At 57.0% G+C, this 115,343-nt stretch carries 102 protein-coding genes, 1 tRNA gene and 2 pseudogenes (2 of these 105 only partly in view); 55 read left to right on the top strand and 50 right to left on the bottom strand.

Features of this window, described 5'->3' with window-relative positions:
• The 9 genes from LKO31_RS14170 to cobU all read left to right on the top strand — a co-directional run.
• Positions 1-335: the 3' portion of a TonB-dependent receptor plug domain-containing protein gene (locus tag LKO31_RS14170; RefSeq protein ID WP_227691188.1), read on the top strand. The gene continues 1,654 nt to the left of window position 1, outside the view; 335 of the gene's 1,989 nt are visible here — the last part of the coding sequence; the start codon falls outside the window, past its left edge; it ends in the stop codon at positions 333-335.
• A gap of 109 nt (positions 336-444) precedes the next feature.
• Complete coding sequence (locus tag LKO31_RS14165) at positions 445-852, top strand: DUF1636 domain-containing protein (protein WP_227691187.1); 408 nt, start codon at positions 445-447, stop codon at positions 850-852.
• Between the two features lie 7 nt (positions 853-859).
• Entirely contained in the window at positions 860-1,879 is a 1,020-nt protein-coding gene (gene cobT, locus LKO31_RS14160; RefSeq protein ID WP_227691186.1) for a nicotinate-nucleotide--dimethylbenzimidazole phosphoribosyltransferase, read from the top strand.
• A gap of 9 nt (positions 1,880-1,888) precedes the next feature.
• Positions 1,889-2,506 carry a histidine phosphatase family protein gene (locus LKO31_RS14155; RefSeq protein ID WP_227691185.1) on the top strand — a complete coding sequence of 206 codons (618 nt, stop codon included), beginning with the start codon at positions 1,889-1,891 and terminating at the stop codon, positions 2,504-2,506.
• A complete protein-coding gene (locus LKO31_RS14150) occupies positions 2,503-3,246 on the top strand; it encodes an adenosylcobinamide-GDP ribazoletransferase (protein WP_227691184.1) in 744 nt (247 codons plus the stop codon). Before LKO31_RS14155 ends, LKO31_RS14150 begins: the two co-directional genes overlap by 4 nt.
• Entirely contained in the window at positions 3,243-4,265 is a 1,023-nt protein-coding gene (locus LKO31_RS14145; RefSeq protein ID WP_227691183.1) for an aminotransferase class I/II-fold pyridoxal phosphate-dependent enzyme, read from the top strand. Before LKO31_RS14150 ends, LKO31_RS14145 begins: the two co-directional genes overlap by 4 nt.
• On the top strand, positions 4,258-5,229 hold the full coding sequence (gene cbiB / locus LKO31_RS14140) for an adenosylcobinamide-phosphate synthase CbiB (protein ID WP_227691182.1): 972 nt from the start codon (positions 4,258-4,260) through the stop codon (positions 5,227-5,229). Before LKO31_RS14145 ends, cbiB begins: the two co-directional genes overlap by 8 nt.
• Positions 5,217-6,692, top strand: a complete 1,476-nt coding sequence (locus LKO31_RS14135) for a cobyric acid synthase (RefSeq protein WP_227691181.1) — start codon at positions 5,217-5,219, stop codon at positions 6,690-6,692. Before cbiB ends, LKO31_RS14135 begins: the two co-directional genes overlap by 13 nt.
• On the top strand, positions 6,689-7,201 hold the full coding sequence (cobU, locus tag LKO31_RS14130) for a bifunctional adenosylcobinamide kinase/adenosylcobinamide-phosphate guanylyltransferase (RefSeq protein WP_227691180.1): 513 nt from the start codon (positions 6,689-6,691) through the stop codon (positions 7,199-7,201). Before LKO31_RS14135 ends, cobU begins: the two co-directional genes overlap by 4 nt.
• 19 nt (positions 7,202-7,220) lie before the next feature.
• Here cobU and dprA read toward each other — a convergent pair whose 3' ends face one another.
• Together dprA and plsY are read right to left on the bottom strand one after the other, a co-directional pair.
• The gene (gene dprA, locus LKO31_RS14125) at positions 7,221-8,393 is read right to left on the bottom strand and encodes a DNA-processing protein DprA (protein WP_227691179.1); all 1,173 of its coding nucleotides are present in this window, start codon (positions 8,391-8,393) and stop codon (positions 7,221-7,223) included.
• Positions 8,394-8,396: 3 nt separating this feature from the next.
• Positions 8,397-9,008, bottom strand: coding sequence for a glycerol-3-phosphate 1-O-acyltransferase PlsY (plsY, locus tag LKO31_RS14120; RefSeq protein ID WP_227691178.1), 612 nt, complete (start codon positions 9,006-9,008; stop codon positions 8,397-8,399).
• A gap of 114 nt (positions 9,009-9,122) precedes the next feature.
• Between plsY and murI the strand changes: the two genes are divergently transcribed.
• Positions 9,123-9,932 carry a glutamate racemase gene (gene murI, locus LKO31_RS14115; RefSeq protein ID WP_227691177.1) on the top strand — a complete coding sequence of 270 codons (810 nt, stop codon included), beginning with the start codon at positions 9,123-9,125 and terminating at the stop codon, positions 9,930-9,932.
• 182 nt (positions 9,933-10,114) lie between these two features.
• Complete coding sequence (hemA, locus tag LKO31_RS14110; protein WP_227691268.1) at positions 10,115-11,329, top strand: 5-aminolevulinate synthase; 1,215 nt, start codon at positions 10,115-10,117, stop codon at positions 11,327-11,329.
• An 85-nt stretch (positions 11,330-11,414) separates the two neighbouring features.
• Here the strand turns inward: hemA and LKO31_RS14105 are convergent, their stop codons facing one another.
• On the bottom strand, positions 11,415-11,846 hold the full coding sequence (locus LKO31_RS14105; RefSeq protein WP_227691176.1) for a hypothetical protein: 432 nt from the start codon (positions 11,844-11,846) through the stop codon (positions 11,415-11,417).
• 186 nt (positions 11,847-12,032) lie between these two features.
• On the opposite strand from LKO31_RS14105, the gene LKO31_RS14100 reads away from it, so the two are divergent.
• The 7 genes from LKO31_RS14100 (at position 12,033) to LKO31_RS14070 (ending at position 18,996) form a co-directional block, all read left to right on the top strand.
• The gene (locus tag LKO31_RS14100) at positions 12,033-13,241 is read left to right on the top strand and encodes a saccharopine dehydrogenase family protein (protein WP_227691175.1); all 1,209 of its coding nucleotides are present in this window, start codon (positions 12,033-12,035) and stop codon (positions 13,239-13,241) included.
• 106 nt (positions 13,242-13,347) lie between these two features.
• On the top strand, positions 13,348-13,698 hold the full coding sequence (locus LKO31_RS14095; RefSeq protein ID WP_227691174.1) for a DMT family protein: 351 nt from the start codon (positions 13,348-13,350) through the stop codon (positions 13,696-13,698).
• A gap of 25 nt (positions 13,699-13,723) precedes the next feature.
• On the top strand, positions 13,724-14,896 hold the full coding sequence (locus tag LKO31_RS14090; protein ID WP_227691173.1) for a carboxynorspermidine decarboxylase: 1,173 nt from the start codon (positions 13,724-13,726) through the stop codon (positions 14,894-14,896).
• Between the two features lie 348 nt (positions 14,897-15,244).
• Entirely contained in the window at positions 15,245-16,438 is a 1,194-nt protein-coding gene (locus LKO31_RS14085; protein ID WP_227691172.1) for a type III PLP-dependent enzyme, read from the top strand.
• A gap of 416 nt (positions 16,439-16,854) precedes the next feature.
• Complete coding sequence (locus LKO31_RS14080; RefSeq protein WP_227691171.1) at positions 16,855-18,006, top strand: CaiB/BaiF CoA transferase family protein; 1,152 nt, start codon at positions 16,855-16,857, stop codon at positions 18,004-18,006.
• A gap of 92 nt (positions 18,007-18,098) precedes the next feature.
• Complete coding sequence (locus tag LKO31_RS14075; RefSeq protein WP_227691170.1) at positions 18,099-18,530, top strand: MAPEG family protein; 432 nt, start codon at positions 18,099-18,101, stop codon at positions 18,528-18,530.
• 34 nt (positions 18,531-18,564) lie between these two features.
• Positions 18,565-18,996, top strand: coding sequence for an MAPEG family protein (locus LKO31_RS14070; protein WP_227691169.1), 432 nt, complete (start codon positions 18,565-18,567; stop codon positions 18,994-18,996).
• Positions 18,997-19,024: 28 nt separating this feature from the next.
• Here LKO31_RS14070 and LKO31_RS14065 read toward each other — a convergent pair whose 3' ends face one another.
• From LKO31_RS14065 to LKO31_RS14035, 7 genes are all read right to left on the bottom strand, one after another.
• Positions 19,025-20,227, bottom strand: a complete 1,203-nt coding sequence (locus tag LKO31_RS14065; RefSeq protein WP_227691168.1) for a class I SAM-dependent RNA methyltransferase — start codon at positions 20,225-20,227, stop codon at positions 19,025-19,027.
• A gap of 1 nt (position 20,228) precedes the next feature.
• A complete protein-coding gene (locus tag LKO31_RS14060) occupies positions 20,229-21,653 on the bottom strand; it encodes an NAD(P)H-hydrate epimerase (RefSeq protein ID WP_227691167.1) in 1,425 nt (474 codons plus the stop codon).
• Between the two features lie 133 nt (positions 21,654-21,786).
• Entirely contained in the window at positions 21,787-23,643 is a 1,857-nt protein-coding gene (gene ilvD / locus LKO31_RS14055; protein WP_227691166.1) for a dihydroxy-acid dehydratase, read from the bottom strand.
• A gap of 53 nt (positions 23,644-23,696) precedes the next feature.
• A complete protein-coding gene (locus tag LKO31_RS14050; RefSeq protein WP_227691165.1) occupies positions 23,697-24,440 on the bottom strand; it encodes an N-formylglutamate amidohydrolase in 744 nt (247 codons plus the stop codon).
• Between the two features lie 71 nt (positions 24,441-24,511).
• On the bottom strand, positions 24,512-25,363 hold the full coding sequence (locus LKO31_RS14045) for a 4-(cytidine 5'-diphospho)-2-C-methyl-D-erythritol kinase (RefSeq protein ID WP_227691164.1): 852 nt from the start codon (positions 25,361-25,363) through the stop codon (positions 24,512-24,514).
• A 25-nt stretch (positions 25,364-25,388) separates the two neighbouring features.
• Complete coding sequence (locus tag LKO31_RS14040) at positions 25,389-27,044, bottom strand: tetratricopeptide repeat protein (protein ID WP_227691163.1); 1,656 nt, start codon at positions 27,042-27,044, stop codon at positions 25,389-25,391.
• A gap of 22 nt (positions 27,045-27,066) precedes the next feature.
• Positions 27,067-28,722 (bottom strand): electron transfer flavoprotein-ubiquinone oxidoreductase, encoded by a 1,656-nt coding sequence (locus LKO31_RS14035; RefSeq protein WP_227691162.1) that lies wholly within the window; start codon positions 28,720-28,722, stop codon positions 27,067-27,069.
• 146 nt (positions 28,723-28,868) lie between these two features.
• On the opposite strand from LKO31_RS14035, the gene LKO31_RS14030 reads away from it, so the two are divergent.
• Together LKO31_RS14030 and LKO31_RS14025 are read left to right on the top strand one after the other, a co-directional pair.
• Positions 28,869-29,645, top strand: coding sequence for a uracil-DNA glycosylase family protein (locus LKO31_RS14030; protein ID WP_227691161.1), 777 nt, complete (start codon positions 28,869-28,871; stop codon positions 29,643-29,645).
• Between the two features lie 3 nt (positions 29,646-29,648).
• Positions 29,649-31,424 carry a lytic transglycosylase domain-containing protein gene (locus LKO31_RS14025; RefSeq protein ID WP_227691160.1) on the top strand — a complete coding sequence of 592 codons (1,776 nt, stop codon included), beginning with the start codon at positions 29,649-29,651 and terminating at the stop codon, positions 31,422-31,424.
• Positions 31,425-31,664: 240 nt separating this feature from the next.
• Here the strand turns inward: LKO31_RS14025 and LKO31_RS14020 are convergent, their stop codons facing one another.
• Positions 31,665-32,117, bottom strand: coding sequence for a GNAT family N-acetyltransferase (locus LKO31_RS14020; protein WP_227691159.1), 453 nt, complete (start codon positions 32,115-32,117; stop codon positions 31,665-31,667).
• Positions 32,118-32,348: 231 nt separating this feature from the next.
• Here LKO31_RS14020 and LKO31_RS14015 point away from each other — a divergent pair, with 231 nt between their 5' ends.
• The gene (locus LKO31_RS14015) at positions 32,349-33,419 is read left to right on the top strand and encodes a PA0069 family radical SAM protein (protein WP_227691158.1); all 1,071 of its coding nucleotides are present in this window, start codon (positions 32,349-32,351) and stop codon (positions 33,417-33,419) included.
• 76 nt (positions 33,420-33,495) lie between these two features.
• Here the strand turns inward: LKO31_RS14015 and LKO31_RS14010 are convergent, their stop codons facing one another.
• From LKO31_RS14010 to tpiA, 9 genes are all read right to left on the bottom strand, one after another.
• Positions 33,496-35,097, bottom strand: coding sequence for a long-chain fatty acid--CoA ligase (locus LKO31_RS14010; protein WP_227691157.1), 1,602 nt, complete (start codon positions 35,095-35,097; stop codon positions 33,496-33,498).
• 146 nt (positions 35,098-35,243) lie between these two features.
• Positions 35,244-38,735, bottom strand: a complete 3,492-nt coding sequence (gene dnaE, locus LKO31_RS14005) for a DNA polymerase III subunit alpha (RefSeq protein WP_227691156.1) — start codon at positions 38,733-38,735, stop codon at positions 35,244-35,246.
• Positions 38,736-39,015: 280 nt separating this feature from the next.
• On the bottom strand, positions 39,016-39,492 hold the full coding sequence (locus tag LKO31_RS14000) for a glutathione peroxidase (protein WP_227691155.1): 477 nt from the start codon (positions 39,490-39,492) through the stop codon (positions 39,016-39,018).
• Between the two features lie 80 nt (positions 39,493-39,572).
• Positions 39,573-40,250, bottom strand: a complete 678-nt coding sequence (locus LKO31_RS13995; protein ID WP_227691154.1) for an ABC transporter ATP-binding protein — start codon at positions 40,248-40,250, stop codon at positions 39,573-39,575.
• Positions 40,243-41,493: a lipoprotein-releasing ABC transporter permease subunit gene (locus LKO31_RS13990; protein WP_227691153.1), complete on the bottom strand. Its 1,251-nt coding sequence runs from the start codon at positions 41,491-41,493 to the stop codon at positions 40,243-40,245. Before LKO31_RS13990 ends, LKO31_RS13995 begins: the two co-directional genes overlap by 8 nt.
• Positions 41,494-41,901: 408 nt before the next feature.
• Positions 41,902-42,585: a Crp/Fnr family transcriptional regulator gene (locus LKO31_RS13985; RefSeq protein ID WP_227691152.1), complete on the bottom strand. Its 684-nt coding sequence runs from the start codon at positions 42,583-42,585 to the stop codon at positions 41,902-41,904.
• 21 nt (positions 42,586-42,606) lie between these two features.
• Positions 42,607-44,238, bottom strand: a complete 1,632-nt coding sequence (locus tag LKO31_RS13980) for a CTP synthase (protein WP_227691151.1) — start codon at positions 44,236-44,238, stop codon at positions 42,607-42,609.
• A 119-nt stretch (positions 44,239-44,357) separates the two neighbouring features.
• Positions 44,358-44,798 (bottom strand): preprotein translocase subunit SecG, encoded by a 441-nt coding sequence (gene secG, locus LKO31_RS13975; RefSeq protein WP_227691150.1) that lies wholly within the window; start codon positions 44,796-44,798, stop codon positions 44,358-44,360.
• A gap of 73 nt (positions 44,799-44,871) precedes the next feature.
• On the bottom strand, positions 44,872-45,621 hold the full coding sequence (tpiA, locus tag LKO31_RS13970) for a triose-phosphate isomerase (protein ID WP_227691267.1): 750 nt from the start codon (positions 45,619-45,621) through the stop codon (positions 44,872-44,874).
• 279 nt (positions 45,622-45,900) lie between these two features.
• On the opposite strand from tpiA, the gene LKO31_RS13965 reads away from it, so the two are divergent.
• The 6 genes from LKO31_RS13965 to lexA all read left to right on the top strand — a co-directional run bounded on the left by LKO31_RS13965 (position 45,901) and on the right by lexA (position 52,785).
• The gene (locus LKO31_RS13965) at positions 45,901-47,844 is read left to right on the top strand and encodes a SurA N-terminal domain-containing protein (RefSeq protein ID WP_227691149.1); all 1,944 of its coding nucleotides are present in this window, start codon (positions 45,901-45,903) and stop codon (positions 47,842-47,844) included.
• An 11-nt stretch (positions 47,845-47,855) separates the two neighbouring features.
• Entirely contained in the window at positions 47,856-49,376 is a 1,521-nt protein-coding gene (locus LKO31_RS13960; RefSeq protein ID WP_227691148.1) for an anthranilate synthase component I family protein, read from the top strand.
• 1 nt (position 49,377) lies between these two features.
• Entirely contained in the window at positions 49,378-49,968 is a 591-nt protein-coding gene (locus LKO31_RS13955) for an anthranilate synthase component II (RefSeq protein ID WP_227691147.1), read from the top strand.
• Entirely contained in the window at positions 49,965-50,963 is a 999-nt protein-coding gene (trpD, locus tag LKO31_RS13950) for an anthranilate phosphoribosyltransferase (RefSeq protein WP_227691146.1), read from the top strand. Before LKO31_RS13955 ends, trpD begins: the two co-directional genes overlap by 4 nt.
• Positions 50,960-51,748 carry an indole-3-glycerol phosphate synthase TrpC gene (gene trpC, locus LKO31_RS13945; protein WP_227691145.1) on the top strand — a complete coding sequence of 263 codons (789 nt, stop codon included), beginning with the start codon at positions 50,960-50,962 and terminating at the stop codon, positions 51,746-51,748. Before trpD ends, trpC begins: the two co-directional genes overlap by 4 nt.
• 323 nt (positions 51,749-52,071) lie before the next feature.
• A complete protein-coding gene (lexA, locus tag LKO31_RS13940) occupies positions 52,072-52,785 on the top strand; it encodes a transcriptional repressor LexA (protein WP_227691144.1) in 714 nt (237 codons plus the stop codon).
• Positions 52,786-52,876: 91 nt separating this feature from the next.
• Here the strand turns inward: lexA and LKO31_RS13935 are convergent, their stop codons facing one another.
• Positions 52,877-54,931, bottom strand: coding sequence for a ComEC/Rec2 family competence protein (locus tag LKO31_RS13935; RefSeq protein WP_227691143.1), 2,055 nt, complete (start codon positions 54,929-54,931; stop codon positions 52,877-52,879).
• 143 nt (positions 54,932-55,074) lie between these two features.
• Here LKO31_RS13935 and gltX point away from each other — a divergent pair, with 143 nt between their 5' ends.
• Together gltX and LKO31_RS13925 are read left to right on the top strand one after the other, a co-directional pair.
• Positions 55,075-56,529, top strand: a complete 1,455-nt coding sequence (gene gltX, locus LKO31_RS13930) for a glutamate--tRNA ligase (RefSeq protein ID WP_227691142.1) — start codon at positions 55,075-55,077, stop codon at positions 56,527-56,529.
• A 40-nt stretch (positions 56,530-56,569) separates the two neighbouring features.
• Positions 56,570-57,856 carry a citrate synthase gene (locus tag LKO31_RS13925; RefSeq protein WP_227691141.1) on the top strand — a complete coding sequence of 429 codons (1,287 nt, stop codon included), beginning with the start codon at positions 56,570-56,572 and terminating at the stop codon, positions 57,854-57,856.
• Between the two features lie 91 nt (positions 57,857-57,947).
• On the opposite strand, the gene LKO31_RS13920 is transcribed toward LKO31_RS13925, so the two are convergent.
• From LKO31_RS13920 to LKO31_RS13910, 3 genes are all read right to left on the bottom strand, one after another.
• Positions 57,948-59,315, bottom strand: a complete 1,368-nt coding sequence (locus LKO31_RS13920; RefSeq protein WP_227691140.1) for a sensor histidine kinase — start codon at positions 59,313-59,315, stop codon at positions 57,948-57,950.
• Entirely contained in the window at positions 59,312-60,217 is a 906-nt protein-coding gene (locus tag LKO31_RS13915) for a hypothetical protein (RefSeq protein WP_227691139.1), read from the bottom strand. The genes LKO31_RS13920 and LKO31_RS13915 overlap by 4 nt, the downstream gene beginning before the upstream one ends.
• Before the next feature lie 89 nt (positions 60,218-60,306).
• Positions 60,307-61,515: a hypothetical protein gene (locus LKO31_RS13910; protein WP_227691266.1), complete on the bottom strand. Its 1,209-nt coding sequence runs from the start codon at positions 61,513-61,515 to the stop codon at positions 60,307-60,309.
• A gap of 306 nt (positions 61,516-61,821) precedes the next feature.
• Between LKO31_RS13910 and gyrA the strand changes: the two genes are divergently transcribed.
• Positions 61,822-64,545, top strand: coding sequence for a DNA gyrase subunit A (gene gyrA, locus LKO31_RS13905; protein ID WP_407699290.1), 2,724 nt, complete (start codon positions 61,822-61,824; stop codon positions 64,543-64,545).
• On the top strand, positions 64,542-64,847 hold the full coding sequence (locus LKO31_RS13900) for a DUF952 domain-containing protein (RefSeq protein WP_227691137.1): 306 nt from the start codon (positions 64,542-64,544) through the stop codon (positions 64,845-64,847). Before gyrA ends, LKO31_RS13900 begins: the two co-directional genes overlap by 4 nt.
• 47 nt (positions 64,848-64,894) lie before the next feature.
• Here LKO31_RS13900 and LKO31_RS13895 read toward each other — a convergent pair whose 3' ends face one another.
• Positions 64,895-65,584 (bottom strand): lysoplasmalogenase family protein, encoded by a 690-nt coding sequence (locus tag LKO31_RS13895; RefSeq protein WP_227691136.1) that lies wholly within the window; start codon positions 65,582-65,584, stop codon positions 64,895-64,897.
• Between the two features lie 119 nt (positions 65,585-65,703).
• On the opposite strand from LKO31_RS13895, the gene trmFO reads away from it, so the two are divergent.
• Positions 65,704-67,053 (top strand): methylenetetrahydrofolate--tRNA-(uracil(54)-C(5))-methyltransferase (FADH(2)-oxidizing) TrmFO, encoded by a 1,350-nt coding sequence (gene trmFO / locus LKO31_RS13890; protein ID WP_227691135.1) that lies wholly within the window; start codon positions 65,704-65,706, stop codon positions 67,051-67,053.
• Between the two features lie 31 nt (positions 67,054-67,084).
• Here trmFO and LKO31_RS13885 read toward each other — a convergent pair whose 3' ends face one another.
• Positions 67,085-67,567, bottom strand: a complete 483-nt coding sequence (locus tag LKO31_RS13885; protein WP_227691134.1) for an EF-hand domain-containing protein — start codon at positions 67,565-67,567, stop codon at positions 67,085-67,087.
• Between the two features lie 149 nt (positions 67,568-67,716).
• On the opposite strand from LKO31_RS13885, the gene LKO31_RS13880 reads away from it, so the two are divergent.
• Positions 67,717-68,619 carry a hydrogen peroxide-inducible genes activator gene (locus tag LKO31_RS13880; RefSeq protein ID WP_227691133.1) on the top strand — a complete coding sequence of 301 codons (903 nt, stop codon included), beginning with the start codon at positions 67,717-67,719 and terminating at the stop codon, positions 68,617-68,619.
• Between the two features lie 56 nt (positions 68,620-68,675).
• On the opposite strand, the gene pgsA is transcribed toward LKO31_RS13880, so the two are convergent.
• Positions 68,676-69,248, bottom strand: a complete 573-nt coding sequence (gene pgsA, locus LKO31_RS13875) for a CDP-diacylglycerol--glycerol-3-phosphate 3-phosphatidyltransferase (RefSeq protein ID WP_227691132.1) — start codon at positions 69,246-69,248, stop codon at positions 68,676-68,678.
• A 141-nt stretch (positions 69,249-69,389) separates the two neighbouring features.
• Between pgsA and LKO31_RS13870 the strand changes: the two genes are divergently transcribed.
• Positions 69,390-70,679, top strand: coding sequence for an MFS transporter (locus LKO31_RS13870; RefSeq protein WP_227691131.1), 1,290 nt, complete (start codon positions 69,390-69,392; stop codon positions 70,677-70,679).
• Here the strand turns inward: LKO31_RS13870 and LKO31_RS13865 are convergent.
• The gene (locus LKO31_RS13865; protein WP_227691130.1) at positions 70,676-71,461 is read right to left on the bottom strand and encodes a ribonuclease T2 family protein; all 786 of its coding nucleotides are present in this window, start codon (positions 71,459-71,461) and stop codon (positions 70,676-70,678) included. The genes LKO31_RS13870 and LKO31_RS13865 overlap by 4 nt on opposite strands.
• A complete protein-coding gene (gene nadC, locus LKO31_RS13860; RefSeq protein WP_227691129.1) occupies positions 71,448-72,296 on the bottom strand; it encodes a carboxylating nicotinate-nucleotide diphosphorylase in 849 nt (282 codons plus the stop codon). Before nadC ends, LKO31_RS13865 begins: the two co-directional genes overlap by 14 nt.
• Before the next feature lie 94 nt (positions 72,297-72,390).
• Here nadC and LKO31_RS13855 point away from each other — a divergent pair, with 94 nt between their 5' ends.
• On the top strand, positions 72,391-73,527 hold the full coding sequence (locus LKO31_RS13855; RefSeq protein ID WP_227691128.1) for a nitronate monooxygenase: 1,137 nt from the start codon (positions 72,391-72,393) through the stop codon (positions 73,525-73,527).
• Positions 73,528-73,592: 65 nt separating this feature from the next.
• Here LKO31_RS13855 and LKO31_RS13850 read toward each other — a convergent pair whose 3' ends face one another.
• Positions 73,593-74,048 carry a peptidylprolyl isomerase gene (locus LKO31_RS13850; protein WP_227691127.1) on the bottom strand — a complete coding sequence of 152 codons (456 nt, stop codon included), beginning with the start codon at positions 74,046-74,048 and terminating at the stop codon, positions 73,593-73,595.
• Between the two features lie 170 nt (positions 74,049-74,218).
• Between LKO31_RS13850 and mgtE the strand changes: the two genes are divergently transcribed.
• Positions 74,219-75,685 (top strand): magnesium transporter, encoded by a 1,467-nt coding sequence (gene mgtE, locus LKO31_RS13845; RefSeq protein ID WP_227691126.1) that lies wholly within the window; start codon positions 74,219-74,221, stop codon positions 75,683-75,685.
• A 227-nt stretch (positions 75,686-75,912) separates the two neighbouring features.
• The gene (locus LKO31_RS13840; RefSeq protein ID WP_227691125.1) at positions 75,913-76,041 is read left to right on the top strand and encodes an entericidin A/B family lipoprotein; all 129 of its coding nucleotides are present in this window, start codon (positions 75,913-75,915) and stop codon (positions 76,039-76,041) included.
• Between the two features lie 92 nt (positions 76,042-76,133).
• Here the strand turns inward: LKO31_RS13840 and tatC are convergent, their stop codons facing one another.
• The 7 genes from tatC to LKO31_RS13805 all read right to left on the bottom strand — a co-directional run bounded on the left by tatC (position 76,134) and on the right by LKO31_RS13805 (position 82,324).
• Positions 76,134-76,919, bottom strand: a complete 786-nt coding sequence (tatC, locus tag LKO31_RS13835; protein WP_227691124.1) for a twin-arginine translocase subunit TatC — start codon at positions 76,917-76,919, stop codon at positions 76,134-76,136.
• Complete coding sequence (gene tatB / locus LKO31_RS13830; RefSeq protein WP_227691123.1) at positions 76,916-77,374, bottom strand: Sec-independent protein translocase protein TatB; 459 nt, start codon at positions 77,372-77,374, stop codon at positions 76,916-76,918. The genes tatC and tatB overlap by 4 nt, the downstream gene beginning before the upstream one ends.
• 29 nt (positions 77,375-77,403) lie before the next feature.
• The gene (locus LKO31_RS13825) at positions 77,404-77,637 is read right to left on the bottom strand and encodes a twin-arginine translocase TatA/TatE family subunit (RefSeq protein WP_227691122.1); all 234 of its coding nucleotides are present in this window, start codon (positions 77,635-77,637) and stop codon (positions 77,404-77,406) included.
• A 235-nt stretch (positions 77,638-77,872) separates the two neighbouring features.
• Entirely contained in the window at positions 77,873-78,880 is a 1,008-nt protein-coding gene (gene nagZ, locus LKO31_RS13820; protein WP_227691265.1) for a beta-N-acetylhexosaminidase, read from the bottom strand.
• Positions 78,881-78,984: 104 nt separating this feature from the next.
• A complete protein-coding gene (locus tag LKO31_RS13815) occupies positions 78,985-79,800 on the bottom strand; it encodes an SPOR domain-containing protein (protein ID WP_227691121.1) in 816 nt (271 codons plus the stop codon).
• Positions 79,800-81,527 (bottom strand): arginine--tRNA ligase, encoded by a 1,728-nt coding sequence (gene argS, locus LKO31_RS13810; protein ID WP_227691120.1) that lies wholly within the window; start codon positions 81,525-81,527, stop codon positions 79,800-79,802. The genes LKO31_RS13815 and argS overlap by 1 nt, the downstream gene beginning before the upstream one ends.
• Positions 81,528-81,661: 134 nt before the next feature.
• Positions 81,662-82,324, bottom strand: coding sequence for a hypothetical protein (locus LKO31_RS13805; RefSeq protein WP_227691264.1), 663 nt, complete (start codon positions 82,322-82,324; stop codon positions 81,662-81,664).
• 190 nt (positions 82,325-82,514) lie between these two features.
• Here LKO31_RS13805 and ispH point away from each other — a divergent pair, with 190 nt between their 5' ends.
• The 3 genes from ispH to rnhA are packed head-to-tail and all read left to right on the top strand — an operon-like array spanning position 82,515 to position 84,935.
• Positions 82,515-83,507, top strand: a complete 993-nt coding sequence (gene ispH / locus LKO31_RS13800; RefSeq protein ID WP_227691263.1) for a 4-hydroxy-3-methylbut-2-enyl diphosphate reductase — start codon at positions 82,515-82,517, stop codon at positions 83,505-83,507.
• Positions 83,507-84,469 carry a homoserine kinase gene (thrB, locus tag LKO31_RS13795; RefSeq protein WP_227691119.1) on the top strand — a complete coding sequence of 321 codons (963 nt, stop codon included), beginning with the start codon at positions 83,507-83,509 and terminating at the stop codon, positions 84,467-84,469. Before ispH ends, thrB begins: the two co-directional genes overlap by 1 nt.
• Before the next feature lie 7 nt (positions 84,470-84,476).
• Positions 84,477-84,935: a ribonuclease HI gene (gene rnhA, locus LKO31_RS13790; RefSeq protein ID WP_227691118.1), complete on the top strand. Its 459-nt coding sequence runs from the start codon at positions 84,477-84,479 to the stop codon at positions 84,933-84,935.
• 46 nt (positions 84,936-84,981) lie between these two features.
• Here the strand turns inward: rnhA and LKO31_RS13785 are convergent, their stop codons facing one another.
• Both LKO31_RS13785 and LKO31_RS13780 read right to left on the bottom strand, forming a co-directional pair.
• A complete protein-coding gene (locus LKO31_RS13785) occupies positions 84,982-85,164 on the bottom strand; it encodes a YegP family protein (RefSeq protein WP_227691117.1) in 183 nt (60 codons plus the stop codon).
• Between the two features lie 101 nt (positions 85,165-85,265).
• On the bottom strand, positions 85,266-86,396 hold the full coding sequence (locus LKO31_RS13780) for an NAD(P)/FAD-dependent oxidoreductase (protein ID WP_227691116.1): 1,131 nt from the start codon (positions 86,394-86,396) through the stop codon (positions 85,266-85,268).
• A gap of 115 nt (positions 86,397-86,511) precedes the next feature.
• Here LKO31_RS13780 and LKO31_RS13775 point away from each other — a divergent pair, with 115 nt between their 5' ends.
• The 8 genes and pseudogenes from LKO31_RS13775 to LKO31_RS13740 all read left to right on the top strand — a co-directional run bounded on the left by LKO31_RS13775 (position 86,512) and on the right by LKO31_RS13740 (position 95,015).
• Positions 86,512-86,985 (top strand): A24 family peptidase, encoded by a 474-nt coding sequence (locus LKO31_RS13775; protein WP_227691115.1) that lies wholly within the window; start codon positions 86,512-86,514, stop codon positions 86,983-86,985.
• Between the two features lie 47 nt (positions 86,986-87,032).
• A complete protein-coding gene (cpaB, locus tag LKO31_RS13770) occupies positions 87,033-88,061 on the top strand; it encodes a Flp pilus assembly protein CpaB (RefSeq protein WP_227691114.1) in 1,029 nt (342 codons plus the stop codon).
• Positions 87,973-89,544 (top strand): annotated as a pseudogene (locus LKO31_RS13765) (type II and III secretion system protein family protein). Before cpaB ends, LKO31_RS13765 begins: the two are co-directional and overlap by 89 nt.
• A 25-nt stretch (positions 89,545-89,569) precedes the next feature.
• Positions 89,570-90,205: a CpaD family pilus assembly protein gene (locus LKO31_RS13760; protein ID WP_227691113.1), complete on the top strand. Its 636-nt coding sequence runs from the start codon at positions 89,570-89,572 to the stop codon at positions 90,203-90,205.
• Positions 90,202-91,470, top strand: coding sequence for an AAA family ATPase (locus LKO31_RS13755; protein ID WP_227691112.1), 1,269 nt, complete (start codon positions 90,202-90,204; stop codon positions 91,468-91,470). The genes LKO31_RS13760 and LKO31_RS13755 overlap by 4 nt, the downstream gene beginning before the upstream one ends.
• A 63-nt stretch (positions 91,471-91,533) precedes the next feature.
• Entirely contained in the window at positions 91,534-92,505 is a 972-nt protein-coding gene (locus LKO31_RS13750) for a type II secretion system F family protein (protein ID WP_227691111.1), read from the top strand.
• A gap of 13 nt (positions 92,506-92,518) precedes the next feature.
• Positions 92,519-93,556 carry a type II secretion system F family protein gene (locus LKO31_RS13745; protein WP_227691110.1) on the top strand — a complete coding sequence of 346 codons (1,038 nt, stop codon included), beginning with the start codon at positions 92,519-92,521 and terminating at the stop codon, positions 93,554-93,556.
• Between the two features lie 181 nt (positions 93,557-93,737).
• On the top strand, positions 93,738-95,015 hold the full coding sequence (locus LKO31_RS13740; protein WP_227691109.1) for a sensor histidine kinase: 1,278 nt from the start codon (positions 93,738-93,740) through the stop codon (positions 95,013-95,015).
• Here the strand turns inward: LKO31_RS13740 and LKO31_RS13735 are convergent.
• From LKO31_RS13735 to LKO31_RS13700, 8 genes are all read right to left on the bottom strand, one after another.
• Positions 95,012-96,328, bottom strand: coding sequence for an aspartate aminotransferase family protein (locus LKO31_RS13735; RefSeq protein WP_227691108.1), 1,317 nt, complete (start codon positions 96,326-96,328; stop codon positions 95,012-95,014). The two genes, LKO31_RS13740 and LKO31_RS13735, sit on opposite strands and share 4 nt — an antisense overlap.
• 135 nt (positions 96,329-96,463) lie before the next feature.
• The gene (locus tag LKO31_RS13730; RefSeq protein ID WP_227691107.1) at positions 96,464-97,411 is read right to left on the bottom strand and encodes a DUF808 domain-containing protein; all 948 of its coding nucleotides are present in this window, start codon (positions 97,409-97,411) and stop codon (positions 96,464-96,466) included.
• A gap of 232 nt (positions 97,412-97,643) precedes the next feature.
• Positions 97,644-98,615 carry a glucokinase gene (locus LKO31_RS13725; RefSeq protein ID WP_227691106.1) on the bottom strand — a complete coding sequence of 324 codons (972 nt, stop codon included), beginning with the start codon at positions 98,613-98,615 and terminating at the stop codon, positions 97,644-97,646.
• A 310-nt stretch (positions 98,616-98,925) separates the two neighbouring features.
• On the bottom strand, positions 98,926-99,384 hold the full coding sequence (locus LKO31_RS13720; protein ID WP_227691105.1) for a MarR family winged helix-turn-helix transcriptional regulator: 459 nt from the start codon (positions 99,382-99,384) through the stop codon (positions 98,926-98,928).
• A gap of 416 nt (positions 99,385-99,800) precedes the next feature.
• Positions 99,801-99,877 (bottom strand) — tRNA-Arg (locus tag LKO31_RS13715).
• A gap of 142 nt (positions 99,878-100,019) precedes the next feature.
• On the bottom strand, positions 100,020-102,680 hold the full coding sequence (ppdK, locus tag LKO31_RS13710) for a pyruvate, phosphate dikinase (RefSeq protein WP_227691104.1): 2,661 nt from the start codon (positions 102,678-102,680) through the stop codon (positions 100,020-100,022).
• A 104-nt stretch (positions 102,681-102,784) separates the two neighbouring features.
• Positions 102,785-105,004, bottom strand: coding sequence for a glycine--tRNA ligase subunit beta (glyS, locus tag LKO31_RS13705; RefSeq protein ID WP_227691103.1), 2,220 nt, complete (start codon positions 105,002-105,004; stop codon positions 102,785-102,787).
• Positions 105,001-105,882, bottom strand: a complete 882-nt coding sequence (locus tag LKO31_RS13700) for a glycine--tRNA ligase subunit alpha (protein ID WP_227691262.1) — start codon at positions 105,880-105,882, stop codon at positions 105,001-105,003. The genes glyS and LKO31_RS13700 overlap by 4 nt, the downstream gene beginning before the upstream one ends.
• Positions 105,883-106,193: 311 nt before the next feature.
• Between LKO31_RS13700 and LKO31_RS13695 the strand changes: the two genes are divergently transcribed.
• From LKO31_RS13695 to pth, 4 genes and pseudogenes are all read left to right on the top strand, one after another.
• Entirely contained in the window at positions 106,194-107,147 is a 954-nt protein-coding gene (locus tag LKO31_RS13695) for a TraB/GumN family protein (RefSeq protein WP_227691102.1), read from the top strand.
• A 112-nt stretch (positions 107,148-107,259) separates the two neighbouring features.
• A complete protein-coding gene (locus LKO31_RS13690; RefSeq protein ID WP_227691101.1) occupies positions 107,260-108,090 on the top strand; it encodes a TraB/GumN family protein in 831 nt (276 codons plus the stop codon).
• Between the two features lie 138 nt (positions 108,091-108,228).
• Positions 108,229-108,516: pseudogene (gene rplY / locus LKO31_RS13685) on the top strand (50S ribosomal protein L25); the annotation flags it as partial.
• Between the two features lie 143 nt (positions 108,517-108,659).
• Entirely contained in the window at positions 108,660-109,229 is a 570-nt protein-coding gene (gene pth / locus LKO31_RS13680; RefSeq protein WP_227691261.1) for an aminoacyl-tRNA hydrolase, read from the top strand.
• Positions 109,230-109,271: 42 nt separating this feature from the next.
• Here the strand turns inward: pth and LKO31_RS13675 are convergent, their stop codons facing one another.
• Positions 109,272-109,967, bottom strand: a complete 696-nt coding sequence (locus LKO31_RS13675; protein WP_227691100.1) for a CAP domain-containing protein — start codon at positions 109,965-109,967, stop codon at positions 109,272-109,274.
• 153 nt (positions 109,968-110,120) lie between these two features.
• Here LKO31_RS13675 and ychF point away from each other — a divergent pair, with 153 nt between their 5' ends.
• Positions 110,121-111,218, top strand: a complete 1,098-nt coding sequence (gene ychF, locus LKO31_RS13670; RefSeq protein ID WP_227691099.1) for a redox-regulated ATPase YchF — start codon at positions 110,121-110,123, stop codon at positions 111,216-111,218.
• An 84-nt stretch (positions 111,219-111,302) separates the two neighbouring features.
• On the opposite strand, the gene LKO31_RS13665 is transcribed toward ychF, so the two are convergent.
• Together LKO31_RS13665 and LKO31_RS13660 are read right to left on the bottom strand one after the other, a co-directional pair.
• The gene (locus tag LKO31_RS13665) at positions 111,303-112,706 is read right to left on the bottom strand and encodes a GGDEF domain-containing protein (protein WP_227691098.1); all 1,404 of its coding nucleotides are present in this window, start codon (positions 112,704-112,706) and stop codon (positions 111,303-111,305) included.
• Positions 112,707-112,828: 122 nt separating this feature from the next.
• The gene (locus LKO31_RS13660) at positions 112,829-113,233 is read right to left on the bottom strand and encodes a MerR family transcriptional regulator (RefSeq protein ID WP_227691097.1); all 405 of its coding nucleotides are present in this window, start codon (positions 113,231-113,233) and stop codon (positions 112,829-112,831) included.
• Between the two features lie 40 nt (positions 113,234-113,273).
• Here LKO31_RS13660 and LKO31_RS13655 point away from each other — a divergent pair, with 40 nt between their 5' ends.
• A complete protein-coding gene (locus tag LKO31_RS13655; RefSeq protein WP_227691096.1) occupies positions 113,274-114,011 on the top strand; it encodes a glutaredoxin in 738 nt (245 codons plus the stop codon).
• A gap of 136 nt (positions 114,012-114,147) precedes the next feature.
• On the top strand, positions 114,148-115,343 hold the 5' portion of the coding sequence (locus tag LKO31_RS13650) for an alkaline phosphatase D family protein (protein WP_227691095.1). The gene runs 376 nt beyond the window's last position; 1,196 of the gene's 1,572 nt are visible here — the first part of the coding sequence; its start codon is at positions 114,148-114,150; the stop codon falls past the right edge of the window.

The raw sequence follows: 115,343 nt of genomic DNA, 5'->3' as shown, positions 1-115,343 counted from the left end.
TATCCGAGGACCGTTCTCCCGCAGGCAAAAACTATGGCAAATGGCTCAACCGCCGCCCCCGCGAAACCGCCAATCTGACGCTCGACTATCGCGCATCAATGGGGTTGGAATTGGGCGGGACCGTGCGCTGGTCTGGCAAAAGCTATGACAATGCCGCCAACAGCATTAAATTGGACGGCTATACCTTGGTCGATATCCGCGCCGAAATGTCGATAACCCCGCAGCTTCGCGTCTTTGCGCGGGCCGAAAATCTGTTCGATCAAAGCTATATGACCGCCTATCGCTACGGTTCCTTGGGGCGCAGCGTTTATGCCGGTCTGCGCGGACGTTTCTGATGCAGGGCTGGGGAGCATGGCCGCACGCCAGCCATCGCTCCCCCGCCCATGCGGCCTCGCCTTGTCGGCCGCCGCTCCATCTCAAAATTCATCGAAATGAGGCAATCTCATGCTTGTAAAAACCGAACATGGCCCGTCCATCGTCGCGTGCAGCACCTGCCGCTTTACCAAAGATGCCCGCGATAACACCGATGGCCAACGCGGCGGCATGGTTTTCCATGACGCCTTGGTCCGCATTCGCGATGCCGACCCACGCTACAGCGGCATTTCCATTCAAAAAATGGCCTGCCTTTTTGCCTGCTCCGATCATTGCACCGCCCATCTGCGCGACGACGAAAAAATCTCTTATGTGCTGGGCAAATTCACCCCCGACGATGCCTCTGCCACGGCCTTGCTGGACTATGCCGTCCATTATGCCGCCAGCCCCGATGGCCGCGTCCCCTATTCCCAGTGGCCAGACGGTGTGAAGGGTCATTTCATCACCCGCACCCCGCCCGCTGGCATGACAGAGGAATAATCAAGCCATGGCTCTTTTCCCCTCCATCGCCGCCTTCGAAAATGCTCTCGCCAATCTGCCCAGCCCCAACAGCGCCGCCAGCGCCGCCGCAGCAGCGCGCCAAGCCCAGCTCACCAAACCGCTCGGCTCGCTTGGCAAACTCGAAGACATCGCGCTATTTTTCGCTGGCTGGCAACAATGCGAACGGCCCGTGCTGACCCACGCCCGCATGGCAATTTTCGCGGGCAATCATGGCGTCGCCGCGCATGGCGTCAGCGCCTTTCCCACCAGTGTCACGGCCGCCATGGTGCAAAATTTCCAATCCGGCGGCGCGGCGATTAACGCTTTATGTCAGGCGGCCGGACTGGAATTATGCGTATCTGCCATCGACCTTGACCGCCCCACCGCGGATTTCACCGCCGCGCCCGCCATGTCCAGCCATGAATGTCTCGATGCGCTCAATATTGGGGCCAGCATGATCGACGATCATCTGCACCTGTTGGCCTTGGGCGAAATGGGCATCGCCAACACCACCGCTGGCGCGGCGTTGGCAGCGCGCAGCTTTGGCGGCACCGCCATTGATTGGGTTGGCCCCGGAACTGGCATCAACGACCAAGCCAAACAACGCAAAATCACCGCCGTCGACCGCGCATTGGCTACCCACAGCTATGCCGCATCCTCAGCTTTTGAAACGTTGCGCCGCGTGGGGGGCCGTGAAATTGCCGCCATGGCGGGGGCCGCCCTCGCTGCGCGCCTCAAACATATTCCGGTGCTGCTCGACGGCTTCATCGGCTGCGCCGCCATCGCCCCCTTGGCGGCGGACAATCCCGCCATCACCAATCATTGCTTGGCAGCTCATGTCTCCGCCGAACCCTATCATGGAAAAATGCTCGCCCAGCTCGGCCTCACGCCGCTCTTATCCTTAAACATGCGCCTTGGTGAGGGCAGCGGAGCCGCCGTCGCCGCCAATATCCTGCGCTCGGCGCTAATGGCCCACGAACAAATGGCCACATTCGCCGAAGCCTCCGTCCATGCGCCGACCGCCTAGCGCCCGCCCATGACCGCCCCGCTGACCCTCCACTTGCTGCGCCATGGTGCCCCCCTCATCAGTGGGACATTTTTGGGCCATCAAGATATGCCCGCCACCACAGCAGGCAATGACCAATGCGTGGCACAGGCCCAAGCGGCCTTTCCCGCCCCGCACGCGCCCGATTGGATCATGACGTCCGACCTGTCGCGCTGTGCGGGCGCGGCTCAGCGCATCGCCGATCATTATCAGCGCCCCTTAACCAGCGACCCGCGCTGGCGGGAATTGGATTTTGGCGATTGGGACGGTCGCACCGCCGCCGATATTGACAGCGACGCCCTCACCCGTTTCTGGCAAGATCCCGATCAACACCGCCCACCACAGGGCGAAAGCCGCGCCGCACTCATCCAGCGCGTCGACGCCGCGCTCGCTGACATGGCAAGCGGCACCGGCCTTATCGTCGCCCATGCAGGGTCCATACGCGCTGCGCTGCACCTGCTGCTGGGTCTGCCGCACGACCATTGCTGGTCCATCGCCATCCCCTATGCCGCGCGTCTCACCCTATCGCTTTGGCCCGACGAACGCCCAGCCGAACAGCGCCCAAACCAACACCACTGGGTCGGCCAACTGAAGGCGCTTCAGCCATGAAGGGCCTCATCGTCGCGGTCCAATTCCTCACCCGTCTCCCCACCCCGCGCCTTACCGTCAGCAAGGCGGAATTCGCCGCCTCCATCCGTTGGTTTCCCGCCGTCGGGCTTATGATTGGGGCCGCCCTGCTCGGCGTCGCCACGCTGACCGCTTCGCTCGGTCCATGGGTCAGCGCGCTGGCGGTGCTTGTCACATGGGTCGCCATCACGGGCGCGCTCCACCTCGACGGATTGGGCGACATCGCGGACGCCAGCGGCGCCGCGCATCAAAGCAAGGACAAGCTGTTATCCGTCTTGGCCGATCCGCATATCGGCAGCTTTGGCACCGTCGCCATCGCGCTGCAAATTCTGAGCAAATTCATCCTCATCCACGCGCTCTTGTCGGCGCAAGCCGGGCCCTATCTGCTGGTCATCCCCATGGTCACGCGCATTGGTCCCTTGGTCTGGGCGCTGTTCCTGCCTTCGCTCCATGCGGGCCTTGGCGATATGTTCCGGCCCTATGTCCGGCCATGGCTGCTGCTGATCTGGTCCACCATATTTGTGACCACCGCCATTTTCTTCCCCGCCCTCCTCGCCGCGCCAATCTTCTTCGCGCTCTGGGCAGGCTGGATCATGCGCAAAATCGGCGGCATTTCGGGCGATGGTCATGGCGCGGGCATTGAATGGGGCGAAAGCGTCCTGCTCTTCGCCGCCCTGCTAACCGCCACCATCACACCCGCCCTCGGAACTATCCCGTTATGACCGCGCCCAACATCACCCGCTGGACATGGCATGGCGGCGCATTGGCACAAGCCCGCCTTGCCTATCCCGACGCTGGTCCCAACTGGATGGACCTGTCCACCGGCATCAACCCCAACCCATGGCCCATCCCCGACAATATCACCGTCAACTGGCACCGCTTACCCGAAGCCGATGATCTGAACGCCTTGGAAGCCGCCGCCGCCCGCTATTATGGCGTACCGCCCGCTTCCATCTGCGCCGTCCCAGGCAGCGAAATCGCCATGCGGCTGATCGGCCAAATGCTGGGCGGCGCAGGACAGAGCGAGACTGGCGGCTACCGCACCCACCAAGAAATGTTCCCCGACGGGCGGACCATCGCCGACTATCAAGCCGCGATCCCGCACAGCCCGCTCATCATCGCCAACCCCGCCAACCCCAGCGGCCGCATTTTGCCCCCCGCCGCGCTCCAAACCCTGCTCGTGCAGCGCCCCACCGCATGGACCCTCATCGACGAAGCCTATGCCGACGCGCATCCCAGCATCAGCATGGCCCCCAATTTGCCCGATCACCCACGCCTCATCATCCTCAAAAGCATCGGCAAATTCTTCGGCCTTGCGGGTCTGCGTTTGGGCTTTGTGCTCGGCCCGCCAGATTTTATCGCCTCGTTGCGCCAACGCATCGGCGCATGGCCCGTCTCCGCCGCCGCCGTCACGCTGGGCCGCATAGCCTTGCTGGATACAGCATGGGCCGCGCACAACCGCGCCCATCTCGCCCAGCGCGCCGCCGCCCTCACCGATCTTTTAACCCAGCACGGCTTGGGCGTAGCGGGTGACTGTCACCTCTTCCGCCTCATCGTCACCGACGATGTCGCCGCCTTATTCGACCATCTGTGCCGCCACGCCATTTTCACACGCCCCTTCGCGGACCAGCCCCAGCATTTGCGCCTCGGTCTGCCCGCCTCCTCAGCCCATGACGCACGGCTCAGCGCCGCCCTCGCCAGCTTCACCCCCGCCCGCCATGCTCAGTCTCGCGATGCTTAGTCTATCCGCCCTCATCGCCCTGATCCTTGACGCCGCGCTCGGCTGGCCCCGCGCCCTCTACTCCCGTATCGGCCACCCCGTCGGGGCTTTCGCGGCCTTGCTCGTCGCCTGTGATCGCGCATGGAATGCCCCACATCACAGCTTCGCTCGTCGCCGCATGGCGGGCGTCCTCACGCTGCTGCTGCTGCTCATCTTCACCCTTGCTATCTGCCACGCCCTCATGCTGCTCGCCGATCATCTCTTGGGCCGCTGGTCTTTCCTCATGATCGCGCTTCTCGCATGGCCCGCCTTGGCCCAGCACAGCCTCTACACCCACACCAAAAAGGTGGCCGACGCACTGGACCATGGCGGCTTGGACGCAGGCCGCCACGCCGTGGGCCAAATTTGTGGCCGCGATGTCCGCGTGCTGGACGAACATGGCGTCGCCCGCGCCGCGATTGAAAGTCTGGCCGAAAGCCTGTCCGACGGCATCATCGCGCCGCTGTTCTGGTTCCTGCTGGGCGGCCTGCCCGCGCTATGGGCCTATAAAGCCATCAACACCGCCGACAGCATGATCGGCCATAAAGACAGGCGCTACGCCGCCTTTGGCTGGGCCGCCGCCCGCATGGACGATATCGCCAACATCATCCCTGCCCGCATCAGCGCGCTACTCATCTGCCTGTGCCAGCGCCATATAGGCCGCAGCCTATCCATCACATGGCGCTATCACGCCCACCACGCCTCCCCCAACAGCGGATGGCCAGAGGCTGCGATGGCAGGCGCGCTGGGCCTTCGCCTTGCGGGGCCAAGCCAATATGACGGCGAAACCTATGCCAAGCCATGGATTGGCGAAGGCCGAACCAACGCCAGCAGCACCGACATCCGCCGTGCCTTGCATATAATCCGGCGCTGCTACGCGTTAACATGGCTGATCGTCGCCATCATCATCGTCGCAACAGGGGAAATGTCGCTATGGCTGCCATAATGTTTCAAGGCACAGGGTCCGATGTCGGCAAATCGGTGCTGGTCGCGGGCCTTTGCCGCGCCTTCACCAACCAAGGGCTGCGGGTTCTTCCTTTTAAACCACAAAATATGTCCAACAATGCCGCCGTTACCATGGATGGCGGCGAAATCGGCCGCGCACAGGCCCTCCAAGCCATTGCCTGCCGCGCCCCGCTGCACAGCGACATGAACCCTGTGCTGCTCAAACCCCAAGCCGATTACTGTTCCCAGCTGATCGTCCATGGCCGCGTCGCGGGCGACATGACCGGCCTAAACTTTCGCGAAAAACGCGCCGCGCTGTTGCCCAAAGTCCTAGACAGCTACCACCGCCTCCAGTCACAAGCCGACCTTGTGATTATTGAGGGCGCAGGCTCCCCCGCCGAAACCAATTTGCGCGGCAGCGACATCGCCAATATGGGCTTTGCCCGCGCCGCCAATGTCCCCGTGGTGATGATCGGCGATATCAATCGCGGCGGGGTCATCGCCTCCTTGGTCGGCACAAAAATGGTGCTGGACGACGGCGATAATGCGATGATCAAGGCGTTTTTAATCAACAAATTTCGCGGCGATCCCGCTTTGTTCGACGACGGCTATCACGACATTGCCCAGCGCACCGGCTGGCAGGGTGTGGGCGTGGTGCCATGGCTGCGCGACCTCCATCTGCTGCCCGCCGAAGATGCCGTGACACTCAGCACCGCGTCCCCCAGCGCCCCCAAAAAAATCACCATCGCCTGCCCCATCTTGCCCCATATCTCCAACTTCGACGATCTCGACCCATGGGCGCTGGAACCCGATGTCGATCTGATCATGGTCCCACGCGGCCAGATCATCCCACCCCATGCCGACCTCATCATATTGCCCGGTTCCAAAGCCAGCATCGCCGACCTCGCGGCCCTTCGCGAACAAGGCTGGCACATCGACATCGCCGCCCATTTGCGGCGCGGCGGCATGGTCTTCGGCCTATGCGGCGGCTATCAAATGCTGGGCGACACGCTCTATGATGATGCGGGCGTCGAAGGCAGCGCCAGCATGGCACAGGGGCTGGGCCATTTGCCCATCACCACCCATATTGGTCCCACAAAAATCCTGCAACCCGCCAGCGGCACCGCCTTGGGCGCGGCCATTAACGGCTATGAAATGCATATGGGCATCACCCAGCCCAGCACCCCCAACGCGGCACTACCCCCCTTCGCACGGTTGGATCATGGCCACAGCGACGGCGCCATATCGCCCTGCCAGCGCATCTTTGGCACCTATGTCCATGGCATTTTCGCCTCTGCCCCCTTCCGCCATGCCTTGCTGACGCGCCTTGGCGCGGCGGGCAGCGGCACCGATTATCATGCTGCGGTTGATAGCGCCCTCGACAGCATCGCCGACCAACTCACCGCCTGCCTCGACCTTGGTAAAATCGCGGCCATCGCGGGCCTCACGGACAACCGATCATGACCTCCAATATCATCTATATCTCTGGCGGGGCGCGGTCAGGCAAAAGCCGCTATGCACAAAATCTGGCCGAAAGCCTGTCGCCGCGCCCCATCTACCTCGCCACTGCACAGGCTTTGGACAGCGAAATGCAACAGCGTATTGTGCGCCACCAACAAGACCGCGACGCCCGCTGGCAAAATATCGAAGAACCGCTAGATTTGGCGGGCGCCTTGCGCCGCCATGACAGCGAAGGCCGCGTCATCCTCATCGACTGCCTCACCCTATGGCTCAGCAATTTGATGTTCGCGGACCAAAATATCAGGGAACAGCGCAACGCTCTCTGCGCCCTGCTCCCCACATTGCGCGCCACGCTCATTTTTGTGTCCAACGAAGTCGGCATGGGCATTGTGCCCGACAACGCCCTATCCCGCAGCTTTCGCGACGAAGCAGGCCGCCTCAACCAAGACATCGCCGCGCTCAGCCACCAAGCCTATTTCATGGTTTCCGGCCTGCCGCTCCGGCTGGTCTAAATCCAGCCAATCACCCACATCAGCCGATCAACGACACCCGCGCGCCCGCATGTCGTTCTATTCGCCCTGCTAATTCCAAATCCAAAATCACGCTTTGCACCACCGCGCTATCCCCGCCCGACTGGCGCACCAATTCATCCATGCTCACCGCCACGCTGCCTAATAAAGCGGTAATCTGTTCCGCCATGCTTGGGCTAGCGGACGTATCGACCATATCATTCGCGCCCACCGCCTTCGCTGACGCCGCCCCCCAATCCATTTCGGCCTGCCGCTTTGGTTCCGCCCACCCCGTAGGGGAAAACATCTGCCGCCGGTCGGTCATGCGCGCATCGATGGGCCGAAGCAACGCCAACACATCCTCGGCATTTTGTATCAAATTCGCCCCATCTTGGATCAAGCGATTACAGCCCTGCGCCCGTGGGTCCATCGGCGACCCCGGCACCGCCATCACGTCGCGCCCAAACTCCCCCGCTTGCCGCGCGGTAATTAACGACCCCGATTTGGGGGCCGCTTCCACCACCAATGTCGCCATCGTGCTACCCGCAATAATCCGGTTGCGCGCAGGAAATTGCCGCGCATTGGCCTGTGTCCCCATCGGATATTCGCTGATCAACAAATGCTCGTCGCCAATACGCTCCTGCAACGCCGCATTTTCTGGCGGAAAGCTGATATCCATGCCGCTGCCAATCACCGCCGCGGTACCGCCGTTCAGCGCGCCGATATGTGCTGCCGTATCCACCCCCCGCGCCAAGCCGCTCACCACGCTCACACCAGCATCGCTCAGCTCATGCGCCATCTGCCGCGCAAAGCGGCACGCCGCCGCTGACGCATTGCGCGCCCCAATAATCGCCACGCTGGGCCGCGCCAAAATCTCCGCCCGCCCTTTCACAATCAATACCGGCGGCGGCACATCCACTTGTTTTAAATAAGCCGGATAATCATCCTCATCATAAAAAATATGGCGGGCTCCCACTTCGGAAACCCGCCGCATTTCTTGATCAATATCCTGCTCACTGGCCAATGGCCCCGACACTTGGCCGCGCCGATGCACAGCCCCCCGCCATTGGTGCCGCCATTGATATAGGGCCTCGGTGCCGCTGCCCCATCGCTGCATCGATTGATGCCAACCGACCGGCCCGATACCCGAACTGCGGATCAACCGCAGTCTGGCAATGCGCTCCCCCCCGTTCATCGCCTACCCCTTTGATGCGCCCACACGCGGCTCCGTTCCGGCGCGCAGCCGTGCAATATTCTCGCTATGCCTACGCAGCACAATCAGCGCCAAACCCGCCAAGCCCGCCGCAAACACCATATTCCCCATCACCAGCGCCGCAATCGGCGCCGACACCGCGCCCAACATGCCGCCCAGCGACGAAATGCGGAACATCACCACTGTTGCCACCCATACCAACGCAAAGACCAGCCCAATCGGCCAAGCCAGCGCCGCGCTGACACCCAACAGGGTGGCGACACCCTTGCCGCCCTTAAACTTCAGCCAAATGGGGTAACAATGGCCAATCATCGCCGCCGCACCCGCAATCATCGCGGCATGGTCGCCCAATTCCGGCACAAAATGCGGCGCCAGCACCACTGCCACCGCGCCTTTCAATCCGTCGAGCACCAATGTCGCGGCCGCCAAGCCCTTGCGCCCCGTCCGCAGCACATTGGTCGCGCCAATATTGCCCGACCCAATTTGTCGCAAATCGCCCGCGCCGAACAAGCGCGTCAACACCACGCCAAAGGGAATGGAGCCAAGCAAATAGCCCGCCACAAATAAAATCAGGATCAACAAAGCGGAACTGGACATGGCTCACCGGAATCAAAAATGAAAAAATCTGTGCTGCTTTTGGCGCGAAGCAGGCCGCACGGTCAATGTTGCGCTTGCTGGCCTTGCGCTGTTTCGCCTATAGTTTCCACCATTATGGGTCAATTTCCTGCCGCTGACGCGCCACTTTTATTCTTCGACAGCGGCCTTGGCGGCCTAACCGTGCTGGAAAAGGCACGAAAACTCCTGCCCAACGCGCCCATCATCTATGCCGCTGACTATGCGGGCCTGCCTTATGGCGAAAAAAGCGAAGCCATGCTCGCCGCCCGCGTCCCCGCTCTGCTGGGCCGGCTTGTCGAACGCTATCAACCCCGTTTGGTGGTCATCGCTTGCAACACCGCATCCACCATCGCGCTGACCCATGTTCGCGCCGCGCTGGACGTACCCATCGTTGGCACGGTCCCCGCCATCAAACCCGCCGCCGAACAAAGCCGCACCGGTGTCATCGGCGTGCTCGGCACCGCCGCTACGGTCCGCCAACCCTATGTTGACGACCTCAGCGCCCAATATGCCGCCAACCAATTGGTGCTTCGCCACGGCAGCCCCGAATTGGTTGTCGCCGCCGAAGCCAAGCTTCACGGCCTGCCTGTTGACCCCGCCGCCATCCAAAGCGCGGTGGACGGCCTGCGCCGCCAAAATGGTGGTGACAATCTGGATATTGTCGTGCTGGCCTGCACCCATTTCCCGCTGCTGGCTCCAGAATTGCAACAGGCTTTTGGTCCTGATGTTCGCCTCATTGACGGGTCAGACGGCATCGCACGGCGCATCGCCTATCTCACCCAAGGCCAATCATGGCCCGCCAACCCAAGCGGCGGTGTGGCCGTTTTCACCAAAAGCGACACCCATATTCTGCCGCCACTGGACAGCCTGCGTCCTTTTGGAATTGATTCGATGGATATCATCTAACCCGCCCAATATCTTATCTTTCCTTCATTTTACTGACATTTTGGTCAGCAAAAATATCACTCCCCCTCGTCCAACGCCTAATTGCGACATGTTTGCACTGGATTCCTTGGGAATTCATGGGTATTGACGCGGGCGACGCTGCAAATTTGGCGCCATGTACCGACCATGGACGGGGCTGCATTGTGAACTATAACGATATTTTCGCTCGTGCTATCGACCGCCTTCACGAAGAAGGCCGCTACCGCGTTTTCATCGACATTTTGCGGAATAAAGGCGCGTTTCCGAACGCCCGCTGTTTCGCTGGCCACAATGGGCCTAAACCCATCACCGTATGGTGCTCCAATGACTATTTGGCGATGGGCCAACATCCCAAGGTCATCACGGCCATGGAAGATGCGCTGCACGATGTCGGCGCCGGTTCCGGTGGCACCCGCAACATTGGCGGCAACACCCATTATCACGTCGATCTGGAATTTGAACTTGCCGACTTGCACGGCAAAGAAGGCGCGCTGCTGTTCACCTCTGGCTATATCAGCAACGAAGCCACGCTGGGCACGCTGGGCAAACTCTTGCCCAACTGCATCATTTATTCCGACGAACTGAACCACGCCTCGATGATCGCGGGCATTCGCAACAGCAATTGTGAAAAGCGCGTCTGGCGTCACAACGACCTCGCGCACCTCGAAGAATTGCTGGCCGCTGACGATCCCTCTGCGGCCAAGCTGATCGCCTTTGAAAGCGTCTATTCGATGGACGGCGACGTCGCCCCCATTCACGCCATTTGCGATTTGGCCGAAAAATATAATGCCCTGACATATTGCGACGAAGTTCATGCCGTTGGCATGTATGGCCCACGCGGCGGCGGTATCACCGACCGTGACGAGGCCGCAAGCCGCGTCACCATCATTGAAGGCACGCTGGGCAAGGCCTTTGGCGTCATGGGCGGCTATATTGCCGCTGACAAAAATATCATCGACGTCATCCGCAGCTATGCCCCCGGCTTCATCTTCACCACCAGCCTGTCACCGGTATTGGTCGCGGGCGTGCTGGCCAGCGTGCGTCACCTCAAATCCTCCAGCGAAGAACGGGACGCGCAACAAGCGGCTGCGGCTTTTCTGAAACAAAGCTTCCGCGACGCCGGCCTTCCGGTGATGGACAGCACCACCCACATCGTCCCCTTGATGGTCGGCGACCCTGTCCGCGCCAAGAAAATCAGCGACATTTTGCTGGCCGAATATGGCGTTTACGTCCAGCCCATCAACTTCCCAACCGTGCCGCGCGGCACCGAACGCCTGCGCTTCACGCCGGGGCCATCGCATACGCAAGACATGATGACCGAGCTGACACAGGCCCTCAGCGAAATTTGGGAACGACTGGCCCTTCAAAAGGCCGCCTAAACCTTCGGCGACCCGATATATTCCAAAAAGGGCGGACCTGCGGCTCCGCCCTTTTTTCATGCCCGCGTCAATGACGTAAACAGCCTCAATCGCGGCAATATCCCTCGCCATCTTTCACCATCAAACAATCTTGCTTGCCCGCCAGATATTTCAGCCCCGTTTCCTCTCCGCTGCTCCGCCGCAACAACAGCGGCTCCGTTCCGCGCGTAAATTTTATGCCATGCTCGCTATCGCGCCCGACAAACTCCCCTTCATTCTCAAGGTCATATCGCATCACCAAGCGGTAGTTTTCCGACGTCGTCGGCGCAATATCCACATACATACCCTCCACGCCCGTCCACCGACCCGCCCACGCTGCAAAACGGTGCGGACTGCTTGCGTTCACGGGCGCCTTCGTTCCCTTTGTCACGGCGGCCTCTTGCGGTGACGCCTTATTTTCCGGCGCATCAGACGCGTCACAAGCAGCCAAAGTCAGTCCGCCAACAGTCATAGCGCACAGATATTTCCATTTCAGCATTTCGGCCCTCCTTCTGTTTCAAGAAAGCAATGCACAAGCCACCAGATGTTTCCCGCCGCGATAAAAATGACGGACTGCCCGCAAAAGGAACAAAGTCGCCGCGCGACCCTTTGTATCTCACACAGCTTTCTACTATAGGCCCCGCAATGAAGTTTGAACTGCACGGGCAGTTACAGGAGATAATGAATGACCAAGGTTTTGGTGATCGGCGCTGGCGGCGTCGGTTCGGTGGCAGTGCACAAGATGGCGATGAACGCGGATATCTTCCCCGACATCACCTTGGCCAGCCGCCGCAAATTCAAATGCGACGACATCGCCGCCAGCGTGCTAACCCGCACCGGCGTCACCATCAAAACCGCACAGGTTGATGCCGATAATGTCGCAGAAACCGCTGCCCTCATCCGCGAAATCGGCGCAACCCATGTCGTCAACCTTGCGCTGCCTTACCAAGATCTGACGATCATGGACGCCTGCCTCGAAACCGGCGCGCACTATCTCGACACCGCAAACTACGAACCACGCGACGAAGCGAAGTTCGAATATCATTGGCAATGGGCTTATCAAGACCGCTTCAAGGAAGCTGGCCTGATGGCGCTGCTGGGTTCGGGCTTCGACCCTGGTGTCACCAGCGTGTTCACCTGCTACCTGAAAAAACATCATTTCGACCGTATCGACACGCTCGATATCTTGGATTGCAACGGCGGCGACCATGGCCAGCACTTCGCAACCAACTTCAACCCAGAAATCAACATCCGCGAAGTCACCGCGGTTGCCCGTCACTGGGAAAATGGCGACTGGGTCGAAACCCCGCCCATGTCGGTGAAGCAAGAGTTTGATTTCGAACAGGTCGGCCCGAAGAATATGTACCTCATGTACCATGAGGAAATCGAAAGCCTGAAAACCCACCTACCCGAAATCAAGCGCATCCGCTTCTGGATGACCTTCGGCGATGCTTATATCCAGCACCTCACCGTGCTGCAAAATATCGGCATGACCCGCATCGATCCGGTGATCTACGAAGGCAAGGAAATCATTCCGCTTCAGTTCCTCAAGGCTGTTCTTCCCGAACCCTCCAGCCTCGGTGAAACCACCAAGGGCAAGACCAACATCGGCGTTATCGCAACCGGCATCGGTAAGGATGGCAAGGAAAAGACCTTGTATCTCTACAACATCTGCGATCATGAAGATGCCTATGCCGAAACCGGCAACCAAGCTGTCAGTTACACCACCGGCGTTCCTGCCATGATCGGCACCGCCATGATGGTGACGGGCACGTGGAGCGGCGAAGGCGTGTTCAACATCGAACAAATGGACCCAGATCCCTTCATGGACATGCTGAACAAGCATGGCCTGCCATGGCAAATCAAGGAATTGGACGCACCGCTCAGCTTCTAATCCGCAAGATTTCGCGTGCGGGCGGGACGGCGTATCTCACGCTTCCCGCCCGCATTGCGTTCATGCTACCCAGCGTAACACCCCAGCCAACAGCGGACATCATGCCATGACAGCCTATCTTCTCCCCATCGGCCTGCTGTTTATCTCCAACATCTTCATGACCTTCGCTTGGTATGGCCATTTGGGCGATATCTCGCGCCCCGTATGGTTCGCCATCCTTATGGCATGGGGCATCGCCTTCTTCGAATATTGCCTTGCCGTTCCCGCCAACCGCATGGGAAGCAGTGTTTATTCCACGGCACAGTTGAAAACCATGCAAGAGGTCATCACATTGATCGTCTTCGCAGGCTTCGCTACCTTCTGGCTGGGCGAAAAATTAACCGTCAATCATTTGATCGGTTTTTTGTTCATCGCCGCAGGTGCCTTCTTCATTTTCAAAGGCCCTATCTCGGCCTGACACAGACTAAGCAGGATAAGTGACTATGGAAACGCGTGCCGGTGACCCCGGGGCCTTCGCCAATTTCGACCTCCACCGCGTGCCATCGCCCGCCTTTGTGGTGGATGCCGCCAAAGTCCGCGCCAACCTCGCGGTGCTACGCCATATTGGCGACGCGTCGGGCGCGAAAGTTTTGGCGGCGCTCAAGGCCTTCTCTATGTGGTCGCTCGGCAGCACGGTTGCCGAATATCTCGACGGCGTCTGCGCTTCGGGCCTTTACGAAGCGCGCCTTGGCCGCGAAGAATATGGCGGCGAAGTCGCCACCTATTGCGCGGGCTATAAGGAATCCGACCTGCCCGAAATCGCTGCGCTGTCCGATCATCTGATCTTCAACTCCCCCGGCCAAATCGCCCGTTTCCGTCCCTTGCTCGATCAATTGCGCGCTAATAGCGCAACATTCGACATCGGCCTGCGCCTCAATCCGATGCACAGCGAAGGCGAAGTGCCAAAATATGACCCAGCCGCCCCGTGCAGCCGCTTGGGCCATCCCATCTCCCAGCTTCGCCCAGAACATCTGGACGGCGTCGATGGCGTGCATATGCACAGCCTGTGCGAACAAGATTTCCCGCCGTTGCTGCGCACATGGGCATCGGTCAAACCCCAACTCGCGCCTTATTTCGGCCAACTCAAATGGATCAACTTTGGTGGTGGCCACCATGTCACCCGCTCCGACTATCAAATCGATGAGCTGATCACCTTTTTGAAGCAAGTTCAGGCTGATACCGGCTGCGAGGTGATGATTGAGCCCGGCGAGGCCGTTGCGCTGGACGCGGGCATTTTGGTCGGTGAAATCCTCGACCTGTTCGAAAATGGCATGCCGATCGGCATCACCGATATTTCCGCCACCTGCCATATGCCCGACGTGATCGAGGCCCCCTATCGCCCCGCCATGCTCGGCGAAGAAGATGGCGCGCCCGTCACCCGCCTTGGTGGCCCAAGCTGCCTCGCGGGCGATGTGATCGGCGATTACGCCCTGCCCGGCGGCGCACAAATCGGCGGGCGCTTCGCCTTCCTCGATCAAGGCCATTATTCGATGGTCAAAACCAACACATTCAACGGTGTACCACTGCCCGCCATCTGGCTGTGGGACAGCGAAACTGATGAGCTGCGCGAAGTCGCCAGCTTTGATTATGCGGATTTCAAATCCCGACTCAGCTAGGCCTTCTCCCCCATAAAATGACACACGCCCACAAGGCCAACCACATGGGCGTGTGCCACCCCTTCTGATGCGTCACTTTTTTTGTCATTTCTGCGCATTTTGCCTGTCATGCGGACAACATCGCCAAACATGGCTGATTTTCGGGCTTTTTATCGGCCTCGCGCCATCAAAACATTCCAGAACACGCCGCTAAAGCATCATAAAATGGCGGAAATTCCAATAAAAATTCACAGAAACACTTTACATCAAAATCGACCGACCATATATGCGCGACCGCTGCCCCAGGGGGACTTCCAATAACCGCAAGGCAGCCTTTGTTCGTTTAACTACCTTTGGGGGTCCCTTGCGTTGCATCAGCATCATAGCGCCTTCGGGCTGATTCAGGCATCTTCGCCAGTTGAACCTGTAACCCTCGTCCGCCCACATGCGGCGCGGCGGGCTGCACGTTTCTTCATCGAACGTTTTCCGGGAACGACCATGTATGCGGTCAAGGCGAATCCGTCGCCTGACCTGCTGCTCGTTCTGTGGGATTCCGGCGTAACCCATTATGACGTCGCCTCTATCGCAGAGGTGCGCTTGGTGAAACGCACGCTGCCTGACGCGACTTTATGCTTCATGCACCCCGTCAAAGCCGAAGAAGCTGTCCGCGAAGCCTATCACAAGCATGGCGTCCGCACCTTCTCGCTCGACACGATGGATGAATTGGAAAAGATCGTGCGCGCCACCAATGGTGCCCAAGATCTGAACCTGCTTGTGCGTCTGCGCGTATCTTCTGATCACAGCAAGCTCAGCTTGGCTTCAAAATTCGGCGCGGACCCAGCGGACGTCACCGAATTGCTGATGGCCACCCGTCAGGCCGCGGACGCCCTTGGCATCTGCTTCCATGTCGGCAGCCAAGCCATGAGCCCACACGCCTATGCCCAAGCGATGGAACGCGTCCGTGCGGCCATTGTCGCGGCATCGGTGACGGTGGATATTGTCGATGTTGGCGGCGGTTTCCCATCCTCCTATCCGGGCATGGAACCACCCCCGCTCGATGCATATTTTGACACCATCCACCGCAGCTTCGAAAGCCTGCCAATCAGCTATTCGGCTGAATTGTGGTGCGAACCGGGCCGTGCCTTGTCGGCGGAATATAGCAGCCTGATCGTCCGCGTCGAAAAGCGTCGCGGCGACATTCTCTATATCAACGATGGGGCCTATGGTGCCTTATTCGACGCGGCCCATGTCAACTGGCGCTTCCCTGTCAATCTTTTGCGTAGTTCAGAAGAAGGTACGGAAACCACCGCATTCAGCTTCTATGGCCCCACCTGCGACGATATCGACCATATGGAAGGTCCCTTCTATTTGCCGAACGATATCAAAACGGGTGATTTCATCGAAATCGGTATGCTCGGTGCCTATGGCTGCGCCATGCGGACCCAGTTTAACGGCTTTGGTTCCGAAGAAACCCACGTCGTCAGCGACGAACCAATGACCAGCCTCTATACCGGCGAAGTCGAACCGGAACGCCGCACGGCAACGGTCACGAAGATTTTCTAAGCTTCGTCATCGACACTGGCATTTTCAACAGGGGCCGCTCCATCACCATGGCGCGGCCCCTTTGTTGTTACGCGCGCCTATCGTCGAAATACATTCAAAATTGTTTCTCATCCCACTGTTATAAAGTAATTTTTCTATCGATCCCACATCGTCCTTATCACAGGCACCCACTTCCCCCCATTCCCAGCAGTTTCGGCGCATCACGCCAGCACTGGATCAGCAATGGACATGCCGCCAAAGGACAGGCAGACTGAAAATAGGGGAAGCGCATGGCGCGACGTTGGGGATATTCCGCCGCAAAACGCCGATGCATCTTCCCTTGCTGTCCCTTGGCTCGCGCCGGTTCAGCAATGGCATCAGGCGGACATAAGACCTGCCGATACCGCAAAGAGAGAGAGGAACCCCAGGCGATGTCCATGCTCAATGGAATTAAAGTCATTGATTTAACGACAGTTATTTTTGGCCCCTATGCCACACAAATGCTGGCCGATATGGGAGCAGAGGTTATCAAGGTAGAAACCCCAAATATCGGCGACGTATCGCGCTATTTGGGCAGCGGCAAAAACGGCGACGCCACCATGGGGTCCATCCATTTAACCGTCAATCGCGGCAAACAATCCATCGCCCTTGACCTGAAAAACCCCGAAGACGCTGATGTTTTACGCGCATTGATTGTGGACGCCGATGTTTTCGTCCACAATGTCCGCGCAAAAGCGATTGAACGGCTGGGCTTTTCCTACGAATCCGTCAAAGCCATCAAACCCGACATCATCTATATGCATGCCACGGGTTTTGGACAGGACGGCCCCTATGCCGACCTTCAGGCCTATGATGACGTCATCCAAGCCGCCACGGGCACCGCCAGCCTGCTGCCCCGCGTCGATGGTCATGACCGCCCCCGCTATCTCCCCTCGCTCATCGCGGACAAGGTCGCTGGCCTTTATGGCGCACAGGCCATCTTAGCGGCCATTGTTCACAAACTTCGCACGGGCGAGGGACAAGCCGTTGAAGTTCCGATGTTTGAATGTTTCACATCCTTCATGATGACCGAACATTTGCGCGACGCCACCTTGGTTCCGCCCATCGGCCCCGCCGGATATCCGCGCCAATTGGACCCCACGCGCCAGCCTTTCCCAACCCAAGACGGCTATATGGCCATTGTTCCTTATACCGCCGAATCGATGGTGCGTATCTTGGGCCTGATCGGCAGCAACGACCTCATGGCCACGCCCGAATTTGCCAAAGCCTATGAAGATGGCACGGTATTTTCCTTAGTTTACACCGAAATTTCCAAAAAGACACCGCAGCATAGCACAGCGGAGTGGATGGAAATTTTCGCGGCCAACGACATTCCCGCCATGCCAGCACGCGATTTGGCGGATGTGCCACAAGACCCCCATCTTCAAGCCATTGGCTATTTTCAACAACGTGAGCATCCCGTCGTCGGCAGCTTTTTGGAAAGCCGCCCACCAGTCAAATTTGGCGCGGCGCCGCACGCCCCCTTGGGCTTCGCCCCGCGCCTCAACGAAGATGGCCCACGCCTCCGCGCCAAGGCTGCCAGCATGTAAGAAAGCGCATAAACATAAGATAAATTATCAAATCTTACGCCTGACAGGCCATACAATAGGCTGGTTCGGCAAATATATGAGGGGGAATATATATGCCAACCAGCCTGCTTGCACCCGCAGCCATATTGGCGCTGTGGACACTGATCATGCTCATTTGGCTTGGCGTCTCACGCTTCAGCGCCATTGCACGCTCGGGCGTCGATGTTAAAAATGCACCACCCGGCGGACGCGGCCAAGATCTCGAAGCTATTTTACCGCCACAGGCCAATTGGAAAAGACATAATTACAGTCACTTACTGGAACAACCTGTTTTATTTTATGCGGTCATTCTCTGCCTTCACCTATCCGGCGGCACCAGTGATCTGACCCGCTATCTGGCATGGGCCTATGTCGCTCTGCGGATCATCCACAGCCTGTGGCAAGCCACCACCAACCGCATTCCAGTGCGCCTCATGCTGTTTACATTGTCAACCATCTGCCTGTTCGCACTCACAATTTTGGCGGTGGTCACAACCATGGGGTGATATCCAATATTTTAACACCATAAGGGAGGGGTATATGAACGATCACAGCATTTTGGGGCCTGTCGCCTTGCTTGGCCTCTGGTCCATGCTCATGTGGATATGGATGTATGCCGTGCGCATACCCGCCATGCAGCGCGCCAAAATCGACGCCAAAAATCTGGTCGGCACCACGGGCCGCAATCTCGATGATGCCCTGCCGCCACAGGTCCAGTGGAAAGCGCATAATTACAATCATTTGATGGAACAACCGACGGTCTTTTACGCCATCTGTCTGGCGTTGGCGATTGCGGGCATGGGGGGCGGCCTGAACACCCAATTGGCATGGGCTTATGTCGTTCTGCGCATCCTGCACAGCTTGGTACAAGCCACCGTCAACCGCGTCATGTGGCGCTTCTTATTGTTCGCCTTGGGCAGCCTGTCCTTGCTTGGCCTGTGCATCAATGCGGTGCGGGGCTTGCTACTCTAACCCCCGCACCAATCATCATTTTTTCGCTTCAGGGACGCGAAAAACGGGCGGCCAGTTCCACATGGGTAGACCAACGGAACTGGCCAACCGGCTGCACCCAATCCAAGCGATAACCGCCATCCACCAATATTTTGGCATCCCGCGCAAAGCTGGCGGGATTGCAGCTAACATAGGCCAGCACCGGCATAGCCGAAGCCGCCAATTCCTTCACCTGCTCCTCTGCGCCTGCGCGCGGCGGATCAATCACCACCGCGCCAAATTTTTCCAACTCGGCGGGCACCAACGGACGGCGGAACAAATCGCGATGCTCACTCGCCACCAGCGCCCGCGCGCGGTTCACCGCGCTGGTCAACGCCCCAATGGCATCCCGCGCCCCTTCGGCGGCATAGACTTTGCGCCCCTCGGCCAATGACAAAGCAAATGTCCCAACGCCGGCAAATAAATCGGCCACCGCGCCCGCATCGCCCACCGCTTCGCGCACCGCCGCCACCAACGCCGCCTCACCCGACAAGGTCGCCTGCAAAAAGGCAAAGGGTGGCACTTCCACGCTAATATCGCCAAAGGTCATAGTCGGCACTTCGGGTTGCCAGACCACTTCCAGCCCATCCCCTTGGTCGATCGCCAAACGCGCCAAACGATGATCAGCCGCAAAATCCTGCAATCCCATCGCAGCGTCCAGCCCCTCGGCCTTCACGCCTTCCAAAATCACTTCCGCCCCTTGGTCAACCAGTTGCAATTTGACCTTCACAGGGCGGCGCTGCGGCGCAATTTTGTCCAGCAACTGGCGCAAAGGCGCAATCAGCGCGAACAATTCCGGTGCCAATAATGGGCACATGCGCATGTCGACAATCTGGTTGCTCTTTTCGGCATTAAAGCCAATCGCCACCTGTTTCCCGCTCTTCAGCGCGGTCAGCGACGCACGGCGACGCGACGCAGGGGCCGACAAAAAGGCTGGTCGCACCTCGCCCGCTTCCACCAATTGGCCCGCCAATGCGCCGACCACACGGTCGCGCACAAATTCCGCCAAGGCCGGCTCCGCCACATGCTGCAACTGACAGCCGCCGCATTTGCCAAAATGGCGGCATGGCGGCGTCGCACGGTTCGGCCCTTCTTCCAAGCGGCCATCATCATGCAAAATATCGCCTGGCACAGCGCCCGCAACATAGCGTCCATCCGCCGTCGCGCCGTCACCGCGCGCCGCGATACGTTCTATGATCGCGCCCTGTGTCATTTCAAATCCTTATCATATCATCCGCTATCAGGCCGGGGCCTATACGCTGGGCGCAGCGAATATGCCAGCGCACAGCATCCACCGCCGCCTGAAAAGCATCGCCGCCGCGCGCCAGCATCGCCGCGGTCGCCCCCGCCAGCACATCCCCCGTCCCCGCGCTGGCCAACCAAGGCGACCCCGGCCATGCCGCACAAAGCCGCCCGTCTGGCGCAGAAATCACCAAATCCGCGCCCTTATAAATCACCACCGCACCCGAAAAAGCCGCCGCGCGGCGCGCCCGATCCATCTTATTCTCGGTCGCGTCGCCCCCAATATTCAGCCCCAGCACCGCGCCAAAGGCCCGCTGAAACTCACCCTCATGCGGCGTCATCACCATGCGCCGTCGGCCCACATCACGCCCCTGCGCCCCAATATGGCCCAAGGCCACATCAATCGCCGCCGCATCCAACACAAAATCCAAGCCGCTATCCCACAGTTCCGCGACGTCCTGCCGCAAAGCCTCCCCATCCGGATAGCCCGCGCCAATCACCGCCGCACCAACCCGCTTGTCTTGGTATCGCGCCGAAAATCGCTCCCGATCCTCCGTGATAATCGCATCATATGGCGGGGTGCCATTGCGCGCTGCATCACCCCCGCGCATCACGACATATCCTGCCCCCGCACGCATCGCAGCCCCCGCACAAAGCCTCGCCGCGCCGCCCATCGGCCCGCTCGCCACCAACACCATTCCCCGCGTGAATTTATGGGCATCATGGCTTGGCGCCGCGACCACCGCGCCGCCCAAGCCTATGCTGCGGGCGCGGCTGGCCCACGCCCCTTTCTCGCCCAAATCATCATAGTATATCTGCCCGCACCATGCCGCGCTGGGTTGCAAGACATGGGCTGGCTTCAACGCCCCCAACGCCACCGTCACATGCGCGGGCCAGATCGGCGCCCAATCCGCCACACCGTCTGCATCTACGCCGCTTGGCACATCCACCGATATCACCCGCGCGGCACCCAGCGGGGCCAACATCTGCCGCAACTCCGTATCCAGCGGGCGGCTCATCCCCACACCGAACAAGGCATCCACCATCACCGCAGGGCGCAGCAACGCGGCATCGGCCAAGTCCAGCACCGCGCCGTCCCAGCCTTGCCGCGCTGCGCGGGCCAAATCCGTCTTGGCTGGCCCCAGCGCCGCCACCGTCACATCAACGCCCCGCGCTGCCAATATGCGCGCCGCAACATATCCGTCGCCGCCATTGTTACCCGTGCCGCACAAGATTAAAATGGGCCGTCCCGCCGCCACCCGCCACGCAGCATCGGCCACAGCGCGCCCCGCCCGTTCCATCAACAGGCTCAGCGACGTTCCGCGCTTCGTGCAGACATGTTCCGCCGCGCGCATCGCATCAACGGTCAAAATCGGGGCATCTGCAGGCATCATCATGCCCCCAGCCTAAATCGCCCAGCCCCGTTAAACCAGCAAAGTTACGAAACCGGCAAAAGAAAAGGAGCGCTGACCACCGCCAACGCCCCCTTTTTCTTTTCGCCGCGCTATCCGCGCTGCCGAAGCACCAACCTCAGCTACGCTTCAACTGGCTCAGGTCGCGCACCGCGCCGCGCGCCGCACTTGTCGTCATCGCCGCATAGGCTTGCAGCGCCAATGATACCTTGCGCGGACGCTCGGCCTCTGGCTGCCATGCCTTGTCACCCTTGGCTTCCATCGCCGCACGGCGCGCCGCCAATTCGCTGTCCGGAACAACCAAGGTGATGCTACGGTTCGGAATATCGATCTCGATGGTGTCACCCACCTCAACCAGCGCAATCGCGCCGCCTTCCGCCGCTTCTGGCGATACATGACCAATGGACAAGCCCGACGTGCCGCCCGAAAAACGTCCATCGGTGATCAGCGCACAAGCCGCGCCCAATCCCTTGGATTTCAAATAGCTGGTCGGATACAGCATTTCCTGCATACCCGGCCCGCCCTTTGGCCCTTCATAGCGGATAACCACCACATCACCCGCTTCCACTTGTCCCGTCAAAATGGCGGTCACAGCGGCGTCTTGGCTTTCATAAACTTTGGCAGGGCCCGTGAACTTCAAAATCTTCTCGTCCACACCGGCGGTTTTCACAATGCACCCGTCCAGCGCGATATTGCCGTTCAACACCGCAATACCGCCATCCTTGCTGAACGCATGGTCCACGCTGCGGATCACGCCATTTTCGCGGTCCATATCCAAGGCGTCCCAGCGGCGATTTTGGCTAAACGCCGTCTGCGTCGGGACACCGCCCGGCGCCGCCAAAAAGAATGTCTGCACATCCGCATCATTGGTGCGCGTAATATCCCATTTGTTCAGCGCATCACCCAAGGTCGCACTATGGACAGTCGGCAAATGCGCGTGCAGCAATCCGCCCCGCTCCAACTCACCCAAAATCGACATGATGCCGCCCGCACGGTGCACATCTTCCATATGCACGTCCGCCTTGGCGGGCGCGACCTTGGACAGGCAGGGCACCTTGCGCGACAAGCGGTCAATATCCGCCATGGTAAAATCCACACCCGCTTCATGCGCCGCCGCCAACAAATGCAGCACGGTATTGGTCGAACCACCCATAGCAATGTCCAAAGACATCGCATTTTCAAACGCTTCAAAGCTGGCGATGGTGCGCGGCAACACGCTTTCATCATCCTGCTCATAATAACGGCGGGCCATTTGTACGATCATCGCACCAGCGCGCAGGAACAAGCCCTTACGGTCCGCATGGGTGGCCAATTGCGATCCATTGCCAGGTAAGGACAGGCCCAAGGCCTCGGTCAAACAGTTCATCGAATTGGCGGTGAACATGCCAGAACAGCTACCACAGGTTGGGCAAGCCGAACGCTCAATCTCGGCGACTTCCTCGTCGCTATAGCTTTCATCGGCGGCGGCCACCATGGCGTCCACCAAATCCAGCGCGACTTCCTTGCCCTTCAATACTACTTTGCCGGCTTCCATCGGACCACCGGATACAAAGATCACGGGAATATTGATGCGCAGCGCGGCCATCAGCATACCAGGCGTGATTTTGTCACAGTTGGAAATGCACACCATCGCATCGGCGCAGTGGGCGTTGACCATATATTCGACGCTATCGGCAATTAAGTCACGGCTGGGCAAGCTATACAGCATCCCATCATGACCCATGGCGATGCCATCGTCGACCGCAATGGTGTTAAATTCCTTGGCCACGCCGCCCGATTTTTCAATCTCGCGCGCCACCATCTGGCCCAAATCCTTCAAATGGACGTGACCAGGCACAAATTGGGTAAAGCTGTTAACGACCGCGATAATCGGCTTGCCAAAATCGCTATCCTTCATACCCGTCGCGCGCCATAGCCCGCGAGCACCGGCCATATTGCGGCCATGGGTGGTCGTCCGTGAACGATAAGAAGGCATGAAACAGTCTCCGAGAAATATTATTTCATAAAAATTTGATGCCGCTTACAATGCTATGGCACAATTTTCAACGTCGCATTCGCACACATACGGCCCAATCGCTCGGCCCACAGGCGAAAATCATCGCCGCTTGCCACCAAATCCTGCCGCAGCTCAATCCCTATATAGGGAATGTCATTCCCTTCCGCATGGCGGTTCATCGTCGCATTTAATATTTTTCCACTATAGGGCAGCTGGTCGCCGACATTCAGCCCTTCGGCCTGCAACGCCGCAATCGCGGGCGCGGCCAAGCGATCATCTTCATTATATAGCACACCGACATGCCATGGCCGCTGCTGCGACGGGTCGCTTCCCAAGGCGGGTGTAAAGCTGTGTAATGACAAGATCATGGCGGGCCGAACTTCATCCAAAATATCCGAAATTTTGTCATGATAGGGCGTGAAAAACCGCGCCACCCGCTCCGCGCGTTGCGCGTCATCCAGCCGGTTTCCCAATATCTCATGGCCGTCGCTGACCATCGGGATCAAGCCTGCGGCGTCCACATCGCGGTTGGCATCCAACACCAACCGCGACACACCGCCCAATATCGCGGCGTCAGCATGGCCACCAGCGACCATCTGCGCCGCCACATCTGCCACGCCAATATCCACGGCAATATGTTGGTCCAACAATGCCGGATCAATGCCCAAGTCGATATCATCGGGAACTTTGGCGGACGCATGGTCCGAAATCACCAAGATGCCGCCCTTTTTTGGGGTTCCCAGCACCGTCCAAGCTTCGGCGCTCTCGCTTATCATATCCATCATCATTCACTCACCACCGACGCTTCACGGCTCATATCATATCATCCCATCGCGCCCCGCGATTTTCATCGCAGCACGCCCGAACAGCGCCACCAATGCGGATGATGCGACGCCAAATGGGCAGCAGCAGCATCGCGATCAGCGGCGGAATCGAACAAGGCAAAACATGTCCCACCCGAACCCGACATACGCGCCAGCCACGGCTTTAACCCGCCCAAAACCGTCAATATCTCCGCTACGGCTGGGCATTGCGCGATGGCGGGTCGCTGCAAATCATTGCGCGCCGCCAGTAACGCCCCGCGCATATCCTGCCCCACAAATAACGGACCTCGGTCCATCTGGTCCCACGCCTTGAAAATCGGCCCTGTCGCCACCGGCTGGCGCGGGTTCACCAACAAAATCGGTATCCCCGACACATTGACATGCGTCGCAGGCTGCAAGTCCGCACCCGTCCCCATACCGATACAGGTTTCACTATCCACACAGGCTGCAACATCCGCGCCCAAGGGGGCGACCAAGTGCCGAAGCGGCACGCGCCCTATATCGGGCAAGAAATGGTCTCGTACCAAGCGCGCCATCGCGGCGGCGTCCGCCGACCCACCACCAATACCCGCCGCCACCGGCAAATTTTTGGTCAAATGGACTGCCACGGGCGGCACCAGCCCTGCTCCGCCCGCGCTGCGCAAAATCCGCAGCGCCTGCATCACCAAATTGTCGGCGTCCGCCGCCAAGCCCTCAGCAAATTCCCCATCAATGACCAGACGGTCCTGATCTGAAATTTCAATTGTTAAATCATCACCTTGGTCAACAAAAGCAAAAATTGTCTCAAGTTCATGATAGCCGTCATCGCGCCGCGCCCTTATGTGCAGCGCCAAATTAACCTTTGCCCATGCTGTGCCGCGCATCACCGCTGTCATGCCGCCATCCTTTTGGCCAAGCCCGTCATGGCGCGGCCGTTTCCGCCGTCAATCCATCGCGCAATTTGGCTTCCAAGCGGCCCCGCATATCGGCATCGGCCAGAAAATCTGCCGCCCGCCACATGTTGCGCGCTTCAAACCGGCGTCCGACAATCCAATAGGCATCGCCCAAATGCTCGCCAATCACCGCATTGCCGCTTTGTCCGCGCCATGCCTGCTCCAACAAGGGAACCGCTTCCTCATGCTGCCCTAACAGATGATAAGCCCAGCCCAAGGAATCGATAATGCTCGCATTTGTCGGTTCCAATTCAGCCGCTTTGGCAATCATCTTCAGCGATTGATTTAAGTCCTTGCGCCGTTCAATGGCCGAATATCCCGCAAAATTCAGCACGGATGCATCATTGGGGGCCAAAGCCACCGCTCGCTCGACCAAGGGATAAACATCGTCCCACGGCTGATTTTTCAACCGCAAATCCGCCAGAGCCACCAAAATCAGTGCTTCCAACTGCGGCTCATCGCCCGTGGCCGTCAAATTTGCCAGCAATCGGCTCAGCGCCTGATCACTTTTCGCCGGATCGCCCAATTTGCGTACAAAATCCGTGTGCCGCACCAGCAAATCACGCCCAACATTGGGGCTGGCCACCGCCAAGTCGGCCGCTTGCATGGCCGCGCGCTCATCACCCATCTCCAGCAAAACTTCGGCACGGACCAAATGCATCAAGGGCGGAACAGGTCCCTTCACCGTCAGCACCCGCAACGCATCTTGAAACCGGCTCAGCGACCGCAAATCCTCGGCCAAGGTCAGGCGCGCGCCCATATGTTCCGGTGCCAATTCCACGGCCGACCGCGCCAATGTCTCGCCAAAGGGCGATGGCATATCCGCCACGCGGCTAAAGCTTGCCGCCATGGGCGCAAACCAACTCGCGACGCCCGCGGCCGCGGTTCTCACGCGCCGTTCCGGTAACATTTGCGATGGGTCATGCGCCGCAGGGTCCATAATCGGCACCCGCAGCCTCAGGCTTTCGGCCTCGTCGACCAACTTCGCCGCGCGCAATTCGATGACCAATTGCGCCGCCGCCAATTGGCTGATGCGATCCGATGGCCGCAGCGCCGCCGCAACCTCGGCCGCGCCGCGCTTGTCGCCCAGCGCCAACAACATCAACCCTTCATGCGCCCGCATCGACGGATGCACAATGTTGCGGTCCTTGGGCATGGCCGCCACAACGCCCGCACGGTCCTTGCGCCCCACCGCAATCCAGCCGCGCAAAATGGGCGCAAACATGCGCTCCCACTCGCGTTTTTGCGGGTCATCCAACGCCTCAACCGTCAACTGGTCGGCGCTTTTCCAATCTTGCTTTTTGATCGCGGCGGTCAACAAAACCACTCGCGCATCAATCAAAACATTTCCGCTTTTCCAAAGCGATGCCGCATATCTTTCTGCCGAAACATAATCACCAGCCGCAAGCGCCTGATACATCATATTTTCTTGCAGATCTGGCAGGTCCGGCACCAACACCGCCAAGCGTTCCCACTCGGCCAATGCGCGGCGGGCGTCGCCCTCCTGCTCGGCCAGTTCGGCAGCCACCAACGCGCCCAGCGCCGCGCGGTCCACATCCACGGGCACATTTGCAGCCGAAGCCGCGACGGGGAATAAAATCACCCCCGCCGCGGCAACCGCCATCCATCCGTAAAGTGCGCGCGGCTTACATGTTCGGATAATTGGGACCACCGCCGCCTTCTGGCGTAACCCAATTAATATTCTGTGTTGGGTCCTTGATGTCACAAGTTTTACAATGGACGCAATTTTGTGCGTTGATAACAAGACGTGGATCGCCTTCTTCCTGACCAACAATTTCATAGACGCCAGCGGGGCAATAACGCTGTGCTGGTTCGTCATACATCGGCAAATTATATTCCACCGGAATGGACGGGTCCTTCAACTGAAGGTGAACCGGCTGATCTTCCTCATGGTTGGTGTTCGACAAGAACACCGACGACAAGCGATCAAAGGTCAACACGCCATCCGCCTTGGGATAATCGGGCTTGGGCATCATATCCGCGCGATACAGCGTTGTATTGTCGGGATGATGCTTCATGGTGAACGGCAATTTGATGCCGAAATTCTCCAGCCACATGGTGATGCCGCTCAACATCGTCCCCGCCAAGTCGCCATATTTTTCGACCAGCGGCAACACGTTGCGCACCACGCTCAGCTCTTTCTTGACCCAGCTTTCGTCATAAGCATCCTGATAAGCGCTCAGAACATCGCTGGTCCGGCCCGCTGTTACGGCAGCAAAGGCCGCTTCAGCGGCCATCATGCCCGACTTCATCGCCGTATGCGTACCCTTGATGCGCGGCACGTTCAAGAAACCAGCCGTGTCACCGATCAGCGCACCGCCGGGGAACGCCAAATGCGGAACCGATTGATATCCACCATCGCTAATCGCGCGGGCACCATAAGAAATGCGCTTACCGCCCTTCAAAATCTTGGCGATTTCAGGGTGGGTTTTCCATTTCTGCATTTCTTGGAATGGCGAAATATGCGGGTTGCGATAATTCAACCATGTCACAAAGCCCAAGGCCACCTGACCATTGGCCTGATGATACAGGAAACCGCCGCCATTGGCATGTTGGTCCAGCGGCCATCCTTGGGTGTGGATCACACGGCCCGGCGCATGCAGGGCAGGATCAATGTCCCACAATTCCTTGATACCAATACCATAAACCTGCGGCTCGCAATCCGCGTCCAATTGGAACTGCGGCTTCAGCATCTTGGTCAAATGGCCGCGCACACCCTCTGCAAAGAAGGTATATTTCGCATGCAATTCCAACCCAGGCGCATAATCGCCCTTGTGGGTGCCATCACGGGCAATACCCATATCACCGGTGGCAACGCCCTTCACGGACCCATCGTCATGGTATAAAATTTCCGCTGCGGCAAATCCGGGGAAAATTTCCACGCCCAGCCCCTCGGCCTGCTCCGCCAACCAACGGCATAAATTGCCAAGGCTACCCGTATAGGTGCCCTTGTTGTGCATAAAGCCAGGCGTCACAAAATGCGGCACCGACAGCTTTTTCTTGGCCGTCAAAACCCAGTGCTGATTATCATTGACCGCCACTTCCGCCAGCGGACAGCCCTGTTCCCGCCAATCGGGAATCAGTTCATCCAGCGAACGCGGGTCAATAACCGCCCCCGACAATATGTGGGCACCGACTTCGGAACCCTTTTCCAGCACACAGACCGACAGCTCGCTGCCAGCCTCATTTGCCAATTGCTTCAGGCGGATCGCTGCGGAAAGTCCTGCCGGACCAGCACCAACGATCACCACATCATAGGGCATCGATTCCCGTTCAACCACTGTCTGTCACCTTTCCATGCCGTCCCCGCGTCATCATATCATCGTAAGTGACGCTCATCTTGTCATGAAACGCGATGCCCGCCAATTGACGGTGTCGTCAACAGGGTGTTTGCATATTTCGCATGGGTGGGCCTAATATTTCTTCGATGGCATATAGCTATATTCACTGGTGGTCACTGGCGGGCGTCGATGCGCTTGTCGGCGAAAGCCCTGCTGGCTGGCTGGATGCTCGCCCTGTTAACAAGGCGCTAAACGACAATGCGCCCCCAAACAGCCAAGCGGCCCCCGCGCCCGAAGCGACACCGGTTGCTCTTCCCGAAATTCTTCAGAAAAAATCCGCTCCGACAGAAAAAGCAACCAATGAACCGGTCGTTTTTCCGTCAACATGGCCCGAGTTCCAGCAATGGCTGGCCTCTGACGACCATGTTCCCGGCACCCATTGGGACGGCAATCGGGTGCTCCCCGTGGGCCAAGTCGGGGCCAAATTGATGGTCATCGCCGCTTGGCCCGAACCGGAATGCCAACAAACCGGTGCCCTATATTGCGGGGACATGGGCTTGCTTCTGGACCGGATGCTGCGGGCCATCGGCCTCACCCGTGACGATTGCTATCTGGCGACCATGGCGATCACCCGCCCCGCTGGCGGGCGATGCAGCGCGCGCGACCTGCCGGAACTGGAACGCTTGATGCGGCACCACATCCAACTGGCCCGGCCCCAGCATATTTTGCTGCTAGGGCCAGACATTACGCGCATCATGACGCAACATAGCCTGACAGCCGCCCGTGGAAAAACACTGGAAGTCTGTATCAATGACGGCAATATAGCGACCGTGGCAGTACCGCACCCTGCCATATTGTTAAATCGCCCTGCTCAAAAGGCGGCGGCTTGGGACAGTTTGAAACTGTTCAGCGACAGGATTTGATCAATGGCGATACGAACAATCTCGGCGGCAGGGCTTACGGCCATCGGCCTGCTTCTTGGCACGGCGACCGCCACGTCCGCCTCCGCGAACAGCAGCGCCGACCGCGCCGCCGGCTTTAATCTTAACCAGCAATCCGCCCCGCGCATCCTCGACGCCCGCGAACGGCAATTCTACCAAATGGTCATGGCCGCCATTCGCAGCCAACGCTGGGACGAAGCCAAATCCCTGCTCGCCAATGCGCAAAACGGCCCATTGGACGATTTCCTGCGCGCCGAACTTCTGCTCGCCGCCAACAGCCCCCGCGCCGAAGTGGCGGACATCATGCCCATTTTGGGCCGCAGCCCCCAGCTTCCCCAAGCCCAGCGTCTCGCCACTCTGGCCTCGCGGCGCGGCGCGACGGATGTGCCGATGCTGCCCAACGCAGGCCGCCTGACATGGGCGGGCAGCGCACCGCGCCGCCTCAACGCCGAAACCGCCAAAAGCGACCCCGTCTCGGCCAGCCTGTCCGTTACCATCCCTGACCGCATCAAAAATGACGACCCTGCTGGCGCCGAGGCCCTCTATCAAGCCGTCGCGGATCGCCTCACCCCCGATGCCCGCGAAGAATGGCAACAGAAAATCGCATGGTCCTATTATATCGAAAATGACGATGCCAACGCGCTGCGCTTGGCTTATCCCGCCGCCGAAGGGCGCAGCGCATGGGCCGCCCAAGCTGCGTGGGTCAAGGCGCTGGCGTCATGGCGTCTCAAGGATTATCGCACCGCCGCCCTCGCTTTCGACCAAGTCGCCCGCCAAGGCCGCGACAGCGAAATCCGCGCCGCTGGCCATTATTGGGCCGCCCGCGCCGCCATCGCGATTGGCGACCCTGCCAGTGTCCAAAACCGCCTACGCATGGCCGCCGCCAACGAAGAAACCTTTTACGGATTGCTAGCCATCGAAGCTCTGGCTGTCGAACCGACCCGCCAGCAAGAACATCTGCGCGCCGACCGCCAAGCATGGCGCGCCCTCAACGACTTGCCCAATATCCGCGCCGCCATCGCGATGACCGAATTGGACGAGGATAAATATGCCGACGACCTCATCCGGCATCAGGCCCGCATCGGCAGGGCCGAAGACCATCCACAATTGCTGGCGATGGTCAGCGCGCTCAACCTACCCGAAACCCAGCTTTTCTTGGCCCATAACACACCGGGCGGCCGCCCCATCGCGGCCTCGGCCCGCTATCCCCAGCCCAATTGGCAACCCTCATCCGGCTGGAAAGTCGACCCCGCGCTGGTCTATGCCCACACCCTCCAAGAAAGCCGCTTCCAACGCGCCGCCGTTAGCCCCGCTGGCGCACAAGGCTTGATGCAAGTGCGCCCCGGTACCGCCCGCGACGTCGCCCGCTGGCAAAGCATTGGCGTCAATGTCAACGACCTCAAAAGCCCATCTGTGAATATGGAATTGGGCCAAAGCTACCTCCAGCACCTCAGCCGCGACCCGTCTACGGGCGGCCAATTGCCCAAGGTCATTGCCGCTTATAACGCGGGCCCCGCCCCCATCGCCCGCTGGCAAAGCGAAATCCGCGACCAAGGCGACCCGCTGCTCTATATGGAAAGCATCCCTTATTGGGAAACGCGCGGCTATGTCGCCATCGTGCTGCGCAACTATTGGATGTACGAAGCCCAGCAAGGCAAAAAATCCGACAGCCGCGAAGCCTTGGCACGCGGCGACTGGCCCCGTTTCCCCGACCAACGCGGCGGCACCCGCCTAACCGACGCCGCCGCCTCCCGCCGCTAGCGTCGCCGCAACGCACAACCTCTCCAAGATCAGCTTCTACCATCGCCCGTCAGCCCCATCGGCTACGAGAAGGCGGCGACAATCCGGCGCATGGACAAGTTGACTCAAGCGACTAACCGCCTTGTCCCGCCAATATTTTGATCAAATGTCTTATTTGGGGTGGGAACCGGACTGGCAGTTTTTGGTTTTCCAACGGTCAAAATGTCAGTCGGGCGACAGTAGTTGCCGCCCGACGAACTATTAGCCGATCAAGCGCAAACGTGCATTTTCGAAAGCGTAGCCTTCATCATCAAAAGGACGGCGTGACAGCTCTTGAAAGCCGAGCCCAGCATAGAAATCTACTGCCTGCTGATTGGCGGTGTAAACCTCAAGCTCAAGGTTCCCTTTCAGGTTCAGTGCGTGAGAGATGAGCTGACGTCCGATGCCAAGCCCTTGCCGGTCGGGAGAAACGAAAATTCCGCCAACGAAGGTGCCGAGCAGGCTGATGAAGCCGCAGGGCTGGCCACCCACACATGCCACCCATGTCTCGGCATTGGGTAGGTATTGATCTTCAATCAGGACTCGTTGCTCCCGCAAACGCCGGTCGCCGATAAAAGAATGGGCTAACAGGGATGCCTCGAGCCAGATGCGGGACAGTTTTTTCAAATCGCGTTCCGGCGCATAGGGCCGGATTACAACGTCGTGGTTCTTCATGAGAATTCCAAAGAAGAGATATGCAAAAAGGTCTGGCAACCAATATTGGTGCCAAGTGAAGCCGCAAATTTACGGTCGAAATCACAAGCCTCTGCGCATAAACCTCCTTCTGCTATGTCCGCTTTTCGTCAGCTGCCGAAACATTGTCAATGGCCTACATTGGGTCGTGAGCAGAAGTTCTATCCAATTTTTCGCCCTTGTAAATTTGTTCCCCATATGTTCCAATGCGCCATGGTCACAAATATTGGACGCGGCGCGGCACACAACAAGACAAGCTCCCGCTTCGGCCTTCCAGAACGGGAAGTCGACGGTGATTGGCTGGACGAACAACGCCTGATCGACGGAGAGCCCCCGCGGCTCAAAACAAGCGTTACGCTTCTCAAGCCCAAGACGATCATCAGCTACAACAAATCCCCCGACATCGGATTTGACCGTTCTATCAATCCATTCGCAGGCTGCGAACATGGCTGTATTTATTGCTATGCGCGCCCCAGCCATGCCTATCACGACCTCTCGCCCGGCTTGGACTTCGAAAGCCGCTTATTCGCCAAACCCAGCGCCGCCGCGCTGCTCCGCACCGAATTGGCCAAACCCAATTACCGCGCCGCGCCCATCGCCATCGGCACCAATACAGATGGCTATCAACCCGCTGAACGCGAATGGGGCATTACGCGCAGCATCCTCGAAATCCTGCTAGAAACCCGCCACCCGCTCTATCTCACCACCAAATCCGACCGCCTGCTGCGCGACATAGATTTGTTGGCGCAAATGGCGGACCAACAATTGGTCGCCGTGGCCATATCCATCACCACCTTGGATGCCGATCTTGCCCGCCGCTTGGAACCCCGCGCCCCGCATCCACAGCGCCGCCTCGCGGCGGTGCGCGCCCTACGCGACGCGGGCATTCCGGTTCAGGTCAATCTGTCCCCGATCATCCCCGACATCACCGATCATGAAATTGAAACGCTGATTGCTGCCGCTTCATCGGCGGGGGCCCATGCCATTTCGTCCATCCTGCTGCGCCTGCCCCACGAAGTCGCGCCGCTGTTTCGCGCGTGGCTGGCCGAGCATTTCCCAGACCGCGCCGCCAAGGTGATGCATATTGTCCAAGAAACACAGGGCGGCCGCGATTATCAGTCCGACTTTTTCACCCGCATGAAGGGTCGCGGAATTTGGGCCGACCTCATCCGCCAACGCGTCCGCAAAGCGTGCCAACGCCATAATCTGATTACGCCGCTCGCCCCGCTGCGCTGCGACCTCTTCACCCCGCCATCCCCGAGCGGCCAACTGTCGCTATTCTAACCCACGCACATAAAAAGCCGCCGTGCCATTTGTCTGGCACAGCGGCTTTCCTATCAATTTCACTCAATCACACCGCTCAGGCGCTGATCGATTTCAACTGATAATCCTTATAATCGTCGCGGATCTGCCGCTTCAAAATTTTACCCGTCGCCGTATGCGGCAAGCTGTCGACAATAAGAACCTCATCGGGCATCCACCATTTGGCGATTTTATCCCGCAAATAATCCTGCACCTGCGTAGGGTCCACAGTCACGCCGGCCTTGGGCACAACCAGCAAAATCGGCCGCTCATCCCATTTGGGGTGGAACACGCCCACCGCCGCCGCTTCTTGCACCCCTGGCGCACCCACCGCAGCATTTTCCAATTCAATCGAGCTAATCCATTCGCCGCCCGATTTAATCACATCCTTGGCGCGGTCAGTAATTTGCATCACGCCGTCAGGGTGAATAACCGCCACGTCACCGGTATCAAACCAGCCATCCTCATCCGTCGCATCCTCGTCCGCACGAAAATAGCGTTGGATGATCCACGGCCCACGGCATTGCAAACGGCCACTGGTCACCCCATCACGCGGCAAGACCTGATCTTCATCGTCAACAATGCGCAGCATCACGCCAAAGGGCGGGCAGCCTTGGCGGCTCACCACATCGACTTGCTCGTCAAAGCTCATCTCATCCCAATTCCACGGACGCTTTCCGGTGGTGCCAACAGGGCTGGTTTCCGTCATCCCCCATGCATGGCCCACATCCACCCCTGCTCTCATAAAGCGCTCAATCATCGAACGAGGGGCCGCCGATCCGCCAATCAACACGCGCTTCAACTTGCCATAATCCATGCCAGTGGCATCCATATGGGCAAACATCGCCAGCCACACGGTCGGTACCGCCGCACTGTGTGTTACGCCTTCTTGGTGCATCAAATCGCACAAAACAGCGGCATCATTGACGGTCGAAAACACCAATTTCGCCCCCACCGTCGCGGCGGCATAAGGCACGCCCCAGCTATTGGCATGGAACATCGGCACAATCGGCAACACCACACTCCGGTTCGCCAAGTCAAACACATCGGGCTGAATTTCCGTAATCGCATGGATCACATTGGACCGATGCTCATAAATCACCCCCTTGGGGTTGCCCGTCGTGCCCGACGTATAGCACAGCCCCATCGGGTCGCGCTCATCCAGTTCCGCCCAAATAAAGCTACCATCCTCGGCGTCCATCAAATCCTGATAGGATAAATAGCCATCCCGCGCTGGTGCATCGAACAAAATGAAATGCTCGACGCTGGGCAATTGATCGCGCAGTCGCTCAACAATTGGAATAAATGTCTCATCCACAAAAATCAGCCGATCTTCGGCATGGTTGATAATGTAAACCAATTGATCGTCAAACAAACGCGGGTTGATGGTGTGCAAAATGCCGCCCATCCCCGCCGTGCCATACCAGCTCACCAAATGATGCCCATGGTTCATCGCCAGCGTGCCAATGCGGTCGCCCTTCCCCATGCCGAGCCGCGTCAACGCAGCAGCAAAGCGGCGCGCATCATGCCCCACCTCGCCCCAATTGCTGCGCGACACGCGCCCATCGGTCCAGCGCGTGACAATTTCACGGCCAAAATGTTCCCGCGCGGCATGGTCGATCAAATCGGTGATCAACAATGGGCGGCCCTGCATGGTCATATCGGCATCCTCTCGCTTATTTTTATATCGTCGCCAGAGTGAGCAGAGAATGTCCCCTACGCAAGCCTTTTCAACCCCCAAACCTCATGATGATGGGCTTGGCGCGTTTCCTGCCCGCCGCGCCACCAACCACGGCAATGCGGCGATTAACTCCGAAAGCGAAAATCGCTGGCCTGCACCAAACTCAGCTTCATATCATGCACGCCCTCGACCATCTCCAGCCGCGACACCAAATCAGCGCTCAGCTTGAACCGGCGCCCCAGCAAAATCGGAATATCCGCATCATTCAACGGGTCCCGCGTGACAATTGTCACCCGCCCACGCGCGTCCTCATGGATTTGCAACAAGCGCGCCATCTCGGCCACCGCCTCGGCCCGTTCGACGCGGCACCGCAACTGCAGCGCCGCCGTCGCCGCCATCTCATCCAAATCCTGCGCCCCGCGCACGGTCACACGCGGCGTTTCCTCCCCTTCCAGCAAGTCTAACTCTACGTTCAACAGCGCACAGCCTCCTTTTTTCGCTATTTCTTCCAGAACCTTACCAGCCGTCTCGTCAAAACAGCTCGATTGGAACTGACCGCTGCGGTCCGACAAAGTCAGGTTCAAGAAACGGTTTCCGCGCTGCGACATGCGCGCCCGCGCACTTTCCACCATCGCGGCCATCACCATCGGCACGCGTGTCCCTGGGGTCATCTCGACATTTTCGCAAATATCACCATAGGTACGCGCCTTACGCGCCGCCAATATCGCCTCATGCTGCTCGACCGGATGCGACGAAAAGTAGAAACCAAAGGCATCTTTTTCCTTGGTCATCCGCTCCGCCAAAGTCCATGGCTCGGCGCTTGGCAAATGCAGCACGGGGGCCAAATCCATGTCACCGCCAAACAAGCCGCCCTGCCCCGTCATCCGTTCCCGCGCCATCGCACTGGCCGACGCCAACAATGTCTCCGCCCCGCCAAAAGCTTTGGGCCGGTTGGGCTCAATCTCATCAAAAGCGCCTGCAGCGGCCAAAGCCTCAATCTGGCGGCGGTTCAACATCTTGGGGTCAATGCGATTGGCAAAATCATCCAAGGATTTGAAATGCCCCTTGCTATGCCGTTCCGCGACCAAGGCCTCCATCGCCTTCTCGCCCACGCCTTTCAGCGCCCCCAACGCATAGCGCACGGCCAACTCGCCCTCGACACGGCCGACCGAAAAATCCGCCTCGCTATGGTTCACCGACGGCGGCGCAATTTCGATGTTCAAACGGCGCATATCGTCCACAAAAATCGTCAGCTTATCCGTCTGATGGCTGTCGAACGACATCGACGCCGCGAAAAACTCATGCGGATAATGCGCCTTCACCCATGCGGTTTGATAGGACAGCAAAGCATAAGCCGCCGCATGGCTTTTGTTAAAACCATAACCCGCAAATTTATCAATCAAGTCAAACAGTTCGTTTGCCGTCTTGGCGTCAATATCATTATACTCCGCCGATCCCTTCACAAAGGCCTCGCGCTGCGCATCCATTTCCGCCTGAATTTTCTTACCCATGGCACGGCGCAGCAAATCCGCGCCGCCGAGGCTATAGCCCGCCAAAATCTGGGCGGCCTGCATCACCTGTTCTTGGTAAACAAAAATGCCATAGGTTTCCGCCAAAATCCCCTCCAGCAAGGGGTGCGGATAAGCAATGTCTTCGCGGCCATTTTTCCGCGCGCCAAATAACGGAATATTGTCCATCGGGCCGGGTCGATACAGCGCCACCAGCGCCACAATATCCCCGAAATTGGTGGGTTTCACCGCCGACAGCGTGCGCCGCATCCCTTCCGATTCCAACTGGAACACGCCCACCGTATCACCGCGTTGCAACAGGGCATAAACCGCTTCATCATCCCATGACAGCGTATCAAAATCGACATCCACGCCGCGCAGCGCCAACAACCGCCGTGCTTCCTTCAACACCGACAGCGTCTTCAACCCCAAAAAGTCGAATTTCACCAGACCCGCCGTTTCGACAAATTTCATGTCAAATTGCGTCACCGGCATGTCCGAACGCGGGTCGCGGTACAGCGGCACCAATTGGTCCAGCGGCCTGTCGCCAATCACCACCCCCGCCGCATGGGTCGAGCTATGACGCGGCAAGCCTTCCAACTGCCCCGCCAGCTTAAACAAGCGCCGTACGCCCTCATCATTTTTAAATTCGTTGGCCAGTTCCGGCACACCGTTCAGCGCGCGGTCCAGCGTCCATGGGTCGGTCGGGTGGTTCGGCACCAGTTTCGCCAACCGGTCCACCTGCCCATAGCTCATCTGCAACACACGGCCCGTATCCTTCAACACGGCGCGCGCTTTCAATTTACCAAAGGTAATGATCTGCGCCACCGTGTCGCGGCCATATTTTTCCTGCACATAACGAATGACTTCGCCGCGCCGCGTTTCACAAAAGTCGATATCAAAGTCGGGCATGGAAACGCGTTCTGGGTTCAGAAAGCGTTCAAACAGCAAGCCCAATTTCAGCGGGTCCAAATCGGTGATGGTCAACACCCATGCCACCAAACTGCCCGCACCCGAACCACGGCCCGGTCCCACCGGAATATCGTTCGATTTCGCCCAATGAATAAAGTCCGCAACGATCAAGAAATAACCGGGGAATCCCATCTGAATGATGATGCCCACCTCATAATCGAGCCGCTCGGCATAGGCTTTGCGGTCTTCGTCACTCAGCTCATCATAAACAGCAAGGCGGGCCTCCAGCCCCTCCAGCGCCAATTGCCGCAACTGCGCCGCTTCACCTTCACGGTCGCCCGCAAGGCTGGGCAAAATTGGCTTGCGCTTGGGCGCCATAAAGGCACAACGCTGTGCCACCACCAGACTATTGTCCAGCGCCTCCGGCAAATCCGCGAATAATTCGCGCATCACATCGGCGGGCTTCAACCAAGCCTGCGGATTGCTGGTCCGCCGCCCTTCCGTCTCAATATAAGCGGATTGGGCAATGCACAGCATCGCGTCATGCGCATCATGAAAATCCGGCTCAACAAAATTGGCGGGGTTGGTCGCCACCAAGGGCAAAGCGCGGCGATAAGCCATGTCAATCAGCGCCTTTTCGGCAGCCTCTTCGACCGCATCCCCGCGCCGCGACAATTCCACATAAAGGCGCGACGGAAACAAAGCCTCCAACCGCTCGGCATATTGGGTGGCGGCTTCCATCTGCTCATCGGCCAACAAACGCGCCAACGCCCCTTCGCCGCCCGCCGTCAAACATAGCAAACCATCGCTTTTGCCAATGAGCGCGTCAAAGGGCACATGCGGTTCTTGCTCGACCGGACGGTCCAAATGGGCCGCCGACACCAGCGCGCATAAATTGTCATAACCCACCGCATCTTGGGCATAAAGCGCCAGCCAATCGACAATCGGCGCACCATTTTGCATCCGCACCCCAGGCCGCGCCACACTGACCAGCGCCCCGACCACCGGCTGCACGCCCGCGCCTTTGCACGCATCACCAAAGGCCATGACGCCATATAAGCCATTGCGGTCCGTCACCGCGACGGCCGGAAAAGCGCGCTCTTTGGCGGCCTTGGCGATGGCCTTGGGATCAATCGCCCCCTCCAGCATGGTGAAACTGGAAAACACCCGCAGGGGAACGAAATTGCTATGGGCCATATGGAAATACTATCTCGGTCACATCATGCCGATCAATCGAACCGCCCCAGTCTGCGACCCTGCGCAACCTCTGGCGACCCGACCTATCAGGCGAATATTGAATATACATCATATTACCCCATATTTTCATGGGGTTGCAACGGTCTTGCGGCACATCAGGGTCGGCGGCACGGCGGGCTAGCACCCATGCTCACCCAAACCATCAGGCCCATCACGCGATTTCCATCGGGCCTCCCATCCGCCCACGCAAAACTGCTGCGCCTAACGGCTCAGCAAGGCGTCAACCCAGCAAAGCCTCAATCTCTTTGGCCAAATCCAATGGCTTGGTGGTCGGCGCGTGGCGGGACACAATTTTCCCATCGCGGTCCACCAGAAATTTCGTGAAATTCCACTTAATCGCGCTGGTCAAAATGCCCGATTGTTCCGATTTCAAATATTTAAAAATCGGGTCTGCATCGGACCCATTGACATCAATTTTCGCCATGACGGGAAAGCTCACATCATAGGTCAGCGAACAAAAATTCGCGATCTCCGCCGCATCCCCCGGTTCCTGCGCGCCAAATTGGTTGCAGGGAAAGGCCAGCACTTCAAACCCACGGTCCTTATAATCGCGGTATAATTGCTCCAACTCCGCATATTGCGGGGTAAAGCCACATTTGGACGCGGTGTTGACGATCAACACCACTTTGCCGCGATAATCCGCCAAAGACTGGCTACCACCACCGGGCAAGGCCGCTGAAAAATCATATAAGTCCATCACCGACCCCCATCATCCTATTATGCCATGGCCGCGCCCCAAACTTCCCACCATCGCGGGCAGACGGGGCGCTACCACGATTATGCCGCGATCTGCCCGTCATGCAAGCGCCACACACGGTCCATCTTCTCGGCCAGTCGTTCGTTATGCGTGGCCACCAAAGCCGCGGACCCATGGTCCCGCACCAGCGCCATAAATTGCTCAAATACGCGGTCCGCTGTCGCCTCATCCAAATTGCCTGTTGGTTCATCGGCCAACACCAATAAGGGTTGATTGGCCAGCGCCCGTGCCACCGCCACACGCTGCTGCTCACCGCCGGACAATTTGCTGGGCTTGTGGTGCAATCGCTCGCCCAGCCCCAACCCCGCCAGCAATTCTTCGGCGCGTTGCTCGGCTATCTTTTGCTCCGTCCCACGGATCAACTGCGGCAAAACCACATTTTCCACCGCATTAAAATCCGGCAACAAATGGTGGAATTGGTAAATAAAGCCAATTTTTTCGCGCCGTACGCGGGTCCGCTCGCCTTGGTCGTGGCGGGTCACATTCTCGCCGTCAATCTCGATCTTGCCTTCAAACCCGCCTTCCAACAGGCCGACAGCTTGCAGCAAGGTCGACTTTCCCGACCCCGAAGGCCCCAGCAAAGCCACAATTTCCCCGCGACGCAGCGTGGCATTTATCCCGCGCAAAACATGGATGGTCACATCGCCCTGCGTGAAACTGCGGCGCAAATCCGCCAATTGTAAAACCGGCTTATTCATAACGCAGCACCTGCACAGGGTCCGTATTGGCCGCCTTCAACGCGGGGTATAGCGTCGCCAAAAAGCTAAATACCACCGCCATCAGCGCAATACCGACAATTTCAAAAGGATCCGGCTTGGACGGCAATTCGGTCAAAAATCTAATGCTGGGGTCCCACAGCGACTGCCCCGTCAAATATTCCGCAATTTTCAGCACATGCTGCCGGAAATAGAGCAAGGAAAAGCCAATAATCATGCCGACAATCGTGCCCGAAATGCCAATGGACAGGCCAATCGCCATGAATATCCGCAGCACCGCATCCCGCGGCGCGCCCATGGTCCGCAAAATCGCCATATCCCGCGTCTTTGCCCGCACCAACATGATCAGCGACGAAATAATGTTAAACGCCGCCACCAACACAATCAGCGACAAAATGACAAACATCGCCACCCGTTCAATAGCCAAGGCTTCAAACAGGCTGGCATTCATCGACCGCCAATCCTGCACCACCGCTTGCCCCGACACCTGCCGAACCAAGGGCGCCAAAATCTCCCCGACCTTATCGGGATCATGGACCTTCACTTCAACCATGCCAATCTGATCGCCCAGCAACAGCAGCAATTGCGCATCCTGCATCGGCATCACAACATAGGCCTTGTCGAAATCATAAACGCCAATTTCAAAAATCGCCGCCACGCGGTAACTAATCTCGCGCGGCACCGTGCCAAATGGCGTCGATCGTCCAGCGGGGTTGATGATGGTGATGTTGGTCCCCACTGCCGCGCCCAAATTGCGCGCCAATTCCGACCCAATCGCCACCGTTCCGGCTTCCGGCGTCAAATCCGACAAGCGCCCTTGCAGCACCTTGCCGCCCAGCGTGTCGTTGCGCTGAATATCCTCCATCCGCATACCGCGCACCAGCACGCCTTCGACGCGCCCATTGAACGTCGCCAATAATGGCTGTTCAATCAACGGCGTGGCCGACGTCACCCCCGGCGTTGCCTTGGCTTTGTTGACGATATCCTGCCAATCGTCCAACCGGCCACCATAGCCTTGAACGACGGCATGACCATTCAACCCCACGATTTTCTCAAACAAATCGGCGCGCACACCATTCATCACGCTCATCACAATGACCAGCGCCGCCACGCCCAGCATCACAGCTACAAAGCTGAACGCCGCCGCGACAAAGATAAATCCTTCACCGCGCTGGGGTAATAAATAGCGTTTAAAGATGGTGCGCTCATAGGGGCGAAGGATCATAAACTTACCGTCCCAGACGCGTGATCAATATTCATATCTGGGCTTTTAGGGGGCAGCGCCGCCGCTGGCAATGGCCGCCTTCACCCAGCCAGCCCGATATCCGCGCAACGCCCAGCAAGCACCGAAAATATCGGGACAAAGCATGTGCCGACCCATCAGCCGCCGCTGTTGCGATTGTGCAACAGCCACAGCCAAAAAGAAATGATCTTTCAAACAAGGCGATGACAAACACCGAAACAGTCCCTAGCCAGAACATATCTGGTTCAGATGCGGCCCAAAGGCCCGGTTCCGGGGAGCGTAGATCCTTCGTCAGGTCTACATCCACAAGGGGGATGGCGAAGTTCGTCACAGGCGCCCGAGTATCCACGCGATGCTCGGGCGTTGTGCTATCTGCCTCACCCGCCAACGTCATCCATCAGCGTCGGCAATATCCACCAGCAATTCGGGGTCCAGCACCCGCACGCGCCCTTGCTCCAGCGCAATAATCTGGGACTCTTCCCAGCTTCGCAATTGGCGGTTGATATGCTCGCGGCTCATCCCCGCAAAATTGCCCAGCTCTGTCTGGCTCAACTCCACACGCAAATTGCTCTCCGCTCCGCTGCGGATCAGGCGCAGCAAATAACGGGCCAGACGCGGACCAGACGCAAAAGCACGGTCGCTTTCAATGGTTTCATTGGCCGTCCGCAACCGGCGCGCCAATTGCTGCATCAACGACCAAGCAAAATCAGGGTGGCTCGCGGCAAATTCGCGCATCGCCGCACGGCTTAATTGCAACGCCTGCCCATTGGTGGTGGCAATCACCGACGCCGTGCGTTCCCCGCCATCCAGCAACGCAATTTCACCCAGCACCGCCCCCGCTTCGGCATAAGCCAAAACAATTTCACGGCCACCGGGGGATAACATAGAAACGCGCGCAGCGCCTTCGGTCAGGATAATCAGGCTATCGCCCGCATCCCCTTGCGCCAGCAATTCTTTGCCGCGCTTAAAGGGGATGAGCCGCGCCAAAGCGACCAGCTCACCCCAATGTTTTTCCGTCAGGCCGGAAAATATGCTGTCCGCCCCTTGCAACACCGCAAGCTCTTCATGGACCATATTTCCCTCCCCAACTTTACATCATACCAATCGGCTTTGTTTGACCGCAGCCTCAATAAAGCCCTTGAACAACGGGTGCGGTTCAAACGGCTTCGACTTTAATTCCGGATGAAATTGCACGCCAATGAACCAAGGATGGTCCGGACGTTCAACAATTTCCGGCAACATGCCATCGGGCGACAATCCGGTGAAGAGCAAACCGCCCGCCTCCAGCTTTTCGCGATAGTCATTGTTCACTTCATAACGATGACGGTGACGTTCGCTAATATCCTTGGTGCCATATACAGCCGCAACACGGCTATTTGGTGACAATTTGGCATCATAAGCGCCCAAACGCATGGTTCCACCAAGGTCCGTGTCCGCGCCGCGCTGTTGCAGGCCTTCTTCGCTCATCCATTCGGTGATCAAACCAACAATAGGCTCGCTGGTTGGGCCGAATTCCGTGCTCGATGCGTCGGCAATGCCGCTGGTGTTGCGCGCGGCTTCAATACAGGCCATCTGCATACCCAGACAAATGCCCAAGAAAGGCACACCACGTTCGCGCGCAAAGCGCACGCTGTTAATCTTGCCTTCCGATCCGCGCTCGCCAAAACCGCCGGGCACCAATATGCCATGCATCGGTTCCAAATTGGCAACCAGATCATCTTCTTCTTCGAACATTTCCGCGTCCAACCAACGGATGTTCACCTTAACGCGGTTGGCCAAGCCACCATGCACCAAGGCTTCGTTCAAAGATTTATAGGCATCGGGCAAGGACACATATTTTCCCACCACCCCAATGGTCACTTCCCCTTCGGGGTTGTTCTTGCGGTCCATAATGTCGTCCCAGCGGGCCAATTCCGGCTCTGGGGCATCATGAATACCAAAGGCCCGCAACACTTCGCGGTCCAAACCTTCGCCATGATATTGGGCAGGAACAGCATAGATGCTGTCGGCGTCCAACGCCGGAATAACCGCTTCTTTGCGCACATTACAGAATTGGGCAATTTTCGCACGTTCTGTGTCGGGCAATGGCTTTTCACAACGGCACAGCAAAATATCCGGCTGCACGCCCAGCGACGCCAATTCACGCACGCTATGCTGGGTCGGCTTGGTCTTCAATTCGCCGGCTGCGGCAATATAAGGCACCAAGGTCACATGAACGGACAGCGAATTTTCGCGGCCCACTTCGTTGCGCAGCTGACGAATGGCTTCAATGAAGGGCAGTGATTCAATATCGCCCACCGTGCCGCCAATTTCGCACAAAACGAAATCAAGGTCCGCCGTGTCCGCGCGGGCAAAGGCCTTAATCGCATCGGTCACATGGGGCACCACCTGAACGGTCGCGCCCAAATAGTCGCCGCGACGTTCCTTGGCGATAATATCCTGATAAATACGACCAGAGGTAATATTATCACTCTGCCGCGCCGCAACACCCGTAAAGCGTTCATAATGGCCCAAATCAAGGTCCGCTTCGGCCCCGTCATCGGTCACAAATACTTCACCATGTTGATAGGGCGACATCGTGCCCGGATCGACATTTAAATAAGGGTCGAATTTCCTGATACGCACGCGATATCCACGTGCTTGCAACAGGGCCGCGAGGCTAGCCGCCATCAAACCTTTTCCAAGGGAGGAGACCACGCCGCCGGTGATAAAAATGAACCGCGCCATGGGAGAAAAGACTTACTCAAAAGGTGGGTGGCGACGCAAGCCGCCGAATCACAAACGGTGGAAAATATTTTTCCACCGTTCACAGGCTGATGAACTTCGCGGCGAAAAACCGCGAAAAATTATTTCGTTGCGGGGGCCTTCGCCGGTGCAGCTTGTGATGCGGCTGCGGCGGCTGCCGCTGCAGCCAACGGATCATCACTGGCGACCGGCTGTGCGGGAACCGCTGCACCATCGGCCGATGCTGCAGGCGCCGTCAACGAACCCAATCCACCGCCGCTTTGCTGCTGCGCGGATTTCGACAGGGTCGTATCAATGGCGCTACCGCTGGTGCCCGCTGCGGCCATCGCTGCCAACAAAATGGAAAGGCCAACGAACAAGGTCGCCAAAACGGTTGTGGCGCGGGTCATAAAATCTGCCGCGCCGCGCGCAGACAGCAAGCCGGTGGGGCTACCACCAACACCCAAACCGCCACCTTCGGACTTTTGCATCAGGATGACCGCAATCATCGCTGCGGCAACGATCGCTTGCACAACCAGCAAAAAGGTGAAGAGACTGGACATTCAAAATTCCTGAACTTGCGCCCACCCGACAATGGCAGGACATTGGGCCACATAGAGGCGAAAGGCCGCCGCTTCAACCCGCCAGTGCGGCCGCAGCGTCAACAATGGGATTAAATTTCGCCGCCGACAGGCTGGCACCGCCCACCAACGCCCCGTCGACATCGCCTGCCGACAGCAATTCAGCGGCATTTTCGCCGTTCACCGAACCGCCATATAATAAACGCATCTGATCGGCCTTGCCGCCCACACGCCCCCGCAGCGCCTCCCGCAAAGCGCCATGCATCGCGCTCACATCATTCAGCGTCGGAACCAAGCCGGTGCCAATCGCCCAAATGGGTTCATAGGCAATGGCCAAACGATCTGCATCAAACGCATCGGGCAGGCTATGTTCAATTTGGTTCAAGACAAAGGCAATAGCATCGCCTGATTCGCGCACGCTTAGTGGCTCACCGCAGCATAGGATGACGTTCAAGCCAGCCGCCAGCGCGGCTTCCGCCTTGGCTTTCACATCCGCATCGCTCTCGGCAAAGCCTTCGCGGCGTTCGCTATGGCCAACCAGCACCAGCCTCGCACCGCTATCCACCAGCATCGGCGCCGACACACTGCCCGTATAGGCACCGCTTTGCGCGGCGTGGCAATCTTGTCCGCCAACCACCGCCTTGGGCAAAGCCGCCAACGCACCAACCATCGTAAAGGGCGGGCACAGCGCCACATCAACGGCAGATTGCTGACCGGCTGCGGCAAAAATCGCTTCCGCTTCGCCCAACGCGCTCTTCAGGCCGTTCATCTTCCAATTGCCGACCACATATTTGCGCCGTGCCATGCCCCGATACTCCTTCATGACAAACTCCAAGCCCGTTCGGCTCACTCTTGCCAGCCCTCTAGCTATGCTCCCCCCACTTCGGCAAGGGCCCCATGTCCAAAAAGCCCCTTCCGCAACAAAGTGACGCATAAATCCTCCCATCCCACAAAATAAACACCGGCCACTACGCCCAAAGCATCGGTAAAAATCGCAATCCGCCTTGATGACACCGCCCCAGCCGCCTAAAGCATCCCCAAACCCGCGCTCCGGCGCTCCAGATGCCCGAAAGAAAAGCCGTCCATGATTACAGCCATTCGCAGCCTGTTCGGATCAACGCTTGGAAAGATATTGGCGCTCGGCTTTGTGGCCCTCGTCGGTCTGGCCTTCGCCTTGGGCGACGTCAGCGGAACTGGCGGATTTGGCGGCGTCGGTGGCGGCAATGTCGCCAAAGTTGGCAAAGAAGAAATCGGATCGGGCGAACTGCGCGAACGCGTTCGTCAGGCCTATGACCAAGCCCGCCAGCAAAACCCCGAACTCAGCATGGCAGCCTTTCTGGAATCGGGCGGTTTGGACGCCACATTGAACGGCATGATCGAAGGCATCGCCTTTGAACAATATGCCGAAAAATTGGGCTTCAGCGTCTCCAAGCGCATGATCGACGGCGAAATTGCCGACATCCCAGCCTTTCGCGGCGTCAGCGGTTCTTTCGATCAAACCCGCTTTGAAGCCTTGCTGCGCGAAAATGGCCTGAACGAAGCTGCCTTCCGCAAGGACCTCAAGCAACAATTGCTCGCCCGCCAAATCTTGGCCCCCATTTCGAACATGCCAGTAATTGCTCCCGCTATGGCGCAACCTTATGCCGCCTTGCTGATGGAAGAACGCGAAGGTAGCGCGACCTTCATTCCGGCCAGCGCCTTTGCCCCCACCACCGCCCCATCGGACGCCGTGCTGCAACAATATCTTAAAACCCATGTGGCGCGCTTCACCGTGCCGGAACGCCGCATTGTGCAATATGCTGTCTTTGACCGCTCACAGGCCCCTGTTCCTGCGGTAACCGACGCCGAAATCGCCGATTTCTTCAAAAAGAATGAAAGCGCTTTTGCCGCCAAACAAAGCCGCCGTTTCGAACAAGTCACCGCCCCTGACCAAGCCACAGCCGCCAAAATCGCCTCTGCGGCGGCGGGCGGCGACCTTGGCGCGGCAGCGCGCGGTGCGGGCCTGTCGTCCACCACCACCGGATCGGTCACCCAATCCGAATTTGGCGCCACCGCCAGCGCCAATGCCGCCAAGCTGGCCTTTGCGGCGGCCCAAGGCGCCGTGGTCGGCCCCGTACAAACCCCACTTGGCTGGAGCGTGATCAAGGTCGCGCAAATCACCGACACCCCCGCCCGCAACCTTGCGGCAGCAACGCCAGACATTCGCGCAGAATTGGCCCGTAACAAAGCCAATGAAGTCGTGGTCGATTATTACAATGCCATCCAAGACGCGGTGAATGGCGGCGCATCCATCGAAGAAGTCGCGGCTGATCGCAAATTGACCGTCGTCACCACCCCTGCGGTGCTACCGAATGGCCAATCGCCTGACCAACCCGGCTTCGCGCCCGCACCCGAAATCGCTGGCATCATCACCCAAGCCTTCCAATCCAACGCCGAAGGCGAAGGCCATTTGGCCACGCTGCAAGAAAATGAAAAATTCGCTATTTACGCGGTAAAAACCATCATCGCAGCAGCCCCGCCGCCTTTTGAAAAAATCCGCGCAAATGTGCTGGCCGACTGGCGCTTCGCCGAAGGACATAAGGTCGCTGGCACCAAGGCCGAAGCTATTGTCAAAGCAGCCAAGGGCGGCAAGTCGCTGCAAGACGCCATCGCTGCGGCTGGCGGCAACATTGGCACCGTGCAAAATATCGGCGGTCGCCGCGCGCAGCTCGGCCAAAATGGTGCCCCCATCCCACAGGAATTGGCCCTGCTCTTTTCCATGGCCAAAGGCAGCGTGAAAAGCACCGAATTGCCGGGCAATCGCGGCTGGATGGTCGTCGCCCTCAATAAGGTTGAGCGCCCCGACCCGAAAAGCATCGACGCCGCCCGCGTGACCGCCATCGCGGCCCCGCTGGCCTCGGCCTTTGGTGCCGAACAAGCCGCCGCCTTCATGGCCGAAGCCAAGCGCCGCATCGGCGTAAAAATTGATCAAAAGCAATTGAACCGTCTGCGTCAGGAACTGACCGGCGCCACGCAAACAGCAGAATAGGTTGGTCGCAAGTGACATTAGAGGGGAAAGCTGAAGCACTCGCAGCGTTGGCTCAAGGTCGCGGCGCTGCCGTATGGCAACGCCTGATCGCCGATACGGAAACCACCGTATCGGCGGCCTTAAAATTGATCGAGCCGGGTCGCGGCGATTGGGTCTTGGAATCGGTCGAAGGCGGGGAAACCCGTGGCCGCTACAGCCTGATCGGTATCGACCCCGATCTGATGTTCGACGTCACCGGCCCCCAAGCCCGCATCAACCGCCAATGGCGGACGGACAAAAGCGCCTTTGAACCCATCACCGGTTCCTCGCTTCAGGCTCTGCGCGACCTCGTCGCCGAATGCCAATTCGACGTGCCCGAAGCCTTGCCAAAGGCGCTCGCCACCCTCGTCGGCTTCTTTGCCTATGAAACCATCGGCCTCGTCGAAAATAGCATCCCCCGCGCCCCACATGCGGGCCTTGGGCTGCCGGACATGATCTTTGTCCGTCCCACCACCATCTTGGTGTTCGACCGCTTGACCGATCAACTCTTCCTCATCGCTCCCATCTGGCCCGACGCCAATGGCGCGATTGACCGGATGATCGACGCCGCGCGCGACCGTCTCGACGCCGTCGCCGCGCGCCTCCATCATGGCACAGTGGCAGCCAGCCTTGGCGAACGCCCTGCCGTCCCCGCTATGATCGAAAAAACCGCCGCCACACCGCCGGAAAAATTCCGCGACATGGTGGCCACCGCCAAGGAATATATCGCCGCCGGCGATATTTTTCAGGTGGTGCTATCCCAGCGCTTCTCGACGCCTTTCGACCTGCCGCCCTTCGATCTCTATCGTGCGCTGCGCCGTATCAACCCCTCACCCTTCCTCTATTTCCTCGACCTGCCCGGCTTCGCGCTCATTGGTTCGTCGCCGGAAATCTTGGTCCGCGTGCGCGACGGCGAAGTCACCATCCGCCCCATCGCTGGCACCCGCCCACGTGGCCGCACCCATGCAGAGGATATGGAAAACCGCGAAAGCTTGCTGGCAGACCCCAAGGAACGCGCCGAACATCTGATGCTGCTCGATCTGGGCCGCAACGATGTGGGCCGCGCCTCCAAGGGCGGCACGGTCACCGTGACCGACAGCTACACGGTTGAATTCTACAGCCACGTCATGCACATCGTCTCCAACGTCACGGGCCGCCTGTCCGATGACAAGGACGCCATTGACGCCATGTTCGCGGGCTTCCCTGCAGGCACCGTCAGCGGCGCACCCAAGGTCCGCGCTTGCCAAATCATCGCCGAGCTCGAAAGCGATGTGCGCGGGGCCTATGCGGGCGGCGTCGGCTATTTCGCGCCCAATGGCAATATGGATAGCTGCATCGTGCTGCGCACCGCCATCGTCAAAGACGGCGAAATGCACGTCCAAGCCGGTGCTGGCATCGTCGCCGACAGCGACGCCGCATATGAACAACGCGAATGCGAAGCCAAGGCGGGCGCGCTCTTCGCTGCGGCTCAAGAGGCTGTGCGCCTCGCGACGTCATCGGAATATGGACAATAAAATGATCCTTGTTATCGACAATTACGACAGCTTCACCTTCAATCTGGTGCATTATCTGATCGAACTGGGCGCGGACATTCGCGTCGAACGCAATGACGCGCTCACCGCCGCCGAAGCTTTGGCAACGGGCGCAGACGCCATCCTCATTTCCCCCGGCCCTTGCACCCCCAATGAAGCGGGCATCAGCCTCGAACTGGTCGGTGCCTGTGCCGAGGCTCGCCGTCCGCTGCTCGGCGTTTGCTTGGGCCATCAGGCGATTGGCCAGCATTTCGGCGGCACTGTCCAGCGCGGCCATTTGATGCACGGCAAAACCTCGCCCATCTGCCATGACGGCACGGGCCTATTTGCGGGCCTGCCCTCGCCGCTCACCGCCACCCGCTATCACAGCCTCGAAGTGGTCAATATCCCCGAATGCCTGTCGATCAACGCGACCAGCGATGACGGCGCCGTCATGGGCTTTCGCCATGTCGAATTGCCTATCCATAGCGTGCAATTCCATCCCGAAAGCATCGCCACCGAATATGGGCATGATATGATCGCCAATTTCATGCGCGAAGCGGGCCTCACCCCGCGCGAAGGTGTCTCGCTATGACCAGTTTCGGCATTCTCCCTGACCCTAGCCACCTGCTGGGCCATGACGAAGCCGCTCAGGCTTTCGCCGACATATTGGACGGCAAAGCCGATGACGAAGCCTTGGCCAATTTCTTGGTCGCTTTGTCCAATCGCGGTGAAACCATGGTCGAAATCGCGGCGGCTGCGCAGGCGATGCGCGACCGCCTCATCCCCATCGCAGCGCCGAAAAATGCCATTGATGTGTGCGGCACAGGTGGCGATGGGCATCACACCCTCAACGTCTCCACCGCCGTGGCCTTGGTTGTCGCTGCATGCGGCGTTCCGGTCGCCAAACATGGCAACCGCGCCGCCTCCTCCAAGGCGGGCGCCGCCGACACGCTCGAGGCGCTGGGCCTCAATCTCGATATCGCAGGCGAAAAGGCCGAAGAACAGCTTGCCGATCTCGGCATTTGCTTCCTCTTCGCCGCCAAACATCACCCCTCGATGAAATATGTCATGCCAATTCGCAAAAAATTGGCATCGCGCACCATTTTCAACCTGATGGGCCCACTCGCCAACCCCGCTGGCGTCACGCGCCAACTCGTCGGCATCGCACGCCCCGCTTATGTGCCGATTTATGCCGAGGCGCTGCATCATTTGGGTACCGAGCATAGTCAAGTCGTCTGCGGCGACGAAGGGTTGGACGAACTTTCGATGGCGGGCGGCAATGAAGTCGCGATCATCACCCCTGAAGGCGTGCAGATGCAGCGCAGCAATGCCGCTGATGCGGGCCTCCCCAACTATCCCGTCACCGCCATTCGCGGCGGCGACCCGGCTCATAATGCCAAAGCCCTGCGGGGCTTGCTAATGGGCGAAACCGGCGCCTATCGTGACGCCGTCCTTTATAATGCGGCGGCCGCTTTGCAGGTCGCTGGCGAAGTCGAAACTTTGGCACGCGGCGTCGAAGAAGCCGCCGAAGCCCTTGACAAGGGCCTCGCCAATACGCTCCTCGATTGCTGGATTGCCTATAAATGAACAAGTTAACGCAAATTCTTGACACCAAGTCTCAAGAAGTCGCCCAGCGCCGCGCCCTGCGCAGCATCGCCGACTTGGACGCCATCAACGCGGGGCCCACACGTGGCTTCCAAGCCGCTCTGCAGTCCAAAATCGATGCAGGTCACTTCGCCCTCATCGCAGAAATTAAAAAAGCCTCACCCTCCAAAGGTCTGATCCGGCCAGATTTTTCACCCGAAAATCACGCCCGCGACTATCAGGCTGGCGGGGCCGCTTGCCTGTCCATCCTCACCGACGCCCCCTATTTCCAAGGCCATGAAGATTATCTCATCGCCGCCCGCGCCGCCTGCGACCTGCCCGTGCTGCGCAAAGACTTCATGGTCGACCCATGGCAAGTCGCCGAAGCCCGCTCCATCGGCGCCGACGCGATCCTGATCATCGTTGCGGCGCTCCAAGACAGCGTGATGCAAGACATCGAAACCGCCGCCTTTGAACGCGGCATGGATGTGCTGGTCGAGGTTCATGACGAAGCAGAACTGGAACGCGCGCTCAGCAAATTGAAATCGCGCCTGATCGGCGTCAACAACCGCGACCTTCGTACCTTCACGACCGATTTGGGCAACACGGAACGCTTGTCGAAATTGGTCCCATCGGACGCCCTGCTTGTGGGCGAAAGCGGCATCGCCACCCACGCCGACTGCCTCCGCCTCGCCCAATCCGGCGTCAAAACCTTCCTCGTCGGCGAAAGCCTGATGCGCCAAGCCGACGTCACCGTCGCCACCAAGGCCCTGTTAACAGGCGAATAACTCCGCCACTTTCCGCCCAGCCCCTATGACCAGCCCCCTACGATATGTCATCATATGGGCTGGCGCAGGGGCCCAAGGCCCAGCAGCCAAACTGCTCCAACTCGCCCACACACGCGGGTAAGATCTTAAAAATCCCTAGAAAATCGGTAAAATAGGAACTCCTGCCCCGCCATTGACACCCTAAACTTCGACAACTTCCAATCCAACACTCCCCATCTTTCAATCTCTTGCTTATTCCCATGGCATCAGGCTTGACAAGTGCCAAAATGTTCCACTATCGTTCTTGATATGTCCTGATGGATTGCTGGGTTAAGGAGAACCGCATGTTGACCGCCAAACAACATGAACTGCTACGTTTCATTCAACAGCGCTTCGACGACGGCGGCATCTCCCCGTCCTTCGAGGAAATGAAAGAAGCCTTGGGCCTGAAATCCAAATCGGGCATCCATCGCCTGATCAGCGCCTTGGTCGAACGCGGATTCCTGCGCCGCCTTCCCAATCGCGCCCGCGCGCTCGAGGTGATCCGACTTCCCGACGGCTCGCCCGTCACGCATGGCGCATCCGGCCCCTCGTCTGCGGCTCCTGCCAATGACCTTTCGCCCAAGGCGAAAAGCAACCTCGCCTCTACCACAGCCCGTCCGGCTCCGGCCAATGATGTGATTGAACTGCCACTGCACGGCAAAATCGCGGCTGGCGCCCCCATTGAAGCCATCGAAGATCATAACCACCTCGCTGTTCCTGCCGCCTTGCTCGGCTCCGGCGAACATTATGCGCTCGAAGTATCGGGCGACTCCATGATCGACGCCGGCATTTTGGACGGCGACTATGCCCTCATCCAAAAGGCGCAAAGCGCCCGCGAAGGGGAAATCATCGTCGCCCTGATCGACGGTCAGGACGCCACGCTGAAATATTTCCACCGCGAAGGCAAAATGATCCGGCTCGACCCTGCGAACAGCAGCCACGAACCGCAATTTTACAGCGCCGACCGCGTCTTGGTCCAAGGCCGCCTATCGGGCCTTCTGCGCCGTTACCACTGATCACCCCCGCGCCGCTCACCCAGCGGCGCGGCCTCCTATCCAATTAGGCTCAAACACCGCGCTAACGGCGATCTCCTCAACGCACAGCGTCTCACCGCTCATCATTCCCGCTCACTTGCTCGGCCTTATTCCACGGATGGTCCGTGGTCAGCGCACTCATCCCCACCCATTTCGGTTGATGTTGCAGCGACAATATCACCCCGCCGCGCGTCGCCAGCTCATAGCGGTCCAACAACAACCAGCGCGGAACACAGGCCTTTGGCAAGCGCCGATCACTAACGACAATATCGGCCGCATGGCATGCCGCAATCAACGTCGAATAATCGCTCCATCGGTCACTGCGCGATGCCAAAATCTGAAAATTCCGCCCATCGCCCGCCTGCGTCCACCGGCAAAAATCATCATTACATTCCGCGCCCGCCCAATCCTTCATTGCCACAGGCTCGACATCCGACCCTGCCGCCTCCATCATCATATCCCGCGCATAGCCACCCCGCCCCATCCGCAACATCGCATAACCGCCCGCATCCATGCGCGCGGCCACATGCCGCCCATCACGGCTGACAATCAGATCGGGTTGATGCTGAACAAATATCAAAATAATGGCACAAAATATTGGTATTAAACCATATAATCTCCATCCATTTTGCCATATCAACATCCAAAGCCCACCTATCATGATCATGGCATAGGCCAAAACCGGCATATCCGGCATCATCCGCACGGCCCCCGGCGTCTCAGCAACCCCATGCGCCAAAGCCAATAAAAACAGCAAAGCCCGCTCCGCCACCCACCAAAATGGCGCGCCAGCGCCCACCGTGTCCAACGCCAATGCCGCCGCTTCGGCTGGCATAATCACAAATGTTGTCAATGGAATGGCAATCATATTGGCCATCGCACCATAAATACCGGACTTATGAAAATGGAACAATCCGATCGGCGTCAACGCCAATTCCACGGCTAATCCGGTGATCAGCAACACGGCCAACCCTCGCAAAATCCCTCGCAGCCAATATTCATCGCGCCGCGCCGCAAAAGCCTTCATTTTCGGATGCTCATGCAGCGCTACAATCGTCGCAACCGCCACAAAACTCAGCTGAAAACTCGCGCTCACTACCGCATCGGGCCGCCACAACAGAACCAATAACGCCCCCGCCGCCACCAACCGCAGCGTCAGCGCATCCCGCCCCATCAAAACGGCCACCAAAATCAGCAAAGACGCAATGAACGACCGCAGCGTCGGCACTTCCGCCCCCGCCAACATCGTATAGCCGCCGCCAACCATCGCGGCAGCGGCCGCGGCGGCAGGCAAAACCCAACCCATCAGCGCCAATCGCGGCCAAAGCGCCAAGATACGCAGCGCCGCCAACATCGTAAATCCCACCACAGCGGTTACATGCAACCCGCTAATCGACAGCAAATGCGCCAATCCGCTGCGCCGCATCGCGTCTTCATCCGCATCCGAAATCGCCCCGCGATCCCCTGTCACCAAAGCCGCCGCAATGCCGGACACGCGCCCATCCACCTGCCGATAAATATGCCCCGTCAATCGTTGCCGGATTTCCCAGCGCGCAGCATTGTTTTCAACACTCCCGCGCTCAATCGGACCGAGCACCGTCCCAACCGCGCCAATCCCGTCAAACCAAGCACGGCGCGCAAAATCATATCCGCCTGGCAAACTTGGTTTGGGCGGCGGCGTCAGCCGCGCACGCAGCCCAATATATTGCCCCGCCACAATATCTGTGGCTTGCTGCGTCGTCCCCGTCAGTCGGATCAACAGCGGCAAATCAATTCTATCGATGGGCCGTACCAACAACCTTATTCTGTCCCGTGCGCCCTGCACCTCCACGGATTGGACCTGCGCAGAAAATTCGGTGGTGACAGGATATGCCAATACAGGAGCAGCAATCCACACTGCCCGAAACCAGATATACAGCAAGCCGAAGATCGCCGCGCTGCCGCCAACAATCAATATTTGCCCGACACGGCGGGTCTTTCCGATTTGAAAGCCAAGGCCGACCAGCCCCAACATAATAAGCAACGCCCCGACCCAAGCCCGCTCGGATCCCAATGTGAACCATAAAGCAATGGCACTGCCAAACAGCACCGGAACCCATAATGCCAGCCGTTCGCGTTCGTCGTCCAACTGTATCTCAAGCCATGCGACTAAAGATTGCAAAAAGCTGAACCCAATTATGTCATTGCGCGTTTGATGCTGTGTTGCCGCCATGCTAGGGGCTACCCCCAATCCCCGTCCCGTTTGGACGCAGACTAGTGAAAGAGGCCTTCGTGGCAAGCCATAACCCAACGCAATCAGATGAAGCAACCGGCGCACAGGTCGTAACCCGTTTCGCCCCATCGCCCACCGGTTTCCTGCATATTGGCGGCGCTCGTACCGCTTTGTTCAACTGGTTGTTCGCACGTCACCACGGCGGAAAATTTTTGCTGCGTATCGAAGATACGGATCGCGCACGCTCCACGGACGCGGCCATCGATGCGATCATCGACGGGATGCAGTGGCTGTCGCTGGATTGGGATGGCGACACGGTTTACCAGTTTTCCCGTGCTGATCGGCACGCCGCTGTCGCGCAGGAACTGCTTGAAAAGGGTGAAGCTTATCGCTGCTACCTGACCCAAGATGAACTGGCTGCGATGCGGACAGAAGCGCAAGAAAAGCGCCTACCCTTCCGCGTCCGCAGCCCTTGGCGCGACCGGACGGACGGTGACTTATCTGTACCGCACGTCATCCGTCTCAAGGCCCCTCAAGATGGTGAAGTAACCATTTCCGACAAGGTTCAAGGCGATGTGACGGTTCAAAACGCAGAACTGGACGACTTCATTCTGCTGCGTAGCGATGGCACACCCACCTATATGCTAAGCGTTGTTGTCGACGATAATGATATGGGAATTACCCACGTCATTCGCGGCGACGACCACCTTAACAACGCTTTTCGTCAGTTGGCGCTTATTCGGGCCATGGGCTGGCGCGAGCCGACCTATGCCCATGTGCCGTTGATTCACGGTGCCGACGGAGCAAAACTATCAAAGCGCCACGGCGCATTGGGCGTAGACGCTTATCGCGATGAGCTAGGTTTCTTGCCCGAGGCTGTAAATAATTACCTGCTGCGTTTGGGCTGGGGCCATGGCGACGCAGAGATCATCAGCCGCGACGAAGCCATCGCGTGGTTCGGGATCGACAATGTCGGACGCTCTCCCTCGCGCTTTGACTTTAAAAAGCTGGAAAATTTGAATGGCCATTATATTCGGGAATCCGAAAATTCCTATCTGGCCGACATCGCAAAGCCACGAGTCGAAAAACTAGTTGGTCGCGCCCTGAGCGATGCCGATTTGGCCTTGTTGACCGCAGCGATGGAATCTTTGAAACCACGCGCGAAGACCATGATCGAAGTTGCTGATAGCGCGTTATTTTTGTTCGAAACAGCGCCGCTGAATTTTGAAGAAAAAGCGGCGCAGCAACTACGCGACGCACCCGATGGCATTTTAGCGGCTGTTACGGCAAAATTGCGTGCTATTGACGGATGGTCTGCAGAAGATATCGAACATGCGGTTCGTTCAACCAGCGAAGAAGCCGGCCTTGGTCTTGGAAAATTAGCGCAGCCTTTGCGGGCCGCGCTGACTGGGCGGAGTGTCTCGCCAGGCATTTTTGATGTTTTAGCCCTGTTGGGCCGAGATAACAGCCTCGCACGACTTGACGCAGCGCACAATTATCCGGCAGGGACTTAAATCAGTTTACACATCCCGACGTCAGAATAGGGGAAAAAATATGACCGATCAGACCGCAAAATTCACTCTTGGCGACAAGAGTGTCGAAAGCCCTGTCCTGAAGGGCACGGTTGGTCCCGACGTAATCGACATTCGTAAGCTCTATGGCCAAACGGGTGCCTTCACGTTCGATCCAGGTTTTACGTCGACCGCTAGCTGCGAATCGCAGATCACCTATATCGACGGTGACGAAGGCGTTTTGCTGCATCGCGGGTATCCGATTGGCGAATTGGCGGAACATTCGTCGTTCATGGAAGTCGCCCACCTGTTGCTGAATGGCGAACTGCCGAACGGCGACGAATTGGCCAAGTTTGAAAACACCATCACGCGCCACACCATGGTGCATGAACAACTGACCAAATTCTATAGCGGCTTCCGCCGTGACGCTCACCCTATGGCTATCATGTGCGGCGTTGTGGGTGCGCTTTCGGCATTTTACCATGATTCGACCGATATTTCGGACCCGCAACAACGCATGATCGCCAGCCACCGCCTGATCGCGAAAATGCCTACGATTGCAGCGATGGCGTATAAATATTCGGTCGGCCAACCCTTTGTCTATCCAGACAATAATCTGAGCTACACCGGAAACTTCCTGCGTATGACCTTTGGCGTTCCTGCCGAAGAATATGAAGTCATCCCAGCTGTTGAGCGCGCAATGGATCGTATTTTCATCCTGCACGCTGATCATGAACAAAATGCGTCGACCTCGACCGTTCGTTTGGCCGGTTCGTCGGGCGCCAATCCCTTTGCTTGTATGGCGGCTGGCATTGCCTGCCTGTGGGGTCCTGCCCATGGCGGCGCCAACGAAGCGGCCCTCAACATGCTGCGTGAAATTGGTCGTCCAGAACGCATTCCAGAATTTATCGCTCGCGCCAAGGATAAGAATGATCCGTTCCGCCTGATGGGCTTTGGTCACCGCGTTTATAAAAATTACGACCCTCGCGCCACGGTAATGCAAAAAACGGTTCGCGAAGTGTTTGAAGCACTGAAAGTCAATGACCCAGTGTTTGACGTTGCTTTGCAACTGGAAGAAATGGCGCTGAACGACGATTATTTCCGTGAAAAGAAGCTGTTCCCGAACGTCGACTTCTACTCCGGCGTGATTTTGTCTGCTATCGGCTTCCCAACCACCATGTTCACCGTGCTCTTTGCTTTGGCTCGCACCGTGGGCTGGGTCGCCCAATGGAACGAAATGATTTCGGATCCTGCTCAGAAAATTGGCCGTCCTCGTCAGCTTTACACTGGCGCGCCGCAGCGTAGCTATGTCCCCATGGACCAGCGTTAATTTTCTATATTCGCGTTAAATTTGTGGCGGCGCAATTCTTTGCGTCGCCATATTTCATGTCTGCCCTGTCAGGCAAAACATTTAAGATTATTTAGGCAGCATTCACCGCCGACAGCCATAAGGTGAAATATGCGCCATGACCAAGACGGCTTGTTACGGTTAAATCGCCGCCCATCGCCCTTGCCAATTTGCGCGCGATGTAAAGACCCAGCCCAGATCCGCCGCTGTCTCGCCGCCCCAGACGTTCAAATTTATCAAATATCACCCGCTGATGCTCCACGGAAATTCCCGGCCCTTGGTCAGATACAGCAAGGCTAATCCGGTCCTCAAATCTTTCGACATGCACCACAATTTCGGTTTCGGATGATGAATATCGCACGGCGTTGCTCAACAAATTAATCAGGATTTGAAGCACCCGTCGAGGCTCGCCTTTTCCGACACAGCCCTGCTCAGGCACCAAAAATCGCACCGCAATGTGCTTTTCATCCGCCTGACTAGCGGTCAGTGACACGGCGCGCTGTGCAATATCCAACAGATCAATATTCTGCGCGTCAAGATGGAAGGTCGGGCTTTCGATATTCTGGACATCTGCCAAATCATCCACCAGCCCCAGCAAATGTCGTCCAGCCTGCGCAATATCGCTTGCGTAGCGGGCATAATCAGCTCGTATTGGGCCATCAAACTGGTCCGCAATCGATGTTGCCTTGCCGATGATCTGGTTAAGTGGTTGCCTTAGCGCATCGTCCACGCGTTTATTAAATCGCAGTTCCGCATATATTTCACCGTCATTTTGAAAATGCGGGCACTGATTAATGTCCATATGCGGGGCAGGCTCGGCAATCCCACGAAAACCGCGCAAACCGCCCTTCGCATCAAAAATCGGATTTCCGGTCAAGATCATATCATGCACCGTCTTCGGCGGCTTACCCGTTGATGCCTGTTGTCCGGCGAATATTTGCTTATCTTCATGGGCACTTATGATCGGCATATCCCCATCTTGATCCGCCGTTAAATGCAGGACCTCACCCAAAGGCCGTCCATCCCAATCGACAGATAGCGGCGGCGCCGATGCTCCCACTCTCATCGCCAACAGGTTCAAATCGGCATCCGTCTCCCAGCTCCATCCCATAGGGCTGGGCAAACTGGCGTGCAGCGTGATCGGTTCAGTCACCACCCGTTCTATCGACCGCCAGTCCTGAATGACAATGTCTGCGCCGTCCCCGTGCGGCGTGATTTGCGCAACACCCGTCATCAAAAATCTGGCGTCCCCCATCATCACCGCACGCGACATTCGCCGCATCGATGCCACCGCCGAGTGCAAAAGCTGAGCCAAGCCTGGCAACGCCATAGGGTCGCCAAGATCTGCCCCAGTCAATTGCTGCAAGCGGAGTAACGGCGCATCAGCGGATATCAAAATGCCCTGCGCGTCGACACGGCATCGGACGAGAGACGGGCTCACATCCAGCCATCCGAAGCGGACGCCCGCGCGGGCAGCAGCATAATCGCTTCTTCCAGCGTTAATTTGGCCGCATCACTGACACGTAATGGGTTTAAAATTTTTGCCCATTGATCAGGCGTCGCTGTCATAAAAAATAGCGACATATCAGCATATCGTTGGGCCTGTGCGACACTGGCGAGGGCCAAAAAACTGGGCCATTCATGGCGCAAAATGGCTTCATTCACATAATCATACAGCAGATTGGCGTTTAAAAGCTGATGAAAGAAATCTTGGGCGGCCGCGTCAATCCCTTTCTCCGCCGTTTTTTGTTGCCACGCATAGCGGACTGCGTCCCCTAGTCCCGCTGACGACTTCCGATCGGCGCTCAGCACCTCAAGCCGCCAGCGCGCAATTTCGTTCAACAAGTGCCGAAACAAGTTATCGCTTATATCCGTGATGCCCAATGCCGGATAACCATAAGCATCAAAGCGGCGGCGGTCCGCCAGTTGAAATTGTTGATATGCCGCCGCCAAGGCATGATTTGGCCAAACATCGCCAGCCCTTGCCGCAACATGCTGATTTCCCTGTTGATTGTTCAAATTGACGGTTAAGGCAGAATGTTCGGTAGCGACCCGCCAGCGATGTTCTTCGGCCCGGGTAAAACAGGCACGCGCGAATTCCTCGGTGACCGGAATGCCGTCTCGGGTCCAGTCGCCCCACAATGCCGCCATATCCATATCTGCATCAATATGCCGCGCGACATTGGTCACCAATCGGCGGGCAATGGCCAATGACAACGACCTTTGTTCATCCGTCAAACGGCCCAATAATGGTGTGCCCATATATTGAACAAGTTCAGCCATCCGCGCCGACAAAATCGGCGACCCATTGCCGCGCGGTGGTGATACAGATGTCGGACTCATATCTCCGTCCCTACCCCAATAGGCTTAATGCCCTGTAAACTGAATGTAGGGATAGTGCTGATTAGCGGGGACGTTGTATCATTATCGAACTAAACCGCCTGAGGACGCCCCGCCATCCGCAACCAGATGATGATTTGAAAAATCGCCAACAGCGGCAAAATGGCAAACATCAACGGCGCAAAACCAAATAGCAAAGCTGGCGCCAACATAAGCCACGCTTGGTCCGTGTCTGGCAACAGCCAATGAAAGCGGCGACGATCCCCGCTATCTTCGTATAAGGCACGCGCCAAAAACAATAACCCAGCCAGACAGGGTGCCAAAGCTGCCTCGGCAAATGTCGGCACTTTATTCGCAGGCCCCCCAACCGATAATAACCATGGCGAAATGGCAATCAGGACCAAACTGAAGATGCGCACCGCTTCGCGGGCGCGGTCTTGTATCGGGCGCTCGGCGCGAAAGGAGGACAAAAACTGCCACGCCGCCAAAGCCAAACCACCGAACAGTGCCACAATAGCCCCTGCTGCAGCCAACCCGCCAGCGGTAAGCAATGCAGCAATCAACCATAAAAATCCGGTAATATAAGGCAGATAGATGGAGGCAATGGATGTGCGTACCAACAAAGGTCCGGCCAAACGCACCAACGGCATCATAATGGCCGAACGGCCAAAACCCATGCCACCAAATTCAACCAGTTGCAGGCTGGCCTGTTCAATCAGTTCTGCTGTTGGCCGATCTGAGATGATCGCAATTTCACCGCGTTCAAACAACGCAGGTTCGCAATATAAACGACGCGACCCGCGTTGCACGGCCATGCGTAGCAAAGTCAAGATCATGTCCCATTCACCAGGAACCGCCGCCAATTCCGCAACCATCTCGCCGGAAATCGACGCCAGACCGCCCCATCGGCGCGCAGCGTCAATACGCTCAAACCTCTGGGTTAGCGGAACATCGCCCGTCACCAATATTGCGGGCGCGCCAGGCTTGGCGATGGCCGCATAATGGGTCGCGCCAGCGCGCAACCCATCTGTGACCAAAATGACCCGATCATCGTCACCGACCATTGCCGCCAAATCCTGCGGTGTACGCACCGGCGAAATTTTCATCCCCCGCCGCTGGATACGATCACAAATATCGAGCAATTCAGCCGTTACGGTGCCCACCACCAATGCGATGTGCTGAACCCCGACGTCAGATAGGCGCAAAGCTTGGCGCTCCAGCAACGATTCCCCTGCAATCGTCGCGAGCGCCCGCAGCCCACCATCGGGCAAAATTTCACTAGCGCCGACCAGCGCAATCATCGCCACTGGCAACCCCCTATTCGGCAAAAAATCATCAAGGCGCGACATTTACGGATGACCAGCGAAGAAGCAAGCAGGACATGCGTCAAAAAGCGACATCGGTGACATAATTCTTTTACCAGATCGCTCCGACCGACGTCACAAAAATTATGCTTCAATCCTCCAAATCTCTGGCCTTTTCGTTGGCCATAGGCTAGCCCATAGCTATTATTTTATAGATGCTATGAAGGCTAGGCCTTGACCGAAGAAACTCCGCAGAATCCCCCGTCCACTGACGGCATTTCCCCGATCAACATCGTCGATGAGATGAAAACATCTTATCTCGACTATGCGATGAGCGTTATCGTCAGCCGTGCGCTGCCCGACGTTCGCGACGGCCTGAAACCCGTGCATCGCCGTATTCTTTACGCGGCCCAAGAAGGTGGCTTCGTTCCTGGGCGCCCCTATAAAAAATCGGCGAAGATTGTCGGCGACGTGATGGGTAACTATCACCCGCACGGCGACAGCGCGATCTACGATGCCTTGGCACGTCTGACCCAAGATTGGTCGATGAGCCTGCCATTGATCGATGGTCAGGGGAACTTCGGTTCTATGGATCCCGATCCGCCGGCATCCATGCGATATACCGAGGCGCGCCTAGCCAAATCCGCGATGGCGTTGCTGACCGATTTGGAAAAAGACACGGTTGATTTCCAACCCAACTATGACGCCAGCCGCAATGAACCGCAGGTCTTGCCAGCGCGTTACCCAAATCTGTTGGTTAACGGCGCGGGCGGCATTGCGGTCGGTATGGCCACCAATATTCCACCCCATAATCTGGGCGAAGTCGTAACCGCGTGCCTTGCGATGATTGATCGCAAACTGTCCGGCGGCGAAGAAATGACCACCGACGAACTGATCCAGATCGTTCCTGGCCCTGACTTCCCCACAGGCGCGATGATTTTGGGCCAAGGGTCCATTCGCAACGCCTATAACACGGGTCGCGGCTCGATCATCATGCGTTCGACCCATGAAGTCGAAGAAGGCCGTAATGATCGGCGCGCCATCGTCCTGACATCCATTCCTTATCAGGTTGGCAAATCCGGCTTGGTGGAAAAAATTGCCGAAGCGGCGCGCGACAAGCGCATCGAAGGCGTATCGGATATTCGCGACGAATCCAACCGCGAAGGTGTGCGTGTTGTCATCGAGCTCAAGCGCGATGCAACGCCCGAAGTTGTATTGAACCAACTATGGCGTCACACGCCAGCCCAATCCAGCTTCCCTGCCAACATGCTGGCCATTCGTGGCGGGCGTCCAGAAATGCTGGGCCTACGGGATATTTTGACCGCCTTTATCGACTTCCGCGAAGAAGTGATTACGCGCCGCTGCAAATTTGACCTGAACAAAGCGCGCGACCGCGCCCATATCTTGCTGGGTTTGGTTGTCGCCGTGTCCAATTTGGACGAAGTCGTGCGCATCATTCGCGGATCGTCCAGCCCTGCGGCGGCCCGCGAAGCCCTGTTGGCCCGCGAATGGCCCATTGGTGAAATTGCGCCCTATATTCGTTTGGTCGAGGCCATCGAAGGGGAAATGGCCGCCTCTGCGACCTATCAATTGTCTGAACTTCAAGTGAAAGCCATTTTGGACCTTCGCTTGCACCGCTTAACGGCATTGGGCCGCGACGAAATCGGCGACGAACTCAAGATTTTGGCATCAGAAATCGAAGAATTGCTGTCGATTTTGGCCGACCGCGAAAAGCTTTATCAGGTGATGCGCGACGAATTGGTTGCGGTTCACGCGGAATTCGCGGCTCCGCGCCGCACACTCATGGCCCCGGCAGCCGACGGAATTGACGACGAAGACTTGCTGGAACGCGAGGATATGGTCGTCACCGTCACGATGGACGGTTACATCAAGCGCACTGCGCTCGACACATTCCGCGCCCAGCGCCGCGGGGGCAAAGGCCGCGCTGGCATGGCCACGAAGGATGAGGATGTCGTGACGGAATTGTTCGTCACATCGACCCATACACCGGTGCTCTTCTTCTCGAACATCGGCAAAGTCTATCGCATGAAGGTGTGGCGTCTGCCCGAAGGTGGTCCGGCGACCCGTGGCCGCCCGATGGTCAATTTGCTACCACTCGCCGCTGGCGAAGTGATCTCCACCGTCCTGCCTCTGCCAGAGGATGAGGCGGAATGGGGCAAATTGCACGTGATGTTCGGCACAGCAAAAGGCAATGTCCGCCGCAACAGCATGGATGCCTTTACCAACGTCCCATCAAACGGCAAAATTGCCATGAAATTTGAAGGCGACGATGAAGACGACCGCCTGATTGGTGTGGCGTTGCTGGACGAAGGGGCCGACATTTTGCTGGCCACTCGCCAAGGTAAAGCCATTCGCTTTGCCGGCAGCGATGTTCGCGAATTCCAAAGCCGCAACTCCACCGGCGTGCGCGGTATGCGCTTGGCCGATGGGGACGAAGTAATGTCCCTCTCTGTGTTGCACAAGGTGGGCGTCAAAGACCAAGAGGAGCGAGACGATTATCTGCGTCACGCACCTTGGAAGGCTGAAAAAGACAGCTCGCCACAAATGACGACAGAGCGTTTCGACGAGTTGCGCGAGAAAGAGCAATTCATCCTAACCGTGTGCGCCAATGGCTATGGCAAATTGTCGTCGGCCTACGAATATCGCCGCACGGGTCGTGGTGGTCAGGGCATCACCAATATCGACAATATCACCCGTAACGGCCCTGTTGTCGCCAGCTTCCCGGCCACCCAAGCGCATCAACTGATGCTGGTGACCGATCAAGCCAAGCTGATCCGCATGAGCTTGGAAAGCTTGCGTGTGATTGGCCGTGGTTCGGCGGGTGTGCGCCTGTTCAATGTCGCTGACAAGGAATTGGTCGTATCTGCCGCCTTGATCGAAGAAAGCGAGAATGACGACGACGCGCAGGATGAAGCCGAAGGCAATATCCCAGCCGAAACCAATGTGAATGGCACCGACAGTGCAAGTGACGCCACCGATGCCAAGGCCGCAGGCGACGCAGAATGAGCGACCAGACCGCGTTCAAAATCCTGACCGCATCAGAGTGGGCGGATTTTGAACGCGATCAGATTTTATATGGTTCACAGGTGGATAAGGCTGATGGCTATATCCACCTGTCAACCGCTGACCAGCTTCAAGAAACGCTCGACAAACATTATGCGGGCCAAAGCAAGCTGACGATTGCCGAAGTTCATTTAGATGCGGTGACAGAAATTTTGCGTTGGGAACCATCGCGCGGGGGGCAGTTATTTCCCCACCTCTACGGCCCTCTTCCCATGTCGGCGATCGGGACTATTCGCAGCGCATAGAGATGCGCTTACCAGCAATTCCAACGTGGCCATCCAAATGCGGGACATTAAACCTGCATTTGCTTTGACGACCATATGGCCTCGTTCGATAAGGTCAACACCACCCCCCAAGCGATCAACGCCTGCCCCGCAAAATATAGCGGCCAGACAAATAATGCAGAAACCGACTGGTCCATCATGCCACCTGCCCCTGCAAAAATGGACAAATCACTCAGCAAGAACATCATGGCTCCCAATCCAGTGCGATAGCGGGGGAAGCGGCTCGCCCATGCAGCCGCGCTCATCATCGCCACGATGAATGTATAAGCGAGCGCCGCTCCCAACAGCCCCGGCTCCGATTGGCGGGCCAATTGCCATGCAATGATCAGCGCCAAGGGTGTAACACTATATATCAACAAGCGCTGGGACGGCGTCCATTCTGGGCGACGATTGAGCCAATAGGATCGGATGGCAATGATATGCCCAATGGCGAAGGTCGTGCCCCCCACCACCAAGCCAAATTCGGCCAACAAAAAGTCCCCTGCGGCACCAAAAGCCAAAACTGCCGCGATCCATTGATGGGCGCTGATCCGTGCATTGAAAAAAGCCCAAAGAGCCAGAAAAGCCACCCCCGACGTTTTCCAAACGGACACCAACAACCCGTCGATGCCCGTCGCGACGACATATAAATAGCTGATGCCCCCAAGCAGCGCCAGCATCCACGCCCAAGGCGCCCGATCCCATTTTTTTGTCATCATCACGGCCCCCCAGCATCAAAAACTTTGCTTCTTTGCCCCAGCGTGCCACAGGCAGAACAAATATTTTAATGACCGTCGCATGGTCAGAGCAGAAACTCGTAAAGTCAATGGATAGCATCATGTCACAGCATCAGGTTCATATCATCGGCGGCGGCTTGGCCGGTTCCGAGGCAGCATGGCAATTGGCCGAAGCTGGCATTCGGGTGCGCCTTTCAGAAATGCGTGGCGGCGGCGACATGACTCCAGCCCACCAAAGTGACGGCTTGGCGGAAATGGTATGTTCCAACAGCTTTCGCAGCGACGATGGTGACAGCAATGCCGTCGGTTTGCTTCACCGCGAAATGCGCGCGCTGAACTCCCTGATTATGAACGTCGCCGATCAACACAAGCTTCCTGCTGGGTCAGCGCTGGCGGTGGACCGCGACCTTTTTTCCGACGGCGTCACGCGCCGCCTAATGGAACATCCCAATATCGAAATTGTGCGCGAACGCATTGATCAACTGCCGTCCGATGGCATGACCATTGTCGCCACAGGCCCCCTGACCGCAGAAAGCTTGGCGCACAGTATTGGCGACGCCACAGGAAAAGACAGCCTAACCTTCTTCGACGCAATCGCACCGATTGTGTACCGCGACACCATCGATATGGACATCGCATGGAAAGCCAGCCGGTGGGACAAAGTCGGCCCTATCGGCGATGGCAAAGACTATATCAACTGCCCAATGGACAAGGATCAATATTATACCTTCGTTCAAGGGCTGCTGGACGGCGAAAAAACCGACTTTAAGGATTGGGAAAAAGAAACACCCTATTTTGAAGGCTGTATGCCTATCGAAGTGATGGCCGAACGGGGTATTGAAACATTGCGCTTTGGCCCCATGAAGGGTGTGGGACTGGACAATCCGCGCACGGGCCGCTGGCCCTATGCTGTCGTTCAACTACGCCAAGATAATGACCTTGGCACCTTGTGGAATATGGTCGGCTTTCAAACCAAGTTAAAACATGCCGAACAAGTCCGCCTGTTCCGCACCATTCCAGCCTTGGAAAAAGCCGAATTCGCTCGCCTCGGCGGCCTGCATCGCAATAGTTTTATTCGCTCGCCCGATCTGCTCGACCCACAGTTGCGCCTAAAAACCAGCCCGCACATCCGTTTTGCTGGCCAGATTACGGGCTGCGAAGGCTATGTCGAAAGCGCAGCCATCGGCCTGATCGCCGCGCGTTTCGCGGCTGCGGAACTGGGCGGAAAAACCCTGCCACCGCCGCCATCCGACACCGCTTTGGGGGCGCTATTGGGCCATATCACCGGCGGCGCAGATGCGGATAGCTATCAGCCGATGAACGTCAACTTCGGTCTATTCCCACCATTGGCGGATGGCGTTCGCAAAAAAGACCGCAAGCTGGGCTATACACAGCGTGCCGGCCAGTCGCTCGCTGTCTGGATGAATGAAAATTCAATAAAAACAAACTGAGATCGCCACCATCACCACCCCCGCTGAGCCGTTAACAAGCGCAGCGGGGCTTGGCGGCGGCTTTGGGCGCTGTGGTCGCAAATTCGGCGCGGCTTAAGTCACCCGATTGGTCCACATCGGCCTTGGCGAATTTGTCACTGGTCGCGGCGGCCCATTCCTCAAATGACAAAAGATTGTCCCCATTTTTGTCTAGTTTGCGAAAAGCAGCACTGCGCGTGGACATCATTTCGACGCGGCTGATGCGGTCATTGCGGTCACGATCATAGCGATTGAAACGCTTGGCTTCCTTACTTTCCTGTTTGGCGGTGGGCAATTCTGGTGGCGGGGCACCCCGACGCGGAGCATCCGGTCCAGATTCTGGGATCAATGGCAAGGGCGGCGGTGGTTTGGGTATCGCCACCTCGCTCACGCCTTGGCTGTGCCCCTGCCACAAAAACATCCCGCCGATCAGCATCAAAATGCCCGCCATGGCCCCGCCAAGAAAGCGCGGCCCCGAAAATCGAGCTTTATCCATAATCCCTCCCCCGAGAAACGCCGTTCAAGCTATCATGCAGCCGTTCTGATGCAAATACATCCCTATCCGACCACTATCCCGCGACGGACTTCCTATCGTTCCGCAACACGATAGTTTTAATTTTTACCATTCATATCTATATATGTTCGATGCACAATTACCTGCCTTCCTTAAAGCAAATGCAATATTTGGTTGCGTTACACGAACATAGTCATTTTGGCCGCGCCGCCGATGCTTGCAATGTTACGCAATCCACGCTCTCTGCGGGTATCCGTGAATTGGAAACCCTGCTCGGTCAGACATTGGTCGAACGAACGCGCCGCGTGGTGCGCTTCACAACGCTAGGCAATGCGATTGTCGAAAAAGCACATCGTGTCCTGCGCGAGGCAGAGGAACTGGCGGATATGGCCGCCGCTGCCGCTGCGCCTCTCGTCGGCGAATTGCGGATGAGCGTCATACCCACCATCGCGCCCTTTTTGCTGCCCGGTCTATTGCCGCGCCTGCGCCAAGAACGCCCTTCGTTAAAATTATTCCTGCGCGAAGAAGTGAGTGCCCAGGCCTGCGAATCGCTGCATCACGGCGCTGTGGACTGTGTCCTTCTCGCCCTGCCCTTTGCTTGCGGGGACGTGGAAACAGAGGAATTGTTCAACGACGCCCTGTTCGTGGCCTTTCCCGGCGAGCAATCCGATGATTTACCCGCAATGGTCAGTGCCAGCCAAATTGACCCAGGCCAAATGCTGATGCTGGAGGACGGGCATTGCCTGAAGGATCACGCCCTTGCGGCATGCAACCGCCCAGAATTGCGTGCAGGCGCACGAATGATGGGCACGTCGCTGCACACTTTGGTACAAATGGTCGACAATGGTTTGGGTATTACCATGCTGCCACAAATGGCCATAGAGGCTGGGATTTTGGATCATACCGATATCGACACCCGCCCACTGGCATCAGACCATGACTGGCGAACCATTGCGCTGGTTTGGCGCAAAGGCAGCCCCCGCGCCGAAGAGTTTCGCTTATTGGCCGATATTTTCCGCCGCTATAAAAGCTGATCGCGTCTTGAAAAAATTGGGCGGCGGCCAACGCCGCCCATGCCGAGCGCCTTAAATCAATCCATATGCTTCAGGCCGACGCGCAGATAATCCCATCCGGTGATTAACGTCAGCACCGCCGCCGCCCACAATGTGGCCAGCCCCACAGTTTTAATCCACAATTCTTGCGGAAAAATTCCAGCAAAAATCAAAGCCCCAAATGACACGAGTTGGAAAGTCGTCTTCCATTTCGCCAATTTGGTGACGGGCATCGACACACTCAGTGTCGCCAAAAATTCGCGCAGGCCCGATACAATGATTTCGCGCAGCAAAATCACCAAAGCCGCCACCACATGAATGCCATCGACATCACGTGTAAACACCAGCAACAAAATAACCGCTGCGATCATAATTTTGTCGGCGATTGGGTCTAAAAATATACCCAAGCGCGAAACCGCACCGCGCGAGCGCGCAACATAGCCGTCAAAATAATCGGTGATGCCCATCAAACAATATAAGACAAATGCGAGCGCATAGTTCAGCGGCGGCGGCTGATGCAAATTTTGATACATCCCCGGCCACAGCAAAATCAGCAGGATGGGAACCGCTAAAATTCGAGACAATGTCAAAATATTAGGCAAACTTAACATGATCCGGCATTCCAGCAAAACAAAGCGGGGATAGAAATTTGGGCTTTGACCATGCCCTCCCTAACCGATAAGTCACCCATAGGAAACCGCTTTGCGGTGCTGATCGCACGACAGAATTCATTCAGTGACGGGACAATTTTTATGGCTGGTACATTCGCACTGATGGGCCAACGCCGTTTCCTTCCGTTGTTTGCGACACAAGCCCTCAATGCTTTCAACGATAATTTTTATAAAATGGCGATGGTGGTGTTGGTTACCTTCACCATCTACAAAGACCCAACCTATGAGGCTTGGTTCAACGCCTTGGCCGGCGGATTGTTCATATTTCCCTACTTTCTATTTTCTGCGCTGGCTGGCCAATTGGCGGACCGAGGGGATAAAAGCCAAATTATCCGATGGGTAAAATCGGCCGAAATTGGAATTATGCTGGTGGGCGCCATTGGCATTTATACCCACAATGTGGTCGTCATGCTGACGGCGCTGTTCTTAATGGGGGTTCACTCCTCCTTTTTCGGCCCCATTAAATATGCCATTTTACCCCAGCATTTGAATGATAATGAAGTCTTGGTTGGCACCGGATGGGTGGAGGCTGGGACCTATATTGCGATCTTGGCTGGCACCATCGTAGGCGGCTTAATTCCAGCTGAAATTTCTATGTTCGGTATTGTGATCGTCGCCATAATTGGTAGACATACAGCCAATTATGTCCCCCCGGCCCCGCCAGAGGATGACGCCAAAGATTTGAAAATAGACTATAATATTATACGGTCGTCATGGCAATTGGTGGCGGGTACGATGCAAATCCCGCGTCTATATCTGGCCATTATCTCCATCAGCTTTTTCTGGGCCATCGGGGCTATTTTGGCGGCGCAGTTCCCGCCCTTGGTAAAAAATGCCTTGGGCGGCGATAATACGGTCGCGACCATGTTCACGGGCATATTTTCGGTTGGCGTGGCCATTGGTTCGATCATCGTCAACCGCCTGCTCAGAGGCGAAGTCTCAGCGAAATATTCGCCCATTTCCGTCATCGTCATGTCCCTGTTCGTACTGGACCTGTGGTGGAATGTGTCCCATTGGTCGCATCTGGGCAGCGAGTTGATGAATTGGAAAGCCTTCCTCGACCTGACAGCAGGTGACAGAATTATCTTCGCCCTATTCGGTATTGCGGTCGCTGGCGGCATGTTTGTCGTTCCGCTCTATGCCTTTTTGACGACGACCGTACCCAAGTCACAAACGGCGCGAACCGTAGCCGCCAACAATATCGTCAACAGCGCTTTCATGGTGGCATCGGCTTTGGTGCTCGCCGTGTTGATCGCGCTCAAACTGACCATAGCGGACACGCTATTTTTCGTCGCCGCCATGTGTCTGGTTTCCGCTTATCTCGCGACCCGTCTCAACAAAGCGAGCGCCGTGGCGGCAGCCGATAATTAAGCGCCTGCCGGACGAATCATGATCCGCCGATGCCCCATCAGCCCTTGTTGACCCACCGGGCAAGATCTGGGCCGCATGGCTTTGTTCAAACATATACGTACTTCACGCAGCCAGCCTTGTTGGTCCGCATGAACCGAATACATATTGTCCGACGTCCCAGCATTTTGCCGCGCAAAGGCGCGCCTTATGCTAGCACTATTTTGCGGGCTACGCGCCAGTGCTACCATGTCGGGAAACCTTGTGGCGCGAAATAAGCGAGCCCCTGTCTCGAAATAGGCTTGGGGCGCCATGCTCATACAGCTACCATGTTTAGCCCATTGATATTGCATCAAATGAACCGACGGACTGACGCAAAAATTTTGGCGCAAGACGTGCTTGGGCACAATTTGGACGGGCCGGCACCATTGCGGATTTTCGCCCTTGACGGATTGCGGCCACAAGCCGTGTAGCACCCATCCAAAATTGGCCAGCTGTTGGCGCTGGCCCGATAAAATATGATCCCAAAACCCGCTGGCACGCGGCGCTGCACATTGATCTTTATTTTGCGCCGATGCGGGGTCCCGCACGCTAGCGCAATATTGGGGCGACCAACTCAGCGCCAACAAATAGCCACCGTCACTCTGCCTCTGCACCGCCTCGCCCCGCGGGATCGGCACAGGGCGCGGCACTGGCATGGGGTCTGGCAAGCGGCACGCGCTGCTTTGCTGGGCTATCGCCGTTATCGGCGTGACCAGCAACAACAGCGGCGCGATGCCCGCCAAACAATGGTTAGGCCACCGCAAAGTCCAGCCCAATATCTGCTGCGGGGGCTGACTGGGTTAACCGCCCAACTGAGATGAAATTCACCCCTGTTTCGGCAATCGCCCGAATGCTGTCCAATCGCACCCCGCCGGATGCTTCGACGGGAACACGGCCGCCGACCAAGGCCACCGCTTCATGCAGTTGATCATTGTTCATATTATCACACAATAAATGCGTCGCCCCTGCATTCAATGCAGGCGTGATCTGGTCGATATGATCGACCTCGACGATAATATTTTCGATCTTAGCAGCCACAGCGCGGCCAACCGCCGCCTCCACCGATCCAGCCACCGCGACATGATTATCCTTGATCATCGCCGCATCCCACAAGCCCATGCGATGATTGGTCGCCCCGCCCATACGCGTTGCATATTTCTCCAACTGCCGCAGGCCGGGAATGGTTTTACGGGTGTCCAGCAAAGTTGCGCCCGTTCCGGCAATGGCATCGACATAGGTTCGCGCCAATGTCGCCACACCGGACAGATGCTGTACGGTGTTCAACGCCGAACGCTCTGCCGTCAGCATGGCCCGCGCCGCGCCTGACAAGCGCATCAGCTCAGAACCGGCGGGCACAGCCGTCCCTTCTTCCACCAAAATCTCGATGGTCATATTGGAGTCTAGCGCACGGAAAAAAGCCTCTGCGATCGGCAGGCCAGCGACGGTGATAGCATCACGGCTTTGCATCACCCCGTCAAACCGCGCGTCAGCCGGAATGACAGACAAAGACGTAATATCCCCGCCACTGCCCAAATCTTCGGCCAAAGTCGCACGGACGAACGAGTCGATATCAAAATCGATTTGCAAAACATGGGTCATGTTCTGACCGATAATCATGACGCCCAGCAAATCAACTTGACGTTTACGTAAACTACGTATGTTATCGCCACAAAAGATAAGGGAGAGAGAAATTATGAAGTCGCCTATTACGTCCATGCTTGGCATCGAATTCCCGTTGATCGCCTTCACTCACTGCCGCGACGTGGTGGTGGCTGTATCAAAAGCAGGCGGCATGGGGGTTTTTGGTGCGGCCGCCTGCTCCCCCGAACAATTGGAGGAAGAGCTTTCGTGGATTGACGCGCATATCGGCGGCAGACCTTACGGCGTCGACTTAATCGTGCCGAACAAGTTTCAGGGCAAAGGCGAAGATATTGATCACGCCCCCGTTGAATTGCCCGCGACCCACCGCGATTTTGCAACAGACATCATGGCCCGTCACGACATTCATACCGATGTTTATGGCGGTGCCATGGCCCAGCGCCAAAGCTTTGGCGACAATATGCATGATGATGGCGCTGCAAAATTGCTCGAAGTGGCCTTTCGCCATCCCATAAGCCTGATCGCCAACGCCCTTGGCATTCCGCCGCAAATCATGCTGGACTTGGGCCGTCAACATCAGGTGCCCGTCGCGGCCTTGGTCGGCACCAAAGACCATGCCTTGTCCCAAGTCCGCGCTGGCGTGGACATTTTGGTGGTCGCGGGCGGCGAAGCAGGCGGACACTGCGGCGACGTCGCGACCATGGTGCTGGTCCCCGAAGTGGCCGCCGCGCTGGATGCCATTGGGGACAACACCCCCATTTTGGCCGCAGGCGGCATTGTAACAGGACGCCAAATGGCCGCCGCCATGGCGATGGGCGCACATGGCGCATGGACAGGTTCCGTCTGGCTGACCACTGCCGAGGCCGAAACCAATCCCATCGTCAAAGAGAAAATGTTGGCCGCATCCGCCAAGGACACTGTTCGTTCGCGCAGCCGCACCGGCAAGCCGTCGCGCCAATTGCGCTCCACATGGACCGATGCGTGGGAAGGCCAAGGTGCCCCGTCTCCGCTACCCATGCCGATGCAGTCATTGATCAGCGAACCCGCACTGCGCCAAATCGATAAACTGTCCCAAACAGGCCATGAAGGCGCAAAAGCCCTCGCGACCTATTGGGTCGGCCAAGGCGTCGGCCTGATGAACGAGGCACTGGGCGCGGGACAAGTTGTGCAAGCCTTCAAAGAGGATTGGATTAACGCCTGCGCCCGCCTCAACGGCTTTATCGAAGATTAATACAGCTATTCAGAATCAAAAATGCCCCGAGCCAACGGTCCGGGGCATTTTTTAGGCCTTGAAGATCAGGCTTCGGAAACCGTCGCCTTGACGATCTTGCCCGGTTCGCGGGGCGGCTCACCCTTGGGCAGCGCGTCAACATTTTCCATGCCTTCAGTCACTTCGCCCCACACCGTATATTGCTTGTCCAAGAAACGAGCGTCGGTGAAGCAAATGAAGAACTGGCTGTTCGCGCTGTTCGGGTTCTGCGCACGGGCCATCGAGCAAACGCCGCGAACGTGCGGCTGGGCGTTGAATTCCGCAGGCAGGTCGGGCAGCTTGCTGCCGCCCATGCCAGTGCCCGTCGGGTCGCCGCCCTGCGCCATGAAACCGTCGATGACGCGGTGGAAGATCACACCGTCATAAAAGCCTTCTTTCGCCAGCGTCGAAATACGCTCAACATGCTGCGGCGCCAGATCAGGGCGCAGGCGGATGACAACGTCGCCGGTCGACAACGTCAGGGTAAGGGTCTGTTCAGACATCTGATGCTCCTTAAAAAAACTTGGAGCGAGCCATAGCGGCGCTGTGTCATTATGCTACCCATTATTTGCTCAACGGTGCCAAGGAAGCGTTGCCAAGCGAAGGCTCTGCATTTAGTGGGAAGCCATTGCCCGCAAGAATTTGATTTTGACTAGGACAGGAGAAACACGCGATGGATAGCCGCGAAAGTATCTCCCCCGAACCCGAACGCAAGCCAGATCCTTTGGACGAACATCAGCGCGATGACGCCGAGCCTCGCTGGTCGCAGACCAATGAGCTGGACGAAGATGACCGGCTGAAACCCGAATTTGTGCGCGATGTCATGCAATTGGTTGACGCTGGCGACTATGAAGCCGTGCGTGCCCGTGTTGCGCACTTGCACCCTGCTGACATGGCCGACTTGATCGAGTTGGTAGCGGATGATGAGCAACCTTTGCTCGCCCGCGTCATGGGCGAATTGTTGACCGCCGACGTCATCGCGGAATTGAACGATCACGTTCGCGAACGATTGATGGATTTGTTGGACCCATCACAGGTCGCTGAAATCGCATCGGAACTGGATACTGACGACGCCGTCGCGTTGATCGAAGATTTGGAAATTGCCGACCAGCAGGCGGTGCTGCGTGCGATGGAACCGCGCGACCGCGCGGCCATCGAAGACGCTCTATCCTATCCCGAAAAAACCGCTGGCCGATTGATGCAGCGGGAATATGTGGCGGTTCCCGAACATGTCACGGTTGGCGACGTAATCGACCGTCTGCGCGAAGACGATGACGCCTCCCTAGATTTTTGGGAAATTTTTGTCGTAGACCCCCTGCACCACCCGATTGGCACGTGCCAACTCAGTTGGATTTTGCGCACCCAGCGCCATGTTACCATGGGCGAGGTCATGAAGCGCGAGCAAACCTTGATCCCCGTCGATATGGATCAAGAAGAAGTCGCGCTTCGCTTCCAAAAATATGCGCTGATTTCCGCCGCCGTCGTCGATCAAGCGGGCCGTTTGGTCGGCATGATCACCGTCGATGACGTTGTGCATATCATCCAAGAAGAGGCGGGCGAAGATATTTTGCGCCTGTCCGGTGCTGGCGACGGCGACATTAACGAACCGCTGCGGGAAACCTATCGCTCGCGCGTCCGCTGGCTGATCGCCAATTTGGGCACGGCCTTGGTCGCATCCAGCATCGTTGCCCTGTTCGAAGGCGCAATCGAACAAATGGTTGCCTTGGCGGTTCTGATGCCCATTGTTGCGACCATTGGCGGCAATGCGGCCATGCAAACTTTGGCGGTAACGGTTCGCGCGCTTGCCATGAACCAGCTCACAGATTCGAACAATTGGCGGGCCATTGCCCGCGAAATGCGCCTCGCTTTGATGAACGGCACAACAGTCGCCATCATCAGCGGAACGATCGCCGCCCTGTGGTTCCACGACCCGATGCTGGGCGCTGTCATCGGGGTTGCCATGGTCACCAATGTTTTTATCGCCGGATTGGCGGGGGTTGGCGTTCCGCTGCTCCTTGATCGACTGGATCAAGACCCCGCCGTAGCCAGTTCCATTTTCGTGACCATGATAACCGATTCCATGGGCTTTTTTGCCTTGCTGGGGCTGGCCGTCGCCAGCGGTATCACCACCATGGGTTAATGAATGGGCAGATTGATAAGCAATACCAACTGCCTTCATTATTATTTCGATCAAAATAGATTTTGTGGGAACTCCTGCCATGTCCATGGGTTTCCCCTATGAGCAGCGAATATCGCCCCCCCGCAGCGCTGCTCAGCAATATTGGCCCGGTGCGTATCCCTCCCCCCCCCCCTCGAAACGTGCCGGGCCATCTTTGCATCTATGTGAGTTTTTGTTGGGAGGATCTTATGTCGAAGACCCGTATCATCATGTTATCGCTGTTGGCCTGTGTGGTCGTTTCTGGCTGCAACACGGTAAAAGGCGCTGGCCGCGACATTGAATCCGTTGGCAACAAAGCCGAAGAGGTTATCAATTAACCGACCAGAGCGAACGGATAACAAGCAACATGAAACAAAACAGGCGCCGTCTGGCGCCTGTTTTGTTTCATGTTGCTTGTTATCAAAGCGGCTCAGTCTTGGGGTAGCACATCCAAATCCGTGGTCCCCTTGCCAGCCTTGCGCCGTGTAAACCAAATGGCGAACAATGTGAGCTCATATAAGATGCACAAAGGCACCGCCAACAACAATTGGCTCAGCACATCCGGCGGCGTGCATACCGCCGCAATGACAAATGCGCCGACGATCATATAGCGCCGCGCTCCGACCAATTGTTCTCGGGTAACTATGCCGGCGCGTTCAATCAGCATGATCAAAATTGGCAATAAAAATGCGATGCCAAACGCCATGATAAATTGCATTGTGAAGCTAAGATAATTGCCGACACTCGGCAACGCCTCTTGCGTAACCCCGCCAACTTCGCCTTGAAATCCCAACAGAAATTTCAACGCAATGGGGATGGTTATGAAATAGGCAAAGCTGGCCCCAATCCCAAAGAGCACTGGCGTTGCCAGCAAAAATGGCAACAGGGCACGCTTTTCCTGCTTAAACAATCCGGGCGCGACGAAACGCCACAATTGTATCGCCAAAATCGGAAAGGCCAGCATCATCGCCGCAAATAAGGCCACCTTGATTTCGACAAAAAATGCTTCAAACAATTGGGTATAAACCAGTTTCCCTTGGCCTGCCGCGACCAACGGCTGAACCAGCACAGCGAAAATTTCTTTCGCGAAATATAAGCAGACACCAAATGCGACGCCAATCGCCAACAAAGATTTTAGCAGACGCGAGCGTAGCTCGATCAAATGATCGAGCAACGGCATTTTCCCGCCCAGTTCGTCGTCACTTTGATCTGTCATGGCAATTCACTGCTGCGCGGGGGCACAATATGGGTTTCAGCGTCAGGATGTGGGCCCGCATTCCCGCTGGATTCCATCGGATTTGGGCTTTGACTAGCTGCATCAAAGTCGCTTTGGACCGACGTTCCATTTGCCATAGGATCGCCATCATCGACGGCCCCAGAGCCGCCTTGTGCGCTTGGCTTGCTGGCTGATGTGTCAGTACCCACATCTGTAGCGCTTGGAAATTGGCGCATAATCTCTTCATTCTGCGCCTTCCACTGCTTCTCTAGCTCTTCCAATTCCGCTTCGCGCATCATCGTGTCCATGCCCGCGCGGAAATGGCGCGCCATCGCGCGGGCCTTGCCCATCCATTTGCCAACAAAACGCATGGCCTTGGGCAGATCTTTTGGGCCGATGACAACCAAGGCCACCACCACCACCAGCAAAAATTCGGTGGGCGCAATATCAAACATCTATGTGCCTATCCCGCATAAGTGCTGGTTTACAGGGTCTTATTTTCGTTGTTCTGCGGCTGTTGTGCTGGGGTTTCTGGTGAACGGACACCTTCGATATGACGCGGCTTCACCACATCATCTTCATCGTCCGCCATGCCCTTTTTAAAGCTCTTCAAACCCTTTGCGACATCACCCATCATGTCCGAAAAGCGGCCCTTGCCGAACAACAACAACACAAGAATGCCGACGACCAGCCAGTGCCAAATACTGAAGCTACCCATAAATTCTTCTCCTTGAACGGCTCATTTAGGCATCTTCTTGGTATTTTACCAGTTTCTCTTAAACCTTAGAACGGCGAATGTAAGCCTTGTTCCAAGGCCGGATAAGCGAAGGTAGCTTGAACGCCTATTTTCCGCCAATTTTCATATAAAAAGCAACGCTGGCATCCATATCGCGATTAAATGATGGTCATGCCGGCGGGCTGTCGAACAGGCGGTTCAATGCCCCCCAAATCCATCAAGCCATGGCCAACAAGGCGTCCCGCTGTTCCAGCAAGACCGCCATGCTACGCTCATCACGCTCGCCGCTAATTCGCTGCATCGCATTTTCTAAGCGCCCACGGGCTTGGTCGGTCATGGGGCCGACGCTGTTCGCAATGGCGAACATGTCGTCCATTTTTCCCCAGCAATTCAGCACCACATCGCAACCCGCCGCGATGGCTTGCTGCGAAAGATCCGCGATACTGCCGGACAGCGCCTTCATATCAATGTCATCCGTCATCAACAGACCATGAAAGCCGATCCGCTCACGGATAATTTCGTTGATGATGACCGGTGATAATGTCGCAGGAAGTTCGCGGTCCCAAGCCTCAAAAATCACATGACAAGTCATCGCCATCGCCGCATCGCGCAGTGCGGCAAAGGGTGCCAAGTCGGTTTGCAATTCCTGATCAACCACGGCCACGCGGGACAATTGCTTATGGCTATCAAACTGGGCGCGGCCATGGCCGGGTATATGTTTGACAACGCCCAACACACCGCCAGCTTGCAGCCCCGCCAACATCGCACGGCCCAATGCCGCCACACGCATCGGTTCGCTGCCCAGCGCGCGATCGCCAATCACATCGCTCGCCCCCGGTTGCCGGACGTCCAGCAAAGGCAGGCAATCCACATTGATGCCGACATCCGACAACATCGCGGCCAGTGCCATGGCGTTTAGGCGGGCCGCCTCAATCGCGCTGGCGGGGGCCCTTTCATATAGCACGTCAAATGTCTGACCGCATGGAAATTCAGGCCAAATCGGCCCCTTCATCCGTGCGACACGGCCACCTTCTTGGTCAATCAAGATCGGCAGGTCCTCGCGGCCATCCAAGGAGCGCAAACTGTCCGTCAACGCCCGTAGCTGGTCCCGACTTTCGATATTGCGACCAAATAAAATATATCCGGCGGGGCGGCTTTCCCGAAAAAAAGCCATTTCATCAGCCGTCACGCTGTGGCCCGACAGGCCAAATATAGCGGGGGTCATCATCAACTCAGGCTCCAAGGGGCCGCTCCCCTCGTGAACGGCAAGACCATATACATGCCACATTTCAGCGCATCGACAATCGCCCTGCGCCGAAATGATGAAAATCAGCGAACGATCACACAGCCCTCGCCCGCAACCCGCAGTTTTTGGCACAAGGCCTCGGCATTGCTTACGCTGCCCGCGCCGACCCGCAAGCGATAAACGGTCCGGTCACCGACCTTGGCAGGGGCAATGCTGCGCCCATGTTGCTCCAAATAGCTGAACCGCTTGGATAAAGTAGCCCAAGCCTTGTTTGCCGCTGCCTCGCTGGAAAACGCACCCAATTGAACCGTCCCGCTATGCGACGGTGCCGCAGCGGGCGTTGGTGCTGGCGTTGGCGTTGCAGCCCGTTCGGCTTGACGCTTCTCTGCCAATGCCGCCTTTGCAGCATTGGCCTTGGCAGCAGCATCCTTCGCAGCCTTATCCTTAACCAGTTGGTCGCGAGCCAATTTTTCGGCGGCCGCTTTTTCTTCTGCGGCCTTTTGCGCCGCAGCGGCAGCCGCAGCCCGTTCTTCGGGGGTAACAGCCGGTTCTTCGGGCAAGCGATTGGGGTCCACCGTGCCAGCAGGCAACACCCCCTCGCTAGCGGCAAAGGCGACATCGCCTTCGCCTTCAAACACCTTGGCGCGATCATTGGTTGGGGCGGTCTTATATTCGCCCGCTTCGGCCAAAATCAATTCGCCATCGCCGCGCGGTCCGCCATTTTGATACCACCACAAGCCGCCCAAAACAGCGCCAATCAAGACCAAGCCGCCAATCACAATCGCCAGCAATCGGGCGGGAGAAGCCTGACCATCATCATCAAAGTCGTCGACCGGCTCTAGCCACGGCAAACGTTCTTCATCATCCAAGCCAAGCCCCCCATCCCGATCCTGGATCATCAGTTCATCTCCTCAAGCGCGGTGACACCCATCAAGGCCATACCATTGCGAATGATTTGTCCAATAGCATCGGCCAGATACAAACGTGTGGCCGTCAACTCTGGGTCATCGGCGCGGACAACACGGGCTTCGGGTTTGTCATTGCCCATATTCCACCATGCGTGGAACGCGGCAGCAATGTCGCCCAAATAGAAAGCGATGCGATGCGGTTCGCGCGCCGAAGCGGCGGCATCCACGATACGTGGGAATTGCGCCATCAGCTTGATCAACGGCAATTCATCGTCGCTCAGGCGCGATGGTGCCGGATCAACCAGAACAATCCCTGCATCCGCTACGCGGCGCTTCAGCGACGCAATACGCGCATGGGCATATTGAACATAAAATACGGGGTTGTCGCGCGATGCTTCAATGACTTTGGCAAAGTCAAAATCCATCTGGGCATCGGCTTTGCGGGTCAGCATGGTAAAGCGGACGGCGTCTTTGCCCACTTCATCCACCACATCAGCCAAGGTAACGAAGTTACCAGCTCGCTTGGACATTTTGAACGGCTCGCCATTTTTCAACAGACGCACCATCTGAACCAGCTTCACGTCAAAACGCGTTTTACCATCGGTCAGCGCCGCTACCGCCGCCTTAATCCGCTTGACGGTTCCCGCATGGTCCGCGCCCCAAATATCGATCAACTCGTCCGCAGACTGTGCCTTTTGATAATGATAGGCCAAGTCGGCACCAAAATAGGTCCAACTGCCATCCGATTTCTTAATCGGACGGTCTTGATCATCGCCAAATTGGGTCGACCGAAACAGCGGCAGTTCCACGGGTTCCCAATCATCTGGGGTTTCACCCTTTGGCGCTTCCAGCACACCGTCATACACCAAGCCCTGTTCCCGCAGCCATGCTTCAGCCGCGGCAGGCTTGCCAGCCGCTTGCAGTTCCGCTTCTGACGAGAAAATATCGTGGTGGATGCCTAGCTTGGCCAGATCGCTGCGGATCAATTCCAGCATTTTCTCCACAGCAAAGCTGCGGAAGGTCAGCAACCATGCGCTTTCTGGCTGACCGACAAATTGGTCACCATATTCCGCCGCCAAGGCTTGGCCCACTGGTTTCAGATAGTCGCCGGGATACAGACCTTCGGGAATTTCGCCCACATCTTCGCCCAAGGCTTGGCGGTAACGAACATGGGCAGAACGCGCCAACACATCCACCTGCGCGCCCGCGTCGTTGACATAATATTCGCGAACGACATCATGGCCGGCAAATTCCAACAAAGCGGCCAGCGCATCACCCACAACCGCGCCGCGGCAGTGCCCGACATGCATCGGCCCCGTGGGGTTGGCCGATACATATTCGACGTTGACACGAATGCCTTTCCCAGCCGCCGAACGTCCATAATCTTGGGCTTGCGCATGGATCAGCGCCAATTCCTGACGCCAGCTTTCGTCGGCCACACGCATATTGATAAAGCCGGGACCAGCGACGCTCGCTTCTTCCACTTCGTCCAGCTTAGCAAGTTCGGCCACCAACAATTCCGCCAAGGCGCGCGGATTGGTTTTCGCGGGTTTGGCGAGCACCATCGCCGCATTGGTCGCAATGTCGCCGTGGCTGGCGTCACGCGGCGGTTCGACACTGATGGCCGTTCGCGACAGATCTGCGGCAAGCTCGCCGCGCGCAACAAGCGCATCTAGCGCGGCGTTGATATGATTTGCGAAACGACTGAACAGGGTCACGAAATTTGGCCTAACATCTATGAAAAAAGAACTGAACGCGCCCTAACCCAGCTTTCAAGGCACGAAAAGCCCCGCAATGCCATTTTCCGGCACAGCGGGGCAAAACAATGCGGCTGGTCCCAGCCCATATGCGTTTATCGACGCACGTTATAACGAAGCTGTTCGTCGGTCAGTTGGAAACCAACCAACAGTTCAAAACTGGCGCGCTGCACCGCCGTACGCACTTCGGGGATGCTCAATGGGTCAATCGCAGCATCTTCGTCGCCCACTTTGCGGCGGCGCGTAATCCGTTCCTGAATGTCCGCAGGCAAGGTTGCGGCCGCGCGGTCTACATAGGCTGACGCCTGACCTCGTCCCGTACCGCGCAGGCTTCCGGCCGCGAAAGTGACGTTTACAGTGCCAAGCCGCTTGGCAACCACGACATTGCCGCCTTGAACGACGGTGGAGAAATAAGGAAGGCTAACGGTCCGTGCAGGCCCTGCATCGCGCCGCGTCGCTTGCACGTCAAATGTCGCCAATTGATAGACGTCATCGCCCGTATCATCACATTGCGGTGTCACATTGGTAATCGACGCCACAACATCCAACGCCGAAGCCGCTTCGCTGTTTGCAGGGTCAAACAGGCTGATGTCACCTGTATATAATGGAACCGCCACCGCCGGACAGGCATTGCGAACCGATGTGATACCCACGCCTGAGGACACGTCGATATCATTTTTCTTGGCGCAACCCGCCACAAGCGAAACAGCCGCAACACCGCCCAATATAGCGAAGATCTTACGGAAGTTGGGGGACATGGAACTCATGATGAACTGGCTTTCCATTTAATCTTGCATTGGCTTCATTCATGGCACTTCGTGAGGCACCATAGCCGAGGCGGGTCATTCGTATCGATTGCTTCTTATCGGTGCATCGCCGCTCGCGCAACGGGGACGAAGCGTCTTTACCGGATAGGCCAGTCTGGGCTAGAGCCAGTCCATCATGAACATGACCAGCCCAGCCCCCACCACCAGCGCATCACCCCATGCCGAGGATGCCGCCCTTCTCACCGTTTTGGTCGCAGCACCACGTGGTTTTTGCGCCGGCGTTGATCGTGCCATTCGTATCGTCGAACTTGCGCTCGAGAAATATGGTGCCCCAGTTTATGTCCGCCATGAAATCGTTCACAATCGCTATGTCGTGGACTCCCTCAAGGCAAAAGGTGCAATTTTCGTCGAATCGCTGGACCAAGTTCCCGATAATCTGCCTGTGGTGTTCAGCGCCCATGGTGTCCCCAAAGCCGTTCCGGCAAAAGCCGAAGCGCGCGGACTGGATTATATCGACGCCACCTGCCCCTTGGTATCCAAGGTTCACCGCCAAGCGGAGCGTTCGCACGAGGCTGGCCGTCATATTATTTTCATTGGCCATGCAGGCCATCCAGAGGTCATCGGAACCTTGGGCCAATTGCCCGAGGGCGCAATCACTTTGGTCGAGTCTGTGGACGATATTGCGGCCCTTCCCGCTTATGCGGAAAACAGCCTCAGCTATTTGACCCAGACAACCTTGTCGGTTGACGATACGCGCGACATCATCCGTGCGCTTCAACACCGCTTTCCCGACATCATCGGCCCGCGCGGCGAGGATGTTTGCTATGCGACGTCTAACCGGCAAGAAGCGGTCAAATCTATCGTTGGCCGCTGCGACCGTATGATCGTGATCGGCGCACCGAACAGTTCCAACAGCCTGCGCTTGGTCGAAGTCGCAGCGCGGGCTGGCATTCCAGCCCATCTGGTGCAACGCGGAACGGATATCGACACGGCGTGGCTGAACGACATCCGCACCATCGGCGTGACAGCAGGTGCCAGCGCGCCGGAAACTTTGGTGCGCGAGGTGATCGACACCATCGCCGCTTATCGCCCGATTTCAGAAAATATTGTTGTTACGGCAGAGGAAAATATGGTCTTCAAATTGCCCCGTGGCCTGGAAGTGTCCCCCCAATAATGGCTGTCTATACCAACGTCGAACCTGATGATCTGTCCCAACTGGTGGACAAATATGGCCTAGGCACCGTTTTGTCGTGCAAGGGCATTGCCGAAGGCGTAGAGAACAGCAACTTCCTGCTGGAAACAAGCAAAGGGCGTTTCATCCTGACGCTTTATGAAAAGCGCGTTCAAAAAGCGGACCTGCCTTTTTTCGTCGATTTGCTCGATCATCTCGCAAAAAGCGGCAGCCCTGTTCCCGCCATGCTGCGCGATAAGGACGGCATTGCGGTTCAAGAAATCAGCAATCGCGCGGCCTGCCTGATCCAATTTTTGTCCGGCATCTCGCTGACCCACCCGACCATCGGCCAATGCGCCGCAGCGGGCGCGGCGATGGGCGACATGCATTTGGCGCTGGAAAACTATACCGCTGAACGCGACAACAGCATGGGCCAGCATCATTGGCGTGGCTTGGCCGCTGGCATCGGCGATTTGGATCAAGTCATGGGCGGCCTTGCCGATATCGTGAATGCCGAACTTGATTATCTGGACCAACATTGGCCGCGCGACCTGCCACGCCACGTAATCCATGGCGATCTGTTTCCTGACAATGTTCTGATGCTGGACAATCAAGTCACCGGCCTGATCGACTTTTATTTCGCCGCCACAGATTTTCGCGCCTATGACGTCGCGGTCACCCACACCGCATGGTGCTTCAGCCCCGATGGCGAAGAATTTTACGCCGACCAAGCCGCTGCTCTCATGCGCGGCTATCTATCTGTCGTGCCACTCAGCGAGGCGGAATTGGCTGCCTTACCAATTCTCGCACGCGGTTCGGCGCTGCGCTTCCTGCTCAGCCGCGCACATGACTGGATACACACACCCGCCGATGCGCTGGTCACCCGCAAAGACCCCGCGGCCTTTTTGCGCCGCCTGCGCCTGTATCAAGGCGCTGACGCCGCCCAACTCTTCGCAGCGGCCTAGTCACCCGATGAGCGACCAAACAAAGCGCGTGATTATCGCGACCGATGGCGCCTGCAAAGGCAACCCCGGCCCAGGCGGCTGGGGCGCCGTGCTGCGCTGGGGCGATCAAGTAAAGAAACTATCCGGCGCAGAGCGTGACACCACCAACAATAGAATGGAATTGATGGCGGCGATCAAAGCCTTGGCCGCACTGAAACGTAGCTGCGACATTCAATTGTCGACGGACAGTGTCTATGTCCGCGACGGCATCACCAAATGGGTGCATGGATGGCAGCGCAACGGTTGGAAAACAGCCGCAAAAAAGCCAGTGGCCAACGCGGACCTGTGGCAACGCCTTGTCGATGAAAGCAAGCGCCACACCATCGAATGGCTTTGGGTCAAAGGCCATGCGGGCCATGGCGACAATGAAATTGCCGACCAATTGGCATCTGATGCGGCGGTGATGCTGTTGCGGGACAAGGGCTGAGCGCCGATCCCCGCAGCAGCAACGCTATCTTATTACAGCCCCGCCGTCAGCTTAAACTACTGTCCCGCGTTTCAGCTGCGGGGCCGTTTTTCTTAATGGACTCGATGGCATTGATCGCCGCTGCCTTGCTACTATAGCCTTCAGTCCAGAACATTGTTTCGCTATTATATTTAAAATAGGCGACAAATTCGCCACCTTTGTTTTTCTTAATTTCGAAATAATGCGCCATGTCACCATCTCCTTGGCGGCCTCCCTCAGGCCAAAGAAAATGCTAGCAAGACGGCATTGGTCCGCAAGTGAATTTACCCAAGGCCGCTTGATCAGCGCCGCTTACCAAAAACGCTTCGGCGAATAAGGGGTAGGATCAACCGCTGCAATAGCGTCATCATCTATGGGCACGCCCAATTGCCCAGCCAGCAAGGCCGAAATCGCTGGCGCGGTTTGTATGCCAAAGCCGCCCTGCCCTACGCACCAAATAAAGGACGGAACATCAGGATCCGCACCAAACACCGGCAGACGGTCGGGCGCGAAAGTGCGTAAGCCCGCCCATTTCCGCTCCACCGCCGCAATCGGCCAATCGACCACCGCCTGAAACCGATCGATCGCCAGCGCGACATCCATTTCCTCTGGCGACACATCACACGGGTCCGTCGGCGTCTCGTCATGCGGGCTCAGCCAAATCCGCCCCTCACCAGCCCCCTTGAAATAAAAATCACCCCCTACATGTGCGATCAACGGCAGGGTGGCGGGCACATCGGCGTTCAAGCGCAATTGCACCATGGTTCGGCGAAGCGGCTGCAATCCCACGGGACGCGCTCCAAATATCCGCGCAACATCATCGCCCCATGCCCCAGCGGCATTCAAGACCATCGGTGCCATAATCTCGCCCTGCGTGGTCACAATATGCCACAAGCTTCCATCATAGTGCGCGGCTATCACCCTGGCATGGGTCAGCAACTTTGCCCCTGCTCGCGCGGCGCTCGCCAAATAAGCCTGATGCAAAGCCGCCACATCAATGTCACGGCAGCTGGGCTCGGCGGCGGCTTCGGTCCATTCGGGACGAAACCCCTGCACCCGACACTCCATCTCGGCCCGATCAACGCGCGCAACCGCGACGTCGCGCTGCGAGAATGTACGAATAAAATCGGCCACCTGCTCAGCGTCCTGCTGCTGGCCAATCACCAACGCGCCGCGCTCTGCCAAAAAAGATCGTTCCGAAAAGCCAGCGTCGGGCTGGGCCAGCATGCGTTCCGATGCGCTGGTCAGCGGCTGTACATCAGGACCACCATAGCTTTCCTGCCAGAAGGCAGCTGATCGCCCCGTCGCATGATAGCCAGCAAAATCCTCCGCTTCGATTAGCAACACCGAACGCGTGGGGGCCAATCGAGACGCCATGCTGGCCCCCGCAATCCCTGCCCCAATGATGACAATATCTGCCGACGATAGCGAAGATGATTTCATGTCCTCGCGACATAAAAGCCTAGACATGAATTGCAACCACCAACCTAAGCGGTTGCACGCCAACCGCCGTTAATCTATGGAAGTTAACCATAAGGGGTTTGGGGCAAATTTTCTAATGGAACTGTGGTTCATCGGGGCGTTGGCGCTGCTGTTACTAGCTGCTGCCATCAGCGACCTTCGATTTCGTACCATTTCAAATGGGCTGAACATCAGCATCGCGGCAGCGGCTTTTCCGCTGTGGTGGCTGATGGGCTATGAGCTATGGCCTGACGTTGCGTTTCAACTCGCAGCCGCCATTGGGGTATTTCTTTTATTCGTTGGGCTATTCGCGCTCGGCGCAATGGGCGGCGGCGACGTCAAAATGATTGGCGCGCTCTGTTTATGGACTCCCTTGGCTCTCATCCTTCCCGCACTCACCATCATGGCACTTGCTGGCGGATTGCTGTCCGCAGTCATGTTGGCGCGGGCAAAATGGTCGCGCGAATCATCCAAAGTTCAGGTGCCATATGGCGTCGCCATCGCGGCTGCCGGATTTTGGGTGCTCTACAAACATTATCTTAACCACTTTTCATTTAACGCATTCGCTTGAGGGGTAGCGTCAAACTTTTTGGCGCCACACGGAGGATTTGAAACGCTATGGACACGCGAAAGATCATGCTCATTGTGGGCGCGCTCGTCATAGCCATCGGTGCCGCGCTCGGCGTGAACTTGATGATGCAAAGCTCGGAAACGCCAGATGGACGTCCAGCGGCGGCAGCGGCACAGGTCGGCCCCAGCATTTTGGTGGCCACCCGCCAGTTGCCCGCCGGAACCATCATTGGTCCCGACAGCTTTCGCTTCCAGCCTTGGCCCCAAGAATTGGTGGACGGTGCCTATTTCGTCAAAGACAAGGTCGATCCACAAACTTTGGTGGGCACGGTCGTTCGTTTCCCTGTGACGGCGGGCCAGCCCTTGACGCAAGGTTCGCTCGTCAAGCCCGATGATCGCGGCTTCCTTGCTGCGGCCTTGGGCCCTGGCATGCGCGCTGTCACCGTCAAAGTGTCCCTCGAAGAAGGTGTCGCAGGCTTTGTCTTCCCGGGCGACCGCGTCGACGTCTTGTTGACACAGCAATTGTCGGTCGAGGAAGGCAGCAGCTATCCCGACGACAAGTTGTTCACGGCCGAAACCATCGTCCGCAATGTCCGTGTGCTAGCGACTGACCAACGCATCTCGGCTGAAAATGCCGAGGGTAAATCCGAAGTGGTGACATTCGGTTCGGTCACCCTTGAAGCGACGCCCGAAATCGCTGAAAAAATCGCGGTCGCGCAAAGCATGGGCCGCCTCTCTCTGGCGCTGCGTCCGTTGGCGGAGACCGCTGGCGAGTTAGACGCCGCCATTGCATCGGGCGACATCAGCGTTCCGGCTGGCACCAATGCCAGCGCCGAACGCGCCATGTTGGCCGCCGCTGCGGCACGTCCCACAGCCAGCCGTTCCTCGGCCACCACGGGCGGCGACGTATCGCGTTTCTGGGTGCCAGTCAGCGGCCGCGTCAACCCGTCGCGCCGTCCAACACCGCAATCCACCGTCACACAATCCGATGGTACCGTCGTGTCGGTTCCGCGCGGACCAGTTGTCCGCATATCGCGCGGCGAAAAAGTCACCGAAATTACGGTGGGGGGTAAATAAGATGAACCTGATGTCCAGCATCGCACACCGCCGCCTAGCACGCCGCGCAGCCTTGGCACTGGCCACGGCCACCATGCTCACCCTTCCGTCCCAAGCTCTGCAAGCGCAAAGCCAAATGGACGCGCAAAATGGGGTGGAACTATCGGTCGGGCGTGGTCAACTCGTGTCGCTCCCTGCGGCGATGACCGATGTTTTTGTCGCCGACGATAAAATCGCCGACATTCAGGTCCGGTCCAATCGTCAATTGTTCGTCTTTGGCAAGGCCCCTGGTGAAACAACAGTTGTCGCCACCAACGCGGCTGGGCATGTGATATTCTCTCAGGTCGTTAGGGTTGGCCGCAATATTCAAACCATCGACCAAATGTTGTCGCTGGCCATGCCGGATGCGCAAATTGCCGTGACGACCATGAACGGCGTAACCCTGCTGACCGGCACCGTTCAACAAGCAGATGATGCCGCCGAAGCCGAGCGTTTGGTCCAAGCCTTTATTGGTGACGACCAAAAACTGGTGTCACGCCTGCGCATGGCCACCCCGCTTCAGGTCAATCTGCAAGTCCGTATTGCCGAAGTGAACCGCACCTTAGTCAAGGAAATCAGCGGGAACGTCCTGACATCGGATCGGGATGGCCCCATGGGCAATGGCTTCCTTGGCGCGATTGCACGCGGGCGAACGGCGGGAACGGTTACCTATAACCCCGACGGCTCAACCACTTATGGTATTAACACCATATCGGGCACCAACACCTTGGCCGGCGCAGGCCGCCTGTTCGGACTCGACATTATCGCCTCACTGGACATCGGCGAACGGTCTGGCTTGGTCGCCACATTGGCACAGCCCAATCTGACCGCCATTTCCGGTGAAACCGCCGATTTTCTGGCTGGCGGCGAATTCCCCATTCCCATTCCGGGGAATTTTGCAGGGACCACCATTGAATATCGCAAATATGGTGTCAGCCTAGCCTATACACCAACCGTGTTGTCCAGTGGCCGCATCAGCTTGCGCGTCCGTCCCGAGGTTTCGTAACTCTCCACCGAAGGCGCGATCCGTTTTCAGGGCTTCGAAGTTCCCGCCCTCACCGTGCGCCGCGCAGAAACCACCGTTGAATTGGGTTCAGGCGAAAGCTTCATGATCGCGGGCTTGCTCAGCAACCGCTCCATTGGCTCCATCGACAAAATCCCCGGTTTGGGCGACATTCCTTTGCTGGGGACCTTGTTCAAGTCGGACAATTTCCGCCGCGGCGAAACGGAATTGGTTATTGTCGTGACGCCCTATTTGGTCAAACCCGTCGATGCGAATACCATTAAATTGCCGACCGACGCCTTCAATGCCCCATCGGACCTAAACCGTTTGCTGGCTGGCCATGAAAGCGCAGGCGAAACGGGTGGCAGCCGCCCAGTTCCGCGACTGGAAACCGCACCGCCCGCCGCCCCCACCAGCAAAGCGCAGGGCGACGCCGCCCCGGGCTTTAGCTTCCGCAATTGATCCGCCGGACATCAGGAGCAAAGTGATGAAATCTATCGCAACCTGGACCTTAGTAGCCCTTTCTACGGGTCTGGCTGGATGCGTTGGCAACAGCCAAATGGCCAACCGCTCTTTGGATAGCGTGCATCAACCGGTGGTATCCACCAACACCCATACTCTGGACATCGCCTCCTATGGCGGCTCGATCAGTTCTCAAGAGGCAGAGCGTGTCCAAGAATGGCTACAGGCCATTGGCGTTGGCTATGGTGACCAAGTCGTCATCGAAGATGATAATATTTACGGCAACGCCGCAACGCTCACCACCTTACGGGAACTGCTGGCTGCGCGCGGCGCTCGATTGGCTGGGGTCGTTCAAGGCAATAGCCTGCGTTTACGGGTGGTTCGCACCGCCGCTTATGTTCCCAATTGCCCAGACTGGAGCGGACGTTACACCACCAACCCGCTTAACGAAACGTCGACCAACTATGGCTGCGCCACCAACGGCAATTTGGCAGCAATGGTAGCCGACTCCAATGATTTGGTCCGCGGCGTTTCCAGCACCACGTCAAACACCCAGCAAGGCGTCAAAGCGATTAAAAGCTACCGTGAAAAGCCTGTAACGGGCGCTGGTGACCTGAAAGAAAATACAACAAGCAAATCCGGCGGAGGAGGCGGTCAATGAGCGTGACAGGCAAAGGCCCCGGCGCACGTGATCCCTTCAGTGCCTTCGTTTGCGACGATGAAACACTCAATCTTGTTCGCCATGTCGCGAATGATTTGGGCTGGTCGATTGAACGCTGCCACAAGGGCGGTCTGCGCAATGCCGTGCAATCGCTTTCTGTTTCTGCCAGCCCCCACATCTTATTTGTGGACCTGTCGGAATCCGGCGACCCGATCAACGATATCAACGAATTGGCAGAGGTGTGCGAACCGGGCACGATTGTGATCGCGACCGGACAAATCAACGATGTCCGCCTCTATCGCGACCTGCAAGCCAGCGGCATTCACGATTATCTGTTGAAACCGCTTTCATCGGAAATGCTACGCGACAGCTTTGCGTCGGCCCACGCTTTATTCTCCGCGCCGAAATCCGGCGACGCCCCGCAAGATCAGCCCCGTCAAATGATGGCGGTTGTGGGCGTGCGCGGCGGCGTAGGCGCGTCGATGGTTTCCACCTCTCTGGCGTGGATGATCAGCCATAAAGCAGGTCAGCGTACCTCACTTTTGGACTTGGACGTCCATTTTGGTACCGGCGCGCTAACGCTGGACGTCGAACCGGGCCGCGGTTTGATCGATGCTATCGACAACCCCAGCCGCATCGATGGATTATTTATCGAACGTTCTTTGGTTCAGGCGTCTGAACGGCTCAGCTTGCTGTCCGCCGAAGCGCCGATCAATCAGCCCTATATGACCGATGGTTCGGCCTTTTTCCATCTAGAGGAAGAACTTCGCAACGCCTTTGACGTGACCATCGTCGACATCCCTCGTCATGTCTTGCTGCCCTTCCCCCAACTGGTTGCGCAGGCGGGAACCATCCTTCTGGTTACCGAAATCACCTTGGCTGCGGCGCGGGACACCATCCGCATGCTGGCATGGTTTAAACAAAATTGCCCACGCTCGCGCGTCATTTTGGTGGCTAACAAGGTCCAGAGCGGTATCGGCGAATTGTCGCGCAAGGAATTTGAAACATCCATCGAACGCATGATCGACGTGGTCCTTGCTTATGACCCAAGGCTGATCAGCCAAGCGGCCAAGCTGGGCAAAAGCTATGCCGAGGTCTGTCAGGGCACGAAATCCAGCCAAGGCTGGGACGAACTCATGCAACAAGCCCTCGACGATATGGATATGGTCAATAACGACCGAAATGCAAAAGCAGGCTCCGGCGGTTCCTTGCTGCAAAAGCTGAGCGGGCTTGGAAAGAAAATCGGCCAGAAAAATACGCGCTAAGCGGATGGGGGTTTTGGCACGGCGTTTTAGTCAACGGCTGACGGAATTGAGGAAACGGCAACGATGAACAGTGGAATGATCCTCATCTTGCTCAGTGCGGTCTTGGCGATCGTGCTGCTCTTTGCCGCATTTTCGGGCCCCTCAGCCAGTAAAGCCAAAAACCGCCGCCTCGCCTCTATGATCGACCGCCACGCAAATTCCACCGAAGCCGTGGTCGCGGCCCAAATGCGCAAGACCATCCAAGCCAAATCCGGCCTCGGGAACAGCAGCCTGTCCGGCCTGATCCCACGCCGCGATGAAATGGTCAAACGCCTGCGACGCACGGGTAAAAACTGGACTGTATCTCAATATATTTTTGCGGCGATGTCCCTTTTTGTGGTCGCAACTGGCTTTTTCCTAATTTTGCGGACACCCTTTGCCCTGTCTGCGCTTTTGGGGCTCCTTGTGGCGCTGGGCCTTCCTCATATGGTTCTGAATTATTTGATCGAAAAGCGGGTAAAGCAATTCACCGCTCGCTTTCCCGATGCCATTGATTTGCTTGTGCGCGGACTTCGCGCTGGCTTGCCAATTACCGAAACATTTACGGTGGTGGCGCAAGAAATAACGGGACCAGTCGGCGAGGAATTTAAGGCGATTGTCGAACGTATCCGCATCGGCAACAGCATGGACGCCGCGCTGCAAGAAACAGCCGATTTGCTGGACACGCCCGAATTTCAATTTTTCTGCATCACCATTGCAATTCAGCGCGAAACCGGCGGTAATTTGGCAGAGACTTTCAACAATTTGTCTGATGTATTGCGCAAGCGCGCTCAGATGAAATTGAAAATTCGCGCTATGTCATCCGAAGCAAAAGCCTCGGCCTATATCGTGGGTTCCCTTCCCTTTTTCGTGTTCGGTGCCGTCTATTTCATGAATCCCGATTATGTCGCTGGCTTCTTTGTGGAGCCGCGATTGATAGTAGCAGGAATTGGTGGCCTCATTTGGATGAGCATTGGGGGCTTTATTATGGCCAAAATGGTCAATTTCGAGATTTAAGGAGGCCAATTTCATGCCTATCAGCCTCCTCATCACGAGTTTTTCAGCAACGCAAAGCGGCCCAAAGCTGCTGGGCGTGGATGTCATCTGGGTCGCCACCATCTTGGCTGCAGTTGGAGTTTTTGCGGTATTGATCGCCTTATACGGGATTTTGACCGTCCGTGACCCAATGGCCAAACGCGTAAAGGCGCTGAACGAACGCCGCGAACAATTAAAAGCGGGCATCACCGTTTCGCCGAACAAACGCCGTGCGAAACTCGTCCGGCGCAGTGAAACCACCGACCGGATGCGCAACATCTTGGATCGACTAAAGGTTTTGCAGGACGAACAGATCACCGTCGTTCAACAAAATTTGGCCCAAGCGGGCATTCGTTCCAAAGATTTGGCCGTGGCCGTCATCTTCGGCCGCATGGTCTTGCCCATCGCTTTTGGGTTGATTGCGGCCTTCATGATTTATGTGGTGGAATATTTTCCGGACTGGAGCAGCAATAAACGCGCCATGGCGATGATGGCCGCCCTCATATTAGGGTATAAAGCGCCCGATCTTTACGTTCAGAACAAAAAAACCAAACGCACGGACGCCATCCGCAAAGGCATTCCTGATGCGCTTGATTTGTTGGTAATTTGTGCCGAAGCGGGTCTGACCATAGACGCAGCCTTCGCCCGCGTGTCCCGCGAGCTAGGCCGCGCCTACCCCGAATTGGGTGAGGAATTTGCCCTGACGTCCATCGAAATGAGCTTTCTGACGGAACGACGCCAAGCCTTTGAAAACCTGGCCTACCGCGTCGATTTAGAAGCCATTAAGGGCGTCGTCACTACCCTGATCCAAACCGAAAAATATGGCACGCCTTTGGCCAGCGCCCTGCGGGTTTTATCCGCAGAGTTCCGCAACGAACGCATGATGCGCGCCGAAGAAAAGGCCGCAAAGCTGCCCGCGATCATGACAGTTCCGTTGATCATGTTCATCCTGCCTGTCCTGTTCATTGTCATTCTAGGCCCAGCGGCCTGCTCGATGGCTGACGCCTTGGGCGAAGGCGGCGCATTTGGCTAATATCGGCTGGTGGGCGCTTGGGCCTTGTACGCCCAACGCCCATTTCCGATATGAATATGGGCAGATCGCTATGCAGAGCGACCTGCCGTCGGGCACCCGTCACCAGATCGTCATTTACTTCTGGTACAAGATTTTGATCAACTTGCTTGCGTATAGATAGTGTCCGTGCGAACTCATTCAGATGATTGACCGCTTGTCCGCCTTGGTTATTGCCATCACAATCATCGCCATTGGGGCTATTATTTCAATAATTTATGGCAGCAATGCAGCGTCCATCACCATCATGTCTTTGGCGGCGCTGTTGGCGGCATGCACCCTTTATTCGTCAACGCCGTCCGAACTTTATGAACCCACCAACGCGGTCTATTCGGACCATGTGCGGGCACGGAAAATAGGTTCAATTTTTCACCATCCGGATTTTTCCAATTGGGCCGATCAAGAACGCGAACCGATCATCGGCATTTCTAACAATGTCGTCATGATCGCCAATGATGCGGCCGTCGCCTTGCTTGGGCGGCATATTATGGGTGCCGACATCAGGACCGCTATTCGGCATCCCGCCGCAGCCGAATTACTCCGCCCATCTTCCACGCCCCTATTGGCGGGATCACATGCACAGGCAGATCCCGTCAGTTTGATGGATTACCCTCGCACTGGCTTTCATTGGACCATCCGTATCGCTCGCCTCTCTGGTAATGATGCCATTGTGTTGCTGAATGATCGATCCAGCATTGATGCGGCTGATCGCATGCGATCAGACTTTGTGGCCAATGCCAGTCATGAATTGCGCACTCCTTTGGCCGCCATTTTGGGCTATGTTGAAACTTTGCAGGACATGGGTGACAACAGCGATCCCATGCAGCAACGCTTTTTGGGCATCATCGAGCGCGAAGCCCAACGGATGCAGCAGTTGGTGCTCGACCTCTTGTCTATTTCGCGCGTCGAAGCGGATCGCTTTCGCCGACCGACCACACCCGTCAATCTTACCGCCATTGTGGCGTCGGCGGTCCATCAATTGCAAGACAGTGCTGAACCACGCCCTGCGGACATCATATCCCATCTGCCCGACCATCGTTTGCCGATCATGGGCGACACCGGCCAATTGTCCCAATTGGCGCATAATATCATCGGCAACGCCATGAAATATGGCCGCGCAGGCACGCCGATCCATGTACATCTGACCCAAGAAGGTCGGCGCGCCATTTTGAAAGTCAGTGACCAAGGCAACGGGATCCCACCAGATCATTTGCCACGCTTGACCGAAAGATTTTACCGCGTTGACGACGCCCGTAACCGTTCGATCGGCGGTACCGGATTGGGCCTTGCCATCGTCAAACATATTGCGGAACGCCATCAGGGCCAGTTGAGCATCGAAAGCATCGTCAATCACGGCACCACCGTGTCGATCAGCCTACCGTTAATCAATGAAGATGTCCCAACAACACCAGCCAGCCCCTAGGCTATAAGCTGGATTTGCTCCCAAAGAATTTCGATAATTTTATCGATTTGATGTTTTTCAATAATCAGCGGCGGGGACAAAGCGATAATGTCACCTGTCGCGCGAACCAATAGCCCGTTGTCAAAACAGCGATGAAATAATTCCATCCCTCTCGCTCCGACGGCATCAGGCCTTGGCGCCAATTCTATGCCCGCAACCAGCCCAATATTCCGGATATCAATAATATGGGGCAAACCGCGTAAATTATGAACGGCGTCTTCCCAATAATCGGATAAGCTAACGGCGCGGTCAAACAGCCCTTCCATGGCATAAAGGTTCAAGGTCGCCAAAGCCGCCGCACAGGCCAAAGGATGGCCGCTATAGGTATAGCCATGAAACAATTCTATTCCTGCACCTCCGCCATCGACAATGACGTCGTGCAACTCTCGTTTAACCGCGACCGCCCCCATCGGCACAGCCGCGTTGGTCAGCCCTTTGGCCATTGTAATAATATCAGGTGTCACGCCCCATTGCTGGGCGGCGGTCGCGCCGCCCACACGGCCAAAGGCGGTAATAACTTCATCAAATATCAGCAAAATGCCATGCACGTCGCATAAATGACGCAATTTTTGCAAATATCCAACGGGCGGCACGATCACCCCGGTCGATCCCGCCATGGGTTCCACTATAACCGCGGCGATACTGTCCGCCCCATGCAAATCGACCATGCGTTGCAAGTCATCAGCCAGTTCCATGCCAAATTGCGGAAAGCCTCGTGAGAAGCTATTCCGGCTGATATCGTGCGTATGGCGCAAATGGTCTGTTCCCCCAAGGCCTCCGCCGAAAGCCCGCCGATTTGCGCCTATTCCGCCAACACTGGTGCCGCCAAAACCCACTCCATGATATCCACGTTCGCGGCCAATCAAACGAAATCGTCCCGCCTGCCCCCGCGCGCGCTGAACCGCCAAAGCAATTTTAAGTGCCGTATCAACCGATTCCGAACCACTATTGGTAAAAAATATCCGGTCCAAGCCCTTGGGCATGATGGCCGCCAGTCGCTCGGCCAAGGCAAAAACCTGAGGATGGCCAAGTTGAAAGGTTGGAGCGAAATCCAAGGTCCGGCTTGCCAAAGCAATGGCTTCGCTTATTTCATCGCGGCAATGCCCCGCATTGGTGCACCACAAGCCCGCCGTCCCATCGAGCAACTGATGCCCCGTTGCGGACTGATAATAGACGCCCTTCGCTGATACCAGCTGGCGAGGATTGTCTTTATAGGCTTTATTCGCCGTAAAAGGCATCCAAAATGCGGCCATTTGATCATTGCTTGCGCGCATCTCATCTCGCCTTTCTCTCGGGCATTCGGGCCGAGCAGTTGCTTGCTGAACATCAGGCTATCGCCTCTCCTTCAGAAAGCAACCTCGCGAGGAACAGCCTATGCCGACGCCGACACAGGCTGTTCCCAAAAAATGTTAATGCGCTGTTTTACCATGCCCAACAGGCAATATTTTCAACAGCAACATGACGGCACTGCCCAAGGCAACGCCAAAGATGCCTGCGCCTGCCGCATTCACAATCCATTCCCAAACACCCGACGCAGGTAACATATTGCCAATATTCTTGGCCAAGTCATGCAGGGCGTCACCCATGCCGCCCATCCCATATTCATGCAGTCCGTGCAGGAATATTTGACCACCAACCCACAACATGGCTGCCGTGCCAATGACCGCCAAAGCAGACAGCAATTTCGGCATAGCACTCACCAGTCCACGACCTACGGATTTGGTAATGGACGTTTGGCTATTTTTGGCCATCGCCAAGCCGATGTCGTCCATCTTCACGATCAATCCGACAACGCCATAAACGGCAATGGTAATGCCGATCCCGACCACGGCCAAGGTCATCGCCCGCATCCAGATCGTCTCATCCATCACTTCATTCAGTGCGATAACCATAATCTCAGCAGATAAAATGAGGTCGGTGCGAATGGCCCCCGACACCATCTGTTCTTCATGGGCCGTATCCGCCACTTCGGCGGCTTGATCGTCCAATGTCTCATCCGATTTGTGAAAGGCATGCCACAGCTTTTCCGCGCCTTCAAAGCAAAGATACGCGCCGCCTACCATCAAAATTGGCGTGATCGCCCATTGTGCAAACTCAGACAAAAGCAACAAAACCGGAAGAATAAGAACCAATTTGTTGAAAAAACTGCCCTTTGCGATCCGCCATATAATCGGCAACTCGCGCTTTGGTTCAAATCCCGTAACATAGCGCGGCGTGACAGCCGCGTCGTCCACCACAACACCCGCCGCTTTCACACTGGCTTTGGTCGCAGCCGCCCCAATATCGTCCACGCTAGCGGCAGCCACTTTGGCGATGGTTGCAACATCATCCAATAAGGCGAACAAACCCGACGCCATCACCTATTCTCCTGTCTAATGTCTTCGCCTCGGCGCATCGTCTGCGCCAACATCAATCTTTCGCATCCGCGTAGTCCGTCCACACAATTGCTGCACCACTATTCTATAATCCGGCGCACATAATCCTAGAATGACGATTCCAAAAGGCGGAACTCCACGCCCGCACAAATCCCTAACAGCGCCCGATCCGCATGATTACGCGTCTCTAACAACGGACACCATCAACCGGCGCTCAGCCAAACTCTTTGGCAAAAGCCGCAGCCGCACCAAATAATCCAGCTTGGGGATGCGTGATCAGCTTCACGGGAATAGCTTTCATAAAGCTTTCAAAACGTCCCTTCGCGACAAAGCGTTCCGCAAATCCAGAACGGATTAAGCAATCCTTGATGCGAAGCCCCAAACCGCCCGCAATCACTACCGCCGTGGCCCCCTGTGCCAAAGCCATATCGCCAGCAACCGCGCCCAATGACAGGCAGAAACGATCCACGGCCGCAGCGGCCAAGGGGTCGGTCCGCGCCAAACCAAGCGCCCAAATCAGCTTGTCATCCGTTTCTGTAACACGACGCCCCGCCAAGGATGCAAGGGCTTCATATATATCGACAATAGCGGGCCCAGCCACCATCCGTTCGACCGACACACGGCCATGCCGGCGTCTTAGGCGTGCCAAAATGGCATCGTCGACATCGTCCAGCGGCGAAAACCCCATATGTCCGCCCTCGGTCGCTTGGATATGATATTGGTCCGCCTGCTTCCACAAATGAGCGACACCGAGTCCCGTACCCGGTCCAAGGATGCAGGTTCGCCCATTCACAGGAAATGGGGTATCTGGTCCGCATAAATGCTCAAAATAGCGTTCATCGGCTTGGGCTAAGGCGTGACCAACCGCTTCAAAATCATTGATGATGGTTATATCATCTAGTCCAAGTTGCGGACCGATCAACCTTGGCCGAATGACCCAAGCATTGTTGGTGAACCGGATATCGTCCTCACCAACGGGGCCCGCAACCGCAATCGCCACTTTTCGTGGCAGCGTTCCGCCCCGTAGACGGGAAAACTCTTTCCATGCCGCCTCAAATGAAGCGCAATCCGCCGTTTGCAATGTCACGGCCTCGCCCAAATTCACATATTTACTGCGGCTAATCGTGGCGACAGCGAAGCGAGCGTGTGTTCCACCAATATCGACGGCAACAATTTCATCAGTCATAAACATCCTCTACCCACGGCCAATGTCAGCATTATTGAGCGTTTGTCATCCATGAAAGACCAATGGCCGCCAGATAGCTATGCGGCGTCAAGCTCAGCGCTCTCCTACGCTCCCGTGTCGACTTGAAGGGATGCTCATCCCAGCGTGGCACCGATGATATCACGGCTCATCCCGCTCATTGATAATCAGATTACTCGTGCGCAAAGACATGGATGTTCACCAATTAGCGAGCCATCAAACAGGCCTTGGTGCAGCAGCAGGGGGAACCGTGCTGTTTAAAGTGGCTAAGCCAATTCGCCCCGAGCCGGCCCTAGTCCTCAACCGGAACAGGGCGAGCAATACGACCCAATAAATCACGAAGCTGCGCCAATTCCAGATCAGTGAACCCCTCTAACATACGCTGTTCATGTGCAGAAATACGTTCCAAACATATCTGCAACATCTCCGCCCCTTTCTCCGTCAGGTTCAACGAAAAAGCACGGCGATCTTGGGGGTCGACCAATCGACAAACCAATTGGGCATCGACCAGTTCATTAATTAATGACACCATATTTGCGCGTTTGATATCCAAAATACGGCCGACAGCGCCCTGATTGATGCCCGGTTGATTAGCGATAACCGCTAAAATGCCGACCAAAATCTGACGCATGCCTGTTCCGCTCAACGCGGCGCCAAAATCAACGACAAAAGCGCCATGAGCACGGCGCAGATGGTATCCAATTAACGGTGCAAGCACTCCAAATCCAGCGTACCGAACTAACTGGTCCATATCCAAGAAATCTCTTTAATATTCGGCCCTAAATGCACTCACTTATCAAATTTTTTGATATTCATGTCAATAACAATAATATTATACTTTGCAATATTAAATCAAAATCTTAATATATTTCTTATAATATACTATAAATCAGATATGATCATTTATAAAACATGCTCATTCTGCTGTACAACAACAACATCAACCCCTTTCGATGCCGCTGCCCGCTGTCTTGCATCAAAGCAAATCTCGGGAACCCATCATTTAAGGAAAGAGTGATTTTCCCTAGTTTAATAAGCCGTCACAATTTCAAACATGGGCAAGAGCCATCGCACGAATTGTCGTGCAGGCCGAACAAAAGGCTCGGACAGCAAATATCCTGAACGCACTGCATTGCGTTAATGGATAGCATATATTTTTAGGAAAAGTGGCGCACCCGGAACGATTCGAACGTCCGACCCTCAGATTCGTAGTCTGATGCTCTATCCAGCTGAGCTACGGGTGCGCGGTGAGAGCCCTTTACGTGGGCGACCTATTGGGCGCAAGCCCTAAAATGATCATTTCCCATCAAATTTTGAATATTTCACAAAAAACGGGGCCGCGCATAAACGCAGCCCCGTCCATTATTTTCCAGAAGATAGCGGATTTTACCGGTTCTTCAGCGCCGATTGCGCTGCGGCCAAACGCGCGATTGGCACGCGATATGGTGATGCGCTGACATAGTCCAAGCCAGTCTGTTCACAGAAATGAATGCTTGGGGCATCGCCGCCATGCTCACCGCAAATGCCCAGCTTAATATTGGGGCGGGTCTGACGGCCACGTTCCGTTGCAATTTCAATCAACTGGCCAACACCTTCGACATCAATGCTGACGAATGGGTCGGTCAGGAAAATACCCTTGTCGACATATTGCGTCAGGAAACGACCCGCATCGTCACGGCTGATACCGATGGTCGTCTGCGTCAAATCATTGGTACCAAAGCTGAAGAATTCGGCAGCATCGGCGATTTCGCCGGCCATCAAGGCCGCACGCGGCAGTTCGATCATAGTGCCAACCAAATAGTCCAGCGTGCGACCCTTTTCGGCGAACACGGCTTGCGCTGCTTCATCGACCACCGCCTTCATCAGATCAAATTCACGGCGGCTTGCCACCAATGGGATCATCACTTCTGGGATGGGTGCGGCCCCGCTTTGTTCAGCAATATCACATGCCGCCTCAAAGATCGCACGGGCCTGCATTTCATAGATTTCGGGGTAAGTGACGCCAAGGCGGCACCCACGATGGCCCAGCATCGGGTTGAATTCATGCAATTCGTTGGCCCGTGCCTTCAGCTTTTCAACCGCCACACCGGCAGCCGCCGCGACGGTCGCGAAATCTTCTTCGCGGGTCGGCAAAAACTCATGCAGCGGCGGATCGAGCAGCCGGATTGTCACAGGCAGGCCCGCCATGACGCCAAATATCCCTGCAAAATCTTTGCGCTGTTCTGGCAGCAACTTGGCCAATGCCGTGCGGCGGCCAGCTTCGTCTTCGGCCAGAATCATTTCACGCACGGCCGTAATACGGTCGGCGTCAAAGAACATATGTTCGGTGCGGCACAAACCAATGCCCTCTGCGCCAAAGTCGCGTGCGACCTGTGCGTCAGCGGGGGTTTCTGCATTGGTACGCACCTTCATGCGGCGAACCTTGTCGGCCCATGTCATCAGCGTGCCAAAATCGCCCACCAATTCTGGCAGCAAGGTCGGCACTTCACCGGCCATCACTTCGCCCGTACCGCCATCCAACGTGATGATATCGCCTTCATTCAAGACACGATCACCGATACGCAGCACCTTGGCATTATTATCAATGGCCAAACCACCAGCGCCCGAAACGCACGGACGGCCCATGCCGCGCGCCACAACGGCCGCGTGGCTGGTCATGCCACCACGCGCGGTCAAAATACCCTTTGCGGCGTGCATGCCGTGAATATCTTCTGGCGATGTTTCGACGCGAACGAGGATCACCGCTTCACCCTTGGCTGCGGCCTGTTCGGTACTGTCAGCGTCGAACATGATTTTGCCCGATGCCGCACCGGGGCTGGCTGGCAAGCCCTTGGTCAGCACATCACGGGGCGCCTTGGGGTCCAGCGTTGGATGCAGCAATTGGTCCAAAGCGCTTGGATCGACGCGCAGCACAGCTTCTTCTTCCGAGATCAAGCCTTCGGCCGCCATATCCACGGCGATTTTCAGCGCTGCCTTGGCGGTGCGCTTTCCGCTACGGGTTTGCAGCATCCACAATACGCCGCGCTCCACGGTGAATTCGATGTCCTGCATGTCGCGATAATGATTTTCCAGCGTGTCGAACACATTACCCAATTCGGTAAAGGTTTCTGGCATCGCCTCTTCCATCGACAAAGGCTTGGCCCCTGCCCGCTCACGTGCCGCTTTGGTCAGATATTGCGGGGTACGGATACCCGCCACAACATCTTCGCCCTGTGCATTAATCAGCCACTCGCCATACCATGCACGCTCGCCGGTAGCAGGGTCGCGGGTGAAGGCCACGCCGGTTGCCGATGTGTCGCCCATATTGCCGAACACCATGGCCTGTACGTTCACAGCCGTGCCCCATTCCGCAGGGATGGAGTTCAAGCGGCGATAAACCTTCGCACGATCGCTTTCCCAGCTTTCGAACACAGCGCCAATCGCGCCCCACAATTGATCGCGGGGTTCTTGCGGGAACGGCGCGCCGGTTTCGCGCTCAACAATGGCTTGATATTCGGCGACCAGCTTCTGCCAATCTTCGGCCGACATTTCGGTATCAAGGAAGAAACCTTTGTCTTCCTTGGCCACCTCCAGCGCCTCTTCAAATTCTGCATGATCAAGGCCCATGACCACATCGGCGTACATTTGAATGAAACGACGATAGCTGTCCCACGCAAAGCGCGCATCACCCGATGCGTCCGCCAAGCCTTTGACAGTGTCGTCGTTCAGACCAAGGTTCAGCACCGTGTCCATCATGCCCGGCATGGAAACCCGCGCGCCCGAACGAACCGACACCAGCAACGGATTGGTCGCGTCGCCGAACTTCTTGCCCGTGATGCCTTCGATGTGAACGATACCGTTTACAACTTCTTCGGCCAAACCAGCAGGATAGCTTTCCCCATTGGCGTAATAGGCCGTGCAAACTTCGGTGGTGATCGTAAAACCGGGAGGCACCGGCAGGCCAATCGAGGCCATTTCCGCAAGGTTCGAACCCTTGCCGCCCAGCAATTCCTTCGCGCGTTCTGCCGTTGTGGCTGATCCGCCGAACAAATGCACCATCGTCGTCATGTCACACTCCTGCTGTCCCATCGGGACGGTTCGCGGGGAATAGTTATGCAAAAATAATTGGTCGAGTTAGTTTTCCTACGCGCCTGACAAGCACATAGAAAGACTTACCCTTCGATCTTCGAAAAATCTGCGACGCCGTGAACAGCGCGCTTGAAACGATCGAGCAATCCCAAGCGATAAGCGCGGACGGCCACATCAGGATCATTGACCATCACGCCATCAAAGAACGCGTCAATCGGCGCACGAAGGCTGGCCAAGGCCGCCATCGCATCGGTGAAGCGTTCGCCTTCTACCGCCGCATGAGCGGCAGGCTCCGCCGCTTCTAAAGCGGCGTTCAAAGCAGCGTCCGCAGGCGTCGGCGCGCTGGCGGATGGCGCATCGGCCACCTCGCCTGCTTGCTTCAAGATATTGGCGGCGCGCTTATAACCGGCGAGAAGATTTGCCCCGTCATCGGTCGCCATAAAGGCTTGCAGCGCCTTCACGCGGGCGAGTAGAACGACAATATCGTCTGTCGAGACTAAGCTAAAAACAGCGTCGAGCAAATCATGTTTCACGCCAGCTTCACGCTGCTGCACTTTCAAACGGTCCATCAAAAACGAGTAAATCTCAACGAGCTTTACCGCGTTTTCACGGTCACGCTGAATAACAACTGGCGCCGCACCAGAATTCGCTGACGGGCTATTTTTTGGGAATGCCAAATTAAGTAGGTTCAGCACATTGTCTGGATGATCCATATGCTTGGCTATACCAAGCACATCCTCGACCTTTTCTTCAAATTCATTCCTATAAATCGTGCCCAACACGCCGAAACAAGCTTCCAGTGCGACACGGGAAATAGGCATACGCAAACCATTGATTGTTATCAATTGAACGATTGCTATACCCGCGCGCCGTAGTGCGAACGGATCCTTAGACCCTGTTGGTTTTTCGTTGATTAAAAAGAACGCGCATAAGGTATCGAGCTTATCAGCTAGAGACACTGCGATCGTGACTGGCGCGGTGGGCACGTCGTCAGCTTGACCTATTGGCTTATAGTGATCTCGCACAGCATTTGCGACAGCGTCAGCTTGCCCTTCTGCTCGAGCGTAATATCCACCCATAACGCCTTGAAGTTCAGGAAACTCGCCTACCATTTCGGTGACAAGGTCAGCCTTCGAAAGCAGTGCAGCCTGTTTCGCAGCCTCTGGATCACAGTTTGGAACAAAACCATTAGCAGCAATATATTCCGCCAACTTCGCAACACGCGCCACTTTATCGGCAACGCTGCCCAGCTTTTCATGGAAAGTGATATTGCCTAGCTTTTCAGCATGAACGGCCAGCGGCTTTTTCTGATCGACTTCCCAGAAGAAGCGCGCATCAGAAAGGCGCGCCGCCAAAACCTTTTGGTTACCCGCGACAATTTCTTTGCCGCCGTCGGTCGCCGCAATATTGTTGGTGCAAACAAAGCCATTGGCGAGCTTGCCCGCCGCATCATTCACCACAAAATATTTTTGGTTCACGCGCGCGGTCAATTGGATCACTTCTGGCGGCACAGCCAAAAATTCGTCGTCAAAGCGCCCCAGCAAAGGCACGGGCCATTCGGTCAGGCCCGCATTTTCGATGACTAAACCTTCATCCTCCACCAAAGTCAGGCCCGCATCGGCAGCGACCTTCGCCGCGCCGTCGCGCACGATATTTTGACGCTCGACATGATCGACGATCACATAGGCTTCGCGCAATTTCGCTGCATATTCAGCGGCATTGCTAATGTGGATATCGCCCTCGCTGTGGAAGCGGTGACCACGTGTGATCTGGCCCGATGCCACGCCGCCAATTTCGCATTCGACACTCTCATCGCCCAGCAGCGCCACAATGCCCGACAGCGGACGCACCCAGCGCAAGCTTTCGCTGCTGGTGCTGGCTTTGCCCCAGCGCATCGATTTTGGCCAAGCGAAAGCACGAATGATGCCGGGAATGGCTTCGGCCAGCACCGCCTTGGTATCGCGGCCCGGCTTGTTGATGACGGCGAAATAAACGCCATCGCGGTCTTCCAACTGGTCCTGCGTCAGTCCGGTTTTGCGAAGAAAACCTTCCAAAGCTTGGGGCGGTGCGCTGCTACGCGGGCCTTTTAGCTCTTCGCTGACCGCTGCGGTTGCCAAGGGCAAATCCTTGGCGATCAGGGCCAAACGACGCGGCGTTGACCAGACGCTGAGTTCGCCAACCGTCAGGCCAGCCGCTGCCATTTGGGCGCGGAACAGTTTTTCCAGTTCAGCCCGAGCGGCGGCCTGCATGCGCGCAGGAATTTCTTCACTGCGTAATTCTAATAAAAAGTCAGCGCCGCTCATAGCGTCCACCCCGGATATTTCGCTGTCCATATTTCCGATTGGCTATCAATCCAAGCCTTACAACTGCCCTTCGCCATATCGCGAACGCGAGCCATATAATTGGCGCGCTCTTGCACGCTAATCACGCCGCGTGCTTGCAGCAGATTGAACAAATGGCTGGCCTCAATCGCTTGGTCATAAGCGGCCAAGGGCACGCCCGCTTCGATGGCGCGCTGGCATTCGGCTTCTGCCGCCTTAAAGCCCGCAAATAACGTATCCGTGTCGGCAACTTCGAAGTTCCACTTCGAGAATTGACGCTCATTTTCCAGATAGACATCGCCATAGCTCAGCCCCGCAACATCACCGACAGGGTCAGAAAAGCGCAGGTCATACACATTGTCGACATTCTGGATATACATCGCCAGACGTTCCAGACCATAGGTCAGCTCGCCCGCAACGGGCTTGCAATCAAAGCCGCCCATTTGCTGGAAATAGGTGAATTGCGTCACCTCCATACCATCGCACCAAACTTCCCAGCCCAGCCCCCACGCGCCCAGCGTCGGGCTTTCCCAGTCATCTTCGACAAAGCGAATGTCGTGCAACATTGGGTCAATGCCAATGGCCTTTAAGCTGCCCAAATATTGTTCTTGCAGGTCGGCCGGCGACGGTTTCAGGATGACCTGATATTGATAATAATGCTGCAACCGGTTGGGGTTCTCGCCATAGCGCCCGTCCGTCGGACGACGACTTGGCTGAACATAGGCCACATTCCAAGGCTCTGGGCCAAGGCTACGCAGCGTGGTGGCGGGATGGAAGGTCCCTGCGCCCACGCGCATATCATAGGGCTGTAAAATCGCGCAGCCGCGAGCGGCCCAATACGCATGAAGGGTCAGGATCATATCCTGAAAACTAAGCGATTGCTTGGCTTCGGCGTTCGCCACGGCCTATCTTCCTTCGCAGGTGCAAAATATTGTTTGCGCATTGGCGCACAGGGCGCAGATGGTCAAGGCCATAGCGCAGGAAAGTCGGTTATAAAGTAACAAACATCGTCGGATTTTCCGTGGTTCCGCGCTCTTTTCTCGATGCCGGCCTATTTTGCCGCTTTCACTGCCACCCGTCTCCACCTAGCATAGAGAGCCAAAGAAAATCGAAATCATGCCGAGGCGCCCTTTAACGGCACAGACCTCTGCATGAAATAGGACCCCTGTGAATGATGCGCCTCCTAGCTTTCCTATCCCATATTGCCTTGCCCGCCCTGCTCCTTCTGCCTGCCACAAGTTGGGCGACACAGCCTGCCCCCGCCGAGACTATTGATGGCGCGATCATTGATATAGTGGAAACGACAGCGCCAACCGATGCCAAACCCGGTCTGTGGCTGCTGCAAGACGATGACACCAAAATTTACCTGTTCGGCACCGTTCACTTTTTACGCCCGGAAACACAGTGGCAAAATGCGACCATCAGCAACGCCTTTGCCAGTGCCGACACCTTGATGCTGGAAATTGCGATGGATGGCGATGACGCTGCGATGGCCCAAAAAATCATGCCCCTCGCCCTCGCCAAGGGCACCCCGCCGCTATCGCAGCAATTGTCCCAAAAAGATCGCGCCGCCTATCACCAAGCCATGACCAAATATGGCCTTGCACCCACCGCCTTTGACGCGTTCAAGCCTTGGTTCGCGGCGACAACCTTGTCCTTATTACCCGCTGTTCAAGCAGGCTTTAACCCCAATAATGGCGTCGAGAAAATTTTGTCTGCTCAAGCCAAGGGTCAAAATAAGTCCACTGCCGCACTGGAAACGGTGGAACAGCAATTGGGCTATTTCGACATGCTGCCCAGCAAATTGCAAATACGCTACCTAAATGAAAGCGTCAAAACGCTGGACCAATCGACCCAAGTTCTCGACGATATGGTGTCGATGTGGCTGCAAGGCCGAACGGAAGAACTGGCGGCGCTGATCAACGAATCCCTCGAAACCTCACCCGAATTGCACCATCTGTTGCTGGACGCCCGCAATCAAGATTGGGCCGCAAAACTCGAAAACCGGCTGGCACAACCCGGCACCGTCTTCGTGGCCGTTGGCTCGGGTCATTTGGCTGGTAAAGGCAGCGTTCAAGAATATTTGGCCAAGCGCGGCCTGACTGCCGAGCGCGTGGCCTACTAACGGCGCGCCCTGCAATCCGTTTGGCCAGCGCATCATCATCACGGGGGAAGGGATCAGACCTATGATTGGGGGAGGCTTTCGAGCAATCATTGCGGCTCTATGCGCCGCTGCCATGCTAACAGCATGCGGCGCGCCCGACACGCAGCAAGCGCGCCCTGCCCTGTGGCTGGTGTCCGATGACGACACCTCCATTTATTTGCTGGGCACGATGCACGCCCTGCCCGATCATATGGAATGGCAAACAGGCCCGGTTCGTAAAGCCATAGCGGCCGCAGACATGCTGATCTTGGAACTCAGCCCACCGCAAGCGCAGCAAGCAGGCGCGATCTTTTCGAAACTGGCCGCCCGCACTACGCCGCTGGCCGTTCCCGAACGGCTAGCCCCTGCCGCTTTGACGCAATACCGATCGCTTCCCTTAACCCAGCGACTCGCCCTGTCCGATAAATTGGACGATTGGGCGCTGATGCTAATCTTGGGCCAAAAAGCCGCGCAAGACGCTAAGCTCAGCAGCAGCATCGGGGTCGAGGCAAGGCTGACAGAGGCGTTCACCGCCGCCAAAAAACCGATCAGCGGTCTGGAAACCGCGGAATCCCAATTGATGATTTTTGAAACCCTGTCACCGGACACCCAACGCTTGTTGCTGAACAAAGCCATGACCAAGGCCAACAGCGCCTCCGACGACGTGCTCGCGCTTCTCGCAGCATGGGCAAAAGGCGATGTCATCGGACTGGAAAGAAAAATCAACGAAGATGTCGATGAGGTGCCAGACGCCCATCAACGTCTGATTAGCGACCGCAACCAACGCTGGGCAACATGGACTGTACAGCGCATGGCGGAACCGGGAACCATCTTGCTGGCGGTGGGCGCTGGCCATATGGTCGGCCCAGAAGGTTTGCCCGCCTTGTTGCACAATCGCGGACTGACGGTCACACGGCTACAATAACCCCCTTGCGCGGTCGGAAAGTGACCGCTCTGCGCCACTAGGCTTGCATTTCTTGGCCAACATGGCTATTCGCGCGCCTTCTGTCATGGTCATCCCTGGAGGCGTGGCAGAAATTGAACTGAATATGGAGATAATGTTATGAGCAATCAGCTGACGCTGACGGCCGAAACGCGTGACCGCGCTGGCAAGGGAGCCTCGCGTGAACTGCGTCGCAATGGTCGCGTTCCTGCCGTCATTTATGGTGGCAACGAAGAACCCCAAATCATCCACGTCGAAGAAAAGCTACTGACTCGCCAGTTGATGACGGGCAAGTTTTTTGACTCGGAAATCCTGATCGAAGTGGACGGCAAGACCATCACCACTCTGCCAAAGGATGTAGCGTTCCACCCTGTAAAGGACACGCCGATCCACGCAGACTTCCTGCGCAAGGCTTAATCGTTGATCCAGCGAGCATTGGGACCCCAATGCCCCCGCTGACGCGATAAACATGCTTAGGTCAGGCCCCTTTCCCAACGAAAGGGGCCTGATTTATTTCTGCCCACTGATGTTCAAAAGGAATTTTCATGTCCGTGCAACTTTGGGTCGGTCTCGGCAATCCGGGGCCCCAATATGCCATGCATCGTCACAATATTGGTTTTATGGCGATGGACGTCATTGCAGACATTTATCGCTTCTCGCCGCCCACCAAAAAATTTCAGGGTTGGGTGCAGGAAGGACGCATCGGCAACCATAAAATCCTGCTGCTAAAACCAGCAACTTTCATGAACGAAAGCGGGCGCAGTGTTCGCGCCGCGTTGGATTTTTACAAATTATCGGTCGAGGATATCACCGTTTTCTATGACGAACTTGATCTCCCCGCGATGAAAGTCAAGGTCAAGCAAGGCGGCGGCGCGGCGGGCCATAATGGCATTCGCAGCATGATCCAGCATGTCGGCGAAAATTTCCGCCGCATTCGTATGGGCATTGGGCACCCCGGCCACAAAGATCGCGTGACCGGATATGTGCTCGGCAATTTCCACAAAAGCGAGCTCGACGCACTGTCCGATTTTCTGGGTGCGGTCGCCGCCGAAGCAGGCTGGCTGGCGGACGGCGATGACGTACGCTTTCAGAGCGACCTTGCGCTGCGCCTAAACGGTTGATCTCATCCCCTCACGGCCACCGCAACCACCGCGCAGAGATAGCTATTCAGCCACAAGGCCCCGCTTTGGCGGCGGAGCCTTGGCCTGTTCGGTTTGCGACAGCATAATCACGCACATGACGCGGTGCACAGGGTGGCGCCCACATGCGACGCCAGCATAACGAAACTCCCCAGCCAACACCGTCTTTCGGTGCCCGCGCCCGGGCACACCATCGCCCACCACAAATTGCTCAATCACCGATGCCGGATCACTATGGCCATAAGTGATAATCTCGCTCAGATAGCGCCCACCACCGCGCGCGATCGACCGATCTGCGGGCCCCCGCCCGTTGGATATGTGCCCCAACGCACCTGATCGCGATTGCTCCCGCACCAAATCGGATGCGATCACTGCCAGCAACGCACTTTGGCTTAGCGTCGGCACTGGCGGCGCAGCCCGCAACGCGCGCACAGCCTCGTTCACCGCTGCCACGCCTTCATTGGTCATAATATCAATTTCACCATCGCGCCGCCCACGCAAAATCTTGCCGTCGAACCGCTCCCGCGTGGCAGCAATATCATCCGAATAGGCATCAGGATCGCTGCGCAACAGGTTCAACTCGTGCAGCACTTCGGCTTCGAAACCAGCGCCTTGTGCCGCAACATTCACCGACGTCCCCGCCGCAGACAAAATGGCGCACAAGCTCAATTTCAACATCAACTGCAAAGCAACCACCTTCCTTGACCATGCTTTTCTCATAACCATTCCAGCTGAATGAATGGCAACCCCATAAATATTCCGTGCTTCGTCCGCATCGACATGCAACGGGGCTGGAAAAATTTGCAAAATCACGCTAGCGCGCGTCCCATATCGGCTCGCCGCAGGCGACATCTTTGTGAAAGACAGATCATCATGGGTTTTAAATGTGGCATCGTGGGACTGCCCAATGTCGGCAAGTCCACCCTGTTCAACGCCTTGACAGAAACGCAGGCGGCGCAGGCGGCCAATTATCCCTTCTGCACCATTGAACCCAATATCGGCAATGTGTCGGTTCCCGACCCTCGCCTCGATCAATTGGCGAAAATCGCGGGCAGCCAGAAAATCATCCCAACGCAATTGGCCTTTGTCGATATTGCGGGCTTGGTGCGCGGTGCATCCAAGGGCGAAGGTTTGGGCAACCAGTTTCTTGGCAACATCCGGGAAGTGGACGCTATTGTCCATGTTCTGCGTTGCTTCGAAGATGATGATATTCAGCACGTCGAAAACAAAGTCGACCCCGTGGCCGACGCGGAAACCGTGGATACCGAATTGCTGCTTTCGGACTTGGAAAGCCTAGAAAAGCGCCTGCCCGCCTTGCAGAAAAAAGCCAATGGCGGCGACAAAGAAGCCAAGATTTCCATCAGCATTTTCACGCAGGTTCTAGAATTGCTGCGCGATGGCAAGCCCGCCCGCTTGGCTCAGCCCAAGGATGACGACGAAAGCCGCGTTTTGGCACAGGCCCAATTATTGACCAGCAAGCCCGTGCTATATGTGTGCAATGTCGAAGAAGGTGCAGCCGCCAATGGCAATGCGCATAGCGCCGCAGTCTTCGCCCGCGCACAGGCCGAAGGTGCCCAAGCCGTGATTGTCTCCGCCGCGATCGAAAGCGAATTGGTGGCGATGGAACCCGATGATCGCGTCATGTTCCTCGAAGAAATGGGCCTGACCGAAGCAGGGCTAGCACGCGTTATTCGCGCCGGTTATGAACTGCTCAGCCTGCAAACCTTCTTCACTGTTGGTCCAAAAGAAGCCCGCGCATGGACGGTCCACAAGGGCGCATCCGCCCCCGAAGCGGCTGGTGAAATTCATACAGATTTCCAAAAAGGCTTCATCCGCGCCGAAACCATTGCCTATGATGACTATGTCGCGCTGGGCGGCGAAGCGCGTGCTCGCGAAGCCGGAAAGCTACGCGCCGAAGGAAAGGCCTATGTCGTCCAAGACGGCGACGTGATGCACTTCTTGCACAGCTAAGCGCACACTCAGCGCACAAGCCTTAAAAAAACGCCGCATGGAGCATCCAGCGGCGTTTTTTTTATACGGCAATAGGGGCAATATTCACCCCTGCGCTACCACTTTATTCCGGCCGGAATTCTTCGCCTGATATAGCATGGCATCGGCGTTTCGGATCAGATATTCATAGTCCGGATGACCTTCAAAACTGGCCACGCCGGCCGACAGGCTGACCCGCACCGGAGCGCCTTCCCGAATGGCGATGGGCAGTTTTTCAACGCGCGTGCGCAGCCGCTCCATAGCAGCCGTGGCATCCGCCAATTCGGTCGCCGGAAACACCACCAGAAACTCCTCGCCGCCGTATCGGAAGACGAAGTCATTCGCCCGCACAGCATTAAGCAAGACATCCGCCACATGGCTTAACACCGTGTCGCCCACGCCATGGCCAAAAGCGTCATTCACATGTTTGAAATGGTCAATATCAATCATCGCCACGCACAAGGGTGTTTCATGCGACTTGGCCAACATAATCTCGCGGTTCAGGACAGACGGCAGGAATCTGCGGCTCAGCGCGCGGGTTAACGGGTCGCGTCCGCTTTCCAACATGGCGGCGGCGTTAAACAAATTGGCAAGCAAAAAGCCTACCTCCTCCACCTTTTCTTTCAACGCAATCAACAGCAAAGACCGATCATCGCTGGCGATAATCTGCGGCAAAATCTGGGTATCGATCTCATCCATCACCCGTTCAATTGCACGCAAGGCACCGCTGTCCTGGAACAAAACGGCTGCACGGTGCCGCATCCACAACCCAAAGGCAGAGGCCGTTATTTTCTGCGGCAGCTCCCTTATGTGGGTCGTGAACAGGTTAAACAGCGCCTCTTGGCTCCATTCCATCAGCGCGGCGCGCTGCGTTTCGCGTTCCAGATTAATATCTTGGCCCAAAGAAAAGTGACGATAAGCCTCGTCCATCTGGGCACGTTCCTGTGCGTCGATCACATGGGCTTGGTTCATCATGCACAGTGCAAAATCGATGAGTTCATCCAATATGATAATCGCGGGCACAGCGTAGCTGGCTTGGTTGGATCCCTCCACCATCTGCTCGTGCAGCAACTGGCTCATATGACTTTTTAGCAAGCTGGCGCCCTGATGCACCAACTGTGCGGGAACCTTCATTCGGCCATGAATGGAGCCGACTTTTTCCTGCTGCGTCAGAAATGCGCTCAAATCGCCATGCAGGTCCAGATGCACCAAATCCGTCAACCATGTCTCCATGGAACGACTAAGCCGTGTCTGCACAACGGCATGGTCCAAAAAGCTGCGCCCTTCGTCATGGACCAAAAAAGCAGAATAAAAGCTATCGACCAACGCGGTGCCATGCTTTTGCACCAAATCACGTAAAATCAAGCTTACCTGATTTTGAATATCTGGCGATGCCGCTTTCCAAAAACCCAAGCCGGCATATTGATCGATCGTCACACTGCTCTCCTCGCGCCAAATTTTGCGCGTCATCTGCAAGCGCATAAGTGAACAAAACAATCTGGTCGAGGGGGCCTTGTCTCTATCTGTCTATTTTTGTGACAATATATAGCGAAGCCGGAAAGGCGGCCCGCAACATAGGGCCTGCGCGAAAATTATTCCGCTATGGGGTCAAAAGCCGTTAAAATGGGGCATCCCGCTTCCCCAGCATCTTCACGGGCGGCGCAATCTTGCGCCAAACGTGCCAAGGCTGCCCGCGCTGCGCTAAGCTCGCCGATTTTAATATCCAACGCCTCAAGACGCTTCAAAGCTAAGGCCCGCACAGCGCCGCGATCTTTATCGCCCTCCAACGCCAATAAATTCCCAATTTCCGTCAACGTAAATCCGGCCGCCTGCGCCGATTTGATAAAGCGCAGCCGTCGCAAATCCTGTTGGTCATAGCGTCGAACGGATCCGCCCGATTGCGATGGCACAGCCAGCAAACCGCGCCGTTGATAATAACGAACGGTCTCCACCCCGACACCAGCCGATTGTGCCAATTTACCGATGGTGTAATTCATGCTTGACTCCGTACCATGATACAGAGGGTATAAGGATGGTATGACCAAGCAAGCAACCCTTCATCGCATGGTGTTTGAACATCATATCTGTCCATTCGGCCTAAAAGCCAAATATCTGCTCGAGAAACATGGCTATCAGGTGACGGACCATCACCTGACTTCGCGGGAAGAGACAGACGCATTCAAAGCCGAATATGGTGTGCAAACCACGCCGCAAATCTTCATCGACGGTGTTCGCATCGGCGGTCATGATGATCTGCGCCGCTTTTTGGGTCTCAAGGTGCCCGACCCCAGCAAGCCAACATATCGCCCGATCATTGCGCTATTTTCCATGACCGCGCTATTGGCCTTGGCCGTCAGCTATGCGGTCTATGGCAATGCCTTCACGATCCGCGCCGCCGAATGGTTTATTTCGTTCAGCATGGTCATGTTGGCCATTCTCAAGCTTCAGGACATTGGCCGTTTTTCAACGATGTTCCTCAATTACGACTTGCTGGCCCGCCGGTGGGTTCCTTATGCCAGCATCTATCCCTTTGCCGAAGGTCTGGCGGGTGTGCTAATGGCCGCCCACATCCTTCCATGGCTGTCCATCCCCGTCGCGCTGTTTATCGCAACCATTGGCGCTGTGTCAGTCTATAAGGCCGTTTATATCGACAAGCGCGAACTGAAATGCGCCTGCGTAGGCGGCAACACCAATGTTCCATTGGGCTTTGTGTCATTAACGGAAAATCTGATGATGATCACTATGGCCCTATGGATGATAAAATATATCATTTAATATCAAATCACTAAGAAAAAACATCACATCCTTGGCGACCACATTTTGGTTGCCAAGGAAACGATGTTTTTGCCGTGTCACACTTCGGGGTGTATCGGCGACATAACGAGTCGCCTTTCCCCCGGAGCCTGATTTCATGTTACACCGCCGCCATTTCCTTGCCGGAGCTACTATCTCCGGCCTTGCTGCCCCAGCAATTTTGCGAGCACAGGGATATTTACGGGACTATCCATTCCAATTGGGCGTGGCGGCAGGTGATCCGGCCAGCGACGGCTTTGTTATTTGGACGCGGCTAGCCCCCGAACCTTTGGCCTTGCATGGCGGGATGCCGCGCGTGAACGTGCCCGTCGAATGGGAAGTGGCCAGTGATGGCGGCTTTCGGAATATCGTCGCCAAGGGCACCGAATTGGCCCGCCCCGAATTGGCGCACAGCGTTCATGTCGAACTTAGCGGCCTGCAACCCAATCGGCCCTATTATTATCGTTTTACGGCGGCGGGGGAACGCAGCCTGCGCGGGCGCGCGCGCACCTTACCCGCCATCGGGGCACGCGTTGACGCGATCAAATTTGGCGTCGCCGGATGCCAACATTTTGAAGCCGGTTATTTCGGTGCCTATCGCCATTTGGCCAAAGAAGATTTGGCCTTCGTCTATCATTATGGCGACTTTATCTATGAATATAGCAGCGACTATGTGTTCGTCGACGGTCTGCCTTCCCGCCCCGTGCGCAAACATGCTTTTCGCTCGCTGACCGATGTGAATGAATTTCGCTTGGCCTATGCCCAGCAATTGACCGACATTGATTTACAAGCTGCGCGCAGTGTCCATGCCTTTTTATCCAGCATCGACGATCATGAAATCGTCAATGATTGGGTTTCCGACATTGCCAATTGGAAAATGGGCTTGGACGGCAATGATCCCGACGCCGCCCCGCCCGAAGTGTTCATGCTGAAAAAGCAAGCGGCGATGCAGGCATGGTATGAGCATATGCCAGTGCGCCGCGCTTTGTTGCCACGCGGTGGGATGGTCGCGCTGAACCGCGAGCTTCAGGTGGGTGATCTGCTGTCCATGCAATTGCTGGACACGCGCCAATATCGCGACGACCAACCGTGCGGCGACGGCTTCAAACCCGCCTGCCCCGATGTTTTTGCCAAAAACGCACAGGTGTTGGGCGCTGCGCAAGAAAAATGGCTTGCAGACCAAATGAAAAAGGGCGGTGCTGTCTGGAACGGCTTGGCTCAGCAAATCACCATGATGTCGCTGGACCGCCAGCGCGACATGGATGACAAGCGCAAAATATTGAACCTCGACAGCTGGGCTGCCTATGAAGCCCC

It is taken from the genome of Sphingopyxis yananensis (assembly GCF_020687785.1).
GTDB classification, from domain to species: Bacteria; Pseudomonadota; Alphaproteobacteria; order Sphingomonadales; family Sphingomonadaceae; genus Sphingopyxis; species Sphingopyxis yananensis.
Note: the sequence above shows the minus strand (reverse complement) of the source record. Positions and strands in the feature narration are given on the sequence as shown.

Coding starts and splice junctions, on each gene's coding strand:
- LKO31_RS14165 (WP_227691187.1), top strand. CDS start 445: ATGCTTGTAAAAACCGAACATGGCCCGTCCATCGTCGCGTGCAGCACC.
- cobT (WP_227691186.1), top strand. CDS start 860: ATGGCTCTTTTCCCCTCCATCGCCGCCTTCGAAAATGCTCTCGCCAAT.
- LKO31_RS14155 (WP_227691185.1), top strand. CDS start 1,889: ATGACCGCCCCGCTGACCCTCCACTTGCTGCGCCATGGTGCCCCCCTC.
- LKO31_RS14150 (WP_227691184.1), top strand. CDS start 2,503: ATGAAGGGCCTCATCGTCGCGGTCCAATTCCTCACCCGTCTCCCCACC.
- LKO31_RS14145 (WP_227691183.1), top strand. CDS start 3,243: ATGACCGCGCCCAACATCACCCGCTGGACATGGCATGGCGGCGCATTG.
- cbiB (WP_227691182.1), top strand. CDS start 4,258: ATGCTTAGTCTATCCGCCCTCATCGCCCTGATCCTTGACGCCGCGCTC.
- LKO31_RS14135 (WP_227691181.1), top strand. CDS start 5,217: ATGGCTGCCATAATGTTTCAAGGCACAGGGTCCGATGTCGGCAAATCG.
- cobU (WP_227691180.1), top strand. CDS start 6,689: ATGACCTCCAATATCATCTATATCTCTGGCGGGGCGCGGTCAGGCAAA.
- dprA (WP_227691179.1), bottom strand. CDS start 8,393: ATGAACGGGGGGGAGCGCATTGCCAGACTGCGGTTGATCCGCAGTTCG.
- plsY (WP_227691178.1), bottom strand. CDS start 9,008: ATGTCCAGTTCCGCTTTGTTGATCCTGATTTTATTTGTGGCGGGCTAT.
- murI (WP_227691177.1), top strand. CDS start 9,123: ATGGGTCAATTTCCTGCCGCTGACGCGCCACTTTTATTCTTCGACAGC.
- LKO31_RS14105 (WP_227691176.1), bottom strand. CDS start 11,846: ATGCTGAAATGGAAATATCTGTGCGCTATGACTGTTGGCGGACTGACT.
- LKO31_RS14100 (WP_227691175.1), top strand. CDS start 12,033: ATGACCAAGGTTTTGGTGATCGGCGCTGGCGGCGTCGGTTCGGTGGCA.
- LKO31_RS14095 (WP_227691174.1), top strand. CDS start 13,348: ATGACAGCCTATCTTCTCCCCATCGGCCTGCTGTTTATCTCCAACATC.
- LKO31_RS14090 (WP_227691173.1), top strand. CDS start 13,724: ATGGAAACGCGTGCCGGTGACCCCGGGGCCTTCGCCAATTTCGACCTC.
- LKO31_RS14080 (WP_227691171.1), top strand. CDS start 16,855: ATGCTCAATGGAATTAAAGTCATTGATTTAACGACAGTTATTTTTGGC.
- LKO31_RS14075 (WP_227691170.1), top strand. CDS start 18,099: ATGCCAACCAGCCTGCTTGCACCCGCAGCCATATTGGCGCTGTGGACA.
- LKO31_RS14070 (WP_227691169.1), top strand. CDS start 18,565: ATGAACGATCACAGCATTTTGGGGCCTGTCGCCTTGCTTGGCCTCTGG.
- LKO31_RS14065 (WP_227691168.1), bottom strand. CDS start 20,227: ATGACACAGGGCGCGATCATAGAACGTATCGCGGCGCGCGGTGACGGC.
- LKO31_RS14060 (WP_227691167.1), bottom strand. CDS start 21,653: ATGATGATGCCTGCAGATGCCCCGATTTTGACCGTTGATGCGATGCGC.
- ilvD (WP_227691166.1), bottom strand. CDS start 23,643: ATGCCTTCTTATCGTTCACGGACGACCACCCATGGCCGCAATATGGCC.
- LKO31_RS14050 (WP_227691165.1), bottom strand. CDS start 24,440: ATGATAAGCGAGAGCGCCGAAGCTTGGACGGTGCTGGGAACCCCAAAA.
- LKO31_RS14045 (WP_227691164.1), bottom strand. CDS start 25,363: ATGACAGCGGTGATGCGCGGCACAGCATGGGCAAAGGTTAATTTGGCG.
- LKO31_RS14040 (WP_227691163.1), bottom strand. CDS start 27,044: ATGGCGGTTGCCGCGGCGGGGGTGATTTTATTCCCCGTCGCGGCTTCG.
- LKO31_RS14030 (WP_227691161.1), top strand. CDS start 28,869: ATGGCATATAGCTATATTCACTGGTGGTCACTGGCGGGCGTCGATGCG.
- LKO31_RS14025 (WP_227691160.1), top strand. CDS start 29,649: ATGGCGATACGAACAATCTCGGCGGCAGGGCTTACGGCCATCGGCCTG.
- LKO31_RS14020 (WP_227691159.1), bottom strand. CDS start 32,117: ATGAAGAACCACGACGTTGTAATCCGGCCCTATGCGCCGGAACGCGAT.
- LKO31_RS14015 (WP_227691158.1), top strand. CDS start 32,349: ATGGTCACAAATATTGGACGCGGCGCGGCACACAACAAGACAAGCTCC.
- LKO31_RS14010 (WP_227691157.1), bottom strand. CDS start 35,097: ATGACCATGCAGGGCCGCCCATTGTTGATCACCGATTTGATCGACCAT.
- dnaE (WP_227691156.1), bottom strand. CDS start 38,735: ATGGCCCATAGCAATTTCGTTCCCCTGCGGGTGTTTTCCAGTTTCACC.
- LKO31_RS14000 (WP_227691155.1), bottom strand. CDS start 39,492: ATGGACTTATATGATTTTTCAGCGGCCTTGCCCGGTGGTGGTAGCCAG.
- LKO31_RS13995 (WP_227691154.1), bottom strand. CDS start 40,250: ATGAATAAGCCGGTTTTACAATTGGCGGATTTGCGCCGCAGTTTCACG.
- LKO31_RS13990 (WP_227691153.1), bottom strand. CDS start 41,493: ATGATCCTTCGCCCCTATGAGCGCACCATCTTTAAACGCTATTTATTA.
- LKO31_RS13985 (WP_227691152.1), bottom strand. CDS start 42,585: ATGGTCCATGAAGAGCTTGCGGTGTTGCAAGGGGCGGACAGCATATTT.
- LKO31_RS13980 (WP_227691151.1), bottom strand. CDS start 44,238: ATGGCGCGGTTCATTTTTATCACCGGCGGCGTGGTCTCCTCCCTTGGA.
- secG (WP_227691150.1), bottom strand. CDS start 44,798: ATGTCCAGTCTCTTCACCTTTTTGCTGGTTGTGCAAGCGATCGTTGCC.
- tpiA (WP_227691267.1), bottom strand. CDS start 45,621: ATGGCACGGCGCAAATATGTGGTCGGCAATTGGAAGATGAACGGCCTG.
- LKO31_RS13965 (WP_227691149.1), top strand. CDS start 45,901: ATGATTACAGCCATTCGCAGCCTGTTCGGATCAACGCTTGGAAAGATA.
- LKO31_RS13955 (WP_227691147.1), top strand. CDS start 49,378: ATGATCCTTGTTATCGACAATTACGACAGCTTCACCTTCAATCTGGTG.
- trpD (WP_227691146.1), top strand. CDS start 49,965: ATGACCAGTTTCGGCATTCTCCCTGACCCTAGCCACCTGCTGGGCCAT.
- trpC (WP_227691145.1), top strand. CDS start 50,960: ATGAACAAGTTAACGCAAATTCTTGACACCAAGTCTCAAGAAGTCGCC.
- lexA (WP_227691144.1), top strand. CDS start 52,072: ATGTTGACCGCCAAACAACATGAACTGCTACGTTTCATTCAACAGCGC.
- LKO31_RS13925 (WP_227691141.1), top strand. CDS start 56,570: ATGACCGATCAGACCGCAAAATTCACTCTTGGCGACAAGAGTGTCGAA.
- LKO31_RS13915 (WP_227691139.1), bottom strand. CDS start 60,217: ATGAGTCCGACATCTGTATCACCACCGCGCGGCAATGGGTCGCCGATT.
- LKO31_RS13910 (WP_227691266.1), bottom strand. CDS start 61,515: ATGATTGCGCTGGTCGGCGCTAGTGAAATTTTGCCCGATGGTGGGCTG.
- gyrA (WP_407699290.1), top strand. CDS start 61,822: ATGAAAACATCTTATCTCGACTATGCGATGAGCGTTATCGTCAGCCGT.
- LKO31_RS13900 (WP_227691137.1), top strand. CDS start 64,542: ATGAGCGACCAGACCGCGTTCAAAATCCTGACCGCATCAGAGTGGGCG.
- LKO31_RS13895 (WP_227691136.1), bottom strand. CDS start 65,584: ATGATGACAAAAAAATGGGATCGGGCGCCTTGGGCGTGGATGCTGGCG.
- trmFO (WP_227691135.1), top strand. CDS start 65,704: ATGTCACAGCATCAGGTTCATATCATCGGCGGCGGCTTGGCCGGTTCC.
- LKO31_RS13885 (WP_227691134.1), bottom strand. CDS start 67,567: ATGGATAAAGCTCGATTTTCGGGGCCGCGCTTTCTTGGCGGGGCCATG.
- LKO31_RS13880 (WP_227691133.1), top strand. CDS start 67,717: ATGCACAATTACCTGCCTTCCTTAAAGCAAATGCAATATTTGGTTGCG.
- pgsA (WP_227691132.1), bottom strand. CDS start 69,248: ATGTTAAGTTTGCCTAATATTTTGACATTGTCTCGAATTTTAGCGGTT.
- LKO31_RS13870 (WP_227691131.1), top strand. CDS start 69,390: ATGGCTGGTACATTCGCACTGATGGGCCAACGCCGTTTCCTTCCGTTG.
- nadC (WP_227691129.1), bottom strand. CDS start 72,296: ATGACCCATGTTTTGCAAATCGATTTTGATATCGACTCGTTCGTCCGT.
- LKO31_RS13855 (WP_227691128.1), top strand. CDS start 72,391: ATGAAGTCGCCTATTACGTCCATGCTTGGCATCGAATTCCCGTTGATC.
- LKO31_RS13850 (WP_227691127.1), bottom strand. CDS start 74,048: ATGTCTGAACAGACCCTTACCCTGACGTTGTCGACCGGCGACGTTGTC.
- mgtE (WP_227691126.1), top strand. CDS start 74,219: ATGGATAGCCGCGAAAGTATCTCCCCCGAACCCGAACGCAAGCCAGAT.
- LKO31_RS13840 (WP_227691125.1), top strand. CDS start 75,913: ATGTCGAAGACCCGTATCATCATGTTATCGCTGTTGGCCTGTGTGGTC.
- tatC (WP_227691124.1), bottom strand. CDS start 76,919: ATGACAGATCAAAGTGACGACGAACTGGGCGGGAAAATGCCGTTGCTC.
- tatB (WP_227691123.1), bottom strand. CDS start 77,374: ATGTTTGATATTGCGCCCACCGAATTTTTGCTGGTGGTGGTGGTGGCC.
- LKO31_RS13825 (WP_227691122.1), bottom strand. CDS start 77,637: ATGGGTAGCTTCAGTATTTGGCACTGGCTGGTCGTCGGCATTCTTGTG.
- nagZ (WP_227691265.1), bottom strand. CDS start 78,880: ATGACCCCCGCTATATTTGGCCTGTCGGGCCACAGCGTGACGGCTGAT.
- LKO31_RS13815 (WP_227691121.1), bottom strand. CDS start 79,800: ATGATCCAGGATCGGGATGGGGGGCTTGGCTTGGATGATGAAGAACGT.
- LKO31_RS13805 (WP_227691264.1), bottom strand. CDS start 82,324: ATGTCCCCCAACTTCCGTAAGATCTTCGCTATATTGGGCGGTGTTGCG.
- ispH (WP_227691263.1), top strand. CDS start 82,515: ATGACCAGCCCAGCCCCCACCACCAGCGCATCACCCCATGCCGAGGAT.
- thrB (WP_227691119.1), top strand. CDS start 83,507: ATGGCTGTCTATACCAACGTCGAACCTGATGATCTGTCCCAACTGGTG.
- rnhA (WP_227691118.1), top strand. CDS start 84,477: ATGAGCGACCAAACAAAGCGCGTGATTATCGCGACCGATGGCGCCTGC.
- LKO31_RS13785 (WP_227691117.1), bottom strand. CDS start 85,164: ATGGCGCATTATTTCGAAATTAAGAAAAACAAAGGTGGCGAATTTGTC.
- LKO31_RS13780 (WP_227691116.1), bottom strand. CDS start 86,396: ATGAAATCATCTTCGCTATCGTCGGCAGATATTGTCATCATTGGGGCA.
- LKO31_RS13775 (WP_227691115.1), top strand. CDS start 86,512: ATGGAACTGTGGTTCATCGGGGCGTTGGCGCTGCTGTTACTAGCTGCT.
- cpaB (WP_227691114.1), top strand. CDS start 87,033: ATGGACACGCGAAAGATCATGCTCATTGTGGGCGCGCTCGTCATAGCC.
- LKO31_RS13760 (WP_227691113.1), top strand. CDS start 89,570: ATGAAATCTATCGCAACCTGGACCTTAGTAGCCCTTTCTACGGGTCTG.
- LKO31_RS13755 (WP_227691112.1), top strand. CDS start 90,202: ATGAGCGTGACAGGCAAAGGCCCCGGCGCACGTGATCCCTTCAGTGCC.
- LKO31_RS13750 (WP_227691111.1), top strand. CDS start 91,534: ATGAACAGTGGAATGATCCTCATCTTGCTCAGTGCGGTCTTGGCGATC.
- LKO31_RS13745 (WP_227691110.1), top strand. CDS start 92,519: ATGCCTATCAGCCTCCTCATCACGAGTTTTTCAGCAACGCAAAGCGGC.
- LKO31_RS13740 (WP_227691109.1), top strand. CDS start 93,738: ATGATTGACCGCTTGTCCGCCTTGGTTATTGCCATCACAATCATCGCC.
- LKO31_RS13735 (WP_227691108.1), bottom strand. CDS start 96,328: ATGCGCGCAAGCAATGATCAAATGGCCGCATTTTGGATGCCTTTTACG.
- LKO31_RS13730 (WP_227691107.1), bottom strand. CDS start 97,411: ATGGCGTCGGGTTTGTTCGCCTTATTGGATGATGTTGCAACCATCGCC.
- LKO31_RS13725 (WP_227691106.1), bottom strand. CDS start 98,615: ATGACTGATGAAATTGTTGCCGTCGATATTGGTGGAACACACGCTCGC.
- LKO31_RS13720 (WP_227691105.1), bottom strand. CDS start 99,384: ATGGACCAGTTAGTTCGGTACGCTGGATTTGGAGTGCTTGCACCGTTA.
- ppdK (WP_227691104.1), bottom strand. CDS start 102,680: ATGACGACGATGGTGCATTTGTTCGGCGGATCAGCCACAACGGCAGAA.
- glyS (WP_227691103.1), bottom strand. CDS start 105,004: ATGAGCGGCGCTGACTTTTTATTAGAATTACGCAGTGAAGAAATTCCT.
- LKO31_RS13700 (WP_227691262.1), bottom strand. CDS start 105,882: ATGATCCTGACCCTTCATGCGTATTGGGCCGCTCGCGGCTGCGCGATT.
- LKO31_RS13695 (WP_227691102.1), top strand. CDS start 106,194: ATGATGCGCCTCCTAGCTTTCCTATCCCATATTGCCTTGCCCGCCCTG.
- LKO31_RS13690 (WP_227691101.1), top strand. CDS start 107,260: ATGCTAACAGCATGCGGCGCGCCCGACACGCAGCAAGCGCGCCCTGCC.
- LKO31_RS13675 (WP_227691100.1), bottom strand. CDS start 109,967: ATGAGAAAAGCATGGTCAAGGAAGGTGGTTGCTTTGCAGTTGATGTTG.
- ychF (WP_227691099.1), top strand. CDS start 110,121: ATGGGTTTTAAATGTGGCATCGTGGGACTGCCCAATGTCGGCAAGTCC.
- LKO31_RS13665 (WP_227691098.1), bottom strand. CDS start 112,706: ATGACGCGCAAAATTTGGCGCGAGGAGAGCAGTGTGACGATCGATCAA.
- LKO31_RS13660 (WP_227691097.1), bottom strand. CDS start 113,233: ATGAATTACACCATCGGTAAATTGGCACAATCGGCTGGTGTCGGGGTG.
- LKO31_RS13655 (WP_227691096.1), top strand. CDS start 113,274: ATGACCAAGCAAGCAACCCTTCATCGCATGGTGTTTGAACATCATATC.